Origin of the sequence: Kitasatospora sp. NPDC002040, assembly GCF_040296785.1 — a bacterium.
Lineage (GTDB): Bacteria > Actinomycetota > Actinomycetes > Streptomycetales > Streptomycetaceae > Kitasatospora.
On record NZ_JBEOXV010000001.1, the window covers coordinates 57,672 to 147,460 of the forward strand.

The window sequence follows — 89,789 nt, forward strand, 5'->3', positions numbered from 1 at the left end:
CCTGGCGCCCGGCAGCGACCTGTACGAAGTCCTCTCGCTGGCCGCCGAGTTCGCCGAGCGGCCGGACATCGCCCAGCGCGGGCTCGGCCCCCGCGAAGCGGTCGGCCCGGCCGGCCGCCGCCTGCTCGGCCTCGCGCTGCGGGCCGGGGCGCTCGGTCCGCAGCCCCCGCTCCCGCCGGAGGAGGCCAGGCTCGGCGGCGGCCGGCTGCACAGCCGGGGCCGCGACCGGGCCGCGATCAGCCACCACTACGACGTCGGGAACGAGTTCTACGGCCTGGTGCTCGGCTCCTCGATGGTCTACTCGTGCGCCTACTGGGAGCCGGCCGCGAAGAGCCTGGAGGACGCCCAGGAGGCCAAGCTCGACCTGATCTGCCGCAAGCTCGGCCTGCGGCCCGGGATGCGCCTGCTGGACGTCGGCTGCGGCTGGGGCTCGCTGCTGCTGCACGCGGCCCGGCACTACGGCGTACGGGCCGTCGGCGTCTCGATCTCGGCCGAGCAGGTCGCACTGGCCCGGCAGCGGGTGGAGGAGGCCGGTCTGGCCGACCGGATCGAGGTCCGGCTGCAGGACTACCGCGAGATCTCTGACGGCCCGTTCGACGCCATCTCCAGCGTCGGCATGGCCGAGCACGTCGGCACGGTCCAGTACCAGGTCTACGCGAGCGGCCTGCACCAGCTGCTCGCCCCCGGCGGCCGCCTGCTGAACCACCAGATCGCCCGCCGCCCCGACCTGCCGGGCATCCCGTACAGCCCCAGCCCCTTCATCAACCGCTACGTCTTCCCCGACGGCGAGCTCTCCCCCGTCGGCTCCACCGTCTCCGCCCTGGAGGAGGCCGGCTTCGAGGTCCGCGACGTCGAGTCGCTCCGCGAGCACTACGCCCTGACCCTGCGCGAGTGGGTCGCCAACCTGGAGGCGCACTGGCCGGAGGCGACCGCCCTGGTCGGCCATGGCCGGGCCCGGGTCTGGCGGCTGTACATGGCTGCCTCCGCCCTCGCCTTCGAGCAGAACCGGATCGGGGTGAACCAGATCCTCGCCGTCCGCCCCACCCCCGCGGGTGCCAGCAACCTGCCCGCCACCCGCTCCCAGTGGCTCGCCGCACCCCCTGAGCTGGGCCCCGCCGACCGCCCCGCCGATACGGATTTGGGAGATCGGCCGTCGGTCCGCTAATCTTTCAGTGCGGCAAGGGCCTATAGCTCAGACGGTTAGAGCGCTTCCCTGATAAGGAAGAGGCCACAGGTTCAAGTCCTGTTAGGCCCACCTGCAAGAAGGACCCCGGTCACCATGTGACCGGGGTCCTTCGTCTTTCCACCCTGGTGTTCCGGAGCGGGCTCCCGCAGGATGGATGCCTACGGATGAGGTGGGTGGCGTGGCGATCTTCTGGGCGATGAGTCTGCCGGGTCTGGTCTGTGCCCTGGTGGCGGTGGCGGTGCTCGACCAACTGGCCCTGCGGGCCGGGCGGTCGAAGTGGGTGCCGTGGCGCGGGACGGGCCGGGAGGGGCAGATCTCGGCGACCGGCTTCGAGCAGCTGCACGCGCAGTTCGCGGCGGGCAAGCAGCACGAACTGGAGCAGCGGAAGACCACGCTGATGCTGCGGGACGAGGAGGGCGAGGGCGCCCCGCCGCGCAGCCGGGTGGATCTGGACGGCGGCCGGGCCGTGCTGAGGCTGCCCCGCGAGTAGTTGGTACGACAGGAGGCACGGCGTCAATCCCGGCTGCCGACCGGGAGGTTGACGAGTCGCGGTGGCCTCTCGGGAACGGGTTACCGATGTGTATCATCGGCCGGAGGGCGGTCCGCAGTCCGGCTGCCGGTTCGTGCTCGTACATACCGAGGGTCCGCGGTTTCAGGGCCCATCCACAGCAAGAAGGACGAGGTCCCCGCGGTGAAGAAGCTTCTCCTGGTCGCCCTGGTCGCCCTCGGCGGCTTCTTTGTCTACCGTCAGGTCCAGGCGGACCGCGCCGAGCAGGACCTGTGGACCGAGGCCACCGACCCGGTCCCGGCCGGCCGCTGACGCCACGGACGATCCTTCGGGTCGGCCCCGCCTGGTGGCGGGGCCGACCCGAAGTCCGTTCCGGCCGGGGTCCTTTGCAGGATTGCCGGTGGGAGCGGGTAGGCTTGTGCGCAGCACGGCGCACCGAGGGGCTTTAGCTCAGTTGGTAGAGCGCTGCCTTTGCAAGGCAGATGTCAGGAGTTCGAGTCTCCTAAGCTCCACAGCGCAGCAACGGAACGGCCGCTGACCCGGTATCAGGTCAGCGGCCGTTCCGCGTTTCCGGCGGCAGGCGGGGGCGGGGCGGTCAGTGGGGCTTGCGCGGGTCGTGCGGCTTCGGCCGGTCGTCGGGGGACGGCTCCTCGGGGGTCGCGTCGGTCGCACCGCTCCGGCCGGTCTGCTCGGCCGTCGGCACCGCGCCGGTGGGGGCCGTGGTGGTGGGGGCCGCGGTGGTCGCGGTGGCACCGGTGCCGACCGGGCCGGAGCCGTTGAGCCGGCCGCCGGCGCCCTGCTCGGCCGGCGGCTCGACCAGCCACTGCGGGTTGCTGCGGCTGCGCCACCACTGCCAGGCGACGATCCCGGAGGCGATCGCCAGGGCGCCGGTGACGGCCAGGCCGGTGCTCCAGCCGTGCCGCTGCTGCTTCTTGGCGTTCTTGGCGGCCAGCTCGCTGATCTCGGCCGAGCTGACGTGGCCCTGCAGCGCGGTGATCGCGGCGGCGCCGCGGAGCTGGGCCTCCTGGGCGAGCGGGGTGATCCCGGCCCGGGCCTGGTCGACCGCGCCGGTGACCTTGGGGAGCACGGTGACGCGCGCCTGGTCGGCCGCCCTGGTGGCGGAGAGCTTGGCGGCCAGCGCGGCCTCCTGGGCCCGGTGCACGGCCTTCAGGGTGCTCTGCTGGGTGTGCGGGGGCAGCGAGCCGAAGGCCTGCTCCAGCTGCGGGGCGACGTGCTTGACGTACTGGACTCGGGCGGCCTGGGCCGCCTGGGTGGCGCCGGTCCTGGCCTGGACCCCGGCGGCGTTGACCTTCGGGGCGAGCCGGTGCCTGGCGTCGTCCATGACGGCCGCGTAGTGCTGGGCGGTCTCCTTGGCGGTGGCGGCATAGGGCGCGAGGGTGTCCCTGGCCTTGTCGGCGGTATCGCGGGCTGAGTCCAAGCGGGTCACGAGCTTCTCCTCCTCGGTGGCGTCCTGTATGCACATTTCCACCTGATTGGAGATCATGCATGTCTGTTTGTCCGACGGCGCGCCGGGTTGCTCCGGAAGCGGGTCGGCAAACGGGCGCGAGCCCCCGGTCGGCGGACAGATCATGGGATGATTTCGGGGTCAGTGACGGAGAGACAAGGAAGGCAGCACCGTGGCCCAGGACCTGATCGCCACCCTGAAGACCAACCGCGGCGACATCGTGGTCAAGCTCTTCCCGAACCACGCGCCCAAGACGGTGGCGAACTTCGTGGAGCTGGCCGAGGGCGCCCGTGAGTGGAAGGACCCGCGCACAGGCAAGCCGTCGGGTGCCCCGCTGTACGACGGCACCGTGTTCCACCGGGTGATCAAGGGCTTCATGCTGCAGGGCGGCGACCCGCTGGGCACCGGCACCGGCGGCCCCGGCTACAAGTTCGCCGACGAGTTCCACCCCGACCTGGCGTTCACCAAGCCGTACCTGCTCGCGATGGCCAACGCCGGCCCGGGCACCAACGGCTCGCAGTTCTTCATCACGGTCGCGCCGACCACCTGGCTGACCAACAAGCACACCATCTTCGGCGAGGTCGTGGACGCGGCCAGCCAGAAGATCGTCCAGGACATCTCCGAGGGCCCGACCGGCCGCAACGACCGCCCGGTCGAGGACATCGTGATCGAGTCGGTCACGATCACCCGCGGCTGACGATCCGTCGGCAGTAGCCTGGCGGTCCCGGTGGTGCCCCGTCCGCGGCGGCGCCACCGGGACCGGTCGTTACGAGGGAGGGAACCGCGGATGACTCCGGACGAGCCGGCCCGGCCGGGGGCCGAGGGCGGGCACCGGCTGCCGGGCTGCTACCGGCACCCCGAACGGGAGACCGGGATCGCCTGCGGGCGCTGTGGGCGGCCGATCTGCCCCGAGTGCATGGTGAGCGCCTCGGTGGGCTTCCAGTGCCCGGAGTGCGTCCAGGACGGGAACCGGGAGGTCCGGCAGGCCAGGACCAGGTTCGGCGGCCTGCCGGTCGCGGACGGGGCGCTGGTCACCAAGACGCTGATCGGGCTCAACCTGCTGGTCTTCGTGCTGACCGAGTACGTCCGGCCGGAGTGGTGGGACACCCTCGCGCTGCAGAGTCTGGCCCCGCCGAACTGGTACACCGAGTACGGCGTGGCCGCCGGGCCGGACCAGTGGTACCGGCTGGTGACGGCGATGTTCGTGCACAGCGGGGTGGTGCACCTGGTGATGAACATGGTCTCGCTCTGGGTGCTCGGGCCGCAGCTGGAGCACGTGCTCGGGCGGGTGCGGTTCCTCGGGCTGTACCTGGCCTCCGGGCTGATGGGCGGTGCCGTCTCCTACCTGGTGGCCGGGGCGCACCTGAACTCGGTCGGTGCCTCGGGGGCGATCTTCGGTCTGCTGGGGGCGACCGGGGTGCTGTTCAAGGTGACCCGGACCCCGCTCGGCCCGCTGATCGCGCTGCTGGTCTTCAACGTGGTGATCACCTTCTCGGTGAAGGCGATCGACTGGCGGGCCCACCTCGGCGGGCTGATCGCGGGCGTGGTCACGGGCGTGGGGCTGATGTACGCCCCGCCGGCCCGGCGCGGTCTGGTGCAGGGCCTCACGGTGGCCGGCGTGGTGGTGGCGGCGGCGCTGATCGTGGTGCTGCAGACGGCCCGTCTGAACGGTTGATCCCCGGCGTTGTCCACAGTCCGCGCCGGGGTGTGCACAGCGGGTGTCAGTGGTTACTGCTAGTGGCCGGGTCTACGCGCGTCCTGCTGCGAATTCCAGCGGAATTCGGAGAAGGCTGCGGACTTCGAACGAAAAAGTTATCCACAGGGTGGGTCGACTTTTCCCCACTGTGGATAACCGTGTGGACAACCGGATCGTAGGACCGTTCCGGCCCGGTTCCCCGGGCACGTCGAAGCACCGCTCCGGTGGACCGGAGCGGTGCTTCGGTGGAGTTCAGCGGGGAAGTGCTACTTCCACTGCGTGGAGACGCCGAAGCCGGCCGCGATGAAGCCGAAGCCCGCCAGGATGTTCCAGTTGCCCCAGTCCTGGATCGGCCAGCTGCCGCTCGTCACGTAGTAGGTGACGATCCAGACCAGGCCGATGAGGAACAGCGCCAGCATCAGCGGGGCCACCCAGCTGCGCCCGGAACTCAGCTTCACCGCTGTCGTGCCGGACGGCGGCGGGGTGTAGTCGGACTTCTTGCGGAGTCGAGACTTCGGCACGAGGGGATCTCCTGTCGATGCGCTGTGACCGCGCAGGGTGCAGCGGGGGCGGGCGGCTGTGGGGACCGGGCAGTACGGGAACGGTCGGTCCGGGCGTCCACGGGCCGAAAACCCGCAGCATGGACCGGACCGGTGCTCCGCACATGCCACCGGCGTCCGTTAGCGTAGTGGCTCGCCGGGTCGTAAGGAGATAAGGGTACGGTGCCGAATTCCACGATTCCTTCCCGTTCCGGGCCGGAGCGGGCTCCGCGCACCCGAATTGTCGGACGTGCCCTGACCTGCACCGTGTTCGCGATGGCAGGACTGCTGTTCTACATCAGCGCCGACACCGCTCGGGGCACCGATCTGCGCACCGACAACTCGCTGCTCAGGCTCAGCGACGTGATACGCCAGCGCAGCACCCAGAACCAGCAGGCCCAGGCCGAGCTGAGCGAGCTCCAGGGCCAGGTGGACGCCCTCGCCAAGGGCCGGGGCCAGAGCCCCGCCGAGGCCGACCGGCTCACCGTGCTCCAGCAGGAGTCCGGGCTGCAGGCGCTGCAGGGCCCGGGGCTGACCGTCACGCTCAACGACGCGCCCCCCAACGCCACCGCCCGGCTGCCCGGCATCCCTGCCCCCGGCGTCAACGACCTGGTGATCCACCAGCAGGACATCCAGGCCGTGGTGAACGCGCTCTGGCGGGGCGGCGCCGAGGGCATCCAGGTGATGGACCAGCGGCTGATCTCCACCAGCGCGGTCCGCTGCGTCGGCAACACCCTGCTGCTCCAGGGCCGGGTCTACTCCCCGCCGTACGTGATCAAGGCGGTCGGGCGGACCGACAGGCTGAAGTCCGCGGTCAACGCCGACCCGACCATCGCCAACTACCTCCAGTACGTCGAGGCGTACGGCCTCGGCTGGAAGCTCCAGGAGAGCGGCGACCTCTCCGTGCCCGGATACACCGGAACGGTCGACCTGCGCACGGCTTCCGGTCAGTAATGCCCCAGCGAGCCTGCCCGGCCGGAGCCGCCGTCTAGTCTTGACCCCGACCCGAACTCCGAGGAGCACCATGTACGGCTGGATCTGGCGGCACCTGCCGGGGAACGCTCTCGTGCGGGCGGTGCTCGCACTGCTGCTGGTGCTCGGAGCGGTCTACGTCCTGTTCCAGTACGTCTTCCCGTGGGCGGAACCGCTGCTCCCCTTCGGTGACGTCACCGTGGACGAGGGCAGCGGCGTCGGCTGAGCCGCGCCCCAGCCCACCGGCCCGACCAGCACCAGCCCAGGAGTAGCGCACCGATGACCGCCGCAGGCACCCCGCCCCGGATTCTCGTGGTCGACAACTACGACAGCTTCGTCTTCAACCTGGTCCAGTACCTGTACCAGCTCGGCGCCACCTGCGAGGTGGTCCGCAACGACGAGGTGACGGTGGAGCACGCCGTCCGCCGGGAGGGCGGCGCCGGGTTCGACGGGGTGCTGCTCTCCCCCGGCCCCGGAGCGCCCGAGGAGGCCGGGGTCTGCATCGAGATGGTGCACCACTGCGCCCGGCTGCGGCTGCCGCTGTTCGGCGTCTGCCTGGGCCTGCAGTCGATCGCGGTGGCGTACGGCGCGGTGGTCGGCCGGGCGCCCGAGCTGCTGCACGGCAAGGTCTCGCCGGTGACCCACCGGGACGGCGGGGTGTTCGCCGGGCTGCCCTCGCCGCTGACCGCCACCCGCTACCACTCGCTCGCGGTCGAGCCGGGCACCGTCCCGGCCGGGCTGGAGGTCACGGCGGAGACCGCGAGCGGCGTCATCATGGGGCTGAGGCACCGTGAACTCCCGATCGAAGGGGTGCAGTTCCACCCCGAGTCGGTGCTCACCGAGGGCGGGCACCGGATGCTGGCCAACTGGCTGGCCGAGTGCGGCTACCCGGAGGCGGTCGGCCGCTCGGCCGGGCTGGCCCCGGTGATCGGCCGGGCCTGAGCGATGACGGCGGTACGCCCGGAGGGGCGCGCACAGGACGGTGCGTCGGGTGCGGGGGACGGGACGGGTGACTGGGGGGTCTACGAGCCGGTCGGGGAGCAGCCCTGGCCGGACGACCGGACCATGCAGCTGCGGGCGGTCCCGTCCGCCGTGCTGCCGCCGCCGGGGCGGCGGGCCGACCGCCGCCGCAGCACCGCGCTGAGCTCAGGCAGCGGGCGCCGCCGGGCCGCGGGCCGGGCGGGCGCGGTGGTGCGGCCGAAGGAGCGCCGCCGGGTGGTGGCGGCCCGGGTGACCGGGGAGCTGTTCATCACGCTCGGCCTGGTGATGCTGCTCTTCGTCTCGTACCAGCTGTGGTGGACCAACGTGCAGGCCGACGCGGCCGCCGACGGCACCCGCAGCCAGCTGGAGCAGCAGTGGAGCCAGCCGGGCCCGCCGCCGGCCGATCCCGCCCCCGGGGCGGGCAAGCCGCCGGCCGCCTTCGAGCCCGGGCAGGGCTTCGCGATCCTGTACATCCCCAAGCTCGGCCTCAAGTACCCGATCGCCGAGGGCACGGCCAAGCAGCAGGTGCTCGACAAGGGCCTGGTCGGCCACTACACCGGCACCGCGATGCCCGCCGACAAGGCCGGCAACTTCGCGATCGCCGCGCACCGCACGACACACGGTCAGCCGTTCCGCAAGATCGGCCAGTTGGTGCCGGGGGACCGGATCGTGGTGGAGACCGCGACCTCGTACTTCACCTACCAGGTGGCCGGCGGCATCCCGGAGACGCCGCCGTCGAACGTCTCGGTGATCCAGCCGGTGCCGAAGGGCTCGCCGTTCAAGGAGGCGGGCCGCTACATCACCCTGACGACATGCACGCCGGAGTTCAGTGCACGGGGAAGACTGATCGTCTTTGGCAAGATGGTGGAGGAACGACCGAGGAGCCAGGGACAGCCCGCCGAACTGACCGGCTGACGGGCCGACAGAAGGGCGTGGCGTGCAGATCCAGCTGAACGGGACCGCGCCGGTGCCGAAGCGGCGCAGCCGGGCCGCTGCGGCCCTCGGGGTGCTGGGCGAGCTGCTGATCACCGCCGGGCTGGTGCTGGCCCTGTTCGTCGGCTACTCGCTCTGGTGGACCGGCGTGGTGGCGGACCGTCAGGCCGGCACCGCCGCCGACCGGCTGCGCGACAGCTGGTCCGCACCCGCCGTGCCGGGACCGGAGCGGGCGCCCGCCGCACCGCCCGTGTACGCGGCCGGGGACGGCATCGGCTTCCTGCACGTCCCGGCCCTCGGCCGGGGCAACCAGACCCTGATCCGGATGGGCACCGACCCGCAGATACTGAACGAGGGCGTGGCCGGGGTCTACGAGCAGCCCTACCCCTCGGCGATGCCCTGGGACGCCCAGGGCAACTTCACCCTCGCCGCCCACCGGGACGGGCACGGCGCCCGCTTCCACGACCTCGACCTGCTCGGCCCGGGCGCCGCCGTCGTGGTCGAGACCCGGGACACCTGGTACGTCTACCGGATCGACGGCACCCTCCCGCAGACCTCCAAGTACGACACCGGCATCATCGCCCCCGTCCCCAAGGGCTCCCCCTACACCGCCCCCGGCCGCTACATCACCCTCACCACCTGCACCCCCGTCTACACCTCCCGCTACCGGATGGCCGTCTGGGGCTCCCTGCTCCGCACCGACCCGGTCGACAGCCACCGCACCCCGCCCCCCGAACTCCGCTGACCCCCGGCGCCTGCCGCCCGGAAGGCGCTCCGCGTGCGATCCGGTGCGCTGCGCCGAAGCGGTGACGGCCCGTCGGGAGCCCTCGTTGGCAGGGCGGCACCGGGGCAGCGGGCTCCGGCGCCGCGACTGCCGAGGAGGCGGGGACGATGGATCGTGAAGCGGTGCTGCTGGAATCCCGGACCATGCGGGGCGGCCTGGCCGACCGGGTCGAGGTGCTCGACAAGGTGAAGGCGCTGATGCTGCTGCCGGACGGGCTGCACATCACGGCGCGGATGGTGGCCGACTACTTCGAGGTTGGGGAAAAGGCTGTGAACAGCCTGGTGCAGCGGCACCGGGCGGAGTTGGAGGAGCACGGGTACACCGTGGTGCGAGGCGCTGACCTGCAGGTCTTTGTTAACTTCAATCTGAAGCTATCAAGGGGGACCGGCGCGGGCCTGGGGATCTACCCCCGGCGGGCGGTGCTGTGCATCGCGATGCTGCTGCGCGGCAGCGCCGTGGCCAGGGCGGTCCGGCGGGAGCTGCTGGAGCTGGCCGATCGGCCTGTGGACAACTCCCGGGAGTGGCAGCAGGCGGTGGCGGAGCTGCGTGCGGAGCTGGCCGAGGTCCGGCTGCTGTGCACGGCGATGCTGCGGCAGGCGCAGTTGGACCGGGAGCTGATAGCCGGGCTGAGTGTCCGGATGGCGGCCTGCCGGAGCGAGGTGCGGACGTTGGGCGGGCGGGTCGATCTGCTCTGCACGGTGTTCGCGGTGCCGTCCGGGCGGCGGCGCAGGCGGTGAGGAGACGCCGGAGGGGCCGCCCGGGTGTGGGCGGCCCCTCCGGTGGAGGCGGGTCAGTTGTTGGTGCCGCCGGTGGGGGAGGCGGGGGTGCCCTTGCCCGGCATGGTGAAGAGCTGGATGCTGGTGCTCGCGTCGACCAGCTGGTTCGGGCCGGGGTTGGTGTTCATGACGATGTTGTTGTTGTCGCCGCCGGCGCCGGTGAAGCTCCACTCCAGGCCGAGGGCCTTGAGGGCGGCGGTGGCGTCCTTGACCGTCTTGTTCTTGAGGTCGGGCACCTGGACCTTCTCCGGGGTCTTGTAGATGCTCAGGGTGACCTTGGAGCCGGTGGCCGCCTTGGTGTTGGCCTTCGGGTCCTGGTTGAAGACCTGGCCGACCTTGCCGGGGTCGGTGGCGGGGCTGGTCTTGACCTCGACGGTGAAGCCCTGGGCCTCCAGGGTCTGCCGGGCCACGTCCTCGGTCTGGCCGAGCACGCCGGGCACGTTGACCTTGCTCTGGCCCTGCGAGACGGTCAGGTTGACGGTGGTGCCGGGGGCGGCCTTGCCGGCCGGGTCCTGCGAGATGACCTTGTCCTGGGGGACCGTGTCGCTGGCCGCGTAGGTGATCTTGCCGACGACGAAGCCGGCCTTGGTCAGGGCCTCCTTGGCGGCGTCCTGGCCCTTGCCGGTCAGGTCGGGGACGTCGGCGGTCGCCGGTCCGCTGGAGACCTGCACGGTGATCTGGGAGTCACCGGCGACCTGGGTGCCGACGGCCGGGTTCTGGGTGCAGATCTGACCCTTCTTCACCGCGGCGTCCGGGCAGGCGATCTCGGCGCCCGCGACCAGCTGGAGCTTCTCGTTGACGTTCTTGGCCTTGGCCTTGGCCTCGTCGAGGGTCTGGCCGACCAGGTTGGGGACGGAGACCTTGCTGCCGCCGCCACCGCCGCCCTTGGTCATCGCGTCGACCACGAAGTAGGCGCCGACCAGCACCAGCACCGCCGCGATCGCCAGGATCACCCAGGAGGTGTTGCTCTTCTTCGGCTGGTTGCCGCGGCGGCCGCGGTCGTACTCGTCGTAGCCGCCGTTGTTCCCGCCGTTGCCGTTGCCGTAGCCGTCGGGCTGGTAGCCGTAGCCCGGCTGCGGGGAGCCGACCTGCGGCAGCATGGCGGTCTGGCCGGCCGGGCCCTGCTGCGGGAGCAGGTTGGTCTGGCCGTACGGGTCGTGCTGGGCGTTGGGGTAGCCCTGCTGGTCGTAGCCGTACCCGGCGGCGCCGTAGGCGGCGGCCTGCTGGGCGGCGGCGACCGGGAGGCCGTCGAGGAAGCGCTCGATGTCGTCGCGCATCTCGTCGGCGCTCTGGTACCGGTAGTCCCGGTCCTTGGCGAGCGCCTTGAGCACGATCGCGTCCACCTCGGGGCGGACCTCGGGGTCGTACGAGGACGGCGGCTGGGCCTCCTCGCGGACGTGCTGGTAGGCGACCGCGACGGGGGAGTCGCCGACGAACGGCGGACGGAGCGTCAGCAGCTCGTAGAGCAGGCAGCCGGCCGAGTAGAGGTCGGAGCGGGCGTCCACGGTCTCGCCCTTGGCCTGCTCCGGGGAGAGGTACTGGGCGGTGCCGATGACGGCGGAAGTCTGGGTCATCGTCATGCCGGCGTCGCCCATCGCCCGGGCGATGCCGAAGTCCATCACCTTGACGTTGCCCTGCCGGGTCAGCATCACGTTGGCGGGCTTGATGTCGCGGTGGACGATGTTGGCGCGGTGCGAGTACTCCAACGCCTGGAGGATGCCGATGGTCATCTCGAGCGCGCGCTCGGGCAGCAGCCGCCGCCCGGAGTGCAGCAGCTCGCGCAGCGTGGAGCCCTCGACGTACTCCATCACGATGTACGGGATGGAGATCCCGTCGATGTAGTCCTCGCCGGTGTCGTACACGGCGACGATCGCGGGGTGGTTCAGCGAGGCCGCGGACTGGGCCTCGCGGCGGAACCGGGCCTGGAACGACGGGTCGCGGGCCATGTCGGCACGGAGCGTCTTCACGGCGACGGAGCGGCCGAGCCGGGTGTCATGGGCGAGGTACACCTCGGCCATGCCGCCGCGTCCGAGGACGCCGCCGAGCTCGTACCTGCCGCCGAGGCGGCGAGGCTCTTCCATAGTTCCGACCCTCTCCCCCACCGGTTGGTGAGGATGTGACGTAGGTGGTCCCCGCACGCTGTGTTGGACGCTGCCGCCGTCACCTCGGTTCTGTGACGCCGACCCCGCGGCCGGGGCCGCGGGCGGCAGTGGGTACACCCGCTGCTTGCGGACACGCTACCCGCCCGACCTGGGGGAGCCGGAACGGACCGTAGGTCGATACCGGACCGGTATCGACCGGGCGGGTCCCATGGTGGCAGGGCGGAGCCGCCCCGGTGGGGGAAACTACCGGTCCAGTGCGGCCTTCATCACAGCCTTGGCGATCGGTGCGGCGAGCCCGCCGCCGCTGATCTGCTCCCGCTCGCTGGAGCCGTCCTCGACCACCACGGCGACCGCGACCTGGCGGCCGTCCGCGGCCTTGGCGTAGGACATGAACCAGGCGAACGGCAGCCCGGCGTTGTTCTCGCCGTGCTGGGCGGTGCCGGTCTTGCCGCCGACCTTGAGGCCGTCGATCTTGGCGTTCTTGCCGGTGCCGTTCTGCACCACGCTCTCCATCAGCTGCTGGAGCTTCTGCGCGGTGGCCGGGCTGACGGCCTGGCTGAGCTGGCGCTCGGAGTGCTTGGAGATGGTGGTGAGGTTCGACGCGCGCTCCTCGTCCACCAGGTAGGGCGCCATCAGTCGGCCGTCGTTGGCGATCGCGGCCGCGACCATGGCCATCTGCAGCGGGGTGGCCCGGGTGTCGTGCTGGCCGATCGAGTCCATCGCGGTGCCGTCGGGGCTCGACTTGCTCGGGAAGTACGACTCGGAGGCCCGGATCGGCACGTCGACGGCGGGGTTGTTGAAGCCGAACTTCTCGGCCTGGGCCCGCATCTTCTCGCCGCCCAGCTCGGCGCCGATCTTGCCGAAGACGGTGTTGCAGGAGTAGTCCATCGCGGTCTTCACGGTGGCCTTGCCGCAGGGCTCGTCGGGCGAGGCGTTCTTCAGCTCGACGTTGGTGCCGGGCAGGACGTAGCGGTCCGGGGTGTCGGTGACGTCCTCGATGTTCTGGTACTTCCCGCTCTCGAACGCGGCCGCCGCGGTGACCAGCTTGAAGGTCGAGCCGGGCGGGTACGTCTCGCGCAGCGCGCGGTTGAGCATCGGCTTGTCCGGGTCCGCGTGGAGCTCGTTCCAGGCCTTGGCGTCCTCGTCGCCGGTGCCGGCGAACCGGCCGGGGTCGTACGAGGGGGTGGAGACCAGCGCGAGGATCGCCCCGGTGCGCGGGTCGATCGCGACCGCGGCGCCCTTCTTGGCGCCGAGCGCGTCGAAGGCGGCCTTCTGCGCCTTGGGGTTGAGCGTGGTGACCACGTCGCCGCCCTGGCGCTCCTTGCCAGTCAGCATGTCCAGGGTGTTCCGGAAGAACAGCCGGGAGTCCGAGCCGGAGAGGATGCCGTCGGAGAGCGCCTCCAGCTGGCTGGTCTGGAAGGCCTGCGAGGAGTAGCCGGTGACCGGCGCCCAGAGCGGGCCGTCGACCCAGGCGCGCTTGTACTTGTAGCGGTAGCCGTTGACGAAGTCGGACCGGGTGATCGGCTGGCCGCCCGCGACGATGATGTTGCCGCGCGGGTGGGCGTACCGGTCGTACTTGTTCCGGTCGTTGTGGGAGTTGCCGGCCCAGGCCTCGGCCTGGACGCCCTGCACCCAGTTGACCCGGACCATCAGTGCCAGGACGAGCACCAGGCAGAAGATCGACACCCGGCGGATCGGCTTGTTCACGAGAGGGCTCCCCGGTTCTGTTCGGTCAGGCCCTCGGCCACCGGTGCCGGGACCGGCTCGGCGGCGGGGCGGCGGGCGCTGTCGCTGATCTTCAGCAGGATGGCGATCAGCGCCCAGTTGGCCACCAGCGACGAACCGCCCTGGGCCAGGAAGGGCATGGTCATACCGGTCAGCGGGATCAGTCCGGTGACACCGCCGGCCACCACGAAGACCTGGAGTGCGAAGGCGGAGGAGAGGCCGACCGCGAGCAGCTTGCCGAACGGGTCGCGGGTGGCGACCGCTGTCCGCAGGCCGCGCTGCACGATCAGCCCGTAGAGCACGAAGATCGCCATCATGCCGGTGAGCCCGAGCTCCTCGCCGAACGAGCCGAGGATGAAGTCGCTCTTGGCGGCGAACTGGATCAGCCAGGACCGGCCCTGGCCGAGCCCGGTGCCGGTGGTGCCGCCGGAGCCGAAGGCCATCAGGGTCTGGCCGATCTGCTCGGTGGACCCCTTCGGCGGGGTCGGGGCGAACGCGGCCATCGGGTCCAGCCAGGCGTCGATCCGGGTCTTCACGTGCGGTTCGGAGGTGGCCACCAGGGCCGCGCCGCTGATCGACATCAGCAGGCCGAAGACGATCCAGCTGGTCCGCTCGGTGGCGACGTAGAGCATCACCACGAACAGGCCGAAGAACAGGAACGAGGTGCCCAGGTCGGTCTCGAACACCAGGATCAGGATCGAGATCAGCCAGACCACGATGATCGGCCCGAGGTCGCGCCCGCGCGGCAGGTACAGGCCCATGAACCGGCGGCTGGCCAGCGCCAGCGCGTCCCGCTTGACCATCAGGTACCCGGCGAAGAACACGGTCAGGATGATCTTGGCGAACTCGCCCGGCTGGATCGAGAAGCTGCCGAACCGGATCCAGATCTTGGCACCGAAGTCCTCGTCCCGGGTGGGGAAGAAGGCCGGTGCGGCCAGCAGCACCAGCGCCACCACCATGGAGATGTAGGTGTACCGCTGCAGGATCCGGTGGTCCTTGAGCAGGATCACCACGCCGATGAAGAGCGCCACCCCGAGCCCCGACCACATCAGCTGGTTGGGGGCGGCCGCGAAGTTCTTCCGCAGCAGCGATCCGGCCTTGTCGAGCCGCCAGATCATCACCAGGCCGAGCCCGTTCAACAGGGTGGCCAGCGGTAGCAGCAGCGGGTCGGCGTACGGCGCGAACCGCCGCATCACCAGGTGCGCCACCGCCGCCAGTGCGCCCAGGCCGAGGCCGTAGCCCAGCATGCCGGACGGCAGCTTCTGGTCCATCGCCAGGCCGACGTTGGCGTACGCCAGCATCGGCACCAGCACCGCGAACGCCAGCAGCACCAGTTCGGTGTTGCGGCGGTTGGGGGCGCCCTGCGGGGTGATGGTGGTGGTCTCCCGACGCCGGCGGCGCGGTTCCTCACTACCGGTCTGACTACTGCTCAGGTCAAAGGTGCTCACGTGAAGGCCGCTCCCCGACGGCAGTGGGACAGCTGTAGGTCGGTGGCGCTACTGGGTCGGGCAGGAGGAAGCCAGCTTCTGCTCCTGCTCGGTCAGGACCGGCACGGTGCCGGGCGGCGTCGCGGCCACCTTCTTGCAGACGGCCACCTGGTCGCCCAGCTGCTTCACCTGCTCCTCGGCGTCGGTCAGGCTGGTGGCCTGGATGGTCTTGGTCACCTGGGTCCGCTGGTAGGCGGGCAGGAACTTCAGCTCGACCTCGCCGTGTGCCCGGTAGACCGAGGACAGATCGATGCCGGCCAGGGTCTGGTTGATGCCGCGGTAGACCGCGACCGACTCGCCGTCGGCCCCGACGTAGTACTGGTCCTGGGTCCAGCGCCAGCCGAAGTAGCCGGCGCCGCCGAGCAGTCCGAGCAGGACCAGCAGGGCGACCGAGAGCTTGAGCCAGCGGCGCTTGCGGCGCGGCTCGTCCTCGTACTCCTCGTACGGCTCCTGGGCCGGGTAGCCCTCGGCGGGGCCGAAGCCGGGCTGGTAGCCGTCGGCCGGGCCGAAGGCGCCCTGCGGGGCCTGCGGGCGGCCCAGGCCGGCCGCGCGGCCGGCCGGGGTGTTCAGGATCGCCTGGTCGGTGGCGCCGGGCGGGGTGTCGGCCACCGCGCCCACCACCACCGGGACGTCGGCCAGGCCGCTGCTGAGCAGGTCGGTGGCGCCGACGTCGAGGACGTCCGCGACCACGCAGGTGATGTTGTCCGGGCCGCCGCCGCGCAGCGCCAGCTGGATCAGCTCCTGGACGGTCTGCTCGGGGGAGTAGTAGCTCCCGAGCGTCTCCTCCAGGGTCTGGTGGCTGACCGGGCCCGACAGGCCGTCGGAACAGATCAGGTAGCGGTCCCCGGCCCGGACCTCGCGGATCGACAGGTCGGGCTCGACCTGGCCGCGGCCGTCCAGGGCGCGCATCAGCAGTGAGCGCTGCGGGTGGGTCTCGGCCTCCTCCGGGGTGATCCGGCCCTCGTCCACCAGCCGCTGCACCCAGGTGTGGTCCTGGGTGATCTGGCTGAGCGAGCCGTCCCGGAGCAGGTAGGCGCGGGAGTCGCCGATGTGGACCAGGCCCATCCGCTGCCCGGTCCAGAGCATCGCGGTCAGGGTGCAGCCCATGCCCTCGAGCTGCGGGTCCTCGTCGACCATCTGGCGCAGCCGCTCGTTGGCGCCGTGCACCGCGTCGTTGAGCAGGGTGAGCAGGTCGGCACCGGGGACGTCCTCGTCCAGCCGGACGATCGACCCGAGCACCTCGGAGGAGGCGACCTCGCCGGCCGCCGCCCCGCCCATGCCGTCGGCGACCGCCAACAGCCGCGGTCCGGCGTAGCCGGAGTCCTCGTTCCCCTCCCGGATCAGCCCCTTGTGGGATCCGGCGGCGAAGCGCAGCACGAGACTCATGCGGTCCGAGCCCTCCTTCGGGTGGACGGTGTGCTGTCCCTCATGCGCCGCTACTTCCGCAGTTCGATGACGGTCCTGCCGATTCGGATCGGCATGCCCGGCTGGAGCGGTGTCGGCGCGGTGAGCCGCTGCCGGTCCAGATAGGTGCCGTTGGTGGAGCCTAGATCCTCGACCGTCCACTGCCCAGTCTGATCGGGGTAGATCCTGGCATGCCGGGAGGACGCGTAGTCGTCGTCCAGCACGATCGTGGAGTCATGGGCCCGGCCGAGGGTGATGGTCTGCCCCTGGAGGGCGACCGTCGTACCGGCCAACGAGCCCTGGACGACCACGAGTTGGGTCGGGCCGCCACGGCGGCGACCGCCCTGGGTGGGCGGCCCGGACGCCTGCTGCGGCGGCCGACCGGCTCCGCCGGGGCCGGCGGTCGCGGCCGCCGGGGCGGCGGAGCGCCTGGTGGTGCGCTGGTTCACCTTGGTGCCGAACAGATCACTGCGGATCACCTGCACGGCAACGATGACGAACAGCCACAGCACGGCGAGGAAACCCAGCCGCATGACCGTGAGGGTCAGTTCTGACATAACCGCCCGCTCTACCCTTCGACCTGTCGGTAGACGATGGTGGTGCTGCCCAGGACGATCCGTGAGCCGTCGCGGAGCGTAGCGCGCTGGGTGTGCTGTCCGTCCACCACGATGCCGTTGGTCGACCCGAGGTCCAGCACCATCGCGGGCGTGCCGGGGCGGATCTCGGCGTGCTTGCGGGAGACCCCGGGGTCGTCGATCCGCACGTCGGCCTCGGTGGAGCGGCCGAGCACGCAGGCGTTCCCGGTGATCTGGTGGCGCTGCCCGTTGACCTCGATCCAGCGCCGGGTGGCGGCGCCGGTGTGGCCCGCGCCGGGGAACGGCCGGACGTTGCCGCCCGCCTGAGGGGGCGTCGGAGGCATCGAAGGGGGTGCGACGGGCGGCGGCGGCGCGCCGTACGGGGCTGCGCCCTGCTGCTGCCACGGTGCGCCGGGCGCGGGCGGCGTGGGCGGACGCCCGTACCCCGGCTGGGCGCCCGGAGCGGGGGCGGCGGGGGCCTGCGGCGCGGGCGGCTGCTCGGCCGCCAGCGTCCGGCTGCGCACCCGGTAGAGCCCGGTGTCCAGGTCGTCGGCCTTCTCCAGGCTGACCTGGAGCGGGCCCATGAAGCTGTACCGCTGCGCCTCGGCGTACTCGCGCACCATCCCGGCCAGCTCGGTGCCGAGCTGGCCCGAGTAGGGGCTGAGCCGCTCGTGGTCGTGCGGGCTGAGCTCGACGATGAAGTCGTTCGGGACCACGGTGCGGTCGCGGTTCCAGATGGTGGCGTTGTTGTCGCACTCGCGCTGGAGCGCGCCCGCGATCTCCACCGGCTGGACCTCGGACTTGAACACCTTGGCGAAGGTGCCGTTCACGAGACCCTCGAGTCGCTGCTCGAACTTCTTCAGTACTCCCACTGGGGCACCCCCTTCCAAGGGCGTTCGATCCGGCCGCTGCGCGGGCCCGATTGCGGTACTTCCGTACTGATCGTATCCACGCCCGGGCCATCCGTACGGTTCCCCTGGCACGGCGGGGCGCAAGCCAGGGCTACCCGGGGCGGGCCCGGCTCACCCCTCGCTCACCCGTTCGCCTGCACCCGACCGGCCACCTGCTGCGGCGACCCGGGCGGCCGGCGACCCGGTTGCCCCGCTCCGGTTGCGGACCGCCGGGAAGGGATTTTTGGCTCACCCGCAGGTCGTGCTAATGTTTTCCACGTCGGAAGGGGCAGCCGCAAGGCAGCCGGACAGAAGGCCAGCGAGACCCAGGTCGAGCCAGCCGGAAGAACTTACGGCGACACCCATGCGCGGGTGGCGGAATAGGCAGACGCGCTGGATTCAGGTTCCAGTGCCCGAAAGGGCGTGGGGGTTCAACTCCCCCCTCGCGCACCAGCAGAAGGTGCCTCTCGAAAGAGAGGCACCTTCTCTTGTTTTCCGCCCACGGACCCCCACAGCGCCCGCTCGGGCCGCTCCCAGGACGGGTCGGCGGAGCACGAACGTCCTCAGACTCCTCCCAGGTGGCCGTGCCACGCTGTGGCAGCCGTCGTCGCCGGTCCCTGTCTCCGGGGCGGAGCGACCGGTGCCCAAGAGCGTCACCCAGCTCTCCTGGAGTCCCCATGCCCGTTGCCGTTCCGGGGGGCCGTACCGTCCGGCGCCTGGTGCGCCGCCTGTGCCGGCCGCCCGTCCGGGCCGCCTTCGCCTCCGCTGCCGCCTCCGCCGGGCCGGAACCCGCGCCCGACCCGGTGGCCCTGACGGAGCGTCGGCTGCTCGGGCTCCACCCCGGCCTGGTCCGGCACGCCGGACACCTGGCCGGGGTCCGGGACGACCTGCTGTCCTGGCAGGCCAGGGACGCCAACCTGGGCGAGGTGGCCGGGGCCCTGGACGCGGCCGGCCTCGACTACGCGCTGGTACCCGGTCACGGCTTCCGGCACCGGCTGGCGATCCGGCCGGGGGACCGGGCCGCCGTCCTGGAGAGCTGTGTCGCGGCCTTCGCCGACCAGCCGGTCTACTTCGAACTGCTCGGACACGGAAGGGAGTTGGGCCTGAACCCGGCCGAAGGGCTGCCCGCGCTGGTGGCGGCGGTCGAGCGGGTCCCCGAACCGGAACCGGCCGGCGCGGCGGAGCCGGCCGAGCCGCCGGAGCCCGAGCGGGTCAAGGGCCTGCGGGTCTTCCGTCCGAGCGTCACCACCGGCCGGACGCTGTACTACGGCGCCGACCACGGCTGCGAGCTGGAGTTCTGGGACGCGGACGCGGAGGGCTCCGGTGCGGTCGCCTCGATCGACGAGACGCCGTTCGGCTCGTGGCTGCCCTCGCTGGAGACCAGCGCCTCGGTGCGGATCGCCGACCGCGACGTCCCGGTGCTCGGCCTGCTGGCGGGGACCTTCCCCGGGGACATCGACTTCCCGATCGACGCCGTGATCACCTGGGTGGACGACACCGACGAACGGTGGCAGCAGCGCCGGGCCGGGGCGCTGGCCGCGGCGGAGCCCGAGCTCCGGCTGGACGCCGCCGACCACCGCTACCGGAACCGGGACGAACTGCGGTACTGCCTGCGCTCGATCGCGAGCTACGCCCCGTGGGTGCGCCGGATCTTCCTGGTCACCGACGACCAGGTGCCGGCCTGGCTGGACACCGCCCACCCCGGGGTGACGGTGGTGGCGCACCGCGAGCTGTTCGCGGACCCGGGCGTGCTGCCGGTCTTCAACTCGCACGCGATCGAGACCCAGCTGCACCGGATTCCCGGCCTGGCTGAGCACTTCCTCTACTTCAACGACGACCTGTTCCTCGGGCGGCCGGTCCGGCCGCAGTCGTTCTTCCTCGGCAGCGGGCTGCCCCGGGTGGTCCGGAACAGCAGGACGGTGCCGCCCGGCGGGCGCAGCACGGCGGACAGCGTCTACACGGCCGCGCAGAAGAACGCCCGGGCCGTCCTGCTGGACGCCTTCGGCCGGATCTACCCGCAGATCCTCAGCCACTCGCCGTACCCGCTCTGCCGGAGCCTGCTGGCCGCCTCGGCCGAGCGGTTCGCGGCGGGGCTGGCGGCCACCGGCCGGTCCGTGTTCCGCAGCGCGGCCGACCTGCCGCCGATCACGCTCGCGCTGTACGCGGCGCACGCCACCGGGCAGGCGGTGGACGCCCGGCTGGAGCACTTCTACGCGGTCACCGACCGGCCCGGTGAACTCGACCGGCTGGCCGACCTGTTGGGCCGGCGCTGGGCGGACACCTTCTGCCTGGCGGACGGCGGTGGCGGCGAGGTCCCGGCCGAGGAGCAGGGCCGGGTGCTGGCCGCCTTCCTGCGCGACTACTTCCCGGTGGCCTCCCCGTACGAGCTCGCGCCGCCGGCCGGGCCCGGGTCGGCCGGGGCGGCCGGGCCGGACTGACGGCGGACCGGGAACGGCCGGCTACTCGCCCGCGGCCGGCAGCTCGGCCCGGACCACGAACCCGCCCTCGGGCGTGGGCGCCGCGAGCAGGCTGCCGCCGAGCAGGACGGCCCGCTCCCGCAGCCCGACCAGGCCGTGGCCGCCGCCGGGCAGCGCCTGGGCGGTGTCGGCCGGCCGGGTCGGCGGCCCGTTCCTGACCTCGACCAGCAGCCGGGTGCCCCGGACGCTGATCCGGACCTCCACGGTCGCGCCCGGGGCGTGCTTGCTGATGTTGGTGAACGCCTCCTGGACGGTCCGGAACGCGGCCCGCTCGACCGCCTCCGGCCAGGGCCGGTCGCCCGCCGCCAGGGTGCTGTTGACGGTCAGTCCGCTGTTCTCGATCAGCTTGGGCAGATCGGCCAGCCGGGGCTGCGGGGCCAGCGGGTCCTCGCCCCTGACCCCGGCCGCGCGCAGCACCCCGACCATCTGCCGCAGCTCCTCCAGGGTGCGGACGGAGAGCTCCCGGATGGTCCGCGCGGTGGATCGGGCGGCCGGGTCGGCGGTGCTCACCTGGAGCGCCCCGGCCTGGATGCTGATCAGGCTGACCTGGTGCGAGACCACGTCGTGCATTTCCCGGGCCAGCCGGGCCCGCTCGGTGCTGAGCACCCGGTCGGCCAGCAGCCGGTTCTCCCGCTGCCGTCCCATGGTCAACTCGTCCAGCCGAGCCGCGAGTTCGGCCCTGGTCCGGGCCAGCAGGCCGATCGCGGCGGGGGCGGCGCCGAGCATCACGCACTGGATGGCGTACAGCGCGTTGTCCCGGTCGAGCGCCAGCGGGTGGTCCTGCAGCGGCCAGTGGAAGAACTCGACCAACGCGAACACGCTGGCGCAGAGCGTGGTGATCCGCAGCCCGGGCCGGTACGCGGCGACCGAGTAGACCGCGGTGATCGGGGCGATCCAGATGTAGTTCACGAAGGTGCCTGGCAGCACCAGCAGCAGCGCCAGCAGCGGGCAGCGGCGGCGCAGCAGCAGGGCCGCGGTGGCCAGCACCGACAGCGCCAGCTCCCACCAGGACGAGCCCTTGGCGACCAGCGCGGCGTCCATGGCGGCGAGCAGCACCGGGACCAGCAGCATCAGCCAGGGCGCGGTGAGCCAGGCCGGGCGGCCGGCTCTGGCGGGGCCCGCGGAGCTCACGCGCCCGGCCCGGGCGGGGTGCGGACCAGCCCGGCCCGGTTGGCCACCACGGCGGCCTGCACCCGGTTGGCGGCGCCGAGCTTCCCGAGGATGGCGCTGATGTGGTCCTTGACGGTGCCGGTGCCGAGGAAGAGCCGGTCGGCGATCTCGGCGTTCGACAGGCCCTCGCCGAGCAGGGCCAGCACGTCCAGCTCACGGCCGGTCAGACCGCGGGTCAGCGCGGCGGACTCGGCGTCCGGGCCGCCGCCCTCGACGTAGCCGCTGATCACCGTGCGGGTCACGGTCGGCGAGAGCACGCTGCCGCCGGCCGCGAGCACCCGGACGGCGTGCACCAGCTGCTCGGGGGCGGTGTCCTTGAGCATGAAGCCGGCCGCCCCGGCCCGCAGCGCGGTGCCGATGTACTCGTCGGTGTCGAAGGTGGTCAGCATCGCGACCGCCGGGGGGTGCGGCAGGGCGCGGAGCCGGCGCAGCACCGAGATGCCGTCCTGGTCGGGCATCCGGATGTCGAGCAGCACCACGTGTGGCCGAAGCTGGACGACCTTCTCCTCCGCCTGTCCGCCGGAGCAGTCGCCCACGACTTCCAGGTCGGCGGCGGAGCCGACGATCAGGCCGAGGCCGGAGCGGACCAGGATCTCGTCGTCCACGATCAGGACGCGGATCGCCGTCATGGTCTCTCCCTTGAGGTGGTGGGGCTGCTGGTCCTTCGAGCCTAGGGGCAGGTCGGAGCGGGTGCGGCGGCGGGCGGTGGGAGAGCACCCCCGCCGTTCGGCGGGGTGCGGAATCCGCTACCGGGTTCACGTAATTCTCATCCGGGGTGGGCCACGATGGAATGCGGTGTAACCCGCGTGTGGGTGATCGCGTGCGGATGCGCCGTCACAACTGATCGTTTGGAATTGAGCTGTGTCCTCCACTGTGAAGCCGGAGCCTGCGAACACCCCTGGCGAGCACTCCGGTGCCGCCGCCCGCCTGCTGGCCCGCTGGCGGCCCAGGGCCGCCAGGGCGACGGTCTGGTACCTCCGGCTGCTGGCGCTGCTGAATCTGGTGGCCGTGCTCGCCGTCCCGTTCCGGGACCAGGTCCAGACGCACAACGAGGGCGAGTACTTCACCCCGTACCTGATGACGGCCGGGCTCACCTCGGCGGTGCTCTCGCTGCTGCTGGCGGTGGCGATGCGGCGGCGCAAGCGGGCCGCGTGGATCTTCAACACGGTGGTGTCGGGCCTGTTCTTCCTGCTCTACCTGACCGCGATGGTCTGGACGGAGGACGGGGTCAGGTTCAACCACCACCCGTTCAACTACTTCTCCACCGTGCTCACCGGCCTGTTCTTCCTTTCCCTGCTGGTCGGGCGCAAGGAGTTCACCTCCAAGGGCGACCGCTCCAACCCGCTGGCTGCGGTGGCGGCCTTCGCCGGCGGCCTGCTGCTCGGCGGCGGGATCGGTGCCCTGCTGGTCGGGATGACCAACACCGTCGCCGGGTCCGACTTCGGCGACCGGTTCGGCTACTCGATCGCCCGGATGATCACCTTCCAGCCGACCGAGCACGCCTCCACCGTGATCTCCGTCCCCACCTGGGTGAACGGGACGATCAACCTGATGAGCGCGGTGCTCTTCCTGCTGGTGATGTACGTGGCGTTCCGCAGCCCGCGCGGCCAGGAGCTGCTCACCCCCGAGGACGAGCAGAAGCTGCGCGGCCTGCTGGACCGGCAGGGCGAGCGGGACTCGCTGGGCTACTTCGCGCTCCGCCGGGACAAGGCGGTGATCTTCTCGCCGAGCGGCAAGGCGGCGGTGGCGTACCGGGTGCTGGGGGGCGTCTCGCTGGCGTCCGGGGACCCGATCGGCGACCCGGAGGCCTGGCCGGGCGCGATCGACAGCTGGCTGGCCGAGGCTCGCGAGCACGCCTGGGTGCCGGCCGTGATGGGGGCCTCCGAGGAGGCCGGTGTGATCTACGCCCGGCACGGTCTGGACGCGCTGGAGCTGGGTGACGAGGCGATCGTCGAGCTGGACGAGTTCTCGCTGGACGGCCGGGCGATGCGGGTGGTCCGGCAGGCGTACAACCGGGTCAAGCGGGCCGGCTACACCGTCCGGGTCAGGCGGCACGAGGACATCCCCGAGGCGGAGATGGCCGAGCTGGTCGACAAGGCCGACCACTGGCGGGACGGGGCCACCGAGCGCGGTTTCTCGATGGCGCTCGGCCGCCTCGGCGACCCGGACGACGGCCGCTGCGTGATGCTGGAGTGCCACGACTCCGAGGGCGAGCTGCAGGCGCTGCTGAGCTTCGTGCCCTGGGGGGCGAACGGGCTCTCGCTGGACCTGATGCGCCGGGCCCGGGACACCGAGAACGGCCTGATGGAGTTCATGGTGATCGAACTGCTGCAGCGGTCGAAGGAGGTCGACCTGGAGCGGGTGTCGCTGAACTTCGCGATGTTCCGGTCGGTCTTCGAGCGCGGTTCGAAGCTGGGTGCGGGCCCGGTTCTGCGGCTCTGGCGGTCGGTGCTCGGATTCTTCTCGCGCTGGTGGCAGATCGAGTCCCTCTATCGGGCCAACGCCAAGTACCGGCCGATCTGGGAGCCGCGTTATCTGCTGTTCGAGAAGAGCAGCGAGATTCCCCGGATCGGAATCGCCAGCGCGCGCGCCGAGGGTTTCATCACCGCGCCCAGTCTTCCCGCCCTGTTCCGCCGCCGGCACGTCCGGCCCACCGCCGCCGAGGCGGCAGCGGCCGCACTGCCGGTCCCGGAACGCGGCGGGGAGGGTTAGTCCTCCGCCGGGGGGCGGAGGACTCCCGCCGGGTACCAGCCGACCGGCGGAGGCATTTGCGGGTTTATCCCCCTGGAGGATGACCCGACTTCCACTCTGGAGCTGATGCGGCGCGTTTATCGGATACCTACTGTTGATGTAGGACGCCACGGATTAATGGTGTGCGGACAGTAGGAGTGAGAACGGGGACAGCAGTGATTCAGCACGGAGCGCTCAGGCGGGCCGCAGTGGCCGAGTGGGGCACGTTGTTCACGACCGTCAGGTCGGAGATCGCGCGCAAACGGTTCGCCGCCGTGCCACTGGCGACCACGGCCACTCTGCTGGTGCTGCTGTTCAGCATCGTCCAGCACCTCCCGGGCGGGGAGCGCTTCGTCAACCACGTCGGCGTGGTCAAGGCCGGCCTGCCGCTCGACGTCTCGCTGCTGCGCACCCCGCTCTCGCTGTACGTCCCCGCGCTCGACCTGCCGGTCTGGGGCGCGCTGGTGCAGGTCTTCCTGGTGTTCGGCCTGGCCGAGCTGGTGCTCGGGCGGCGGCTGACCCTGGTGGTGGCCTACGTCTGCACCCTGGCCGGGACGCTGTTCGCCCGGGTCGGCGTGGCGATCGGCCCGGACCACCTGTTCGGCTTCCCCGCCTCGGTGGCGCACGTCCGGGACACCGGCCCCTCGGCCGCCGTGGTCGCGCTGGCGGTCGTGGTGGCGTTCCGCTGCCGGGCCTGGTGGACGGGCGGGCTGGTGGCTGCGGTGATGATCGGCGAGGCGGTCGTGCTGCCCAACCTGGCCGGGCTGGAGCACGTGGTGGCGCTGCTTGCGGCGGTGCTGATCGCGGTCGGGGTCGAGGTGTTCGGCGACTTCTGGCCGCGGGTGCTGGCCGGGGTCGGCGCCGCCACCTCGGTGGCCACCGAGGCCCGGCGCCGACGGTCGGCCGGCGCCGTGGTCTCCTGAGCGGTCTCCTGCGGCCGGCCGGCTCTCCCCGGACGGCTCAGCTCCGCGGCAGGCCCAGCTCGAACCAGACCACCTTGCCGACCGCCTTCCTGGCGGTGCCCCACTTCTCGGCCAGCTTGCTCACCAGGTTGAGGCCCCGGCCGTTCTCGTCCAGCTCCTCCGAGGGCTCCAGCGAGGGCAGGTTGTGGTTGTCGTCGCTGACCTCGACCAGCAGCTTGTCCACCCGGATCAGCTGGAGCTGGACGTGGTCCCGGGCGACCCGGACGGCGTTCGTCACCAGCTCGCTGACCAGCAGCTCCACCGTGTCGGTGAGCCCGGTCAGCTGCCAGGCGGCCAGCTGCTCGCGGACCAGCTTCCTGGCCCGGCGGACCTCGGTCTCGTCCACCGCCAGCTCCCAGGTCTGCACGTCGGTCGGCGCGACCCCGTCGAAGCGGGCCACCAGCAGGGCGATGTCGTCCTGCCGGTCCTCCGAGTGCAGCCGCTCCAGCACCACGTCGCAGGCCTCCTCCGGGCTCTGCTTCGGGTCGATCAGGTTCCCGCAGAGCGCCGCCAGGCCCGCCCCTATGTCGCCGCCCCTGACCTCGACCAGGCCGTCGGTGCAGAGCACCAGCATCGAGCCGTCCGAGACGTCGATCTTCTTCGAGACGAACGGCACCCCGCCGACCCCGATCGGCGCGCCGGACGGGATCTCCAGCAGCTCGCCGGTGCCGTCCGGGTGCACCAGCACCGGTGGCACGTGCCCGGCGCTGGCCAGCTCGCAGGTCCGGTTGATCGGGTCGTAGACCGCGTACAGGCAGGTCGCCAGGTGGTCGTCGCCGAGCTTGTGGGCCAGGTTGTCCAGGTGGCGCAGCAGCTGGCCGGGCGGCAGGTCGAGCGCGGCCAGGGTCTGCATCGCCGTCCGGAACCGGCCCATCGCGGCTGCCGAGAGCAGGCCGTGGCCCATCACGTCGCCGACCACCAGGGCGACCCGGCTGCCGGGCAGCTGGATCGCGTCGAACCAGTCGCCGCCCACCTCGGCCTTCTGGTCGCCGGGCAGGTAGCGGTGCGCGATCTGGACGCCGGGGATCTTCGGCGGGCGGGTCGGGATCATCGAGCGCTGCAGGATGGTGGCGGTCTTCGCCTCCATCCGGTGCAGCCGGGCGTTGTCCAGCGAGAGCGCGGCCCGGGCGGCCAGCTCGCGCAGGGTGGCCGCGTCGGCGTGGTCGAACGGCGCCCGGTCGGGCAGCCGGATCAGCTTGAGGATGCCGAGCACGGTGCCCCGGGCCGAGAGCGGCAGCACCAGCATCGAACGGTCCATCACCACCGGGACCAGCTCCGGGCCGCCGAGCGAGGCCGCGTAGTCGACCGCCACGTCCGGGTTGATCACCGGGACCAGCACCGGGTGGTTCTCCTGCAGGGCCAGGCCGGGCGGGGTGGAGCGCGGCATCGCCAGCAGCGCGCCCTCGTCCAGGACGTGCTCCCACTGGCCCGAGGTGGCGTTGAAGGCCCGGGCCACCCGGCGCAGCATCGTGGTGTCGGAGGGGCGGCCGATCGGCAGCACCGAGTCGGAGATCAGCCCGTCCCGCAGGTCGACGCAGGCGAAGTCGGCGATGCTCGGCACCAGCACCTCGCACAGCTCGCGCGCGGTGGTGTCCAGGTCCAGCGTGGTGCCGACCCGGTTGCCGACCTCGCTCAGCAGGGCCAGCTGCTCGCCGGCCTGACTGTTGGTCAGCACCTCGACGGCGGGGGAGGGGGCGGCGGGCTGCGGCGGCCCCGGGCGGTGCACCCAGCCGGTGCCGTTGGTACTGCCGTTGTTGTTGTTGCTGTTGGTGGCGCTCCCGGTGCGGTCGGCTGCGGAATCGATGGCGGGGCCTCCCGGAGTAGGGACGGTGGACGGGGGCGGCAGCGGGGTGCTCGCCCCGCGTGGGGCGGGGACCGCCCCGTTGCCGCTGGTCAGGACCTGGAGGGAGCCGTCGGCGGCCGGGCGCTGCGGCTCGGCCGGACGCCGCCCGGCCCGGGGCTGGGCGGCCCGCTGCTGCGCGGTCGGGTAGCGGCGGCCGAGGCCGGTGGCGATGGCGCGCAGCGGACCGGCGGGCTCGTACGGCTGCACCGGGAGCCGGGTGGTGGCGTCCACCCAGAGCGCGGGCAGGCCCGCCGCGCCGAGCTGGGCCAGCAGCCGGACCCGCCGCTCCGCGGAGCAGCTCGGCAGCAGCGCGGCCAGCGGCCCGGCGTCGCCCTGCCCGGGCGGGGTCAGGGCGGGCTCGACCCGGTGCAGCCCGCCGACCGGCCCGGGGGCGGGGGCGAACGGGAGGTGGTGCGCGCCGAGCGCGATCCTGGGCCCGCCGGTGCGCAGCGGGCGGGCGTCGGCGGCCAGTGCGAGCAGGCCCCGGCCGGTGGGCTCGGTCACCGGGTAGGCCCACCAGAACACGTCCCGCAGCCGCTCCTCCCGGTCGATCACGGCCATCGGGCCGGCCCAGGCGGCGCTGCCGGTCTGGGTCAGGTCGTCGAGGGTGTCCAGCGCGTCGCACCTGCGGGCGGAGCCGGCCGATCTGGGCAGCGTCTCCGGGCGGGGCTCGACGGCGGGCAGCAGCCCGGAGGCCGTCCGGCCGAAGGCCACTTCGGCCCGGTGGCCGAACAGCTCCTCGGCCGCCCGGTTCCAGTACGCGATCCGGCCGTCCGGATCGACCAGCACGGCGGCCAGTCGCACCAGGGCGACGACTGACGGCTGGTCAGCCGACGGTGTGGGGTCTGGCTGGTCCACCATGAATTGGGTCTGCTCCCGCCCTGGCCGCCGCTTCCTGTCTGTCCGGTCCCGCTGCACCTTCCAGCGAAGCACGGCGGGGGACGACACTGAAAGCGAATCGGGGAGATTCGTAAGTATCAGTTGCGTGTCACCCTCTGCACGCCCCCTTGTACCACCGGTTCAGCCGGAGCCGCCCGGGTAGGGTGACAGGCCGTATCCCCCGGACGGAGGCACAGCAGGTGAGCGCGGAGAGCAGCAGCCCCGTCCAGTGGGCGGACCAGGAGCGTTGGCAGCTGGAAGAACGGGTGGCGGCGACCGAGCTGGCCTGGTTGACGCTGGAGGTGGACGTCGAGACCCTGCGGGTCGAGATCGACAACTTCGCGCTGATCCACCACCAGCTGCTGGGCCCGCTGTACGCGCGCCTGGACGAGCTGGACGCCCTGGTCGCGGAGACCGTGGCGGCCCGGACCGGTGACCCGGAGGACGTCCGCCGGGCGGCCGAGGCGCGGCACCGGGTGGACGAGCTGCCCGACCTGGACGCGCTCTTCGACAGCCTGCCGCCGGAGGCCCCGGCCGAGCCCGAGCCGCCCCGCCGGGTCCGCCCGGACAAGGAGGCGCAGCGGCTCTACCGCGAGCTGGCCCGCCGGGCGCACCCGGACCTGACCACCGACCCGGCCGAGCAGGAGCGCCGGGTGGCCTTCATCGCCCGGGTCAACGAGGCGTACGCGCACGGCGACGCCAGGGCACTGGCCGAGCTGACCGAGGAGTGGTCCACCGCGCCGGAGGCGGCCCCGGCCCCGGAGGCGCCGGACCGGCTGGACTGGCTGCGCCAGCGGCTGGAGTGGCTGACCGGGAAGATCGGCCGGCTGGCCACCGAGCAGGTGCGGCTGGAGAACACCCCGATGGGCGAGCTGCTCCGGCTCGCCCCGCAGGAGCCGGACCGGCTGCTGGAGGAGCTGGCCGACCAGCTGCTCGGGCAGGCGGCGGCGAAGCAGGCCGAGTTGGAGCGGCTGCTGGCCGCTCCGGGCGACAATGGCGTTGACCACCAACGGACCCAGGAGACCCAGACGATGTTCGCGCAGCAGATCCCCACCACCGATGCCGCTTCGGTGCCCGCCGACGCCCCGCTGCTCGACGTCCGCGAGCAGGACGAGTGGGACGCCGGGCACGTGGACGGCGCCCTGCACGTCCCGATCGGCGAGGTGATCGCCCGGATCGAGGAGCTCCCGGACGGGAAGCTGTACGTGCTCTGCCGGGTCGGCGGCCGGTCCGCCCAGGTGGTGCAGTACCTGGTCGCCCAGGGCCGCGAGGCGGTCAACGTGGACGGCGGCATGTTCGCCTGGGAGGCGGCCGGCCGCCCGATGGTGAGCAGCGACGGCCGGGACGCCTTCGTTCTCTAGTAGCTCCCGTCCCCGTAGGGCAGGATGACCGGGCAACCGCAGCCCGACGGGAGGATCCGGCCGTGCGTACCTGGTCCACCCCGGCGCTGGTGGTGCTCTGCGGCACCGGGGCGGTGCTGCTCGGCGGCACCGCCCTGTTCCTGGCCGCGCTGTTCCTGCACTCGGCGCCGTCCAACGCGCTCTCCCAGCGGTACCGGACCGAGCTGGACGCGGTGGTCTACCCGGAGTTCGAGCAGAACTGGCGGCTGTTCGCGCCCAATCCGCTCCAGCAGAACGTGGCGGTGGACGTCCGGGTGCAGACCATCGCCGCCGACGGCACGGTGACCACCGGGGAGTGGGGCGGTCTGACGGCGGGTGACATCGAGGCGGTCCGGGGCAATCCGGCGCCGAGCCACGTGGACCAGAACCTGCTCCGCCGGGCCTGGGACTTCTACGAGGCCACCCACGGGGAGCAGGAGAGCACCGGCGCCCGGCCCCGGCTGGCCGAGCAGTACCTCAAGCGGATCGCGCTCCAGCGACTCGGCCCGCCGGCCCCGGAGAAGCGGCTGTTCCAGCTCCAACTGCGGTCCAGCACCTCCGAGTTGGCCCCGCCGGCCTGGAGCCGCGAGCAGGTGGACACCGCGCCGAAGTACCGCGAGCTGGCCTGGTGGCCGGTGGACGAGGCGGACCTGCGGGGGCTGTGGTGACCACGCCGCCGCAGCACACCCCGGCCCGGGAGACCCCGCCGCAGCCGGAGCGCCGGCTGCTGGAGGCCATCCCCCGGCAGCGCGGCCCGCTCGCCCGGGCCCGCGGCTCCGGCCGGCTGCGCGCTGCCTTCGAGACCTTCACCACCCGTCCGCTCGCGCCGTACCAGGCGGCGGTGGCCCGGATCGGCTTCGCCCTGGCCTGGGCGGGCTACCTGCTCCGGGAGTGGCCCAACCGCCGGGTGCTGTACGGGGACCTGTCGCCCTGGTCGGCCGAGCTGGCCGGCCGGCTGCTGGCGGAGAACCACGCCTTCACGGTGCTGCCCTGGTACCAGGGGCGGCTCTGGTTCGAGCTGGTCTACCACCTGGCGATCGTGGCGGCGGTGCTGTTCGCGCTCGGCTGGCGGACCAGGGCCAGCGGCGCGGTCTTCCTGGTCACGGTGCTCTCGCTGCAGAACCGCAACGTCTTCGTCGGGGACGGCGGCGACAACGTGGTCCACCTGATGGCGGTCTACCTGGTGCTCACCCGCTGCGCCCGGGTCTGGTCGCTGGACGCCCGGCGCGGCCGGGACGGCGGCGCGCTCTGGCTCTGGCTGCTGCTCGGCGCCCTGCTGGCGGCCGGGCCGCCGTCCTGGCCGTGGCTGCTCTGGCTGGTGGCCGCGCTCTGGTGGGCGGTCGGCCGGTGGCGCCCGGAGGGCGAGGCGCGCGCGGTGCTGGACGCGCTGGCCACCATGCTGCACAACTGCGCCATGCTGGTGATCGCCGTCCAGGTGGTGCTGATCTACGCCACGGCCGGCTGGTACAAGGTGCAGGGTTCGCGCTGGCAGGACGGCACCGCGCTGCACTACCCGCTGCACCTGGACTACTTCACCCCCTGGCCCTGGCTCTCCGGGGTGGTCGGCTCCAGCCTGCTGGTGGTCTTCCTGCTCAGCTACGGGACGGTGATCATCCAGGTCGCGTTCCCGTTCACGCTGTTCAACCGCAGGCTCAAGAACGTGCTGCTGGCGCTGATGATCGCCGAGCACCTGGCCATCGCGGTCCTGCTCGGCCTGCCGTTCTTCTCGCTCGCGATGATCGCCGCCGACGCGGTCTTCCTGCCGACCGCCGCCCTGCTGTGGGTCGAGCGCCGAGTGCGGGGTTCCCGGGGGTCCACCGTCTAAGCTGTGCCGTATGTCCTGGTTTGCGGCCCTGCGTGACAGCGTGCGCGCCGGGCTGAAGGTGGACCGGACCCTCTCCAACCCCAAGCGCGCCCTGCGCGGGGCGGTCGCCGCCGCGCTGGTGGTCTTCCCCACCCTGGCGCTGGCCGGCCCCGGGCCCGCCACCTCCGCCGCGATGGGCGCCTTCATCGCCGGCACCGCCACCTTCCAGCGCAGCTTCCGCCCCCGCGCCTCGCTCGCCGTCGCGGCCGGGATCGGACTGGGCGTCAGCACCTTCTGCGGCTACCTGGCGGTCGGCATCCCCGGCGCCTTCCCGGTGCTGCTCGCGGTCTGGGCCTTCGCCGCCGGGCTGGCCTGGTCGATCGGCCCGAGCGGCGGCGTGGTGGCCAGCACCACCGTCTCGGTGATGCTGGTCGTGGTCCAACTGCCCGTCAGCATCCCCACCGCCCTGGGTCACGGACTGCTCTGCGCCCTCGGCGGCGGCACCCAGGCGCTGGTCGTCACGCTCTGGCCGATCGAGAGCTGGCGGGCCCAGCGCGACGCGCTCGCCGACACCTACGCCGGACTCGCCGACTACGCCCGCCGCCTGCGCCAGGACCCGGTCGCGCACGTCGACCCGGCCCCGTTCATCCTGGCCCGGCAGGCCGCCGCCCTCACCCCCTGGCAGGCCAAGCACCGCCCGGCCGAGCTGAACGGGCTGCGCGGCATCGCCGAACGCGTCCGCCCGACCCTGGCCGCGCTGGCCGACCCCAAGGTCGGCGCCGCCGCCGAAGGCGCAGAGCGGGACCGGGCCCGCGAGGTGCTGGCCGCGGCCGCCGAGGCGATGGACGCGCTGGCCCGGGCGATCCGTACCGGCGACCCGCTCCGGCTGCCCAAGTCCACCCCCGCCCTGACCATGGTCGGCCGGGAGGCCAGGGACGCGGAGGAGGGCCGCAGCGTGCTCACCGGGGCCGCCCGCCGCTCCGCCCGCCGGCTCACCGTGCTGCTCCGCAAGGCCGTCGACACCCTGGACAAGCACGACCAGGACACCGTCAGCAGCCCGGTGATCGGCCCCGGCCTGCACCGGCCGTCGCTGTTCCGGCTGCTTCCGGTCGCGGCCCTGGCCGTCCGTCGCCAGCTCCAGCCGCACTCGGCCGTGTTCCAGCACGCCGTCCGGCTCTCCTGCGTGGTCACCGCCGCCTACCTGGCGGCCCACCTGCTCCACCTGCACCACGGCTACTGGGCCCCGCTCACCGCCGCCATGGTGATGCGCCCCGACTTCGCCCAGACCTACAGCCGGGGCGTGGCCCGGCTGGCCGGCACCGTGGTCGGCGTCGCGGTCAGCACCGCCGTGGTCCAGCTCTTCCACCCCGGCCAGTGGCTCTCTGCCGCGCTGGCGGTGGCCTTCATGGGCGGTGCCTATCTGACGCTCCGTACGGGCTACGCGGTGATGACCGCCTGCGTCTCCAGCTACGTGGTCTTCCTGCTCGGCCTGCAGCCGGGCAACCCGCTGCAGACCGCCGCCGAACGGATCACCCTGACCCTGCTCGGCGGCTCGATCGCGCTGCTCGCCTACGCCCTCTTCCCCACCTGGCAGACCGCCCGGCTGGCCGAGCGCCTGGCCGAGTGGCTGGCCGCCGCCGGGCGGTACGCCGCCGCCGTGCTCGCGGTCTTCGGCGACCCGGCCGGCTCGGAGCACCGGGACGTCCGGACCGCCCTGCTGGACTCCCGGGAGGCCCGCTCGGAGCTGCTCCAGGCGATCGAACGGGCCGACGCGGAGCCGGTCCGGCACGACTCGCACCTGCCCGAGCTGTCCCGCAAGCAGATCGACCGGGCCCGCTCCGCGATCGGCCTGCTCGGCCGCAGCGCCGTGCTGATGGAGGCCCACCTGCCGCCCGAGGACGCCGACCCGGTCCCCGGCACGGCCGAGTTCGCCGAGGAGCTGCGGGACGCCACCGCGATCGCCGCCGCCGCGCTGCTGATCGGCGACCCGGTCGACTTCACCGCGCTGCGCGACGCGCACCGGCGCTGGGAGGCGCAGCTGGGCGACCAGGCCGGCAGCGACCGGGTCGAGGTGGCCCGGGCGGGCTCCCGGCTGCTGCTCTCCGCCCTGACCGACCTGGAGAAGGCCACCCGCGCCAAGCGCCCCGTACCCTCGGGGGCGTGAGCAGCAGCATCGGCACCCCGCACGCGGGCGAGCAGTACGACGACGCCTTCGTCCCCGACGACCGCGAGATCGGGGTCGGCCCGCACCCCGAACCCTGGCCGGACGGCCCGCACTACGACCCCGAGCTGCTCGCCCACGGCGACCGACGCAACGTCACCGACCAGTACCGGTACTGGACCCGGGAGGCGATCGTCGCCGACCTGGACACCCGGCGGCACGGCTTCCACGTCGCGGTGGAGAACTGGCAGCACGACTTCAACATCGGCTCGGTGGTCCGCACCGCCAACGCCTTCCTCACCGCCGAGGTGCACATCGTCGGGCGCCGCCGCTGGAACCGGCGCGGCGCCATGGTGACCGACCGGTACCAGCACGTCCGCCACCACGACTCGGTCGCCACCCTGGCCGCCTTCGCCCAGGCCCACGACCTGCCGATCATCGGCATCGACAACCTCCCCGGTGCCGTTCCGATCGAGACCTACCCGCTGCCTGAGCGCTGCATCCTGCTGTTCGGGCAGGAGGGCCCCGGCCTCACCGAGGAGGCCTGGGCCCACGCCGCGGCCGTCTGCTCCATCGCCCAGTTCGGCTCGACCCGGTCCATCAACGCGGGCGCGGCCGCCGCCATCGCCATGCACAGCTGGATCAAGGCGCACGCCTCGGGCGGATAGGGGCCCTGCCGGCGCCGGCCCGGGCTAGCCGAAAAGGAGCCGCCAGGTGTGCGGCCCCGGGAGGCCGTCCGCCTCGCTGCCGGTCCAGCCCTGGGCGGTCTGGAATTCGGCGACGTTGAGCCGGTCGCTCTCGGACCAGGCGGGGCCCGGGCCCTCGGTGTAGTGGCGGCCGTAGCCCTTCTTCACCAGTTGCTCGCCCAGCATCCTGATCTGGTCGTTCGACCGTCCGGGCCCGAACGCGTCCGCGCCGGGGTAGGGAACGGCGGCGGGCGGTACCGGCGGGGGCGAGACCGCCGGGATGTCCTGGCCCCTGCCGTTGACCAGGTAGTCCCAGGTGTCCTTGCCCGGCAGCCCGTCGGCCTCGGCACCGCGCCACCCCTGGGCCAGCTGGAACGCCTCGGTCGCCTTCCGGTCCGCCTCGCCCCAGCTCGGGTCGGGGCCCTCGCCGTAGAAGCGTCCGGCCCCGCGCTTGACCAGCATCTCGCCGAGCCGCTGCACGTACTCGTTGCTCTGCCCGGGCCCGAACCTGTCCGCGCCGGGGAAGCCGTCGGCCCGGGGGCCGTCCAGACCGCGGTAGCGGTAGGCGACGTAGGAGCCGGAGTTGCTCCAGTACGCGTACGGGGTGGCCCGCTTCCTGGTGCCGGGCCTGGTCTGCTCGTACGCCAGGTACTGGTCCTGCGCGGCGTTGGTCCAGCCGCCGAAGACGACGGTGTGCGAGCCCGCCCCGGGGTTGGCCGGGTTGTTGTAGACCAGGGCGTCGCCGGGCTGGAGTTCGCTGCGGCCTATTCGGGTGGCGTAGTCGGGCAGGGTCCAGGTGGTCTGGCTGCTGCCCAGGCCCCAGGCCATCGAGACGAAGCCGGAGCAGTCCTGCCGGTAGCCGTCGGACCAGTAGCTGCTCATGCTGTACGGCACCTGCTGGTCGACCCAGCGCTGGGCCCGGGCCAGGATCTCGGCCCGGGTGGTGGCGGCGGTGGCGGACCGCAGCCGGGGGGCCGGCGCGGTGGACCCGCCGAACAGCGGACTGACCGCGCCCTGCGGGGTGGAGCCGGCCGCGGCGCCGCTGGGCTGGGGGGTGGGGGCGGCGCCGGCCGCGGCGCTGCCGCCGAGCACGGTGCCGACCGCCGCGAACAGGACGGCGGCCCGGCGGGCCCCCCGGGCGGAACGGTGGCCGCCGTCGGCCGGGCCGGCCCCGTGCATCCGGGCCAGCCGCCGGGCCGAGCAGCCCCCGCAGGCGCAGCTGAGGTCCGGTTCTATCTCGGTGAACTCGATCAGCACGGTCTGACCCTGCCTCTCCTCGGGTGTGCTGGAGGAGATGTGTTCCACCGTGAGCTGTCGATGTATCAGCCCAAAGGTTACAAATAGGACTTATCTCTGTGCCGAGGGCGCGGACGGCGGATTGGCGGGGGAGTACTCCGGCTCGGTCCACCGCAGCGGGGCGGCGCCCGCGAGCTCGACCACCCGCTCGACGGTGAACCACACCGTGCGGTCGGCGTCCGGCTCGGCCCGGCCGGAGAGCATCAGGGCGCCCCCGGTCTCCCAGTCGGGCAGCAGCAGCCCGGCGGCGGGGTGCAGCTCCAGGTTCCCCAGGGTCATGAACATGTTGTTGCCGGGGTAGTCCGGCCAGCTCAGCAGCCCGGGGCCGTGCACGGTGAGGAAGCCCGGGTTCCCGCCCCGGTGCGAGGCGTCGACCCCGCCGTCCGGCCCCGAGCTGGCGATGAAGAAGGTGTCGGCGGTCGAGGCCGCCAGCTGCTGACGGGTGCTCAGCCGGGTGCCGGAGCCGACCAGCGCGGGGGCGGACGGGGTGTCGAGCGGGTGGCGGCGCTGGATGTACTTCGGGCAGTTGGCGTACACCTGCTCGGCGGTGATCCGCAGCCCGCCCCGGCCGTCCGGGACGGCGCGGCCGTTCAGCCGCATCCGCCGCCGGCCCGCCGGGTCGAGCGCGATCGTGCCGACCTCGGCCGGGGCGGTCAGTACCGACGCGAGCGGGTCGCCGGGCGCCGGGCGGGCGGCCACCGCGAGGGTGCGCTCGCCGTCGGCGGCCAGGAAGCCGGCCGGGCCGCTGAGCAGGCCGGCCCAGAGCCGTCCGTCGTGGTCGGCGGCACCGACCACGAGGGTCCGGCGCTCACTCAGGAACCGGGCGGCCACCGCCGGGATGACCGCGCCGATCCCCCGGCCCACGTGGTCCGCGCGGTCCTGGACGCCCGCTCTGGCCTGTACGGCCCGTTCGCCGGGGTGGAAGGTCCTGGTGCTCATGCTGGTCCGCCTCCGTCCTCGTCCGGTCGGCTAGAAGAACCCGCAGGTCGGGGCGGCGCCGGCCGGAGCGGCCACGCCTTCGACCCCGCTCGGGGTGTAGATCTCCAGCCGGGTGCCGTCGGGGTCGGTGAAGAAGATCCCGCCGGAGCCGGCGCCCTCGCCGTGCGGGACCACGCCGTCGTACGCGAACTCGGCGCCCAGCCCGCGCAGCCGCTCCTCGGCGGCCCGTACCTCGTCCAGCGAATCGACCTGGAAGGAGAGGTGGTGCAGGCCGGGTGCGCCGGTGTCGAAGCGGCCCTTGCTCTGCTGCCAGAGCGTCAGCACCAGCCTGCCGTCGAGGGCTAGGAACGCGAAGCGCCGGTCCGCCTCGGTGCCCTCACCGGCGGGCTCCAGGCCGAGCACCTGCTGGTAGAAGGCGGTGGAGCGGGTGACGTCGGTGACGTTGAGCCCGATGTGGCCAGTCTGCATGGGAGCTCCCGGGACGAAATGGCTAACCTGTACTGCCGATAGTAGAGGTTAGAAAATCGAGCCGTCAACCACTACAGACGGTTGAACTGGTTAGAAGTAGAATCGGCGGCATGGCCGACCCCCGTGACCCGCGCCCCCTGATCGGCGAGCCGCTCTCGCTCGATCTGCTCAACACGCGGTGGAGCGCCACCAACCCGCAGGACCTGCTGGCCGCACCCGGCGGCTACGGGATCTGGCTCTCCTCCGCCGGTCTCGCCGACCGCTGCCCCGACGACGCGGACGGGCTGGCCGCCGTGCTCGCCGCCCGGGAGGCGCTGGCCGGCCTGGTCCGGGCCGCCGAGGAGCAGCGCGAGCCCGAACCCACCGCGCTGAACGAGGTGCTGGCGCACGGCAGGATCCGGCACACCCTGACCGCGACCGGCCCGGCCGAGGCGGTCGAGGTGGACTCCCCCGCCTGGCTGGCCGCCTGGCTGGCCGCCGACGACTACCTGGGGCTGCTCCGGCAGGGCCCGCACCGGATCAAGGCCTGCGCGCACGAGACCTGCATCCTGCACTTCTTCGACACCTCGCAGAACGGCCGCCGCCGCTGGTGCTCGATGGCGGTCTGCGGCAACCGCGCCAAGGCGGCCCGCCACTACGAGAAGGTCACCCGCTAGCACGCCGAAGGCCGGCGCCCCGTCGGGGCACCGGCCTTCCGCAGTCCGGATCGGGCGGTCGGGTCAGACGGCCAGACCGGCCTCCTGGGCCGGGGCCTCGACGGCCTCGGAGCGGCGGTCCCGCAGCACCAGGGCGGCCAGCACGGCGGCGGCCAGCACGCCGATCGCGCCGATGGTGAAGGTGGTCGACATGGCGTGGGTGAAGGCGTCCCGGGCGGTGGCGGCCAGGCCGGGGTCGCCCTGGGCGCCGGCCAGTGCGCCGGTGATCGACTGCTTCGCCGCCGCGGGGGCGTCGGCCGGCATCCCGGCGGCGTAGCCGCTGGTCAGCAGCGAGCCGAGGATGGCGATGCCGAGCGCGGTGCCGGCCTGCTGGATGGTGTCGTTCAGGGCGGAGCCGACGCCCGCCTGCTCGGTCGGGATGGTGCTCATCAGGGCGCCGACCGCGGCCGGCATGGCCAGGCCGGCGCCGAGGCCGAGCAGGCCCAGCGCGACCGCCGGGACGGTGAAGCCGGTGTCGGCGGTGACGGTGGCGAGCAGGGCGAAGGCGGCGGCCATCACGAGCATGCCGACCAGCACCAGCAGGCGGTTGCCGATCCGCTTGGTGAGCCCGGCGCCGGCCCCGTTGCCGATCAGGGCCGCGACGGCGAGCGGCACGAAGGCGAGGCCCGCCTTGACCGGCGAGTAGTCCAGCACGAACTGCAGGTACTGGGTGAGCACCAGCAGCAGGCCGCCGTTGCCGATCTGAACCAGCGTCAGCGAGAGCGAGCCGCCGCTGAAGTTGCGCTTCCGGAACAGGCCCAGCGGCACCATCGGCGCGGGGGTGGTGTTCTCCCAGACCACGAATCCGCCGAGGGCGAGCACCGCGACCACCAGGGTGACCAGCGAGCGGTCGCCGAAGGCGCCGTGCTGCGGGATCTCGATGATCCACCAGATCAGGGCGGTCATGCCGACGGCGGAGAGCACCGCGCCGAGCGGGTCCGGCTTCTGCCACGGGCCCTTGGACTCCGGCATCAGGGTGAGGGCGGCCAGGACGGCGAGGACGACGACCGGGACGTTGATGAAGAAGATCGAGTGCCAGGAGAAGTGGTCGATCAGCACCCCGCCGAGCACCGGGCTGCCGACCAGGCCGAGCATCGAGACCGAGCCCCAGGCCGCCATCGCCTTGCCGCGCTCGTCCTCGTCGAAGACGGTGATCAGGATCGACAGGGTCGACGGCATGATCAGCGCCCCGCCGACACCCATCGCGGTCCGGGCCGCGATCACCTCGGCGGGGTCGGTGCAGAAGGTCGCGGCCAGTGAGGCGGCCCCGAACAGCAGCAGGCCGATGATCATCACCTTCCGGCGGCCGAACCGGTCCCCGAGGCTGCCGGAGGTGAGCAACAGACCGGCGAAGACCAGGATGTAGGAGTCCAGGATCCACTGGGTGTCCTGGGCACTGGCGCCGATGTCCCGGGTCATCGACGGCACCGCGACGGTCAGGGCCATGCTGTCGACCACGAGGACCAGCGTGCTCAGGCAGAGCACGACCAGGATCCACCAGCGACGTGGATTGCGGGGTTCCATGAGACTTCCTTCCGAGCTGCGCACACTGTTCCTTCAGTGAGAACACTGTATGCATTAGCGAACAGTGTGCGCAATCCCCTGTCGCTGTACGCTGGAGCGAACGCTGTGCGCACGAGGGAGTGAGATGGCAGAGAAGAGCACCCCGATCCCGTCCGTCTGGGCCCGGCAGCAGCGCGCGGCGGACCAGCCCTCGCTCAGCCGGTCCGCCATCGTCCGCGAGGCGATCGTCCTGCTGGACGCCGACGGCATCGAGGCCCTGAGCATGCGCAAGCTCGGCGCCCGGCTCAACGCCGGCGCGACCTCGCTCTACCGGCACGTGGCGACCAAGGACGAGCTGATGGAGCTCGCGGTGGACCAGGTGGTGGCCGAGATCGTGGTCCCGCCCGCCGGCGGCCCCGACTGGCGGGCCGCGGTCACCGCGGCGGCCGCCTCGTTCCGGGCGACCGCGCTGCGCCACCCCTGGCTGGCCTCGGTGCTGGGCCAGGCCGGGCTCGCCTACCTGGGCCCCAACCTGATGGCGTTCTCCGAGCGGCTGGCCGCGCTGTTCACCGCGGCGGGCTTCGACCAGCCGAGCGCCGCGATCGACACCGTCCTCTGCTACGTGATCGGGATGACCACCACGGAGGCGGCCTGGCTCACCGCCGTGGCCCGGTCCGGTGAGACCGAGGCCGCCTTCATCGCCCGGCTGATGCCCGCCGCGCGGCAGGCCGCGGCCGGCCACGACCACCTGGTCGACGCGTACGCCGAAGGTGCTCCCGACCCGGCCGGAAGCCGGGACGGCAAGTTCGCCTACGGCCTCGAGGTGATCCTGGACGGCCTGGCCCTGCGGCTGCCCGACCGGTCCTAGACCTCCGGCCCGGTCCTAGACCTCCGGCCCGAGCAGCTGGGTGAGTGCGCGGCGGATCTCGGCCCGGCTCGGGTCCACGCCCGCCCAGGCGGCGTGGCCGTCGGGGCGGACCAGCAGGACGGTGTCCCGGAGCTTGCCGTGCGGGGAGGCCGGGGCGGCGGCGACCACCCGGTCCTCCCAGGGTTCGAGCACCGGCTGCTGGTCGTCGTTGGAGACCAGCACGGCCCGGCCGCCGCGCAGCGCCTCGTACAGCCGGGACGGTGCGCCGGGCTCGTCGACGGCGAGCCGCAGGTCCGGGATCCGGCGGCCGACCAGGTGGTGGGAGTCCTTCGGGGCGGGGTAGTGGATCTCGATCCCGGACACCTGACGGGCACCCAGCTCGCCCAGCGGGCCGAGCAGGTTGGCCGCCGAGACCAGGGCGGACCGCAGCAGCCTGGTCGGCACCGAGTTCGCCAGCGCCAGCCGCACCAGCGCGCCCGAGCTGCGCACGGCGGCCCGTCCGACCGGGTGACGCTCCGTCTGGTACGTGTCCAGCAGGGCGTCGGCGGCCCAGCCGCGGACCGCGCCGACCAGCTTCCAGCCCAGGTTGGCGGCATCCTGGAGCCCGGTGTTCATGCCCTGCCCGCCCGCCGGGGAGTGGCAGTGCGCGGCGTCCCCGGCCAGGAAGACCCGTCCGGAGCGGTAGTTGGGCACCTGGCGCTCGTCACTGTGGAACCGGGACACCCAGCGGGCGTCGTGCAGCCCGTGGTCGACCCCGAACGCGTCCCGGGCGATCTCGCTGATCTCGGCCAGCTCCACCGGTGCGCCGTCCGGGAGTTGGCGGTTCCGGTCCCAGGCGATCACCCGGTGCCAGCCGTCACCGAACGGCACCAGGAAGGCGAAGCCGTTCTCCCCGGCCGCCACCGCCAGCGTCTCGGCCGGCGGCCGCTCCACCCGGACGTCGGCCAGCAGCACCGAACTCACCACCGACTCCCCGGGGAACGGGATGCCGAGCAGGTCCCGGACGGCGCTGCGCACGCCGTCGGCGCCGACCGCGTAGGTGGCCCGGTAGCTCTCGCCGCCCCTGGTCTCCAGCTCGACACCCTGCGCGTCCTGCCGCAGCCCGGTCACCTCGGCGCCCCGGACCAGCACCGCGCCGGCCTTCACCGCCCGTTCCTGGAGCAGCCGTTCGACGTTGTACTGCGGCGTGACCAGCACGAACGGGAACCGGCTGGGCAGCGCGGACAGCTCCACCTTGAGACTGCCGAACAGCTGCAGCTCGCCCAGTGCCGTCCCGGTGGCGATCAGCTCGTCGGCCAGCCCCCGGGCGTCCAACTGCTCCAGGGTGCGGGCGTGCACGGCGAAGGCCCGGGTCAGGTTGGACTCCGCCCCGCGCTTCTCCAGCACCGTCACCCGCAGCCCGGCGGTGGCCAGGTCACCGGCCAGCAGCAGCCCGGTCGGGCCCGCGCCGACGATCACCACATCGGCGGCCAGCTGATTGTCGGACATGCCATCTCCCGTTGATCGGACCAGCGTTCGGCTCGGCTCAGCACCTGAGCCTTCTAAGCTCCCTCTCAGCCTTCCATCATGGCGGGCCCATCAGACGCTGTGAATCTCACTGTCATGACAGAGCTCGCACCCCGGGGCACGACCGTGGTCGGCCCACCCCCTGCCAACGAACGTCCGACCAGGACGAAACTCGTCGAGGTGGTCGTCCCGGTCTACAACGAGGAGCACACGGTCGAGCGGTGCGTCCGCCGGCTGCACGCCTACCTGGCAGAGACCTTCCCCTATCCGTACCGGATCACCATCGCGGACAACGCGAGTGTCGACGGCACCTGGGCGGTGGCCACCGCCCTGGCCGCCGAGCTCCCCCAGGTCGAGGCGGTCCACCTGGACCTCAAGGGCCGGGGCCGGGCCCTGCGCCGGGTCTGGGGCGACAGCGACGCCGACGTGGTGGCGTACATGGACGTCGACCTCTCCACCGGTCTGGAGGCCTTCCTCCCGCTGGTCGCCCCGCTGCTCTCCGGCCACAGCGACCTGGCCATCGGCAGCCGGCTGCACCGGGGTTCGGCCGTGGTCCGGGGCCCGAAGCGGGAGTTCATCTCGCGCGGGTACAACGTGCTGCTGCGGGCCACCATGGCGGCGAAGTTCTCGGACGCCCAGTGCGGGTTCAAGGCGGCCAGGACCGAGGTGGTGCAGCAGCTGCTCGGCTCGGTCGAGGACAACGCCTGGTTCTTCGACACCGAACTCCTGCTGCTGGCCGAGCGGTCCGGCCTGCGGATCCACGAGGTCCCGGTCGACTGGGTGGACGACCCCGACAGCCGGGTCGACATCGTCCGCACCGTGCTGGACGACCTCAAGGGCATGACCCGGGTCGCCCGCCGCACCCTCACGGGGGCGGACCGGCTCGACCAGCTGCCGACCCGGGTCCGCCGGGCCCAGCTGCCGCCCGGCCTCGGCTGGCAGCTCGCCAGCTTCGCCGTGGTCGGCACCCTGAGCACGCTCGCCTTCATGGCGCTCTTCCTGGCGACCCGTCAGTTCGTCCCGGCCTTCTGGGCCAACGCCTTCGCGCTGGCCCTCACCGCCGTGGCCAACACGGCCGCCAACCGCCGCTTCACCTTCGGCGTGACCGGGTCCCGGGACGCCCTCAAGCACCAGGTCGAGGGCGGCATCGCGTTTCTGATCGGCCTCGCCCTGAGCAGCGGAGCCATCGCCCTGATCCCGGGCAGCGCCTCGCACGGGGCCGAACTGGCGGTGCTGGTCGGGGCGAACGCGCTGGCCACGCTGATCCGCTTCGTGCTGCTGCGGGTCTGGGTCTTCAACCCGCGCCGACGCTAGGACCAGGCGATATGGGCGGGCGCCCGCCCGGCCGCCCGCCGCTGGGCGACGTAGCGGATCAGCGCCCACATCGCGGCGGCGTTGACCAGGGCGCCGACCAGGACCGGACCGTAGAAGCCGAGGGCCTCCCCGGCCGGGAGCTTGTCGGCCACGGAGGTGTCCGGCGCCCAGTCCGCGGGGAGCGGGTCCGTCGGCGGGAAGAACTCCGTGGGCGGTTCCGCGGGCGGCTCGGAGCCGCGGTACCCGTCCACCGGCGGGGCCGGCTCCCCCAGGTCCGGGGCAGGCGTGAACACCGCCGTCAGCAGGAGTCCGGCCGGGGCCGAGGCCAGGATCGGCCAGATCCCGAAGAACCCGAGGTCCGCCCCGGCCGCCTGGCCGATCGCGCAGTACGCCAGCATCCCGACCACCAGGGCCAGGTACGCACCGGGCACCCACATCTCGACCTTCGACCGGCGCCGCACCATGACGTTCTCCGTTTCCGTACTGCTTCGTTCTGCCTGCACACAGTCTCGAAGCCGGCGGGGGCCGCCACCTGAGTACGCCTACTCAACCCGCCCCGCCCCGAGTACCTGTTCGGGGCGGGGCGGGTTGATGGAGGATCAGCTGTGGCGCCGCACCTCGACCGTGCGGAACCGGCTCGCCACGAACGCCCCGTCGCAGTAGGCCGCGTTGGCGGCCGGGTTGGCGCCGGTGCCGTGCAGGTCGGAGAAGGCGGCCGTCTGGTTGGCGTACACCCCGCCGGTGAGGTTGAGCGAGAGCGAGACCCCGGCGTCCAGGCAGGTGGCCACCAGTGCGGCCTCCACCGCGTCGTCCACGGTGTAGCCGGCCGCGGTCATCGCGCCCTGCTCGCGCACCGTCCGCCCGAGCAGCTCCACCGCCGCCTCGGCTGACTCGACCGCGACCACGAACGAGACCGGGCCGAAGCACTCGCTCAGGAAGGCGGCCCGGTCGTCCGGCTTGTCCGCGTCCACCTTCACCAGCGCCGGGGTCCGGACCGTCGCCGCCGGGAACTCCGGCGAGGTCACCACCCGCGGTGCCAGCGCGAGTTCGCCGTACTCGCCCCCGGCGGCCCGGACCGTGCGGCCGAGCACCCCGGGGTTCACCACGGCGCCGAGGATGGCGGCGGCCCGGGCGTCGTCCGCGAGCAGGCCCTCGATCGCGGCGGCGAGGTCGGTCACCACCTCGTCGTAGGACTTGCCGCCCTCCTCGGTGCGGACACCGGTGCGCGGGATCAGCAGGTTCTGCGGGGTGGTGCACATCTGGCCGCTGTAGAGCGAGAGCGAGAAGGCCAGGTTGGCGAGCATGCCCCGGTAGTTGTCGGTGGACTCGATCAGCACCGAGTTGACCCCGGCCTTCTCGGTGTACACCTGGGCCTGCTCGGCGTTGGCCTCCAGCCAGTCGCCGAACCCGGTCGAGCCGGTGTAGTCGATGATCTTCACCTCGGGCCGCACCGCCAGCGTCGCGGCGATGGTCGAGCCCTCGTGCTCGGCGGCCAGGCAGACCAGGTTGGGGTCGAAGCCGGCCTCGGCCAGCACCTCCCGGGCGACCTGGACGGTGAGCGCCAGCGGCAGCGTGGCGCGCGGGTGCGGCTTGACCAGCACCGGGTTGCCGGTGGCCAGCGAGGCGAACAGGCCGGGGTAGCCGTTCCAGGTCGGGAAGGTGTTGCAGCCGATCAGCAGCGCCAGGCCGCGCGGCACCGGGACGAACTCCTTCACCATGGTGAGCGGGTCCCGCTTGCCCTGCGGCTTGCTCCAGGAGGCCTGCTGCGGCAGCCGGGTCTGCTCGATGAAGGCGTACGCGACCGCTTCGAGGCCCCGGTCCTGCGCGTGCGGGCCACCGGCCTGGAAGGCCATCCCGTACGCCTGGCCGGTGGTGTGCATCACCGCGTGCGCGAACTCGTGCGAGCGGGCGTTGATCCGGGCCAGGATCTCCACGCAGACCGCCGCACGGGCGGCCGGTCCGGCCGCGGCCCAGCCGGGACGGGCCAGTTCGAGCGCGCCGATCAGCGCCTCGGCTTCCGTGTGCGGGTAGCTGACGCCCAGTTCGATGCCGTACGGCGAGGACTCGCCGCCCACCAGCTCGCCGTCGGTCGGCTGGCCGGCCAGCGCGAACACGCTGCCGAGCAGCGCCTCGAAGGCGGCCTGCCCGTCGGCCTGGCCGGTCTCGCCGTACGCCTTCGGGAACTCCGGGTACGGCGACCAGTAGTCCCGGGCGGTGGTGGCCTCCACCGCCCTGGTGAGGGTGGGCTGGTGACGCTCGATCAGCTCGGCGACGACGGGATGGGTGGCCGCTGCGGTCATGACGCGCTCCTTTTGGGGCGGACTGGTCACCCCTCAGCGTAACCGAACGATCGGTCGGGTCAATGGGGCGGCGCGGTTCCGGACCGCAGTGCCGGTACCGGTGGAGTGGGTGGCCCGGTCGCGGGCGATACTCGTTCACATGGCCGAGAACACCACCCGTACCGCCTACACCGTCGACTCACTGCTCGCGGTGACGGTCGGCGTCTTCAACGAGCGCGGATACGACGGGACCTCGATGGAGGACCTCTCCCGCGCGGCCGGGATCTCCAAGTCCTCGATCTACCACCACGTCCGGGGCAAGGAGGAGCTGCTCCGGCTCGCCGTCGGCCGTGCCCTGGACGCCCTGTTCGGCATCCTGGCCGAGCCCGAGGCGCTGGACGGCCGCGCGGTGGACCGGCTGGAGCACGTGGTCCGCCGTACCGCCGAGGTGCTGCTGGCCGAACTGCCCTACGTCACCCTGCTGCTCCGGGTGCGCGGCAACACCGCGACCGAGCAGTGGGCGCTGGAGCGCCGCCGGGACTTCGACCACCAGGTGGCCGAGCTGCTCCGGGCCGCCGTCACCGCGGGCGAGCTGCGCGCGGACGTCGAACCCCGGCTGGCCACCCGGCTGCTGTTCGGGATGATCAACTCGATCGTGGAGTGGTACCGGCCTGGCGGGAAGCACGCCGACGGGGTCGCGGAGGCCGTGGTCCACCTGGCCTTCGACGGTCTGCGCGCCTGACAGTGCCGGCTGGCAGACTCCCGGCATGACCGAGATTCCTGCGCACTTCGCCCAACCGCTGGCCGAGGACGACCGCGAACCGCTGCCGCTGACCGGCACCGAACGGGAGCTGCTCACCGCCTTCCTGGACTGGCACCGGGAGACGCTCGTCCTCAAGTGCGGCGGCCTGTCCGACGCCGAGCTCTCCGCCCGCCCGGTGCCGCCCTCCGGGCTCAGCCTGCACGGCCTGCTGCGGCACCTGGCCGGGGTGGAGCGCTGGTGGTTCCGGATCCAGTTCGCGGGGGAGGACGTGCCGCTGCTGTACTACTCCGACGACGACCCCGAGCAGGACTTCGAGCGGCTCGACGGCAGCGTCGCCGAGGCCCTGGCCGTCTGGCGCACCGAGGTCGAGCACTCCCGCCGGATCGTCGCCGCCACCCCCGACCTGGACGCCACCGGCACCCACCGCGCCACCGGCGCACCGGTCTCGCTCCGCCGCATCCTGATCCACCTGCTCGCGGAGTACGCCCGCCACAACGGCCACGCCGACCTGCTGCGCGAGAGTCTGGACGGCGTGACGGGCTACTGAGACGGACGGCCGAGTGCCTGCCTAGACCGGAGGCACCTGGTCGGTCTCCTCGAAGACCAGCAGGGTCTGCGTCGCGAGGACCTGCGGGATGCCCTGGATCTGGCCGAGGACCAGCTCCCGCAGGGCGTGGTTGTCGGCCGTGTGCACCAGCAGCAGCACGTCGAACTCGCCACCGACCAGCGCGATGTGCGCCACCCCCGGCAGCGCGAGCAGCTGCTCGCGGACCGTCCGCCAGGAGTTCTGGACGATCTTGAGCGTGATGTACGCCGAGGCCCCCTGCCCGGCCCGTTCGTGGTCTATCCGAGCGGTGAAGCCCCGGATGATGCCGTCCTCGACCATCCGGGCGATCCGGGCGTAGGCGTTGGCCCGGGAGACGTGCACCCGCTCGGCGATGGAGCGGATCGACGCCCGCCCGTCCTGTTGGAGCAGCCGGAGGATCGACTGGTCGACCCGGTCCAGCCTGGACGTCTGTTCAGTGGACACGGCCCCCGACCCTCCCGATATGGACGTGCTGTCTTCAATAGACCGCTGTTCGAGCCGATTGTCCACCACCTTGGCGCAGCTGTGGCCAGATTGAACAGACAACCGAACAATCGGTAGGGAGGAGCTGCTCCGGCGACCAGCCATGTCACTCCTCGCGCACCACCGGCATCACCTGCCCCTGTCGCACCCTCCCCCACCCTCTGGAGGTGCCCGAGATGACCGTTCTCGATCATCGACACCTGGCCGCCCCCGTGCCCGGCTGGCGTCCCGACGCCACCGGTCCGCGGACCGATCCCGCCCCGCTGCTCCCCGAGGAGTCCCCGTACCGGGTGCTCGGCACCCCGGCCGCCGACAAGGCGGACCCGGCGCTGCTGGCCGAGCTGTACCGCCGACTGGTGGTCGGCCGGCGCTACAACCAGCAGGCCACCACGCTGACCAAGCAGGGCCGGCTCGCCGTGTACCCGGCGTCCACCGGCCAGGAGGCCTGCCAGGTGGCGGCCGCGCTGGCGCTCCGTCAGGACGACTGGCTGTTCCCGAGCTACCGGGACACCCTGGCCGTGGTCAGCCGGGGGGTGGACCCGCTGGAGGCGCTCACGCTGCTGCGCGGCAACGCGCACACCGGCTACGACCCGAAGGCGACCCGCACCGCCCCGCTCTGCACCCCGCTCGCCACCCAGGCCCCGCACGCGGTCGGCCTGGCGTACGCGGCGCAGCTGCGCGGCGAGGACACCGTCGCGCTGGCGCTGCTCGGCGACGGCGGCACCAGTGAGGGTGACTTCCACGAGGCGCTGAACTTCGCCGCGGTGCTGAACGCCCCGGTGGTCTTCCTGGTGCAGAACAACGGCTACGCGATCTCCGTCCCGCTCACCCGGCAGTCCGCCGCCCCGACGCTCGCCCACAAGGCGGTCGGGTACGGGATGCCGGGCCGGCTGGTGGACGGCAACGACGCGCTCGCCGTGCACGCGGTGCTCACCGAGGCGGTCGAGCGGGCCCGCTCCGGCGGCGGCCCGACCCTGGTCGAGGCGCTCACGTACCGGATCGAGGCGCACACCAACGCCGACGACGCGACCCGCTACCGGCAGGACGAGGAGATCGCCGCCTGGCGCGAGCACGACCCGATCCTGCTGATGGAGCGCCACCTGCGGGCCACCGGGCAGCTGGACGACCGGCTCGCCCAGGGCGCCACCGAGGAGGCCGAGGCGCTGGCCGCCCGGATGCGCGCCGAGTTCCACACCGATCCCGAACTGGACCCGATGTCGCTGTTCGCCCACGTCTACGCCGAGCCGACCCAGCAACTCCTGGAGCAGGCCGCTCAGTTGACCGCCGAGCTGCAGGCCGAGGAGCACGCGCGATGACCACCGCAGTCGAGACCCGCACCATGGCGCAGGCGCTCAACTCCGCCCTCCGGGACGCGATGCGCGCCGACGCCTCGGTGCACGTCCTGGGCGAGGACGTCGGCGCCCTCGGCGGCGTCTTCCGGATCACCGACGGCCTGACCGCCGAGTTCGGCCCGGAGCGCTGCCTGGACACCCCGCTGGCCGAGGCGGGCATCCTCGGCACCGCCGTCGGCATGGCGATGTACGGGCTGCGCCCGGTGGTGGAGATGCAGTTCGACGCCTTCGCCTACCCGGCGATGGAGCAACTCGTCTCGCACGTCGCCAAGATGCGCAACCGCACGGCCGGGAAGCTGCCGCTGCCGATCACCATCCGGATCCCGTACGGCGGCGGCATCGGCGGGGTCGAGCACCACAGCGACTCCTCCGAGGCGTACTACACCCACACCCCCGGCCTGCACGTGGTCACCCCGGCCACCGTCGCCGACGCGTACGGGCTGCTGCGGGCCTCGATCGCCTCCGACGACCCGGTGGTCTTCCTGGAGCCCAAGCGGCTGTATTGGGGCAAGGACGCGCTGGACGCGGCCGCGCCGGTGGAGCCGATCGGCCGGGCGGTGCTGCGCCGGCCGGGCCGCTCGGCGGTGCTGATCACGTATGGGCCCTCGCTGCCGGTCTGCCTGGAGGCGGCCGAGGCGGCGAAGGAGGAGGGCTGGGACCTGGCGGTGCTGGACCTGCGCTCGCTGGTGCCGTTCGACGAGGAGACCGCCGTCCAGGTGGTCCGCTCGCTCGGCCGGGCCGTGGTGGTGCACGAGTCCGGCGGCTTCGGCGGGGCGGGCGCGGAGATCGCCGCCCGGCTGACCGAGAAGTGCTTCCACCACCTGGCCGCCCCGGTGCTCCGGGTGACCGGCTTCGACATCCCGTACCCCGCTCCGATGCTGGAGCACCACCACCTGCCCGGGGTGGACCGGATTCTCGACGCCGTGGCCCGGCTGCAGTGGGAGGAGGGACGATGATGCCGGTGGTTCGCGAGTTCACGCTGCCCGATCTCGGTGAGGGCCTCACCGGGGCCGAGGTGGTGCGCTGGCTGGTCGAGGTGGGCGAGGTGATCGCCGTCGACCAGCCGGTGGTGGAGGTGGAGACCGCCAAGGCGGTGGTCGAGGTGCCCTGCCCGTACGGCGGGGTGGTCACCGCGCGGTTCGGGGCCGAGGGCGAGGAAGTCCCGGTCGGCGCACCGCTGGTGACGGTGGCGGTGTCACCCGCCGCGGGCGTCCCGGCGGAGACGGTGGAGCGGCCGCTGGTCGGCTACGGCGTGGCCGAGCGGAAGCCCGGCGCCCGCCGGGGCCGGGTCGGCGGGTCGGCCCAGGTCGCGGCTGCGGCTCCGATCGCGGCCCCGGTCACCGTGGTCGAGGTGCCCGTGGTCGAGGCCCCTGTGGTCGAGCTCCCGGTCGTGCTGCCGGTGATCTCGCCGCTGGTGCGCCGGATGGCCCGGGAGCACGGCCTCGACCTGGCGACGGTGGCGGGCAGCGGCCCGGACGGCCTGATCATGCGCCGGGACGTCGAGCAGGCACTGGCCGCCCCGCAGCCCCCGGCCGCCGTGCCGGACGCGGGCCTGATCCCGCTGCGCGGCCTGCGCAAGGCGGTGGCCGAGAAGCTGACCCGCAGTCACCGGGAGATCCCCGCCGCCACCTGCTGGGTGGACGCGGACGCGACCGCGCTGATGGAGCTGCGGGCGCAGCTGAACCGGTCGGCCGGTCCGAAGATCAGTGTGCTGGCCCTGCTGGCGCGGATCTCGACCGCCGCCCTGGCCCGCTTCCCCGAGCTGAACTCCAGCGTCTCGCCCGACGGTTCGGCGATCGTGCGGCACGCCGCCGTGCACCTCGGCTTCGCCGCGCAGAGCGACCGCGGCCTGGTGGTCCCGGTGGTCCGGGACGCCCAGCTGCTGGGCACCGAACAACTGGGCGCCGAGCTCGCAAGGTTGACCGAATCCGCACGGGCCGGCCGGCTCACTCCGGCCGAGCTGACCGGTGGCACCTTCACCCTCAACAACTACGGTGTCTTCGGGGTGGACGGGTCCACCCCGATCCTCAACCACCCCGAGGCGGCGATGCTCGGGGTCGGCCGGATCACGCCCAAACCCTGGGTGTACGAGGGGCAGTTGGCGGTCCGGCAGGTCACTCAGCTGTCGTTCACCTTCGACCACCGGGTGTGCGACGGCGGTACGGCGGGCGGGTTCCTGCGGTTCGTCGCGGACTGCGTCGAGCAGCCGGGAGTACTGCTCCGCCAGGTGTGAGCGAGGGAGCGTAGCGCCTGGGAGGCCCGGGTGTCCGGGCTTCCACGGATTTGTCCGATGAGCTGTACGGCCGTGCCAGTCTGCTGAGCCCAGCAACTGGCACGACCGGAAGCGAAACGATTCTCTTGGGCACTCGTCAAATCGCGGTGAAGACAGCCTCGTTGAGGGTCCGGGCGGGGCGCGGCTCGGTCGCGGTGGCCGCCGTACCCGGCCTCCCCCCGGTGGCGCCGGAGCCACCCGTGCGGGTGGCTCCGGCGGAGCCGAAGGCCCTGGCCCTCGGCCCGGTGCCGGCCCGGCCGGCGTCCCCGGTCGCCGAGCCGGCCGCCGAACCGGAGCCGGCCGCCCCCGAAGCGTCCGAAGCCCCCGAAGTACCGGCGGCGGCCGCCGTGGTGGCCCCGGTCATCCCGGCCCGGCCCACCCATCCGCCGACCGTCCCGGCACCGGCGCCGGACCCCGCTCCGACCCCGGCTCCGGCGCCGACGCCCGCGCCCGGGCAGGCGATCGAGCCGCTGTTCACCGGGGCCCCCGGCCTCAACTGGGCCGGGCCGGGGGACCACTGGAGCCGGGCCTGGGCGCTGGACACCCTGGGCGAGCCCGCGGCGCCGGCCGTTCCGGCCCCGGTGCCCGAGGGTCTCGGGGCTGCCGCGGGACAGCCGCCCACCGCCCGCGACATCGAGCTGATCCGGGCCACCCTGACGGTGATCGAACCGCTGGCCGACCGGGCCACCGCGCACTTCTACGCCCTGATCTTCGTGCACCACCCCGAGGTCAGGGCGCTCTTCCCGGCCGCCATGGACGTCCAGCGCGACCGGCTGTTCCGCTCGCTGCTGATGGCCGCCCGCAGCGCGGACGACCCGGCCGGGCTGACCGAGTACCTGACCCGGCTGGGCCGGGGCCACCGCAAGTACGGCACCCTGACCGGGCACTACGGCCCGGTCGGGGAGTGCCTGGTGGCGGCGCTGGAGAAGTACTGCGGCAGCCACTGGGACGCCGACACCGAGCTGGCCTGGCGCCGGGTCTACGGGCTGATCGCCAAGGTGATGACCGACGCCGCCGAGGAGGCCGCGAAGTCCTCCCCGCCGTGGTGGCAGGCCGAGGTGGTGGGCCATCAGGCGGTCACCTCGGAGATCGCGGTGCTCACCCTGCGCCCGGACCAGGCCTACCCGTACCGGGCCGGGCAGTACGCCACCCTGGAGACCCCGTGGTGGCCCCGGGTCTGGCGGCACTTCTCGTTCGCCACCGCGCCCCGGCCGGACGGGCTGATCACCCTGCACGTCAAGGCGGTGCCGGCCGGCTGGGTCAGCAACGCGCTGGTGAACCGGGCGGCCCCGGGCGACGTGCTCCGGCTCGGCCCCGCGGCCGGCAGCATGCGGCTGGACCACGGACGGGGCGCCGACCTGGTCTGCCTCGGCGGCGGCACCGGGATCGCCCCGATCACCGCGCTGGTCGAGGAGGTGGCCGAGCACGGCGCCGCCGGGCGCTCGGTGGACGTCTTCTACGGCGCGCGCCGCCAGGAGGAGCTGTACGGGTTGGAGACCCTGCGCGGGCTGGCCGGCCGGCACCCGTGGCTGACCGTCCACCCGGTGCTCTCCGAGCAGCAGGCCGTCGGCCTGCTGGCCGGCGAGCTCCCGGACGCGGTCTCCCGCTACGGCAGTTGGGCCGGCCGGGACGCCTTCCTGAGCGGCCCGCCCGCGATGGTGCGCCGGGCGAAGCAGGCGCTGGCCCGGGCCGGGGTCACCGTCGACCGGATCCACCACGACCTGGACGCGCTCTGACCCGGGCCCGTCCCGGCACCCGGTCGGGTCCCGGCGCCCGGGCCGGGCTCACCCCAGATCGGTGGCGAGCAGCGCTCGGACCCCCTCGATGTTGGCGGCCAGGTAGGCCCGCAGGCTCGGCGGGACCACGTTGACCGAGGTGACGCCCTCGCGGGTGAACGGCAGCCGGACGATCTCGTACTCGCCGCGCGGCTGCTCCACCTCGGGGCCGTGCCGGAGCGAGGGGTCGATCGAGCTGAGTCGGCAGACGAAGAAGTGCTGGACCTTGACGCCGTGCGGGTGGGCCAGGGTGCCGTCCTCGTGGTGCGAGTGCGCGACGGTGTCGACGAAGGCGGGGACCACGTCCTCGACCTTGCCGCCGAGCTCCTCGTCCACCTCCCGGTGCAGTGCGTCGACCACCGTCAGGTCCTCGGGCTCGACCCCGCCGCCCGGGGTGATCCAGTACGGCTTCGCCCCGGGCCTGGTCCGTTTGATCAGCACGATGCTGGCGGGTGAGTGCGGGTCGCCCGGGTCCAGTTCCAGCAGGATCGCCCGCGCGGTGCGCTTGACGACAGGGCGGACGGGGCCGGCCATGACCACCTCCGGAGCAGGAGCGTTGTGCGGGAGTCTCCCGCTCCCGGTACCGGCCGAAACTCGTACAGACGCGCGAACGGGACGGTTCGGTTCCGCCGAACGGTTGATTCGGCGTGCCCGAGCGTGTCAGGGGCCGATCGGGCGCTCGGACGTAGTGGATCTTCGATAGCAAGGCGGGGGTCGGAGCGTGATCCGTTCGAAGGGCTCACGAACCATTCTCGACCTTCGATTCGAAGGTTTTTCGGTGACATTGCTGGCGGGAATGATTGCAGGCATGTCCGCCCTGTGCTGCAATGAGCGCCAATCGGGCAGTATCGGAGCGCTCCGGTCCGGATGCCCACATCTGCACTGACTCGGGCAGGGGGCTGGGTATGGCAGTCAATCAGATCGCGCAGACGACCCGGAACATACGGGACGTCAGGTCCCCGGCCAGGGCCGCACCGGCCCGGCAGCCGACCCTGATCGCGTCGGTGCAGCGGGCGCTGCGCCTGCTGGAGGCGGTCGGCAGCCACCTGCAGGGTGCCACCGCGAAACAGCTGGCCCGGGCGGCCGGGCTGCCGCTCGGCACCACGTACCACCTGCTCCGCACCCTGACCCACGAGGGCTACCTGCGGCGTGCGGACGGGAAGTTCTTCTACGGCGCCTCGGTCGACGGGATCGGCCGGGCCGACGACCGGCAGGCCGAGCGGGCCGACCTGCGCAGCCGGATGGTCCGGCTGGGCGAGGAGTTGGAGGCCGCGGTCTACTTCGCGGTCTACGAGGAGGGCGAGATCCGGCTGGTCGACGTCGCCCAGGGGCCGAACCGGCCGGCCGTCGCCGAGTGGGCCGACTTCCGGAGCACCGCCCACGCCCACGCGATCGGCCAGTGCCTGCTCTCCCAGCTCGGCGAGGAGGCCCGCCGGGACCACTTCTCCCGCCACCCGCCGGTCGAGCTCACCCCCTCCACCGTCACCGACCGCTCGGTGCTGCTCCGCCGGCTGGCCGGCGCCGAGCCGACCCGGCCGGTGCTGGAGCGCCAGCAGTACGCGCTCGGCACGGTCTGCGCCGCCGTACCGATCACGGTCGGCTCCGCGGTCGCGACCATGGCGCTCTCGCTGCCGATCGACCAGGCCGAGCTGCTGCCGGACAAGGCGGACCGGCTGCGTTCACTGGTCGGAGCGATGTCCCCGTCCTTCGTCCACTGATTCCCGGTCCGTGTTCGCTCACCATTTGAAAAAGCGCATCTTGTCCACTTCGTCCCCAAACCTGGACCATGGTTGTGAACGGGGACACGGGGACAACTCCTGAGCCGTAGCTTGCACCCCCTCGGCCACCACAGGGCCGGCGGCAGCCCCCACCGGGGCGCCGTTCCACTACATCGAATCGCATGCCCGGCCGGCAGCGGTGGACCTTCGGCGACACCCGGGGGCCGGGCAGAACGAGAGGTACTGGCGCATGCACAGCACAGTCCAGGGCCACGTGGTGATGAACCTCGTGGTCTCGCACGAACTCTCCTTCCGCATCGTGGTCGACCTCGACTACGACCCCGCGGACCCGTTCGCGGTGCGTTTCACCTTCCACCTCCCCGGCGACGAGCCGGTCACCTGGGTGTTCGCCCGGGAGCTGCTGCTGGACGGCATCAGCAGGCCGACCGGTGAGGGCGACGTGCACATCCACCCGGTCGGCGAGGAGCTCTCCGAGGTCTGCATCGTGCTGCACTCGCCGGACGGGGACGCCCGGTTGAGCGCCTCCGCCCCGCCGCTGATCGCCTTCCTGGCCCGCACCGACCGGCTGCTGCCGATGGGGCAGGAGCTGACCGGGAGCGAGCTGGACGACCAGCTGGCCGCCATCCTCAGCCGGGGCTGCGAGAACCTCGGCTGACGTCCGGTCGGACGCCCGGACGCGGAGATGGGCCCATCGCGGCAAGCGCTGGGCCCATCCCTGTCCGCCGGCAACCCGGTGCCGGTCCGTCAGTCGTCGTCGCCGAAGGCCAGGTTGAGGCCCCAGGACACCACGCTGATGATCAGGGCGCCGAGCAGGGCCGCCCAGAAGCCCTCGACGTGGAAGTCCAGGTCGAGCTTGTCGGAGGCCCAGGAGGTCAGCCAGAGCATCAGCGCGTTGATCACGAAGGTGATCAGGCCGAGCGTGAGGATGAACAGCGGCAGCGAGAACAGCTTCACCAGCGGCTTGATGAGGAAGTTCACCACGCCGAAGATCAGGGCGACCGCGATCACCGTGATGGTCTTGCTCTGCCAGTCGTCGCCGGACAGCGTGATGCCGTCCACGATCCAGGCCGCCACCCAGATGGCGGCCGCGTTGATCAGTGTCTTGATGACGATGCTCTTCATGGGCCTGAGCCTGGCAGCAGGCCGGGCCCCAGGGGAAGCTCCCGGCCCGCATGTTGTTCAATGTGGCCATCGCGACATGGAGGGTGGCCCCCCGATGAAGGTCTTCCGCCTGGACCAGCTGGACGCCGAACGCAGTGCCGGAGAAGGTGCCTACCTGCGCTTCCTGAAGGAGCGGAACATGTCGGCCGGGCTCTACGCCCTCTCCCCCGGGGACACCGACACCCAGTCCGTGCACCAGCAGGACGAGCTCTACCAGGTGGTCAGCGGCCGGGCCGAGCTGACCGTCGGTGCCGAGACCACCACGGTCGGCCGGGGCAGCGTGGTCTACGTCCCGGCCGGGGTGCCGCACCGCTTCCACCACATCACCGAGGAGCTCCGGGTGCTGGTGGTCTTCTCCCCGCCGGAGGCCTGAACCCTCGCCCGGGTAGGGTCGGTTCGGCCCGACCGACCGAGGAGAGACCGAGACCCGTGACCTTTACCGACGAGCTCTGGTCGGCCATCGAGCCGATCTACGCCGAGATCCTGGCGCACCCCTTCATCGGCGGACTGACCGACGGCACCCTGCCGCGGGACGCCTTCCGGCACTTCGTGGTGCAGGACTCGCACTACCTGCGCGACTACGCCCGGGCGCTCGCCGTCTGCGCGGCGAAGGCCCCCGACGAGCAGGACGTCCGGGCCTTCGCCGACGACGCGGTGGGCGCGCTGGCCGCCGAGCAGGGCATGCACGCCGACTTCCTCGGCGCGTTCGGCGAGAGTGCCGAACAGGCCGCCGCCGAGCCGGTGCTGCCCACCACCCGCGCGTACACCAGCTACCTGCTGGCCACCGTCTACGGCGGCTCGTTCGCCGAGGCGGTCGGCGCGGTGCTGCCCTGCTACTGGATCTACGCCCGGGTCGGCGAGCAGCTCGTCCCCAAGGGCTCGCCGGACCCGCTCTACGCGAAGTGGATCGCCACCTACGGCGACGAGGCCTTCCAGTCCGTGGTGCGGCGGGTGCTCGCCCTCACCGACCGGCTCGGCGAGGAGCTCTCCCCGGCCGAACGCCGCCGGGTGATCGAGCACTTCACCACCACCTCGCGCTACGAGTGGATGTTCTGGGACGCCGCCTGGCGCCGCGAGGCCTGGCCGGTCTGATCCGTCCGGCCGGGGTCGGCCGGGGGAAACCCCCGCTCCCGTCTAGGGGTGATCTCCGGGTTCTCTCCGGGCTCGGACCCCTCGGAAGCCGGTCGGCCGACCTGTACGGTCGAAGTATCGAAAGAAGAACGGGACGCGACGGAGAAGCCGTCACCGGCCCGAGGGGAGAGAAGGAACGGACATGGCTGAGCTCTGGAAGTCGCTGCCCTCGTGGGTGCGCAACATCGTCGTCCCGATTCTGGTGCTGATCATCGCCTGGAACCTGATCTGGTTCGTGGTGGGGGCGGTCGCCTCGCTGGTCGGCTTCCTGATCAAGGCGCTGGTCCTGGTCGGCGTCGCGGCCGGCGTGGTGATCCTGGTGAAGAAGGCCGCCAAGAGCTGACCCGCTCCCCGACGGTTCACGGGCCCGGTCCCCCTCGCGGGGGACCGGGCCCGTCCGCATACCGGTCGTCCGACCGGTGCGGTCTGGACCCCGGGCGAGCGGACCGCTACGGTGTTGGACGTTTGTTGCAGGCAATTCCGCCTGTGGACACGGGAGCTCGGAGCACCGGGCTGAGAGGGCGCTGAACGGTACGCCACCACGTACCGACCGCTGCGTCGACCGCAGGAACCTGACCGGGTAATGCCGGCGTAGGGAGATAGAGGTCTCATGACCACGTTCGACGCACAGCAGAAGTCTGCCCCGAGCACCGCCGTGACCAGCGCGACCACGGGCTACCCGACCCCTGCCTGGCGCAAGGCGTACCGCGAGGGCAGCCGGCCCGACCTGCTGGTCCCGTACCGCGAGGTGCAGCTCACCAACGGCAAGTCCGTTCCGCTGTACGACACTTCGGGTCCGTACACCGACCCGTCCTACCAGCCCGACGTCCGCCGCGGACTGCCCGCGCTGCGCGACCCGTGGATCCGTCAGCGCGGCGACGTCGAGGAGTACGACGGCCGCGAGGCGCGCCCCGAGGACGACGGCATCAAGCACACCTCGCCGCGCGGCGGGAACCTGCGCAACCTGGACGCGGTCTTCCCCGGCCGTCCGCGCCGCCCGCTGCGCGGCCGGGACGGGGGCGCGGTGACCCAGCTCGCCTACGCGAAGCGCGGGATCGTCACGCCGGAGATGGAGTTCATCGCGCTCCGGGAGGGCCTGGACGCCGAGTTCGTCCGCTCCGAGGTCGCGATCGGACGGGCCGTCATCCCGCTGAACGTGAACCACCCCGAGGTCGAGCCGGCCATCATCGGCACCAACTTCCTGGTGAAGATCAACGCCAACATCGGCAACTCCGCCGTCACCTCCTCGATCGAGGAGGAGGTGGAGAAGATGACCTGGGCCACCCGCTGGGGCGCGGACACCGTGATGGACCTCTCCACCGGCCGCAACATCCACACCACCCGCGAGTGGATCCTGCGCAACTCCCCCGTGCCGATCGGCACCGTGCCGCTCTACCAGGCGCTGGAGAAGGTGGACGGCAAGGCCGAGGAGCTGAGCTGGGAGGTCTACCGCGACACGATCATCGAGCAGTGCGAGCAGGGCGTCGACTACATGACCGTGCACGCCGGCGTGCTGCTGCGGTACGTCCCGCTGACGGCCCGTCGGAAGACCGGCATCGTCTCGCGCGGCGGCTCGATCATGGCGGCCTGGTGCCTGGCGCACCACCAGGAGAACTTCCTCTACACCAACTTCGAGGAGCTCTGCGACATCCTCGCCGCCTACGACGTCACCTTCTCGCTCGGTGACGGCCTGCGCCCCGGCTCGACCGCGGACGCCAACGACGAGGCGCAGTTCGCCGAGCTGAGGACGCTGGGGGAGCTGGGCCGGATCGCCCGCGACCGGGACGTCCAGGTGATGATCGAGGGCCCCGGCCACGTCGCCATGAACAAGATCAAGGAGAACATGGATCTCCAGAAGGAGATCTGCGACGAGGCGCCGTTCTACACCCTCGGCCCGCTCACCACCGACGTCGCCCCCGGCTACGACCACATCACCTCGGGCATCGGCGCCGCGATGATCGCCTGGTGGGGCACCGCGATGCTCTGCTACGTCACGCCCAAGGAGCACCTGGGCCTGCCCAACCGGGACGACGTCAAGACCGGCGTGATCACCTACAAGATCGCCGCCCACGCCGCCGACCTGGCCAAGGGCCACCCCGGCGCCAGCGACTGGGACGACGCCCTCTCCGACGCCCGGTTCGAGTTCCGCTGGGAGGACCAGTTCAACCTGGCCCTCGACCCGGAGACGGCCCGCGCCTTCCACGACGAGACGCTGCCCGCCGAGCCCGCCAAGACCGCGCACTTCTGCTCCATGTGCGGCCCGAAGTTCTGCTCGATGAAGATCTCCCAGAAGATCCGCGAGGAGCACGGCGACGGTTCCAGCGCCGTCAGCACCGAGTTCGACGCCGAGGCCCTGGCCGGGATGCAGGCCAAGTCCGAGGAGTTCGCCGCCGCCGGCAACCGGGTCTACCTCCCGCTCGCCGACTGACCGGACGTCACCAGACCGCGCTGCTCCGGGGGGAGGAGGGGATCCCCCGGGGCAGCGCTCCGGCATGCCCGGGAACGCGATGGCTAGGCTTCGCGTCATGAAGCTGCGGAAGTCGATTCTGGCCGGGCTGTTGGGCCTCACCGTCCTGGCGGGCTGCGGTGCGGCCGGCGTCTGGGCGGTCACCGGAGGGCTCTACGGCTGTACCTCCCGGGACCAGGAACTGGCGGACGGGCTGCGGACGCTGCCCGTCCTCGACGCCCGTCGGCCGGATGCGCGACAGCTGGACCGACGCTACTCGGGCTGCGACGAGGACGACGGCTTCGCCTACGCCGGCCAGCACTACGAGCACGGCGGAACCCCGGCGGAGCTGCTCGCCTTCTACCGGGCCGAGGCGTCGGGGGACGGCTGGCAGCCGGCCCCCGACGGACACGCGGGCCAACTGTGCTTCACCAAGCCGTACGGCACCGTCACCGCCCACCTGAAGGTGTGGGTTCCCGGCACTTTCGACAGCGCGGGGGAACCTCCGGCGAACCCCGGGGAGTACGGCCTGGAGGTGACCGCCAGCCACGACGGCTCGGCCTGGTGCTGACGGCCCGTCAGTGCTCGGCCCGGCCGGGTGGAAGGGCGAGCAGGGCGGCGACCCGGGCTGCGGTGATGACGCCGAGCAGGTAGCCGTCGTCGTCGGTGACCGGCCAGACCGTCAGGTGCCTGATCTCCATGGCCAGGGCGGCCAGGGCCAGCCCCAGGGCGGGCCAGGCGAACGGGCCGCGCTGGTGCGCGGTGGCCCCGACCGGGGTCTGCTCGGAGTACCGGGAGTCGAAGGGGTCGGTGCCGGCCCGGGTGAGCAGCCCCTCGCAGCGGCCGTCGTGGTCGCGGACCAGCAGATAGGGGACGTGCGCGCCGCGGAGGACCTCGTCGGCGTGGCCGACGGTCCGGTCCTCGGTGATCTGGAAGTGGTGGCTCTCCAGTGCGTCGGCGACGGTCAGCCGGTCGGTGGTCGGGTAGCTGGTCACGGTGTCACCGGCGCCTGTCCCGGGGCGACGGCTGCGCCGCCCGGTGTCGTCCTGCAACCAGGACGGAGCCGGAAGGCCGGACCGCGTGGTGCCCTGGAGAGCCCCAGGCTACTCCGGTGGCCCGGTCCGCGGAGTACGGTGGCAGTACCGAGGAAACGTCGACCACCGGCAGCCTGCCGGTGCCCGCCCTGGGTCGTGGACGGCCCGGGTCCGGGCCGGATGGGCGGCTTCCGATGAGGATCGTCAACGTCCCCAACAGCGATGGTGGTTGGTCCGCCCCCGGGATGCCCCCGCTGCCCCGCCTGATGCTGGAGCCGGCCCATCGCCGGGACGGTCTCTTCGACGGGGCCTGGTGGCCGCGCTCCACCGACCTGGGGGCGGAGCTTCCCGACCTGATCAGCGCGCTCGCTGCCCACCCGGGCGACCGGATCCTCCGGGTCGGTCTCGACCCGGAGGGCTGGCACCACCTCCCGACCGCGGTGGACGCGAACGGCTTCGCGGTTCGGGTGAGTTGGTGCTCGACCAGTGTCGGCACCATCACGCTGACCCGGGGGATCCAGAACCAGCTGCTGCTCCTGGTCGTCCCGCCGGACACCCATCCGGACGTGGCCGCCGCCGCGATGGCGGGCGCGTCGGCCGCCGGCAACCGCACCCCGGCGGCCGAACTCCTGGGCCGGCCGCTTCGGAGCCCCGGGGAGGGCTAGGCCAGCCGTCTCGGTGCCGAGCTGGCTGGCCTGGGCCGTGGTGTCGTCGGTGAGCCAGGCCGCCGGCCGGCATGAGCTGACCAGGGATCAGTAGGCCGGTGCGTCGGAATCCCGACCCCCTTCCTCTTTCCGGCCGCAACGGCGGTGGATAAGGTGCGCCCTGCACTGCCACCACGCCGATCACGCAGAGGACCCCATGAGTACCCCGCAGACTCCCCCGGGCCGGCCCGTTCCACCGGCGGCAGCGTCCGGGAGGAGCCTGCGCACGAAGCTGCTCTCGGGGCTCGGCGTGCTCCTGGTGATCGCCGTCGTGATGGTCGCCAAGGTCGGGATCAGGGACGCCTTCTCCGAAGACCCGGTCCGCGCCGGGGTCGGCGACTGCGTCGCCGTCACCGGCGGCGGCGACGCCCCGAAGGTGGAGGCGGTCGGCTGCGACGATGCCAGGGCCACCCACACGGTGTCGAAGGTCGTCGACGACACCTTCGACCCGAAGGTCTGCGACGACGAGTTCGACGCCCTCTCGCAGCAGTTGGACAGCGACAGGTTCGTGCTCTGCCTGACCCCGAGGAAGTAGTCGCCGAAGGGACATCGCCTCGGGGGGAGAGCAGTCCTCCCGGGGCGATGCGCGCGTGACCCGGCGGGAGCCGGTCAGACCTCGTCGGGTCCGGTGAAGTCCGGCGGGCTGTAGCCCGGGCCGGTGAACTCGGCCGGGCGGGGGGTGCGGCCGTCGGCCTCGGTGACGCCTTCGACGCCCGGGCTGGTGAAGCCGGGGCTGGTGTAGCCCGGGGCGCCGGGGCGCGGGGTGCGGGGGGCCGGGAGCGGGGCGGGATCGGTGTAGAGGTTGGCGAGCAGCCAGGGGAGCAGGGCCCGTTCGCGCAGGGCGAGCTGCCAGAGCCGCCGGGCCTCGGCCAGTTCGCCGTCCTGGACGGTGGCCACGGTGGAGCTGTCCCGCAGTGCGGTGAGGAGCAGTCCGACGCCGCCGACCAGCAGGGCGGCGCCGCCGACCGCGAGCGAGATCCAACCCGCCGTCACCACGGCTTGGGCCAGGGCGAGTTCGGGTGCGGCGCCGCGCAGCGCGTACCCGATCAGGAGCAGCACCACGCCGCCCGTACCGGCCAGGATCGGGGTGAGCACGGTGAGGACGGGGAGCAGCCCGGCCCCGTCCTCGGAGCGGAGCCGGTCGGTCAGGCCGAGCGGTGCGGGCGGGCCGGCGTCGCGGAGCGCGGTGTAGCGCTGGTACTCCGGCTCGGCCGGGGCGGCGATGAGGTCGGCCATCGAGGCGGCCTTGGTGCGCAGTTGGGCCGAGTTGAGGTGCGGCTCGGCGGCCCGGAGGGCTTCGGTGAGACGGGCGTCGCGCAGTGCCTCGTCCAGGGCCCGGTCGAAGTCCGGTCGGTCTTCGGCCAGCAGGTGCGGGGTGGTGTTGACCACGGGGTACCCCGTTCCGTCGTCGCGGAGGTGCGATGAGGTCAGTGCGTGGGTGTGCGTGGATGGGTGTGGCAGCGTGCGGGCGCACGCGGAAGGCGCGCTGATGCCTTGATGGTAGGGGTGGGAACCGATCAGCACACAGTCGGTTTCCGGAATTTCAGCCCTCTCGGTACGAGGTCAACACCGTGCAGTGACAGTTCAGTTCAACGGGAGCCTGGCGACCAGCAGCCGCCCCTCCATGGTGACCCCGCCGTCCATCGCGATCGCCAGCTCGTCCGCGTAGATGTACGGGCCGGGGATGTGCGGCGGCGCGCCGTCCTCGGCGTGGGCGCTGCCGGTGAGGTACGGGATCGGGCTGTGCCCGTGCACCACCCGGTGGCCGCCGTACGCGCCGAGCAGCTCGTGCACCGCCTGCGCGCCCGCCTCGCCGCGGAAGGCGAACCGCTTGGTGAACCGGCGGAAGGCGTCCCACCACTCGTCCGCGCCCTCGTCGGCGAGCAGCCGGTGCACCGACTCGTTGACGTCGTCGATGGTGTCGCCGTACTCGAGGTAGGCGGTGGTGTCGGAGTGCAGCAGCAGGTGGCCGTCCTCCAGCGCGATCGCGGGGAGCCGGGAGAGCCAGCTGACGTGGTGCGTCTCCAGCCGCTCCAGGTCGGTCTGCTGACCGCCGTTCAGCCGCCAGGCGGCCAGGAAGGAGGCGGTGCCCGCGGTGGACTGCACCGGCTCGTCGCCGTACCGGGCGGCGCCCAGGAAGAGCAGTTCGTGATTGCCCATCAGGGCCCGGCAGTACCCGCCGGCGGCGGCGGCCTCGGCGGCCAGCTGCATCACCAGGTCGATCACGCCGATGCCGTCCGGGCCCCGGTCGGTGAAGTCGCCCAGGAACCAGAGCCGGGACCGCCCGGCCGACCAGTGGCCCTCCGCGTCGATCAGGCCCTGCTGGTGCAGCGCGGCCAGCAGTTCGTCGAGGTAGCCGTGCACGTCCCCGACCACGTACAGCGGTCCGGGCGCCTCGCCGGGCTCGGGCTGCGGGTACGGGTAGTGCAGCTCCTCGGCCGCGAGCAGGGGGCCGAGCTCGATGGTCGGCGGGTCGTCCGAGGCGGTCGCCTCCCGGAAGGCGGGGGCGGTCTGACTGCCCGTCGGCCAGTGCTGTTCCAGGAACCGGGCGCCGCCGTACCCGCTGTAGGTGGCGTCGTAGCCGTAGCCGCCGACCGGCTCGGGGGGCTCGAAGTAGGAGCCGTACGGGAGCACGTCGAGGTCCTGCTGCTGGCGGGGGCCTGACTCGGACAGCTCAGGCCCGGGGAGGCGGTCCTCGGGTGTCATTCGCCCATCATAGGAAGACCGCTCTCCCCTGGTCCTCACCGGGCGGTGACTTTCGCAGTGCATTCGGTTGCACTGTCCAGGGGCTCGGGGAGCAGCGGCGATCTCCGGCGTGCGGGTCGGGCGGCAGGGGGCCCGGACGGTGCAACCCCGTGCGGGTGTCAGACCTCCCCCGGCGGGCGGGGCGGGCTGACGGTGGTGCGGGGGCTGCGGCGTTGGGAGGAGGCCCGGACGATCAGTTCGGTGGGCATCAGGGTCCCCGGCGGGGGCCCGGCCGAGGCGGTGCGGAAGCGGGGCGGGAAGAGCCGCCCGACGTCCACTCCGGTCCCGGAGTCGACTCCCTCGATGGCGTCGATCAGGAGGTTGACCACGGTGGTGCCGATCCGACGGGGTTTCAGCGAGAGGGTGGTGATCGGCGGCTCGGTGCCGGCGTACACGTCGCTCTCGCTGCAGCAGACCAGCAGCAGGTCGTCCGGCACCCGCATCCCGTACCGCCGGGCGGCGGCCAGCAGGTCGGTGCCGTTCGGGTCGAACAGGCCGTACACCGCGTCGGGTCGGTCCGGACGGGCGAGCAGCCGGTCGGCGGCCACCGCTCCGGCGGCCGGGTCGTGGGCGGGGTAGGTCTCGTAGACCGGCTCCTGGCCGACCCGCTCGCACCAGCCGAGGTAGGCCTCGGTGGAGAGCCGGGTGTAGGTGTCGGTGGAGGTGCCGGTGAGCAGGCCGATCCGGCGCGCGCCGGCCTCGCTCAGGTGGTCGAGGATGCCGAGCACGGCGGCCTCGTGGTCGTTGTCGACCCAGGCGGTGACCGGGCAGTTGCCCGGTTTGCCGTCGCTGACCACCGGGACGCCGGACCGGTAGAGCTCGCTGACCAGGGGGTCCTGGTCGGGCGGGTCGATCACCACGGTGCCGTCCAGGGCGATGTTGCCCCAGACGTCGTGCCGGGAGGAGGCGGGGAGCACGACCAGTGCGTACCCGCGGCTGAGCGCGGCGCTGGTCGCGGCCCGCGCCATCTCAGCGAAGTAGGCGAACTCGGTGAAGGTGAACGGCTCCTCGCCGTAGGTGGTGACGGTCAGTCCGATCAGGCCGGACCGTCCGGTGCGCAGGGTGCGGGCGGCGGCGGAGGGGCGGTAGCCGAGGCGCTCGGCCACCTCGCGGACTCGGCTTCTGGTCTCGTCGGGCAGGCGGCCCTTCCCGTTCAGGGCGTCCGAGACCGTGGTGATCGACACTCCGGCGGCTGCTGCCACATCCCGGATGCCGGCCCGTTCCAGTCGCCGTGAGGTGGTGGGGCGCCGACCGCTCTGATTGGCTGCTGCTGTCATGGCGGACCGATCGTATGGCTCATGACGCCCTGTTGTGACCGGGGCCGACCGAAGGGCCGGAGAACCGTTTCTCCGCGAGTCATCGCCGGTCTACCCCTTGGATACCCGCCCCGATCCAGGCTTCTTACCTCTGACATGTGCCATAGGAACGCGGCAGAATGGCTGATCGGTGTCCGTACCCCGAACGAGCAACTCACCCCTACGGGTGAGCGGCCTCGGTATCGTTCGGGGCACCCGACCGGGGTGGCACGGATACGCAGCAAGGGCCGAGCGCGTACGGCGATCCCGGCCGCGCAGGGCACCACCTGATTTCGCATAAGGAGAAGCACCGTGACCGGTACGGCAGCGCAGGGTCCCCGGCTGAGGCCGACCCTGGACGGCATCCCGACCTACAAGCCGGGCAAGCCGGCCAGTGCCGACTCGTACAAGCTGTCCTCCAACGAGAACCCGTACGAGCCGCTCCCCGGTGTGCTGGACGCGGCCGTCGCCGCGGCCGGCTCGTTCAACCGCTACCCGGACCTGGCGTCGAGCGAGCTGGTCGCCGAGCTCGCCGCCCGCTTCGGGGTGCCGCTGGAGCACGTCGTGCTCGGTACCGGCTCGGTGGGCGTCGCGCAGTCCCTGGTGCTCTCCACCGCCGGTCCGGGCGACGAGGTGATCTTCGCCTGGCGCTCGTTCGAGGCGTACCCGATCATCACCCAGGTCGCCGGGGCCACCCCCGTCCCGGTCCCGCTCACCGCCGGTGAGGAGCACGACCTGGACGCGATGCTCGCCGCGATCACGCCGCGGACCCGGCTGATCTTCGTCTGCAACCCGAACAACCCCACCGGCACGGTGATCCACCGGGCCGAGCTGGAGCGCTTCCTGGACGCCGTCCCCGGTGACGTCCTGGTCGTGGTGGACGAGGCGTACATCGAGTTCATCCGGGACGAGCGGGTGCCCAACGGCATCGACCTCTACCGCGACCGCCCCAACGTCTGCGTGCTGCGCACCTTCTCCAAGGCGTACGGCCTGGCGGGTCTGCGGGTCGGCTTCGCGGTCGCGCACGAGCCGGTCGCCACCGCGCTGCGCAAGACCGCCGTCCCGTTCGGCGTCAGCCAGCTCGCCCAGGACGCCGCGGTGGCCTCGCTGCGGGCCGAGGACGCCCTGCTGGTCCGGGTCGAGGCGCTGGTCGCCGAGCGCGGCCGGGTCGCCGCCGGGCTGGCCGCCCAGGGCTGGGAGCTCGCCGACACCCAGGCCAACTTCGTCTGGCTGCGGCTCGGCGAGCGCACCCTCGACTTCGCGGCCGCCTGCGGCGCGGCCGGGGTCGTGGTCCGTCCGTTCCCGGGCGAGGGCGTCCGCGTCACCATCGGCGAGGTGGCCGGCAACGACATCTTCCTGGCCACCGCCGAGGCCTTCCGCAAGTCGCTCTGACCCACCCGCCCGAGGGGCCCCGGCCGGGGCCCCTCGGAGCTGACGCCCCGTGGGGTGTTCACATTTCCCACCCGGTTCGATCACGATTCGGGTGGATGGTGCACCGTGCACGAATCACCGGCGAGGATGGACGGGGCGGGGTTGCCGCCCACCTCCTGCTCGCCGAGAGAACTCCATCGTGCGCACTGCCCGGTTCGCGGCCGCCGCCCTGCTCCTGCCCGTCGCCGCTGCCCTGACCGCCTGCGGCGGGGCGGCCGACCCGGCACCCGCGCGTTCCGCCGAGCGGACGCCGCAGCAGGTGCTGGTGGCCGCCGCCGAGGTGATGAAGCGGGCGGGCGGCGCCGAGGTGGAACTCCGGGGCGGGGAGCTCCGGTGGGCCGGCCCGGTGGTGTGGGCGCCGAAGCCCGCGATGGAGCTGGCCCGGTCGGACGGCAGGCGGCTCAAGGTCGTCGACGGCGCCGCCTACGCGGGCGGTCCGGGGGTGGCCGAGATCTCCCGGGGGAAGGCCTGGCAGCGCCTGGATGGACCGGTCGAGGGCCTGAAGGACCTCCGGGCCGGCCGGGTCGACCCGCTCGGGCTGGGGACGGTGCTGATGCTGCGCGAGCAGCTCGACCCCGCGGCCGGACTGGCCCTGGCGGCCAAGGAGGAAGCGGTCACCCGGGTCGGGGCGGAGCAGCTGGACGGGGCGGCCGCCACCCACTACCGGGTGGAGGCCCCCGGCGGCCTCTACCTCGGCGACCCCGCGCTGAGCCAGGACAACCGGCGCACCCTGGCCGAGCAGCTGCAACGGGCCCGGGTGGCCCGGGTGGTGATCGACTACTGGGTGAACGACCGGGACGAGCTGCTGAAGCGCACCGAGAGCGGCAACGGCGCCGCCGGTGCGGCCACTGCGGAGATCCGTTACCGCGGGCTCGGCGTCCGGGCGGACGTGTCGGCGCCGCCGCCGGGCGACGTCGCGGGCCTGATGGACCTGCTGCCGACCGCCGTCCCGGCCACCACCCCCGCCACCGAGGAGTCCTGATGACGCGTCACACTTTCGCCCTGCCGCTGCTGGCGGCCTGCCTGGCCGGTGCGTTGGCCGCCTGTGCGGGGGCGCCGGCCGGGCCGGTCGCCGAGCGGGCGCCCGCGGACGTGCTCAAGGCGGCGGTCCAGGTGATGGCCGGGGTGGGCAGTGCGGAGGTCGAGCTCGACGGGGGCTGGTCGGGGAAGGCGTCCTGGCGGCCGGCCGTCCGGCTGACGCTGTCGGGGGAGCAGCAGGCCCGGGTGCTGGCGCTCGGCGACTCGTTCTACGTCGGTGGGACGGCCGAGACGGCGTCGCGTACCGGCGGCCGGTCCTGGGAGCTGGTGGAGGGGCCGTTCGCCGGGGAGGGACGGGCGGTCGCGCTCGGGCTCGGGCCCGCGCTGGCGTTCGGGCAGCGGGTCGACCCCGCCGGGGCGTTGGAGCAGGCGGCCCGGGGAGCGGTGGTGAAGGTCGGCCGGGAGACCGTCGACGGTGAGGCGGTCACCCACTACCGCGCCGTCCTCGACGGCGAGGAGTACTTCGGTGACGGGCGCGGGCTGAACGACGAGCACCGCCGCGCGCTGGCCGCGGCGTTCCGGGCCGGCGGCCCGACCACCGCCACCGTCGACCTGTGGCTGAACGCGAAGGACCAGCTGGTCCGGAAGACCGAGACCGGCAACCCGACCACCGCCGACCCGGTCAACACCGTCCGCTACCGCGGGCTCGGCACCCCGCTCGAGGTCCAGCCGCCCGCGTCGGTCGACGTGCTGAACCCGAGGACGGCCAGGAACGGGTGAAGGTTGGCCGTACTTCCTGTGCGGACGCTGTGAGCGGGGCCCGCCCGGGGTGGCCGGAGCGGCCGGGCCGCCGTCGGATGACCGGGATCGGGTGGTGTGTCCGGGCCGTTGCGGTCAGGGAACTCCCAGGTGGGGCACAGGGATTGGCAAGAGCTCGGCGGCAGGCTGTGCGACATGAAGGCGCTCCCTCGACGGCGTGCTGCCGTCCTCGTCAACTCCGCGCTCGTGGTGGCCCTGCTGGGTGGGGCGGCGATCGTCTACACCACCCTGGACAGTGGGACCAGTACTGCGGCCAGTAAGCCGCAGACCCGGTCGGCCACCGTCTCGAAGGGCACGGTCCTGGCCACGGTGTCCGGATCGGGGGCGCTGTCCTCGCCGACCGACGCGGGCCAGGACTTCGTCACCGGCGGGAAGTTGACCGCGGTGAAGGTCGCGGTCGGCGACCAGGTGAAGAAGGGCGACGTGCTGGCCACGGTGGCCACCACCGACGCCCAGCAGCAGGTGGACGCGGCCAAGCGGGCGCTGACCACGGCCGAGGCGAACCTGACCAAGGCCGAGGCGGGCCAGAAGGTCACCACCAGCACGCCGGGCAAGACGGACGCCAGGACCGGCCAGCAGGGCCCGTCGACCAGCACGACCACCACCGAGGTGGACGACGCGCAGGTGGCGCAGGCCGAGCAGCAGGTGGAGACGGCGCAGACCAACCTCACCAACGCCCAGACGGCGCTGGCGGGTACGACGCTGACCGCCTCGACCGACGGCACGGTGGCCTCGGTGGCGGGCAAGGTCGGCGACACGGTGAGCGGCAGCGGCGGCAGTGGCGGCAGCACCGCCAAGAGCAGCAGCACGACCACCACCAGCTCGGCCCCCACCGGTTTCGTGGTGCTGACCAACCCGACCGGGATGCGGGTGACCGCGAGCTTCTCCGAGCTGGACTCGCTCAAGGTGAAGAAGGGGGCCTCGGCCACCGTCACCCTGAACGCACAGTCCGACACCAAGCTCAACGCCACCGTGCTGTCGGTGAGTTCACTCCCGAACAGCAGCTCCGGCGGCAGCAGCAGCGCGGTCCAGTACAGCGCGACCCTGCAGATCACCGGTGACACCAGCAAGCTGCGGACCGGCCTCAGCGCGACCATCTCGGTCATCACCGGCCAGGCCGACAACGCGCTCTCCGTCCCGACCGCCGCCCTCTCCGGCACCGGCAGCTCCCGCACCGCGACCCTGCTCAAGGCGGACGGCAGCACCGAGCGGGTCGAGGTGACCGTGGGCGTGGAGGGCGACAGCACCGTCCAGGTGCTGGAGGGGCTGCAGGAGGGTGACCGGGTCCAGCTGGTCAGCACCACGGTCAGCGGCAGCAACGGCTTCCCGGGCGGCAACTTCCCCGGCCTGGGCGGCGCGGGGGCGGGCGTCGGCGGCCAGACCGGCGGCGGTGCCCGCAACGGCGGCTCGGGCGGCGGGCGTTGATGCCGAACAAGCCGCCGGTGATCCAGCTCCGCGGCGTCGCCAAGCGCTACGGGTACGGCGATGCGACCGTGCACGCGTTGCGCGGCCCGGACGGCCGGGACGGCACCCCGCTCGGCGTCAGCCTCGACATCGCCGAGGGCGACTTCGTCGCGGTGATGGGCAGTTCCGGGTCCGGCAAGTCGACGCTGATGAACATCCTCGGCTGCCTGGACGTGCCGAGCTCCGGCCGCTACCTGCTCGACGGCATCGACGTCGGGCACCTGGACGAGCACCAGCTCTCGCTGGTCCGCAACCGCAAGATCGGCTTCATCTTCCAGTCGTTCAACCTGGTGCCGCGCACCACGGCACTGGCCCAGGTGGAGCTCCCGCTCGCCTACGCCGGGGTCCGGGCGGCCGAACGCCGCCGCCGCGCACTGGCCGCGCTCGACCGGGTCGGGCTGGCCGAGCGGGCCGGCCACAAGCCGAACGAGCTCTCCGGCGGCCAGCAGCAACGCGTCGCGGTGGCACGGGCGTTGGTGACCGCACCGGCGATGCTGCTGGCGGACGAGCCGACCGGCAACCTGGACAGCCGATCCACCGACGAGGTGTTGACCATCATCGAAGGGCTCAACCGCACCGGCCGTACGGTCGTGCTGATCACCCACGAGGACGAGGTGGCCCAGCGGGCCAAGCGCGTGATCCGGCTGGTGGACGGGGCGATCGCCTCGGACGTCCGGCAGGACGCGCCGCAGGGGGTGGCGGTGTGATCGTCTGGCAGATGCTCCGGTTCGCCTTCGGCGGGCTGGCGGCCAACAAGGTCAGATCCGCCCTCACCATGCTCGGGGTGCTGATCGGCGTCGCCGCCGTGATCCTGCTGCTCGCGGTCGGCAACGGCTCCTCCGTCGCGGTGAAGAACTCCATCACCGCGCTGGGCACCAACTCACTCACCGTCAGCTCCAGCAACCTGCGCGGCTCGGCCACCGCCGCCAAGCCGCTCACGGTCAAGGACGCCAAGGCGCTGGCCGAGGCCCAGGCCCCGGCGATCAAGTCCGTCGCCCCGGTGGTCACCACCTCCGGCACGGCCCTGTACGGGGACATCTCGCACGCCCCCGGCTCGATCGTCGGCACCTACCCCGCGTACTTCGAGACCGCCAACCAGAAGGTCGCCAAGGGCGACTACTTCTCCAACGACGACGTGCTCAACTCCCGCAAGGTGGCGGTGATCGGCTCCACCACCGCGACCCAGCTGTTCGCCACCGAGGACCCGGTCGGCAAGCGGATCGTCGTCGGCGGCACCCCGTTCACCGTCACCGGTGTGCTGCAGACCAAGGGCAGCAGCGGCTTCAACGACCCGGACGACGTGGTGATCGCGCCGCTGCCCACGGTGCAGAACGCCTTCACCGGCTTCGGCTCGGTGAACCAGATCCTGGTGCAGGCGAGCAGCGCCGACGCCACCACCGAGGCCCAGGCCGAGATCAGCCGGGTGCTGCTCGGCGCGCACGCCATCGCGGACCCGGCCAAGGCCGACTTCCGGATCAGCAACCAGACCTCGCTGCTGACCGCCCGGGAGAGCACCACCAAGACCTTCACCGTGCTGCTCGGCGCGGTGGCCGCGATCTCCCTGCTGGTCGGCGGGATCGGGATCACCAACATCATGCTGGTCACCGTCACCGAGCGGACCAGGGAGATCGGCATCCGGAAGGCGCTCGGCGCACCCCGGGTCGCCATCCTGGGCCAGTTCCTCACCGAGTCGACCCTGCTGTCGGTGATCGGCGCGGGGCTCGGAGTGGCGGCCGGCCTGCTCGGGGCCCGCTTCACCATCGTGGGCATCACCCCGGTGGTGATCCCCGAATCCGTGGTCGGGGCCTTCGCGATCGCGGTCGCCATCGGCCTGTTCTTCGGCAGCTACCCCGCCAACCGGGCCGCCGCGCTGCGCCCCATCGACGCCCTCCGGCACGAATAGACAGGAGCCACCATGACCTCCGAGGACCCGCTCGCCACCCCGCCGGACGCCCGCGACGTGACCGCCGAGCTGGCCGCCGCACCCCGCCGCCGGCTGCCCTGGCCGACCCTGGTGCTCTCCGGTGCCGTACTCGCCACCCTCGCCTTCGCGGGCGGCGTGCAGTACCAGAAGAGCAACGCGGAGCCGGGCACCCAGCGCGCGTCGGCGCCCAACCAGCAGCAGGGCCAGAACGGTTACGGCGGCGGCAACCGCCGCGGCCAGAACGGCACGGGCGGCGCCGGCGGCACCGGCGGGGCCGGTGCCGGGGGCAACCCGCAGGCCGGCTTCACCCGGGGCACGGTCAAGGCGGTGGACGGCTCGACGGTCTACCTGACCGATGCCAGCGGGAAGACCGTCAAGGTCACCACCACCGACGCCACCAAGGTCCAGCTGGCCAAGGAGGGGAAGGCCGCGGACCTCCAGCCCGGCCAGTCCGTCACCGTGGTCGGCACCCCGGACGCCTCCGGCGGCTACGCGGCGACCCAGCTGACCGAGGGCGCGGCGGGCGGGTTCGGCGGGTTCGGCGGCGCCCGACCCGGCGGCGCGGCGTCCCCGACCGGTTGACCGCGGTCTCATCAGGTCCTCATCAACCGAACGTAGGCTCCCCGGGCTATCGTCCATGGAGGACAGACGAGGACGTGGTGAGGACCTCGCCCGACCGGGAGGCGGATCAGCAGTGCAACGGACAGCGACCATGAGCCCGACCAGCACCACCACCGGCGAGGCGTACCTGCTGGTGGTGGACGACGAGCCGAACATCCGCGAACTGCTCTCCGCCTCCCTCCGGTTCTCCGGTTTCCGGGTGGCTTCGGCGGCCACCGGCGAGGAGGCGCTCAGCTCGATCGCGGCCGAGCGGCCCGACCTGGTCGTGCTCGACGTGATGCTCCCGGACCTGGACGGCTTCACCGTGGTCGAGCGGCTCCGCGAGCAGGCCCAGTGGCCGCAGCCCGCCGACCACGTGCCGGTGCTCATGCTCACCGCCAAGGACGGCACCACCGACAAGGTGCACGGGCTGGCGGCCGGTGCGGACGACTACGTCACCAAGCCGTTCAGCCTGGAGGAGCTGATCGCCCGGATCAGGGCGATCCTGCGCCGGGCGGGCGGCCCCACCGAGGACGGCCGGCTGACGGTCGGTGACCTGACCCTCGATCCGACCGCGCACGAGGTGACCAGGGCCGACCAGCCGGTCAGCCTCTCGCCGACCGAGTTCAAGCTGCTGCACTACCTGATGGCCAACGTGGGCCGGGTGGTCTCCAAGGCGCAGATCCTGGACCACGTCTGGGCCTACGACTTCGGCGGCGACCTCTCCATCGTCGAGTCGTACATCTCCTACCTCCGCCGCAAGCTCGACTCGGGCCCGGTGCACGGGCCGAAGCTGATCCACACCGTCCGGGGCATCGGCTACGCGCTCCGCCGACCGCCGCAGTGATGTCCCGGCTCTCGCTCCGCACCCGGTTGCTGCTGCTCACCCTGCTGCTGGTCACCACCGGCCTCGCGGTCAGTGACGTGATGGTGCTCGGCACCGTCCGGGGCAACCTGGTGGACCGCGCGGACGAGCAGCTGAAGGGGTTCGCCGAGCCGCTCTCGCACCGCGACCCGGAACGGGCCGCCGAGGCCCGCCAGTTCAACCAGGCGGCGGCCAACCGCCGGATCGCCCCGGCGCTGCCGAGCCAGTTCCTGGTGCAGTACCTGGGGGCGAGCGGCAGCGTCGAGCAGGTGCTCAGGGAGCCGATGAGCGGCGCCGACCCGGGCCCCCGGCTGACCGGCCTGGGCCCGATCGGCAAGCCCTTCGACGCCCCGGGCGAGCAGCAGGGCCACCGCTGGCGGGTGCTGATCCTCCCGGTCACCAAGAGCAGCCCGGCCACCCCGCAGTACGCGCTGGCCGCGATCTCCCTCGACGACGTCGACTCCACCGTCTCCCGGTTGCAGACCTCCTTCCTCGCCATCGGCGCCGTGGTCCTGCTGCTGATCACCGCCCTCGGCGCGTTCGCCGTCCGGGCCGGCCTGCGTCCGCTGTCCCGGATCGAGCAGGACGCCGAGCTGATCGCCACCGGCGGCCTCTCGCACCGGATCTCCCAGCCGCCGGCCACCACCGAGGTAGGCCGGCTGACCGCCGCGCTGAACAGCATGCTGAGCCAGCTGGAGACGGCCTTCGCCGCCCGGGCCCGCTCGGAGGCCAGGATGCGCCGGTTCGTCGCGGACGCCTCGCACGAGCTGCGCACCCCGCTGGCCGGCATCCGGGGCTTCGCCGAGCTGCACCGGATGGGTGCGCTGGAGGACGTCGACCGTGCGATGGACCGGATCGAGTCGGAGGCGATCCGGCTCGGCACCCTGGTCGAGGACCTGCTGACGCTGGCCCGGCTGGACGAGGAGCGCCCGCTCGACCTGGCGCCGATGGACCTGCGCACCCTGGCCGCCGACGCCCTGCACGACCTGACCGCGCTCGACCCGGGCCGTCCGGTCTCGCTCACCGGCCCGGCCGGTACCGGCGCCCCCCAGCCGGCCCCGGTGCTCGGCGACGAGGCCAGGCTCCGCCAGGTGGTCACCAACCTGGTCGGCAACGCCGCCAAGCACACCCCGCCGGGCACCCCGGTCCGGATCGGCGTGGGCCGGTCCGGTGGCCACTGCCTGCTCGAAGTGGCCGACTCGGGGCCCGGTCTGACCCCCGATCAGTCCGCTCAGGTGTTCGAGCGCTTCTATCGGGTCGACCCGTCCCGGAGCCGGCGCGACGGCGGCGGGGCGGGCCTCGGCCTGGCCATCGCCTGCGCCCTGACCAGCGCCCACCACGGGACGCTGACGGTGGACTCCAGCATCGGCGTGGGCACCGTGTTCCAGCTCCAGCTGCCCCCGGCCTGAACCGACCCCACCCCGCTGTTCGAACGGATCTAAGCATCGTGGATACTCTCCTTGTGAACGTGTTCACGTTCACAAGCGGACAAGCTTTGGCCGCATTCCGGCGCTCGTCTGCTAAAAGTGATCTTTGTCCGTTATGTGAGTAGAAGTCACCAGCCGGAGAGAGGGCGAAGTGGAGCTAGCAGTCGCTCACGAGACCATCGCGCGATGGCAGTTCGGCATCACCACCGTCTACCACTTCCTCTTCGTGCCGCTGACGATCAGTCTGGCGGCCCTGGTGGCCGGGCTGGAGACGGCCTGGGTGCGGACGGGCAAGGAGAAGTACTTCCACGCCACCAAGTTCTGGGGCAAGCTCTTCCTGATCAACATCGCCATGGGCGTGGTGACCGGCATCGTGCAGGAGTTCCAGTTCGGGATGAACTGGTCGGACTACTCCCGCTTCGTCGGCGACGTGTTCGGGGCCCCGCTCGCGATGGAGGCGCTGATCGCCTTCTTCTTCGAGTCCACCTTCATCGGCCTGTGGATCTTCGGCTGGGACAAGCTGCCGAAGAAGATCCACTGCGCCTGCATGTGGATGGTCGCGATCGGCACCCTGCTCTCCGGCTACTTCATCCTGGCGGCCAACTCCTGGATGCAGCACCCGGTCGGCTACACCGTCGACCCGGTCACCGGGAAGGCCCAGCTCACCGACATCGCCCGGGTGCTGTTCCAGGACACCACCGTGGTGGTGGTGCTGCACACCATCACCGCCGCCTTCCTGACCGGCGCGGCCTTCATGGTCGGCATCAGCAGCTTCCACCTCTGGAAGGACAAGCGCTCCGACCGGCCGGACCCGAAGCGGACCGCCGCCATGCGCACCTCGCTCCGGCTCGCCCTGGTGGTCGCGGTGATTGCGGGCCTCGGCACCGCGCTCAGCGGCGACAGCCTGGCCAAGGTGATGTTCCGTCAGCAGCCGATGAAGATGGCCTCGGCCGAGGCGCTCTGGGACACCGAGGCCCCGGCCCCGTTCTCGATCTTCGCGGTGGGCAACGTCAACGAGGGCCACAACTCCGTCGCGCTGGAGATCCCGGCGATACTGTCCTTCCTCGCCAACAGCGACTTCACCTCCGCCGTCCCCGGCATCAACGAGACGGCCGCCGCCGAGGCGGCGCGGTACGGCGGCGACCCGAAGGACTACATCCCGAACATCTTCGTCACCTACTGGGGCTTCCGCCTCATGATCGGCTTCGGGATGACGTCCTTCGTGGCCGCGCTGATCGGGCTCTGGACCACCCGCCGGAAATTCTGGCTGGCCCCCGAGTACCGCACCGGTGACGACGAGGTCCCCCGGCTGATGCTCACCAGGAACACCGAGATGAACGGCTTCCTGACCAGGTGGAGCTGGCGGATCGGCATCCTCACCATGGGCTTCCCGCTGATCGCCAACAGCTTCGGCTGGATCTTCACCGAGATGGGCCGTCAGCCCTGGGCCGTCTTCGGCCTGATGAAGACCTCCGCCGCCGTCTCGCCCAACGTCAGCGTCACCACCCAGGTGATCGCCCTCTCCACCTTCACCCTGCTCTACGCGGTCCTGGCGGTGATCGAGGTCAGACTCCTGGTCAAGTACGCCAAGGCGGGCCCGGTCACCACCGAGGAACCCCCGACCGAGGACCCGACGCTGCGCCCCGGGCCCGACGACGCCGACAAGCCTCTCGCCTTCGCCTACTGAGGACTCCCGATGCAACTCCACGACGTCTGGTTCATCCTGATCGCCGTCCTCTGGATCGGCTACTTCTTCCTCGAAGGCTTCGACTTCGGCATCGGCGTCCTCACCAAGCTGCTCGCCCGCAACACCGCCGAACGCCGGGTCCTGATCAACACCATCGGCCCGGTCTGGGACGGCAACGAGGTCTGGCTGCTGACCGCCGGCGGCGCCACCTTCGCCGCCTTCCCGGACTGGTACGCCACCCTGTTCTCCGGCTTCTACCTGCCGCTCCTGATCATCCTGGTCTGCCTGATCGTCCGCGGCGTCGCCTTCGAGTACCGGGCCAAGCGCACCGATCAGCGCTGGCAGCGGAACTGGGAGCACGCCATCTTCTGGACCTCGCTGCTGCCCGCCTTCCTGTGGGGCGTGGCCTTCGCCAACATCGTCCAGGGCGTCGACATCGACGCGAAGAAGAACTACGTCGGCACCTTCTGGGACCTGCTCAACCCGTACGCCATCCTCGGCGGCCTGGTCACCCTCGCCCTCTTCACCTTCCACGGCGCGCTCTTCGCCGCGCTGAAGACGGTGGGCGAGATCCGCACCCGGGCCCGCGCCATGGCGCTCCAGCTCGGGCTGCTCACCGCCGTGCTGGCGCTGGTCTTCCTGGTCTGGACCCAGGCCGACAGCGGCAACGGCTGGAGCCTCACCGCGCTGGTGATCGCCGTGGTGGCCCTGCTCGGCTCCCTCGGGGCGAACCAGCTCGGGCGCGAGGGCTGGGCGTTCATCCTCTCCGGGGTCACCGTCACGGCCGCGGTCGCGATGCTCTTCCTGGCCCTGTTCCCCGACGTGATGCCGTCCACCCTGAACCCGGAGTGGTCGCTGACCGTCAGCAACGCCGCCTCCTCGGCCTACACGCTCAAGCTGATGACGATCGTGGCGGCGGTCTTCACTCCGCTGGTGCTGCTCTACCAGGGCTGGACGTACTGGGTGTTCCGCAAGCGGATCGGCACCCAGCACATCCCGGCCGCGCACTGACCATGAGGCCCGTCGACCCCCGCCTGCTCAGCCAGGCCAGGACCACCCGCGCCTTCCTCGCCGGATCGGTACTCCTCGGCGGGGTCGGCGCGGTCCTCACCGTGCTCCAGGCCACCCTGATCGCCGAGATCGTGGTCCGCGCCTTCCAGCAGCACGACTACGCCCTCACCACCCCGCTGCTGCTGCTCGGCTGCACCGCGCTCGGCCGCGCCCTGGTCGCCTGGCTCACCGAGCTGACGGCCCATCGGTCGGTGGCCCGGGTGAAGTCCACCCTCCGCCGCCGGCTGCTCGACCACGCCACCGCGCTCGGCCCCGGCTACCTCTCCACCCGCCGTACCGGCGAGCTCACCACCCTCGCCACCCGGGGGATCGACGCGCTCGACGACTACTTCGCCCGCTACCTGCCGCAGCTCGCGCTCGCCGTGGTGGTCCCCGCGATCGTCCTGCTCCGGATCCTCGGCGCCGACCTCGCCTCGGCCGCGATCATCGCCGGGACGCTGCCGCTGATCCCGCTCTTCATGGTTCTGATCGGCCTGGCCACCCAGAGCCGGATGGACCGGCAGTGGAGCACCCTGGCCCGGCTCAGCCATCACTTCCTCGACGTGGTCGCTGGCCTGCCCACGCTCAAGGTCTTCAACCGGGCCAAGCACCAGGCCGAGACGGTCCGCCGGATCACCGACGACTACCGCAGGGCGACCCTGCGCACGCTCCGGATCGCCTTCATCAGCTCGTTCGCGCTGGAGCTGCTGGCCACCCTCTCGGTCGCCCTGGTCGCCGTCTCGATCGGCTTCCGCCTGGTCGACGGCACCCTCGGCCTGGAGACCGGCCTGCTCGTCCTGGTGCTGGCCCCCGAGGTCTACTTCCCGATCCGCCAGGTCGGCGCGCTGTACCACTCCAGCGTCGAGGGCCTCTCGGCCGCGAACGAGATCTTCGAGGTGCTGGAGACCCCGCTCCCCGCCGCCGGCACCACCCCGGCCCCCGACCTCCGCAGCGCGACCATCACTCTCACCGACCTGGCCGTCGAGGGCCGCCTGCCCGCCACCAGCCTGACCGTCACCCCCGGCTCGGTGGTCGCCCTGACCGGGCCGAGCGGCTCCGGCAAGACCACCCTGCTCAGCGCCCTGCTCGGCTTCACCGCCCCCACCTCCGGCACCGTCCGGATCGGCGGCCACGACCTGGCCGAGCTCGACCCGGCCGACTGGCACCGCCAGATCGCCTGGGTCCCGCAGCATCCGCACCTGTTCGCCGGGACGGTCGCCGACAACATCCGGCTGGCCCGCCCCGACGCCACCGACGCGGAGCTGCGGGCCGCCCTGGCGGCGGCCCACGCCACCGACTTCGCCGACCCGGACACCGAGCTGGGCGAGAACGGGGCCGGCCTCTCGGCCGGCCAGCGCCAGCGCCTGGCCCTGGCCCGCGCCCTCCTGACGGATCGTCCGCTGCTACTGCTGGACGAGCCCACCGCCAACCTGGACAGCGCCAGTGAGGAGGCGATCGTCCGGGCCGTCCAGGCCCTCCGGGGCCGCACCGTCCTCTTCGTCGCCCACCGCCCCGCCCTGCTCGCCACCGCCACCCACCATCACCACCTCGCACCGCCACCCACGGCCATGGTGACCGAGCCGGTGGAGCCGTCGCAGCAGGCCGTCCGGCCCGGTACCCCCGCCGCCGCTTCGCCCGACACCGTCCCTGCGCCCGCGGCCACCATCCCCCGGCTCACCCTCGCGACCGTGCTCGGCACCCTGGCCCTCACCTGCGCCGTCGCCCTGATGGCCACCTCGGGCTGGCTCATCTCGTACGCCTCCGAGATGCCGCCGGTGCTCTACCTGATGATGGCCGTGACCTCCGTCCGGGCCTTCGGCATCGGCCGCAGCGTGTTCCGCTACGCCGAGCGCCTGGTCTCGCACGACGCCGTACTGCGGGCGCTCGGGGCGATCCGCACCTCCGTCTACCGGCGGCTGGAGCAGCTCGCCCCCACCGGCCTGCCGGCCTTCCGCCGGGGCGACCTGCTGTCCCGGCTGGTCTCCGACGTCGACGCGATCCAGGACCACTACCTGCGCTGGAGGCTCCCGGCCGCGGTCGCCGTCGCGGTCTCGCTGCTCTCCTCCCTCGCCCTCGCCGCCTTCCTCCCCGCCGCCGGGGCCGTTCTCGCCCTCGGCCTGCTGCTGGCCGGGGCCGTCGTGCCCGCCCTGGCCGGGCGCCTCTCCGCCCGGACGGAGCGTCAGCAGGCACCGGCCCGGGGCGAGTTGGCCACCGCCGTGGTGGACGCCCTGACCGGCACCGCCGAACTCACCGTGGCCGGCGCGCTCCCCGCCCGGCTCCGGGCCGCCACCGCCGCCGACCGCCGCCTGACCGGCCTGGCCGCCCGCTCCGCCGCCTCGCTGGCCGCCTCCACCGGGCTGACCGCCGCCCTCACGGGGCTGACCGTCGCCGCCGCCGCGGCCGTCGGCGTACACGCCGTCAGCACCGGTGCGCTGCCCGGCGTCTGCCTCGCCCTGGTGATCCTGACGCCGCTGGCCGCCTTCGAGGCGGTCACCGGAATGCCCGGCGCGGTCCAGGCCCGGGCCCGGAGCAGGGCCTCCGCCGCCCGGCTGGACGAGCTGCTGACCGCCGAGCCCGCCGTGACCGAGCCGACCTCCCCCGCCGAGGCGGCCCGGACCGCCCATCTGACCGCCCGGGGGCTCTCCGCCCGCTGGCCGGGCAGTGCCGCCGACGCGATCCACGGCATCGACCTCGACCTCACCCCCGGCCGCCGGATCGCCGTCGTCGGCCCCTCCGGCTCCGGCAAGACCACCCTCGCCCACACCCTGCTGCGCTTCCTCGAACCCACCGCCGGGAGCGTCGTGCTGAACTGTCCACAGCCTGTGGACACCCGGACGATTTCGTCCGACCAGGTCCGCCGCTCGGTCGGCCTGTGCGCCCAGGACGCCCACATCTTCGACAGCTCGCTCCGGGAGAACCTCCGGCTGGCCGCCCCCGGCGCCACCGACGACGCGCTCTGCGCGGCCCTCGCCTCGGCCCGACTGCTCGGCTGGGTACGGACCCTGCCCGAGGGCCTGGACACCATGGTGGGCGAGCACGGCGCCCGGCTCTCCGGCGGCCAGCGCCAGCGCCTGGCGCTGGCCCGGGCCCTGCTCGCCGACTTCCCGGTGCTGATCCTGGACGAGCCCGCCGAGCACCTCGACCTCCCCACCGCGGACGCCCTCACCGCCGACCTGCTGGCGGCCACCACCGGCCGCACCACGCTGCTGATCACCCACCGGCTGGCGGGTCTGGACGCCGTCGACGAGATCCTGGTGCTGGACTGCGGCCGGGTCGTCGAACGCGGCAGCTGGGCCGAGCTGACCGCCGACCCGGACAGCGCGTTCGCCGCCGGCTGGCGCCGCGAGCAGCTGGCCGACCTCGGTGCGGTCCCCGCCGTTCCGGCGGCCCGCCACACCATCGAACGTCGGCAACCACCACTCCAAACCACCACAAACTAGGCTCTTCCCATGGAGACCCAGCCCGACCGGAACACCGGCCCCACCGACCCGGCCCCGCACCGGGTGCCCGAGATCTCCTCCCTCGGCCTGGACACCCTGGTCACCGAGGTCTCCGAACGCCTCCAGTCCGCCGCTGCCGTCACCGACCGGATGCAGCGCCTGCTCGAAGCCGTGGTCTCGGTCGGGGCCGGCCTCGACCTGCACGCCACCCTCCAGCGGATCGCCACCGCCGCCGCCGAGCTGGTCGACGCCAGGTACGCCGCCCTCGGTGTGATCTCGCCGCACGGGGACGGCCTCTCCGACTTCATCCACATCGGCATCGACGACGAGACCGCCGCCCGGATCGGTGAACTCCCGACCGGGCGGGGCATCCTGGGCGTCCTGATCGACCATCCGGAGTCGCTCCGGCTGACCGACCTCTCGGCCGACCCCCGCTCCACCGGCTTCCCGGCCCACCACCCGCCGATGAAGTCCTTCATCGGGGAGCCGATCCGGGTCCGCGGCGAGGTGTTCGGCAACCTCTACCTGACCGAGAAGAAGAGCAGCACCGGCGCGTTCACGCCCGAGGACGCCCAGGTGGTGCACGCGCTGGCCGCCGCCGCCGGGGTCGCGATCGAGAACTCCCGCCTGTACGAGGAGGGCCGCCGGCGCGAGCGCTGGATCGCCGGCGCCTCCGCCGTCACCACCGCGCTGCTCTCCACCGACCGGGCCCAGGTGGCCCTCACCGTGGCCGCCGAACAGGTCCGCGAACTCGCCGACGCCGCCCTGGGGATGATCCTGCTGCCCACCGGCGACGGCCAGATGCGGGTGGCCCACGCCTCGGGCGACAAGGCCGAGTTCGTCCGGGGCGAGCTGCTGCCCACCACCAGCTTCGCGGCCAGGCTGCTGGAGGGCGAGAGCGTCTACATCGACGACATGGCCGGCGACCCCGACGTGGTGATCCGGCTGGCCCGCAGGTTCGGCGCCTCGATGGCCGTCCCGATGATCGCGGCCGGCCGGGTGCTCGGCGGTCTCTGCGTCTGGCGCAGCCAGGGCGCACCACCGTTCACCGAATCGGAGAAGCAGCTGGCCGAGGCCTTCGCCTCACAGTCCGCGCTGGCGCTGCGGCTGGCCGAGGGCCAGCGGGACCAGCAGCGGCTCGCCGTCTTCCAGGACCGCGACCGGATCGCCCGCGACCTGCACGACCTGGTGATCCAACGGCTGTTCGCCACCGGGATGATGCTCGAAGGCGCGGCCCGCCGGGCCGTGGTCCCCGAGGTCAGGACCGGGATCGGCAAGGCCGTGGACGAGCTGGACGCGACCATCCAGGAGGTCCGCACCACCATCTACGCGCTCCAGCACGACGACCACGGCGACGAGCCCGACACCCTGCGCACCCGGGTGCTCCGGGAGGGCAGCCAGGCGGCCGCGGCCCTCGGCTTCAAGCCCTCGATGACCTTCACCGGGCCGGTGGAGAGCCTGGTCGGCGAGAAGACGGGGCGTCAGCTCCTGGCCGCACTGCGGGAGACGCTCTCGAACGCGGCCCGGCACGCCCGGGCCTCCCGGGTCGGGGTGGAGATCGACGCCACCGTCCACCTGGACGCCGAGGGCCACCCGGTCTCCGGAGACCCGGACGCCTACGACCGGCCCGGCTGGCCCGGCGTCCTGCTCACCGTCACCGACGACGGCGTCGGCATCCCCGACGGCGGCCGCCGCAGCGGTCTGCTCAACCTCACCCGCCGGGCCGAGACCCTCGGTGGCGACGCCTGGCACGAGCCCGGGCCGGACGGGAAGGGCACCCGGATCCGCTGGTCGGCCCGGCTCTGAGCTCAGCCCTCCGCGGCCGACCCGAGCAGCTGCTCCAGCACCGCCGCCACCCCGTCCTGCGCGTTGCTGACGGTGTGCTGGGCCACGGCGGCGAGCACGTCCGGGTGGGCGTTGGCGACGGCGTACGCGGAGCCCGCCCAGGCCAGCATCTCCAGGTCGTTGGGCATGTCGCCGAAGGCCACCACCTCGCTCCGGTCGATGCCCTGGCTGTGGCACAGCTCGGCCAGCGTGGACGCCTTGGTGACCCCCAGGGCGCTGATCTCCAGCAGCGCCACCGGTGAGGAGCGGGTGATCTCGGCGTACTGTCCGGCCACCTCGCGGGCCTTGCCGAGGAAGGTGTCGGGATCCAACTCGGGGTGCTTCACCAGGAGTTTGAACATCCCGTCGACCCGGCCGTCGGTCAGCAGCAGCTCGGCCGGGGCCACCGCGTGCGGCTCGTCCGACCCCCACATCCGCAGCTCGTACCCGGCCTCCCGGGCGAAGCCGCCGGGGAACTCGAAGGCGAACGCCGAACCGGGCAGCTCGGCCCGGAGCAGCTCGACCACGGTCAGCGCGTCCGCCGCCGCCAGCGGGTAGGTCCGCAGCAGTTCTCCGCGCCGGACGTCCAGCACCGCGCCGCCGTTCGAGCAGATGGCCACGCCGTGCCCGCCGATGTGCGCGCTGACCTGCTCCATCCAGCGGGGCGGCCGACCGGTCACGAAGACCACCTGGACGCCTGCCTGCTCGGCGGCGGCCAGCGCGGCGGCCGTCCGGGGCGAGACGCTGCCGCCGGGGCAGAGCAGCGTGCCGTCCAGATCGGTGGCGATCAGGCGGGGGAGCGGTCGGGAGGCGGTGGCAGTCACCGCTCCATCTTCGCTCACCCCGGCCGATCCGCCGCCGACCGGGACGGCACCTCGGCTCAGGAGTGCCAGATCTCCTTGATGTCGCTGATCTTGCCGGAGCCGTCCAGCGCGATGTCGTAGATCCCGCCGGAGCAGCTGTACGGCTGCGGCACCTCCTGCTGGAGCAGGCAGTCGCCGACATGCTGGAACAGCTCGCCGAGCGGCACCGTCTTCAGCGTGCCGGGGCCACTGCTGAGCTGGGCCTTCACCTTGACCGCGAAGCCGTACGTCTTCTCGGCGCCGGCGCCCTCGTAGTGGCCGTCGTTGGGGTCGCAGACGAACTTCGCGTCCTTCACGTACACGGTGTCCTGCTTGGGCGCCTTCACCGCCTGGACGTACTTCCGCCCGGCCGTCGGCGCCGGGGTCTTGCACGGGCCGTTCTCGTCCGGGTCGGTGGTCGACCTGGACGCGGTCGGCTTCGTGGCCGGGGCGGTGGGGCTCTGCTCGACCGGGGCCTGGGGCGGCGTGCTGCTGGCGGCCGGGGCCTGGACGTGGTTGGTGCTGCTGCCGCCGCGGGTGTGCTTCTGGCACCCGGTCAGACCGATGACGACGGCCGAGACGACCACAACACCCGTGAACAGCCTACGAGCTGACATATCGCTGGTTCCCCCATGATCGATGTACCTCGCTGACGACCCGACAGGCTATCCGTCCGCCCCGACGCGGTTCGCCCTGGCCCCGGTCCGGCGCCGCCCCCGCAGGTCAACCCGGTGCCGTCCGGCTCACCGCTCCGGGTGATCCTCGCCCGCCGCCCGCAGTGGACCTGCCGCGGGCGGCGGGCCGCTCCCTAAGCTCCACCAATGAACCAGCCCCAGCCCCTCTCCCAGCCCCTTTCCCCGCTCCAGCCCCGGCCGGACCTGATCGGCCTCGTCCCGCGCGCCTACGCCGCCCTCAACACCCTGCACACCGAGGTGCTCCAGGCATCCCGGGAGGCCGGCCCGGAGGCCGGGCTGCTCACCCTGGTCCGGCTCCGCTGCTCCCAACTGAACGCCAGCTCCTACTGCGTGGAGCAGTACACCGCCGACGCCCGCGCGCTCGGCGAGTCGGAGGCCAGGCTGCGCGCCCTCGCCGGCTGGCGGGAGTCCGGCGACCTCTTCACGCCGCGCGAGCGGGCCGCGCTGGCCCTCGCCGAGACGGTCACTCTGACGGCTTCCGCTGCTGCCGCCGGCCCGTCCGGCCCGGCCTCCTCGCTCACCCCGGCCGAGGCCGCCTGCATCGGCTGGACCGCCACGGTCGCCAACGCCTACAACCGGGTCGCCCTCGCCTCCCGCATCACCTCCACCGTCCCGGTCCCGGCACCGGGTGCAGCCGTGCTGCCGGCCCAGCCGGACTCGGCGCCGGTTCCCGTCCCCGGCGGCTGAGTTCAGCGGGTCGGCCCGGCCAGCGCGTCGACCAGGGCGCGGGCCACGGACTGCTGGCCGGCCGGGGTGAGGTGCAGGCCGTCCTCCTGGTACCGGCCGCGGCCGGCCGGGCGGGTGTCGACGACGGGCTCCGGGCGGGTGAGCAGGAAGTCGGCGACGGCGTCGAGGTCCTGCTCGGACCAGGTCAGGCCGGCCCGCCGGAAGTGGGGGTAGTCCGCCACCCGCTGCGGGTCCACCCCGGTCGGGGTGAGCCAGACCCACCGGGCCGCCGTCCGGCCGGCGGTGAGGTCGTGCAGGGCCGCCAGGTTGCGCTGCGTCTCGGCGGGGCTGACCAGTGGCGTCCCGTCGATCCGCTGGGCGTCGTTGGCGCCGAGCATGCACAGCACCCAGTCGGGCCGCTGGAAGCCCAGCACGAACGGGAGTTGGGCCAGCGCCTGGGTGGTGGTGCTGCCCGGGACGGCCAGGTTGGTCAGCCGGACGCCGTCGGGCAGCAGGTGCCGCAGGACCTCGAACCAGGAGAGCCGGTCGGCGGTGGTGCTCTCGCCGATGGCGACCACGTGCTGCCCCGGCGCGAACGGCAGCCGGGCCGCCCTGGCCGCGAAGCCGGGCTCGGCCGTCAACTCGTGCGCGGCCGCCCGGGCCTGGCCGTCGAAGCGGTCCAGCAGGGCGCCGTACCGGGCCGGGTCGAGGCCGAACAGCGCGGCCAGCGCGGCCCGGTCCGGCTCGCCGAGGAAGCGCAGGGTCTGCTCCGGGCGCTGGGAGCGGACCAGGCGTTCGATCTGCTCGGGCTGGGCGGGCTGGTCGGACCGGTTGGCCGGGTCGGTCTGGTGGGTCTGGTGGGTGGTCATGTCAGCGCTCCGTCCGGACCCGGCGGCGGGGCAGCAGGAACCCGGCCGCGATCAGCCAGGCCAGCCCGGTGAAGCGGGCCAGCGGGAGCAGCAGGGCGGCACCCTCGGTGAGCAGCACCAGGGTGGACAGTTCGGCCACGGCGGCGACGGCCAGGCCCGCGATCGACAGCCACCGCGGCAGCAGCCCGGCCAGCAGCCCCGGGACGGCGAGCCCGGCGATCAGCAGGCCGAGCGGCACCACGTGGCCGGGGCCGCCGAAGCCGAAGGCCAGCAACTGCAGGGCCCGGACCAGGGCGGGCAGCTCCAGCACCGCCGGGTGCGAGAGCACCCAGGTGACCAGCCCGGAGCAGGCCAGGGCGGCGGAGGCGAGCACACCGCCGGCCAGCGCGATGGTCGCGCCGGGCGCCCGGACCCCGAGCTTGTGCAGCCGGGCCGAGACGGTCGCGGCGTAGACGGCCAGCGGGACCGAGGAGCCGAACTGGAGCAGGCCCGAGATCCGGATCGCGTCGGTGTGTTCGCGGAAGTACGCCACGATCGCGTCCTGGTCGCCGAACGGCGAGGGGAACGGGTGACCGTCCGCCAGCAGGGTGCTGACGATCAGTCCGGCGAGGAAGAGCGCGGTGAAGACCACGGCGAGGATGCCCGGCGGCGGGCCGCCCTGGGCCTCCCGGTGGGTGGGGGTGTCGTTCGACTGCACGGCAGGGTCCGTTCTCTCGGATGAATAGTTCACTGTAGAGAATCATTCCTCGTCGCGTACGATAGCTCCGTGAGCAGCACTCGGCAACCAGACCAAGGCCCCGGCGCCCCGGGCCCGCGCGGCGGGGCCTTCCTGCTCGCCCAGATCGGCGCGCACGCCGCCGGGCTGTTCGCCGAACGGATCGGGCAGCTGGGGCTGACCCCGGCCGACGTCGGCCTGCTGCGGATGATCGCCGGGCAGCCCGGCCGCAGTCAGCGCGCGCTGGCCACCGACCTGGGCGTGGTCCCGAGCCGGGTGGTCGCCCTGATCGACGCGCTGGAGGCCAAGGGGCTGGTCGAGCGCCGCCGCAGCGCCGAGGACCGCCGCCACCACGAGCTGCACCTCTCCGCCGAGGGCGGCCGCACCCTCGGCGCGGTCTCCCGCTCGGCCGCCGCCCACGAGGACCACCTGCTCGCGGCCCTGGACCCGGAGCAGCGCAAGCAGCTCACCGGCCTGCTCGAACTCGTGGCGGCACAGCAGGAGTTGACCCCGGGCGTGCACCCGGGCTACCGCAGCCTGCCCCGGAAGGCATAGCAACGACCGAGGGCCTGGTCGGTGGACCGGGCCCTCGGTGGGGTTACTGCTGCGGGGAGCGCGTGGCTCAACCCAGTTGGGCCAGGCCCTCGGTGGCGATCCGCTTGAACACCGCGAGGTCGTTGGCGAAGATCGAGTCCGGCACCGGCCAGTGGATCACCAGCTCGGTGATGCCCAGCTCGCGGTAGCGGCCCGCGTAGTCGACGAAGGCGTCCAGCGAGGCGAGCGGCTTCTCGGCCGTCGAGCCCTGCAGCAGCACCTTCTCCAGCTCGGCCACGTCCCGTCCCTGCGCCTCGCAGGCGGTGGCCAGCTTGGCCAGCTGCGCCGCGATCACGTCCGGCGCCTGCTCGACCGGCACGTCGGCCGGGCCGCGCGGGTCGCCGTACGTCACCCAGCCCTGCCCGTGCTCGGCCGCCAGCCGCATCCCGCGCGGCCCGGTCGCCGCGACGTAGAACGGCACCCGGGGCCGCTGAACGCAGCCGGGGATGTTCCGCGCCTCGACCGCCGAGTAGTACGGACCGCTCTCGGTGGTGGCGTCCTGCCGGAGCAGCTTGTCGAGCAGCGGCACGAACTCGCCGAAGCGGTCCGCCCGCTCCTTCGGCGACCAGGCCTCCTGCCCCATCGCGGTGGCGTCGAACCCGGCCCCGCCGGCCCCGATCCCGACCACCACCCGCCCGCCCGAGACGTCGTCCAGCGACACCAACTCCTTGGCCAGCGTGACCGGATGACGGAAGTTCGGCGAGGTCACCAGCGTCCCCAGCCTGATCCGCTCGGTCGCCGTCGCAGCGGCGGTCAGCGTCGGGACCGCCCCGAACCAGGGCTCCTCCCGGAAGCTCCGCCAGGAGAGGTGGTCGTAGGTGTAGGCCGCGTGGAAACCGAGATCCTCGGCCCGCCGCCAGATCTTCTGCCCCTCGCTCCACCGGTGGATGGGGAGGATCACCGTGCTCAGTCGCATACCGCCGACCCTACGGGAGCCTTGTTCGCCGACGCGGAGATCTTGGACGCGATCCGCGCCGCATCGCGGTCGAGGAGATCTGACCCGGCTCCCCTGTTCGCCTGCGTTCTCGCGTCCAGGACGAGACGGGTGAACGAGGACCGACCGGCGTCACGGGTGTCCCGGCCGGAGCCGCTCGGTGGTGGTGCGGGGTGCTCCCGTTGCCCGGTCGGGGCGGGTGTCGTGGCAGGGGGGGCGACCGGAGCGGGGCGTCTCACCTGGGCGTGTGGCGATGGGGGGTAATCCCGTTGCGGAGGTGTCCCCGGGTGCTGATAGAACTACCGATCGGACTCTCGTTCGAGAGGCCGATCGAGATATCACATTTTTGGGGGAGCGCGGGTGTCTCATCCGACGCCGAATGCCCGGCCGCTGACGGCCACCACACGACCACTGTCCCGTGCAGCCGTCCTTGCCGTGGTCACCGCGGCAGTGGTGGCCTACGCCGGTCTGCCGACCGCCCGGGCCGACGAACCGACGACGCAGCGGGTCGGCACCGTGCCGACCGCGCCCGGTGACGTGGCCAAGACCGCCGCTCCGGCGGGTGACACCCCGGTGCAGCTGAGCGTGCACCTGAAGCTCCGCGACGAGGCCGGCGCCAAGGCGTTCGCCGAGGCGGTGAGCGACAAGTCGTCGCCGCAGTACCGGAGTTACCTGAAGACCGGTGAGTTCGCGCTGCGCTTCGGCGCGGCCCCGGCCACCGTCGCCAAGGTCAAGCAGGCCCTCACCGCCCAGGGCCTGAAGCCCGGTGACCTCGCTGCCGACGGGCTGACCATCCCGGTCTCCACCACCGTCGCCCAGGCCGAGCGCGCCTTCGACCTGGACCTGGTCGGCTACAAGACCTCCGAGGGCCGGTCCGGTTTCCTCAACTCCTCCGCCCCCGCCGTGCGTGCCGACGTGGCTGGTGCGATCACCGGCATCGTCGGGCTGAACACGCTGGCCGAGGCCCGCAGCAACCACGTGGTCGGGGCCACCGGCCAGGCCGCCCCGCTCACCGGCGCCGTGCCGCACGCCGCGGCGGCGCCCTCGAACTTCCCCACCCTGTGCGCGGGCGTCGCCTCGCAGTTCCCGGGCAAGGCCGACGCCCGTGACTACTTCAGCCCGGCCCAGCTGGCGAAGGCCTACGGGCTGAGCAGCATGGCCGACGGCGGCGCCGGCACCACGGTCGCCGTCTTCGCGCTGGAGGACTACTCGGACGCGGCGCTGGCCAGCTTCCAGGCCTGCTACGGCACCAGCGCCTCGGTGCAGCGGGTCCGGGTCAACACCGGCCCGCAGGAGCCGGCGGACAACACCAATGTCGGCGTCGAGACGGCGCTCGACATCGACACGGTCATCGGTCTCGCGCCTCGCGCGAACGTGCTGGTCTACCAGGGCCCGGACGCCCAGCACGCCACCCCGGCCGACGTCCAGAACACCTACCGTCGGATCGTCACGGACAACATCGCCCAGGTGGTCACCACCAGCTGGGGCGTCTGCGACCAGGTGGTGGCGACCAGCGACCTGCAGGCCGAGCACGACATCTTCCTCCAGGCCGCGATGCAGGGTCAGACCGTGGTCGCGGCCTCGGGTGACGACGGCTCCAGCGGGTGCAACTACCTGAAGAGCCGCGGCGCGCCGAGCAGCATCACCGACCTGCTGAGCACCTCCGACCCGGCCAGCCAGCCGTTCGTCACCGGTGTCGGCGGCACGACCCTGCGCAGCACCGGCGGCGTCGCGTCCGAGACCGTGTGGAACCACGACGGTGGCGCGACCGGCGGCGGCATCTCCCGCTGGTCCTTCAACACCAGCTCCTACCAGGCCGGTTTCGCCGGTCCCGGGTACACGGGCACCAACTGCGGGGCCACGCCCGGCCGGGTCTGCCGCCAGGTCCCGGACGTGGCGGGCAACGCCGACCCGGCGACCGGCTACATGGTCGCCACCGGCGCCGGCTACTGGATGATCATCGGCGGTACGAGTGGTGCCGCCCCGCTCTGGGCCGCCGTCGTGGCGCACCAGAACGGCCCGGGCAGCTGCTCCGGCCGGGTGGGCTTCATCTCCCAGCCGCTCTACGACGCCGCCCGCAACGGCGTCAGCCCGCTGCGCGACATCACCTCCGGCCACAACGACATAGGCATCCAGGGCGGCCTGTACGCCGCCGCGCGCGGCTACGACCTGGCCACCGGCCTGGGCACCCCGAACGCCGCCAAGGTCATGGGCCTGGTCTGCCCGGCGCCCGCCGGCAGCAACCGCACCATCGAGATCGTCGAGAACGGCCAGCTGCACGAGGTCTACTCCGACGCGACCGGCTGGCACGACGGCATCGTCCCGGGCATCACCGGTGTCACCGCGCTGAGCTTCGCCTACAACTCCTCCGGGGCGCGGGTGATCGAGGCGATCGTCAACGGCGAGCTGCACGAGATCTACACCGACGCCTCCGGCTGGCACGACGGTGTGATTCCGGGTCTGTCCGGCATCACGGCGCTGAGCTTCAGCTACAGCC

General features: G+C 72.6%; 82 protein-coding genes, 3 tRNA genes and 1 pseudogene (1 of these 86 only partly in view). 56 read left to right on the forward strand and 30 right to left on the reverse strand.

All coding sequences use genetic code 11. The annotated features are described in order from the left end of the window. From ABT118_RS00245 to ABT118_RS00265, 5 genes are all read left to right on the forward strand, one after another. A protein-coding gene (locus tag ABT118_RS00245; protein ID WP_350643885.1) for a class I SAM-dependent methyltransferase crosses the window boundary here: on the forward strand, nucleotides 1-1,165 show its 3' portion. The gene continues 209 nt to the left of window position 1, outside the view; only the last 1,165 of its 1,374 coding nucleotides appear in the window; its start codon lies off the left edge, out of view; it ends in the stop codon at nucleotides 1,163-1,165. Nucleotides 1,166-1,181: 16 nt separating this feature from the next. After that, a tRNA-Ile gene (locus tag ABT118_RS00250) sits at nucleotides 1,182-1,255 on the forward strand. Nucleotides 1,256-1,382: 127 nt separating this feature from the next. Next, nucleotides 1,383-1,676, forward strand: coding sequence for a DUF6191 domain-containing protein (locus ABT118_RS00255; protein WP_350645065.1), 294 nt, complete (start codon nucleotides 1,383-1,385; stop codon nucleotides 1,674-1,676). A gap of 201 nt (nucleotides 1,677-1,877) precedes the next feature. After that, a complete protein-coding gene (locus ABT118_RS00260) occupies nucleotides 1,878-2,006 on the forward strand; it encodes a DLW-39 family protein (RefSeq protein ID WP_014137031.1) in 129 nt (42 codons plus the stop codon). Between the two features lie 127 nt (nucleotides 2,007-2,133). Beyond that, nucleotides 2,134-2,206 (forward strand) — tRNA-Ala (locus ABT118_RS00265). Nucleotides 2,207-2,289: 83 nt separating this feature from the next. On the opposite strand, the gene ABT118_RS00270 is transcribed toward ABT118_RS00265, so the two are convergent. Beyond that, nucleotides 2,290-3,141: a DUF5324 family protein gene (locus ABT118_RS00270; protein WP_350643886.1), complete on the reverse strand. Its 852-nt coding sequence runs from the start codon at nucleotides 3,139-3,141 to the stop codon at nucleotides 2,290-2,292. Nucleotides 3,142-3,331: 190 nt separating this feature from the next. Between ABT118_RS00270 and ABT118_RS00275 the strand changes: the two genes are divergently transcribed. Both ABT118_RS00275 and ABT118_RS00280 read left to right on the forward strand, forming a co-directional pair. Then, nucleotides 3,332-3,856: a peptidylprolyl isomerase gene (locus ABT118_RS00275; RefSeq protein WP_350643887.1), complete on the forward strand. Its 525-nt coding sequence runs from the start codon at nucleotides 3,332-3,334 to the stop codon at nucleotides 3,854-3,856. A 90-nt stretch (nucleotides 3,857-3,946) separates the two neighbouring features. Then, nucleotides 3,947-4,834, forward strand: coding sequence for a rhomboid family intramembrane serine protease (locus tag ABT118_RS00280; RefSeq protein WP_350643888.1), 888 nt, complete (start codon nucleotides 3,947-3,949; stop codon nucleotides 4,832-4,834). Between the two features lie 287 nt (nucleotides 4,835-5,121). Here the strand turns inward: ABT118_RS00280 and crgA are convergent, their stop codons facing one another. Next, nucleotides 5,122-5,376 (reverse strand): cell division protein CrgA, encoded by a 255-nt coding sequence (gene crgA / locus ABT118_RS00285; protein WP_057228623.1) that lies wholly within the window; start codon nucleotides 5,374-5,376, stop codon nucleotides 5,122-5,124. Nucleotides 5,377-5,670: 294 nt separating this feature from the next. On the opposite strand from crgA, the gene ABT118_RS00290 reads away from it, so the two are divergent. The 6 genes and pseudogenes from ABT118_RS00290 (at nucleotide 5,671) to ABT118_RS00315 (ending at nucleotide 9,801) form a co-directional block, all read left to right on the forward strand. Beyond that, a complete protein-coding gene (locus ABT118_RS00290; RefSeq protein WP_350643889.1) occupies nucleotides 5,671-6,348 on the forward strand; it encodes a DUF881 domain-containing protein in 678 nt (225 codons plus the stop codon). 70 nt (nucleotides 6,349-6,418) lie between these two features. Then, nucleotides 6,419-6,592, forward strand: a complete 174-nt coding sequence (locus ABT118_RS00295; RefSeq protein ID WP_350643890.1) for a hypothetical protein — start codon at nucleotides 6,419-6,421, stop codon at nucleotides 6,590-6,592. A 53-nt stretch (nucleotides 6,593-6,645) separates the two neighbouring features. Then, entirely contained in the window at nucleotides 6,646-7,308 is a 663-nt protein-coding gene (locus tag ABT118_RS00300) for an aminodeoxychorismate/anthranilate synthase component II (protein WP_350643891.1), read from the forward strand. A gap of 324 nt (nucleotides 7,309-7,632) precedes the next feature. Then, nucleotides 7,633-8,166: pseudogene (locus ABT118_RS32680) on the forward strand (class E sortase); the annotation flags it as partial. Between the two features lie 118 nt (nucleotides 8,167-8,284). Then, nucleotides 8,285-9,025 (forward strand): class E sortase, encoded by a 741-nt coding sequence (locus tag ABT118_RS00310; RefSeq protein ID WP_350643893.1) that lies wholly within the window; start codon nucleotides 8,285-8,287, stop codon nucleotides 9,023-9,025. 146 nt (nucleotides 9,026-9,171) lie between these two features. After that, complete coding sequence (locus tag ABT118_RS00315; RefSeq protein ID WP_350643894.1) at nucleotides 9,172-9,801, forward strand: hypothetical protein; 630 nt, start codon at nucleotides 9,172-9,174, stop codon at nucleotides 9,799-9,801. 53 nt (nucleotides 9,802-9,854) lie between these two features. On the opposite strand, the gene pknB is transcribed toward ABT118_RS00315, so the two are convergent. The 6 genes from pknB to ABT118_RS00345 form a co-directional block, all read right to left on the reverse strand. Continuing rightward, nucleotides 9,855-11,921, reverse strand: coding sequence for a Stk1 family PASTA domain-containing Ser/Thr kinase (gene pknB / locus ABT118_RS00320; RefSeq protein ID WP_350643895.1), 2,067 nt, complete (start codon nucleotides 11,919-11,921; stop codon nucleotides 9,855-9,857). A 264-nt stretch (nucleotides 11,922-12,185) separates the two neighbouring features. Continuing rightward, nucleotides 12,186-13,649 carry a peptidoglycan D,D-transpeptidase FtsI family protein gene (locus tag ABT118_RS00325; RefSeq protein WP_350643896.1) on the reverse strand — a complete coding sequence of 488 codons (1,464 nt, stop codon included), beginning with the start codon at nucleotides 13,647-13,649 and terminating at the stop codon, nucleotides 12,186-12,188. Further along, the gene (locus ABT118_RS00330; protein WP_350645066.1) at nucleotides 13,646-15,040 is read right to left on the reverse strand and encodes an FtsW/RodA/SpoVE family cell cycle protein; all 1,395 of its coding nucleotides are present in this window, start codon (nucleotides 15,038-15,040) and stop codon (nucleotides 13,646-13,648) included. The genes ABT118_RS00325 and ABT118_RS00330 overlap by 4 nt, the downstream gene beginning before the upstream one ends. 123 nt (nucleotides 15,041-15,163) lie before the next feature. Further along, on the reverse strand, nucleotides 15,164-16,540 hold the full coding sequence (locus tag ABT118_RS00335; protein WP_350643897.1) for a PP2C family protein-serine/threonine phosphatase: 1,377 nt from the start codon (nucleotides 16,538-16,540) through the stop codon (nucleotides 15,164-15,166). Nucleotides 16,541-16,590: 50 nt separating this feature from the next. Next, a complete protein-coding gene (locus tag ABT118_RS00340; RefSeq protein ID WP_350643898.1) occupies nucleotides 16,591-17,115 on the reverse strand; it encodes an FHA domain-containing protein FhaB/FipA in 525 nt (174 codons plus the stop codon). An 11-nt stretch (nucleotides 17,116-17,126) separates the two neighbouring features. Further along, nucleotides 17,127-18,005 carry an FHA domain-containing protein gene (locus ABT118_RS00345; RefSeq protein ID WP_350643899.1) on the reverse strand — a complete coding sequence of 293 codons (879 nt, stop codon included), beginning with the start codon at nucleotides 18,003-18,005 and terminating at the stop codon, nucleotides 17,127-17,129. 384 nt (nucleotides 18,006-18,389) lie between these two features. On the opposite strand from ABT118_RS00345, the gene ABT118_RS00350 reads away from it, so the two are divergent. Both ABT118_RS00350 and ABT118_RS00355 read left to right on the forward strand, forming a co-directional pair. Next, nucleotides 18,390-18,476: transfer RNA gene (locus ABT118_RS00350), tRNA-Leu, on the forward strand. Nucleotides 18,477-18,700: 224 nt separating this feature from the next. Next, nucleotides 18,701-20,461: a stealth family protein gene (locus ABT118_RS00355; protein ID WP_350643900.1), complete on the forward strand. Its 1,761-nt coding sequence runs from the start codon at nucleotides 18,701-18,703 to the stop codon at nucleotides 20,459-20,461. 21 nt (nucleotides 20,462-20,482) lie between these two features. Here ABT118_RS00355 and ABT118_RS00360 read toward each other — a convergent pair whose 3' ends face one another. Both ABT118_RS00360 and ABT118_RS00365 read right to left on the reverse strand, forming a co-directional pair. Then, the gene (locus ABT118_RS00360) at nucleotides 20,483-21,631 is read right to left on the reverse strand and encodes a sensor histidine kinase (protein WP_350643902.1); all 1,149 of its coding nucleotides are present in this window, start codon (nucleotides 21,629-21,631) and stop codon (nucleotides 20,483-20,485) included. Next, entirely contained in the window at nucleotides 21,628-22,299 is a 672-nt protein-coding gene (locus tag ABT118_RS00365) for a response regulator (RefSeq protein ID WP_350643903.1), read from the reverse strand. The genes ABT118_RS00360 and ABT118_RS00365 overlap by 4 nt, the downstream gene beginning before the upstream one ends. Nucleotides 22,300-22,597: 298 nt before the next feature. Here ABT118_RS00365 and ABT118_RS00370 point away from each other — a divergent pair, with 298 nt between their 5' ends. After that, the gene (locus ABT118_RS00370; protein WP_350645067.1) at nucleotides 22,598-24,382 is read left to right on the forward strand and encodes a phosphatidylglycerol lysyltransferase domain-containing protein; all 1,785 of its coding nucleotides are present in this window, start codon (nucleotides 22,598-22,600) and stop codon (nucleotides 24,380-24,382) included. Nucleotides 24,383-24,675: 293 nt separating this feature from the next. Beyond that, nucleotides 24,676-25,323, forward strand: coding sequence for a hypothetical protein (locus ABT118_RS00375; RefSeq protein ID WP_350643905.1), 648 nt, complete (start codon nucleotides 24,676-24,678; stop codon nucleotides 25,321-25,323). Nucleotides 25,324-25,360: 37 nt separating this feature from the next. On the opposite strand, the gene ABT118_RS00380 is transcribed toward ABT118_RS00375, so the two are convergent. Next, nucleotides 25,361-28,066 (reverse strand): ATP-binding SpoIIE family protein phosphatase, encoded by a 2,706-nt coding sequence (locus ABT118_RS00380; protein ID WP_350643906.1) that lies wholly within the window; start codon nucleotides 28,064-28,066, stop codon nucleotides 25,361-25,363. A 218-nt stretch (nucleotides 28,067-28,284) separates the two neighbouring features. Between ABT118_RS00380 and ABT118_RS00385 the strand changes: the two genes are divergently transcribed. The 5 genes from ABT118_RS00385 (at nucleotide 28,285) to ABT118_RS00405 (ending at nucleotide 34,096) form a co-directional block, all read left to right on the forward strand. Continuing rightward, nucleotides 28,285-29,445, forward strand: a complete 1,161-nt coding sequence (locus tag ABT118_RS00385; RefSeq protein ID WP_350643907.1) for a rhodanese-like domain-containing protein — start codon at nucleotides 28,285-28,287, stop codon at nucleotides 29,443-29,445. Nucleotides 29,446-29,507: 62 nt separating this feature from the next. Then, entirely contained in the window at nucleotides 29,508-30,131 is a 624-nt protein-coding gene (locus tag ABT118_RS00390; protein ID WP_350643908.1) for a DUF5819 family protein, read from the forward strand. Continuing rightward, complete coding sequence (locus ABT118_RS00395) at nucleotides 30,128-31,288, forward strand: HTTM domain-containing protein (protein ID WP_502884439.1); 1,161 nt, start codon at nucleotides 30,128-30,130, stop codon at nucleotides 31,286-31,288. The genes ABT118_RS00390 and ABT118_RS00395 overlap by 4 nt, the downstream gene beginning before the upstream one ends. 10 nt (nucleotides 31,289-31,298) lie before the next feature. Further along, nucleotides 31,299-33,431: an FUSC family protein gene (locus ABT118_RS00400; protein WP_350643909.1), complete on the forward strand. Its 2,133-nt coding sequence runs from the start codon at nucleotides 31,299-31,301 to the stop codon at nucleotides 33,429-33,431. Continuing rightward, the gene (locus tag ABT118_RS00405) at nucleotides 33,428-34,096 is read left to right on the forward strand and encodes a TrmH family RNA methyltransferase (protein WP_502884440.1); all 669 of its coding nucleotides are present in this window, start codon (nucleotides 33,428-33,430) and stop codon (nucleotides 34,094-34,096) included. The genes ABT118_RS00400 and ABT118_RS00405 overlap by 4 nt, the downstream gene beginning before the upstream one ends. Nucleotides 34,097-34,120: 24 nt before the next feature. Here ABT118_RS00405 and ABT118_RS00410 read toward each other — a convergent pair whose 3' ends face one another. The 3 genes from ABT118_RS00410 to ABT118_RS00420 are packed head-to-tail and all read right to left on the reverse strand — an operon-like array spanning nucleotide 34,121 to nucleotide 36,817. Next, on the reverse strand, nucleotides 34,121-35,419 hold the full coding sequence (locus ABT118_RS00410; protein WP_350643910.1) for a peptidoglycan-binding protein: 1,299 nt from the start codon (nucleotides 35,417-35,419) through the stop codon (nucleotides 34,121-34,123). Nucleotides 35,420-35,461: 42 nt separating this feature from the next. After that, nucleotides 35,462-36,349 (reverse strand): pyridoxamine 5'-phosphate oxidase family protein, encoded by an 888-nt coding sequence (locus ABT118_RS00415; protein WP_350643911.1) that lies wholly within the window; start codon nucleotides 36,347-36,349, stop codon nucleotides 35,462-35,464. A gap of 30 nt (nucleotides 36,350-36,379) precedes the next feature. Then, entirely contained in the window at nucleotides 36,380-36,817 is a 438-nt protein-coding gene (locus tag ABT118_RS00420) for a VOC family protein (protein WP_350643912.1), read from the reverse strand. Between the two features lie 110 nt (nucleotides 36,818-36,927). Here ABT118_RS00420 and ABT118_RS00425 point away from each other — a divergent pair, with 110 nt between their 5' ends. Beyond that, entirely contained in the window at nucleotides 36,928-37,473 is a 546-nt protein-coding gene (locus tag ABT118_RS00425; protein WP_350643913.1) for a CGNR zinc finger domain-containing protein, read from the forward strand. Between the two features lie 63 nt (nucleotides 37,474-37,536). On the opposite strand, the gene ABT118_RS00430 is transcribed toward ABT118_RS00425, so the two are convergent. Then, nucleotides 37,537-39,036, reverse strand: a complete 1,500-nt coding sequence (locus tag ABT118_RS00430) for an MFS transporter (protein ID WP_350643914.1) — start codon at nucleotides 39,034-39,036, stop codon at nucleotides 37,537-37,539. Between the two features lie 124 nt (nucleotides 39,037-39,160). Between ABT118_RS00430 and ABT118_RS00435 the strand changes: the two genes are divergently transcribed. Beyond that, nucleotides 39,161-39,883: a TetR/AcrR family transcriptional regulator C-terminal domain-containing protein gene (locus ABT118_RS00435; protein ID WP_350643916.1), complete on the forward strand. Its 723-nt coding sequence runs from the start codon at nucleotides 39,161-39,163 to the stop codon at nucleotides 39,881-39,883. A gap of 15 nt (nucleotides 39,884-39,898) precedes the next feature. On the opposite strand, the gene ABT118_RS00440 is transcribed toward ABT118_RS00435, so the two are convergent. Further along, a complete protein-coding gene (locus ABT118_RS00440) occupies nucleotides 39,899-41,371 on the reverse strand; it encodes an FAD-dependent oxidoreductase (RefSeq protein ID WP_350643917.1) in 1,473 nt (490 codons plus the stop codon). 114 nt (nucleotides 41,372-41,485) lie between these two features. Between ABT118_RS00440 and ABT118_RS00445 the strand changes: the two genes are divergently transcribed. Beyond that, on the forward strand, nucleotides 41,486-42,703 hold the full coding sequence (locus ABT118_RS00445) for a bifunctional glycosyltransferase family 2/GtrA family protein (RefSeq protein ID WP_350643918.1): 1,218 nt from the start codon (nucleotides 41,486-41,488) through the stop codon (nucleotides 42,701-42,703). Here the strand turns inward: ABT118_RS00445 and ABT118_RS00450 are convergent. Together ABT118_RS00450 and paaN are read right to left on the reverse strand one after the other, a co-directional pair. Next, nucleotides 42,700-43,167: an SCO4225 family membrane protein gene (locus ABT118_RS00450; protein WP_350643919.1), complete on the reverse strand. Its 468-nt coding sequence runs from the start codon at nucleotides 43,165-43,167 to the stop codon at nucleotides 42,700-42,702. The two genes, ABT118_RS00445 and ABT118_RS00450, sit on opposite strands and share 4 nt — an antisense overlap. Before the next feature lie 135 nt (nucleotides 43,168-43,302). Beyond that, nucleotides 43,303-45,003, reverse strand: a complete 1,701-nt coding sequence (gene paaN / locus ABT118_RS00455) for a phenylacetic acid degradation protein PaaN (RefSeq protein ID WP_350643920.1) — start codon at nucleotides 45,001-45,003, stop codon at nucleotides 43,303-43,305. A gap of 139 nt (nucleotides 45,004-45,142) precedes the next feature. Between paaN and ABT118_RS00460 the strand changes: the two genes are divergently transcribed. Both ABT118_RS00460 and ABT118_RS00465 read left to right on the forward strand, forming a co-directional pair. Then, on the forward strand, nucleotides 45,143-45,724 hold the full coding sequence (locus ABT118_RS00460) for a TetR/AcrR family transcriptional regulator (protein WP_350643921.1): 582 nt from the start codon (nucleotides 45,143-45,145) through the stop codon (nucleotides 45,722-45,724). A gap of 25 nt (nucleotides 45,725-45,749) precedes the next feature. Further along, nucleotides 45,750-46,292, forward strand: a complete 543-nt coding sequence (locus ABT118_RS00465; RefSeq protein WP_350643922.1) for a DinB family protein — start codon at nucleotides 45,750-45,752, stop codon at nucleotides 46,290-46,292. A gap of 21 nt (nucleotides 46,293-46,313) precedes the next feature. On the opposite strand, the gene ABT118_RS00470 is transcribed toward ABT118_RS00465, so the two are convergent. Then, nucleotides 46,314-46,775 (reverse strand): Lrp/AsnC family transcriptional regulator, encoded by a 462-nt coding sequence (locus ABT118_RS00470; protein WP_350643923.1) that lies wholly within the window; start codon nucleotides 46,773-46,775, stop codon nucleotides 46,314-46,316. A 215-nt stretch (nucleotides 46,776-46,990) separates the two neighbouring features. On the opposite strand from ABT118_RS00470, the gene pdhA reads away from it, so the two are divergent. The 4 genes from pdhA to ABT118_RS00490 all read left to right on the forward strand — a co-directional run bounded on the left by pdhA (nucleotide 46,991) and on the right by ABT118_RS00490 (nucleotide 52,174). After that, nucleotides 46,991-48,130 carry a pyruvate dehydrogenase (acetyl-transferring) E1 component subunit alpha gene (gene pdhA / locus ABT118_RS00475; RefSeq protein WP_350643924.1) on the forward strand — a complete coding sequence of 380 codons (1,140 nt, stop codon included), beginning with the start codon at nucleotides 46,991-46,993 and terminating at the stop codon, nucleotides 48,128-48,130. Next, the gene (locus ABT118_RS00480) at nucleotides 48,127-49,122 is read left to right on the forward strand and encodes an alpha-ketoacid dehydrogenase subunit beta (RefSeq protein ID WP_350643925.1); all 996 of its coding nucleotides are present in this window, start codon (nucleotides 48,127-48,129) and stop codon (nucleotides 49,120-49,122) included. Before pdhA ends, ABT118_RS00480 begins: the two co-directional genes overlap by 4 nt. Next, complete coding sequence (locus ABT118_RS00485) at nucleotides 49,122-50,399, forward strand: dihydrolipoamide acetyltransferase family protein (protein ID WP_350645071.1); 1,278 nt, start codon at nucleotides 49,122-49,124, stop codon at nucleotides 50,397-50,399. Before ABT118_RS00480 ends, ABT118_RS00485 begins: the two co-directional genes overlap by 1 nt. A 125-nt stretch (nucleotides 50,400-50,524) precedes the next feature. Next, nucleotides 50,525-52,174 (forward strand): globin domain-containing protein, encoded by a 1,650-nt coding sequence (locus ABT118_RS00490; RefSeq protein ID WP_350643926.1) that lies wholly within the window; start codon nucleotides 50,525-50,527, stop codon nucleotides 52,172-52,174. A gap of 48 nt (nucleotides 52,175-52,222) precedes the next feature. Here ABT118_RS00490 and ABT118_RS00495 read toward each other — a convergent pair whose 3' ends face one another. Then, nucleotides 52,223-52,747 carry an NUDIX domain-containing protein gene (locus tag ABT118_RS00495; RefSeq protein ID WP_350643927.1) on the reverse strand — a complete coding sequence of 175 codons (525 nt, stop codon included), beginning with the start codon at nucleotides 52,745-52,747 and terminating at the stop codon, nucleotides 52,223-52,225. 371 nt (nucleotides 52,748-53,118) lie between these two features. Here ABT118_RS00495 and ABT118_RS00500 point away from each other — a divergent pair, with 371 nt between their 5' ends. Beyond that, nucleotides 53,119-53,931, forward strand: a complete 813-nt coding sequence (locus ABT118_RS00500) for an IclR family transcriptional regulator (protein ID WP_350643928.1) — start codon at nucleotides 53,119-53,121, stop codon at nucleotides 53,929-53,931. 250 nt (nucleotides 53,932-54,181) lie between these two features. Further along, on the forward strand, nucleotides 54,182-54,607 hold the full coding sequence (locus ABT118_RS00505; protein WP_350643929.1) for an SsgA family sporulation/cell division regulator: 426 nt from the start codon (nucleotides 54,182-54,184) through the stop codon (nucleotides 54,605-54,607). 89 nt (nucleotides 54,608-54,696) lie between these two features. Here the strand turns inward: ABT118_RS00505 and ABT118_RS00510 are convergent, their stop codons facing one another. Next, on the reverse strand, nucleotides 54,697-55,074 hold the full coding sequence (locus ABT118_RS00510; protein WP_350643930.1) for a phage holin family protein: 378 nt from the start codon (nucleotides 55,072-55,074) through the stop codon (nucleotides 54,697-54,699). A 94-nt stretch (nucleotides 55,075-55,168) separates the two neighbouring features. On the opposite strand from ABT118_RS00510, the gene ABT118_RS00515 reads away from it, so the two are divergent. The 5 genes from ABT118_RS00515 (at nucleotide 55,169) to ABT118_RS00535 (ending at nucleotide 59,261) form a co-directional block, all read left to right on the forward strand. Then, entirely contained in the window at nucleotides 55,169-55,486 is a 318-nt protein-coding gene (locus ABT118_RS00515) for a cupin domain-containing protein (RefSeq protein ID WP_350643931.1), read from the forward strand. A 56-nt stretch (nucleotides 55,487-55,542) separates the two neighbouring features. Beyond that, nucleotides 55,543-56,205, forward strand: coding sequence for a thiaminase II (gene tenA, locus ABT118_RS00520; protein WP_350643932.1), 663 nt, complete (start codon nucleotides 55,543-55,545; stop codon nucleotides 56,203-56,205). A 181-nt stretch (nucleotides 56,206-56,386) separates the two neighbouring features. After that, nucleotides 56,387-56,587 (forward strand): DUF5326 family protein, encoded by a 201-nt coding sequence (locus tag ABT118_RS00525; RefSeq protein ID WP_350643933.1) that lies wholly within the window; start codon nucleotides 56,387-56,389, stop codon nucleotides 56,585-56,587. A 267-nt stretch (nucleotides 56,588-56,854) separates the two neighbouring features. Next, a complete protein-coding gene (gene thiC, locus ABT118_RS00530) occupies nucleotides 56,855-58,672 on the forward strand; it encodes a phosphomethylpyrimidine synthase ThiC (protein WP_350643934.1) in 1,818 nt (605 codons plus the stop codon). 97 nt (nucleotides 58,673-58,769) lie between these two features. Next, entirely contained in the window at nucleotides 58,770-59,261 is a 492-nt protein-coding gene (locus tag ABT118_RS00535; protein WP_350643935.1) for a hypothetical protein, read from the forward strand. 7 nt (nucleotides 59,262-59,268) lie between these two features. On the opposite strand, the gene ABT118_RS00540 is transcribed toward ABT118_RS00535, so the two are convergent. After that, nucleotides 59,269-59,685 carry a CBS domain-containing protein gene (locus ABT118_RS00540; protein ID WP_350643936.1) on the reverse strand — a complete coding sequence of 139 codons (417 nt, stop codon included), beginning with the start codon at nucleotides 59,683-59,685 and terminating at the stop codon, nucleotides 59,269-59,271. Between the two features lie 233 nt (nucleotides 59,686-59,918). Here ABT118_RS00540 and ABT118_RS00545 point away from each other — a divergent pair, with 233 nt between their 5' ends. Further along, nucleotides 59,919-60,389, forward strand: a complete 471-nt coding sequence (locus ABT118_RS00545) for a DUF5994 family protein (protein WP_350643937.1) — start codon at nucleotides 59,919-59,921, stop codon at nucleotides 60,387-60,389. Nucleotides 60,390-60,585: 196 nt separating this feature from the next. Then, on the forward strand, nucleotides 60,586-60,963 hold the full coding sequence (locus tag ABT118_RS00550; protein WP_350643938.1) for an LppU/SCO3897 family protein: 378 nt from the start codon (nucleotides 60,586-60,588) through the stop codon (nucleotides 60,961-60,963). Nucleotides 60,964-61,037: 74 nt separating this feature from the next. Here ABT118_RS00550 and ABT118_RS00555 read toward each other — a convergent pair whose 3' ends face one another. The 3 genes from ABT118_RS00555 to ABT118_RS00565 all read right to left on the reverse strand — a co-directional run bounded on the left by ABT118_RS00555 (nucleotide 61,038) and on the right by ABT118_RS00565 (nucleotide 64,450). After that, nucleotides 61,038-61,817 carry a hypothetical protein gene (locus ABT118_RS00555; protein ID WP_350643939.1) on the reverse strand — a complete coding sequence of 260 codons (780 nt, stop codon included), beginning with the start codon at nucleotides 61,815-61,817 and terminating at the stop codon, nucleotides 61,038-61,040. Nucleotides 61,818-62,012: 195 nt separating this feature from the next. Beyond that, nucleotides 62,013-63,134 carry a metallophosphoesterase gene (locus tag ABT118_RS00560; RefSeq protein ID WP_350643940.1) on the reverse strand — a complete coding sequence of 374 codons (1,122 nt, stop codon included), beginning with the start codon at nucleotides 63,132-63,134 and terminating at the stop codon, nucleotides 62,013-62,015. A gap of 158 nt (nucleotides 63,135-63,292) precedes the next feature. Next, entirely contained in the window at nucleotides 63,293-64,450 is a 1,158-nt protein-coding gene (locus ABT118_RS00565; RefSeq protein ID WP_350643941.1) for a LacI family DNA-binding transcriptional regulator, read from the reverse strand. A 330-nt stretch (nucleotides 64,451-64,780) separates the two neighbouring features. On the opposite strand from ABT118_RS00565, the gene hisC reads away from it, so the two are divergent. The 13 genes from hisC (at nucleotide 64,781) to ABT118_RS00630 (ending at nucleotide 81,959) form a co-directional block, all read left to right on the forward strand. Then, nucleotides 64,781-65,860: a histidinol-phosphate transaminase gene (gene hisC, locus ABT118_RS00570; RefSeq protein ID WP_350643942.1), complete on the forward strand. Its 1,080-nt coding sequence runs from the start codon at nucleotides 64,781-64,783 to the stop codon at nucleotides 65,858-65,860. A 178-nt stretch (nucleotides 65,861-66,038) separates the two neighbouring features. Beyond that, nucleotides 66,039-66,881, forward strand: a complete 843-nt coding sequence (locus ABT118_RS00575) for an SCO4651 family lipoprotein (RefSeq protein ID WP_350643943.1) — start codon at nucleotides 66,039-66,041, stop codon at nucleotides 66,879-66,881. Beyond that, nucleotides 66,881-67,657, forward strand: coding sequence for an SCO4651 family lipoprotein (locus ABT118_RS00580; protein WP_350643944.1), 777 nt, complete (start codon nucleotides 66,881-66,883; stop codon nucleotides 67,655-67,657). The genes ABT118_RS00575 and ABT118_RS00580 overlap by 1 nt, the downstream gene beginning before the upstream one ends. Nucleotides 67,658-67,831: 174 nt before the next feature. Continuing rightward, nucleotides 67,832-69,121, forward strand: a complete 1,290-nt coding sequence (locus ABT118_RS00585) for an efflux RND transporter periplasmic adaptor subunit (protein ID WP_350643945.1) — start codon at nucleotides 67,832-67,834, stop codon at nucleotides 69,119-69,121. After that, a complete protein-coding gene (locus ABT118_RS00590) occupies nucleotides 69,121-69,867 on the forward strand; it encodes an ABC transporter ATP-binding protein (RefSeq protein WP_350643946.1) in 747 nt (248 codons plus the stop codon). Before ABT118_RS00585 ends, ABT118_RS00590 begins: the two co-directional genes overlap by 1 nt. Then, nucleotides 69,864-71,063: an ABC transporter permease gene (locus ABT118_RS00595; protein ID WP_350643947.1), complete on the forward strand. Its 1,200-nt coding sequence runs from the start codon at nucleotides 69,864-69,866 to the stop codon at nucleotides 71,061-71,063. Before ABT118_RS00590 ends, ABT118_RS00595 begins: the two co-directional genes overlap by 4 nt. A gap of 12 nt (nucleotides 71,064-71,075) precedes the next feature. Next, nucleotides 71,076-71,666: a DUF5666 domain-containing protein gene (locus ABT118_RS00600; protein ID WP_350643948.1), complete on the forward strand. Its 591-nt coding sequence runs from the start codon at nucleotides 71,076-71,078 to the stop codon at nucleotides 71,664-71,666. 130 nt (nucleotides 71,667-71,796) lie between these two features. Next, entirely contained in the window at nucleotides 71,797-72,531 is a 735-nt protein-coding gene (locus ABT118_RS00605; protein ID WP_350643949.1) for a response regulator transcription factor, read from the forward strand. Beyond that, nucleotides 72,531-73,958 (forward strand): sensor histidine kinase, encoded by a 1,428-nt coding sequence (locus ABT118_RS00610; RefSeq protein WP_350643950.1) that lies wholly within the window; start codon nucleotides 72,531-72,533, stop codon nucleotides 73,956-73,958. The genes ABT118_RS00605 and ABT118_RS00610 overlap by 1 nt, the downstream gene beginning before the upstream one ends. Before the next feature lie 169 nt (nucleotides 73,959-74,127). Further along, entirely contained in the window at nucleotides 74,128-75,663 is a 1,536-nt protein-coding gene (locus ABT118_RS00615; protein WP_350643951.1) for a cytochrome ubiquinol oxidase subunit I, read from the forward strand. Between the two features lie 9 nt (nucleotides 75,664-75,672). Continuing rightward, nucleotides 75,673-76,674: a cytochrome d ubiquinol oxidase subunit II gene (gene cydB, locus ABT118_RS00620; protein ID WP_350643952.1), complete on the forward strand. Its 1,002-nt coding sequence runs from the start codon at nucleotides 75,673-75,675 to the stop codon at nucleotides 76,672-76,674. A 2-nt stretch (nucleotides 76,675-76,676) separates the two neighbouring features. Further along, nucleotides 76,677-80,153, forward strand: coding sequence for a thiol reductant ABC exporter subunit CydD (cydD, locus tag ABT118_RS00625; RefSeq protein WP_350643953.1), 3,477 nt, complete (start codon nucleotides 76,677-76,679; stop codon nucleotides 80,151-80,153). A 9-nt stretch (nucleotides 80,154-80,162) separates the two neighbouring features. Further along, nucleotides 80,163-81,959: a GAF domain-containing sensor histidine kinase gene (locus ABT118_RS00630; RefSeq protein WP_350643954.1), complete on the forward strand. Its 1,797-nt coding sequence runs from the start codon at nucleotides 80,163-80,165 to the stop codon at nucleotides 81,957-81,959. Between the two features lie 2 nt (nucleotides 81,960-81,961). On the opposite strand, the gene ABT118_RS00635 is transcribed toward ABT118_RS00630, so the two are convergent. Together ABT118_RS00635 and ABT118_RS00640 are read right to left on the reverse strand one after the other, a co-directional pair. Continuing rightward, entirely contained in the window at nucleotides 81,962-82,801 is an 840-nt protein-coding gene (locus ABT118_RS00635; RefSeq protein ID WP_350643955.1) for an HAD family hydrolase, read from the reverse strand. A 56-nt stretch (nucleotides 82,802-82,857) separates the two neighbouring features. Then, nucleotides 82,858-83,436, reverse strand: coding sequence for a hypothetical protein (locus ABT118_RS00640; protein WP_350643957.1), 579 nt, complete (start codon nucleotides 83,434-83,436; stop codon nucleotides 82,858-82,860). A gap of 204 nt (nucleotides 83,437-83,640) precedes the next feature. On the opposite strand from ABT118_RS00640, the gene ABT118_RS00645 reads away from it, so the two are divergent. Beyond that, on the forward strand, nucleotides 83,641-84,201 hold the full coding sequence (locus ABT118_RS00645) for a carboxymuconolactone decarboxylase family protein (protein ID WP_350643958.1): 561 nt from the start codon (nucleotides 83,641-83,643) through the stop codon (nucleotides 84,199-84,201). Between the two features lie 2 nt (nucleotides 84,202-84,203). Here the strand turns inward: ABT118_RS00645 and ABT118_RS00650 are convergent, their stop codons facing one another. Then, entirely contained in the window at nucleotides 84,204-85,049 is an 846-nt protein-coding gene (locus tag ABT118_RS00650) for an SGNH/GDSL hydrolase family protein (RefSeq protein ID WP_350643959.1), read from the reverse strand. 1 nt (nucleotide 85,050) lies between these two features. Beyond that, entirely contained in the window at nucleotides 85,051-85,746 is a 696-nt protein-coding gene (locus tag ABT118_RS00655) for a hypothetical protein (RefSeq protein WP_350643960.1), read from the reverse strand. A gap of 69 nt (nucleotides 85,747-85,815) precedes the next feature. Between ABT118_RS00655 and ABT118_RS00660 the strand changes: the two genes are divergently transcribed. Further along, entirely contained in the window at nucleotides 85,816-86,319 is a 504-nt protein-coding gene (locus tag ABT118_RS00660) for a MarR family winged helix-turn-helix transcriptional regulator (RefSeq protein WP_350643961.1), read from the forward strand. A gap of 67 nt (nucleotides 86,320-86,386) precedes the next feature. Here the strand turns inward: ABT118_RS00660 and ABT118_RS00665 are convergent, their stop codons facing one another. Then, nucleotides 86,387-87,274: an LLM class flavin-dependent oxidoreductase gene (locus tag ABT118_RS00665; protein ID WP_350643962.1), complete on the reverse strand. Its 888-nt coding sequence runs from the start codon at nucleotides 87,272-87,274 to the stop codon at nucleotides 86,387-86,389. Nucleotides 87,275-87,727: 453 nt separating this feature from the next. Here ABT118_RS00665 and ABT118_RS00670 point away from each other — a divergent pair. Further along, nucleotides 87,728-89,789 (forward strand): S53 family peptidase (locus ABT118_RS00670; protein WP_350643963.1); only part of this gene is annotated, 2,062 nt, incomplete at its 3' end.

Bases quoted from the DNA above. Each gene is read 5' to 3' on its own strand.
- ABT118_RS00425 (WP_350643913.1), top strand. From the start codon at position 36,928: ATGGCCGACCCCCGTGACCCGCGCCCCCTGATCGGCGAGCCGCTCTCG.
- ABT118_RS00335 (WP_350643897.1), bottom strand. From the start codon at position 16,540: ATGAGTCTCGTGCTGCGCTTCGCCGCCGGATCCCACAAGGGGCTGATC.
- paaN (WP_350643920.1), bottom strand. From the start codon at position 45,003: ATGACCGCAGCGGCCACCCATCCCGTCGTCGCCGAGCTGATCGAGCGT.
- ABT118_RS00480 (WP_350643925.1), top strand. From the start codon at position 48,127: ATGACCACCGCAGTCGAGACCCGCACCATGGCGCAGGCGCTCAACTCC.
- pdhA (WP_350643924.1), top strand. From the start codon at position 46,991: ATGACCGTTCTCGATCATCGACACCTGGCCGCCCCCGTGCCCGGCTGG.
- ABT118_RS00355 (WP_350643900.1), top strand. From the start codon at position 18,701: ATGCCCGTTGCCGTTCCGGGGGGCCGTACCGTCCGGCGCCTGGTGCGC.
- ABT118_RS00585 (WP_350643945.1), top strand. From the start codon at position 67,832: ATGAAGGCGCTCCCTCGACGGCGTGCTGCCGTCCTCGTCAACTCCGCG.
- ABT118_RS00430 (WP_350643914.1), bottom strand. From the start codon at position 39,036: ATGGAACCCCGCAATCCACGTCGCTGGTGGATCCTGGTCGTGCTCTGC.
- cydD (WP_350643953.1), top strand. From the start codon at position 76,677: ATGAGGCCCGTCGACCCCCGCCTGCTCAGCCAGGCCAGGACCACCCGC.
- ABT118_RS00450 (WP_350643919.1), bottom strand. From the start codon at position 43,167: ATGGTGCGGCGCCGGTCGAAGGTCGAGATGTGGGTGCCCGGTGCGTAC.
- thiC (WP_350643934.1), top strand. From the start codon at position 56,855: ATGACCACGTTCGACGCACAGCAGAAGTCTGCCCCGAGCACCGCCGTG.
- ABT118_RS00465 (WP_350643922.1), top strand. From the start codon at position 45,750: ATGACCGAGATTCCTGCGCACTTCGCCCAACCGCTGGCCGAGGACGAC.
- ABT118_RS00590 (WP_350643946.1), top strand. From the start codon at position 69,121: ATGCCGAACAAGCCGCCGGTGATCCAGCTCCGCGGCGTCGCCAAGCGC.
- ABT118_RS00525 (WP_350643933.1), top strand. From the start codon at position 56,387: ATGGCTGAGCTCTGGAAGTCGCTGCCCTCGTGGGTGCGCAACATCGTC.
- ABT118_RS00645 (WP_350643958.1), top strand. From the start codon at position 83,641: ATGAACCAGCCCCAGCCCCTCTCCCAGCCCCTTTCCCCGCTCCAGCCC.
- ABT118_RS00565 (WP_350643941.1), bottom strand. From the start codon at position 64,450: ATGACAGCAGCAGCCAATCAGAGCGGTCGGCGCCCCACCACCTCACGG.
- ABT118_RS00380 (WP_350643906.1), bottom strand. From the start codon at position 28,066: ATGGTGGACCAGCCAGACCCCACACCGTCGGCTGACCAGCCGTCAGTC.
- ABT118_RS00440 (WP_350643917.1), bottom strand. From the start codon at position 41,371: ATGTCCGACAATCAGCTGGCCGCCGATGTGGTGATCGTCGGCGCGGGC.
- pknB (WP_350643895.1), bottom strand. From the start codon at position 11,921: ATGGAAGAGCCTCGCCGCCTCGGCGGCAGGTACGAGCTCGGCGGCGTC.
- ABT118_RS00400 (WP_350643909.1), top strand. From the start codon at position 31,299: ATGTCCTGGTTTGCGGCCCTGCGTGACAGCGTGCGCGCCGGGCTGAAG.
- ABT118_RS00600 (WP_350643948.1), top strand. From the start codon at position 71,076: ATGACCTCCGAGGACCCGCTCGCCACCCCGCCGGACGCCCGCGACGTG.
- ABT118_RS00420 (WP_350643912.1), bottom strand. From the start codon at position 36,817: ATGCAGACTGGCCACATCGGGCTCAACGTCACCGACGTCACCCGCTCC.
- ABT118_RS00580 (WP_350643944.1), top strand. From the start codon at position 66,881: ATGACGCGTCACACTTTCGCCCTGCCGCTGCTGGCGGCCTGCCTGGCC.
- ABT118_RS00280 (WP_350643888.1), top strand. From the start codon at position 3,947: ATGACTCCGGACGAGCCGGCCCGGCCGGGGGCCGAGGGCGGGCACCGG.
- ABT118_RS00550 (WP_350643938.1), top strand. From the start codon at position 60,586: ATGAGTACCCCGCAGACTCCCCCGGGCCGGCCCGTTCCACCGGCGGCA.
- ABT118_RS00500 (WP_350643928.1), top strand. From the start codon at position 53,119: ATGGCAGTCAATCAGATCGCGCAGACGACCCGGAACATACGGGACGTC.
- ABT118_RS00485 (WP_350645071.1), top strand. From the start codon at position 49,122: ATGCCGGTGGTTCGCGAGTTCACGCTGCCCGATCTCGGTGAGGGCCTC.
- ABT118_RS00340 (WP_350643898.1), bottom strand. From the start codon at position 17,115: ATGTCAGAACTGACCCTCACGGTCATGCGGCTGGGTTTCCTCGCCGTG.
- ABT118_RS00255 (WP_350645065.1), top strand. From the start codon at position 1,383: ATGAGTCTGCCGGGTCTGGTCTGTGCCCTGGTGGCGGTGGCGGTGCTC.
- ABT118_RS00640 (WP_350643957.1), bottom strand. From the start codon at position 83,436: ATGTCAGCTCGTAGGCTGTTCACGGGTGTTGTGGTCGTCTCGGCCGTC.
- ABT118_RS00630 (WP_350643954.1), top strand. From the start codon at position 80,163: ATGGAGACCCAGCCCGACCGGAACACCGGCCCCACCGACCCGGCCCCG.
- ABT118_RS00435 (WP_350643916.1), top strand. From the start codon at position 39,161: ATGGCAGAGAAGAGCACCCCGATCCCGTCCGTCTGGGCCCGGCAGCAG.
- ABT118_RS00495 (WP_350643927.1), bottom strand. From the start codon at position 52,747: ATGGCCGGCCCCGTCCGCCCTGTCGTCAAGCGCACCGCGCGGGCGATC.
- ABT118_RS00650 (WP_350643959.1), bottom strand. From the start codon at position 85,049: ATGACCACCCACCAGACCCACCAGACCGACCCGGCCAACCGGTCCGAC.
- ABT118_RS00610 (WP_350643950.1), top strand. From the start codon at position 72,531: ATGTCCCGGCTCTCGCTCCGCACCCGGTTGCTGCTGCTCACCCTGCTG.
- ABT118_RS00505 (WP_350643929.1), top strand. From the start codon at position 54,182: ATGCACAGCACAGTCCAGGGCCACGTGGTGATGAACCTCGTGGTCTCG.
- ABT118_RS00665 (WP_350643962.1), bottom strand. From the start codon at position 87,274: ATGCGACTGAGCACGGTGATCCTCCCCATCCACCGGTGGAGCGAGGGG.
- ABT118_RS00365 (WP_350643903.1), bottom strand. From the start codon at position 22,299: ATGACGGCGATCCGCGTCCTGATCGTGGACGACGAGATCCTGGTCCGC.
- ABT118_RS00515 (WP_350643931.1), top strand. From the start codon at position 55,169: ATGAAGGTCTTCCGCCTGGACCAGCTGGACGCCGAACGCAGTGCCGGA.
- ABT118_RS00300 (WP_350643891.1), top strand. From the start codon at position 6,646: ATGACCGCCGCAGGCACCCCGCCCCGGATTCTCGTGGTCGACAACTAC.
- ABT118_RS00460 (WP_350643921.1), top strand. From the start codon at position 45,143: ATGGCCGAGAACACCACCCGTACCGCCTACACCGTCGACTCACTGCTC.
- ABT118_RS00445 (WP_350643918.1), top strand. From the start codon at position 41,486: ATGACAGAGCTCGCACCCCGGGGCACGACCGTGGTCGGCCCACCCCCT.
- ABT118_RS00560 (WP_350643940.1), bottom strand. From the start codon at position 63,134: ATGACACCCGAGGACCGCCTCCCCGGGCCTGAGCTGTCCGAGTCAGGC.
- ABT118_RS00545 (WP_350643937.1), top strand. From the start codon at position 59,919: ATGAGGATCGTCAACGTCCCCAACAGCGATGGTGGTTGGTCCGCCCCC.
- ABT118_RS00295 (WP_350643890.1), top strand. From the start codon at position 6,419: ATGTACGGCTGGATCTGGCGGCACCTGCCGGGGAACGCTCTCGTGCGG.
- ABT118_RS00315 (WP_350643894.1), top strand. From the start codon at position 9,172: ATGGATCGTGAAGCGGTGCTGCTGGAATCCCGGACCATGCGGGGCGGC.
- ABT118_RS00535 (WP_350643935.1), top strand. From the start codon at position 58,770: ATGAAGCTGCGGAAGTCGATTCTGGCCGGGCTGTTGGGCCTCACCGTC.
- ABT118_RS00415 (WP_350643911.1), bottom strand. From the start codon at position 36,349: ATGAGCACCAGGACCTTCCACCCCGGCGAACGGGCCGTACAGGCCAGA.
- cydB (WP_350643952.1), top strand. From the start codon at position 75,673: ATGCAACTCCACGACGTCTGGTTCATCCTGATCGCCGTCCTCTGGATC.
- ABT118_RS00605 (WP_350643949.1), top strand. From the start codon at position 71,797: ATGAGCCCGACCAGCACCACCACCGGCGAGGCGTACCTGCTGGTGGTG.
- ABT118_RS00510 (WP_350643930.1), bottom strand. From the start codon at position 55,074: ATGAAGAGCATCGTCATCAAGACACTGATCAACGCGGCCGCCATCTGG.
- ABT118_RS00290 (WP_350643889.1), top strand. From the start codon at position 5,671: ATGGCAGGACTGCTGTTCTACATCAGCGCCGACACCGCTCGGGGCACC.